Annotated in this window: 94 protein-coding genes and 2 rRNA genes (1 of these 96 only partly in view); 53 read left to right on the forward strand and 43 right to left on the reverse strand. The window is 71.1% G+C overall.

Going from position 1 to position 114,105, the window contains the following annotated elements; translation table 11 throughout:
• Together AB5J73_RS00005 and AB5J73_RS00010 are read right to left on the reverse strand one after the other, a co-directional pair.
• A 23S ribosomal RNA gene (locus AB5J73_RS00005) occupies positions 1-2,894 on the reverse strand.
• A 299-nt stretch (positions 2,895-3,193) separates the two neighbouring features.
• Positions 3,194-4,709, reverse strand: a 16S ribosomal RNA gene (locus tag AB5J73_RS00010).
• Together the 16S and 23S rRNA genes form the textbook arrangement of a ribosomal RNA operon.
• 446 nt (positions 4,710-5,155) lie before the next feature.
• On the opposite strand from AB5J73_RS00010, the gene AB5J73_RS00015 reads away from it, so the two are divergent.
• Positions 5,156-5,944, forward strand: a complete 789-nt coding sequence (locus AB5J73_RS00015; protein ID WP_370966758.1) for an alpha/beta fold hydrolase — start codon at positions 5,156-5,158, stop codon at positions 5,942-5,944.
• On the forward strand, positions 5,941-6,699 hold the full coding sequence (locus AB5J73_RS00020; protein WP_370966760.1) for an SDR family oxidoreductase: 759 nt from the start codon (positions 5,941-5,943) through the stop codon (positions 6,697-6,699). The genes AB5J73_RS00015 and AB5J73_RS00020 overlap by 4 nt, the downstream gene beginning before the upstream one ends.
• Here AB5J73_RS00020 and AB5J73_RS00025 read toward each other — a convergent pair.
• Entirely contained in the window at positions 6,684-8,237 is a 1,554-nt protein-coding gene (locus tag AB5J73_RS00025) for a transposase (protein ID WP_370972829.1), read from the reverse strand. The genes AB5J73_RS00020 and AB5J73_RS00025 overlap by 16 nt on opposite strands.
• A gap of 153 nt (positions 8,238-8,390) precedes the next feature.
• Here AB5J73_RS00025 and AB5J73_RS00030 point away from each other — a divergent pair, with 153 nt between their 5' ends.
• The 5 genes from AB5J73_RS00030 to AB5J73_RS00050 all read left to right on the forward strand — a co-directional run bounded on the left by AB5J73_RS00030 (position 8,391) and on the right by AB5J73_RS00050 (position 15,229).
• Positions 8,391-10,988, forward strand: a complete 2,598-nt coding sequence (locus AB5J73_RS00030) for a bifunctional FO biosynthesis protein CofGH (protein WP_370966762.1) — start codon at positions 8,391-8,393, stop codon at positions 10,986-10,988.
• 181 nt (positions 10,989-11,169) lie between these two features.
• Positions 11,170-11,610 (forward strand): DUF4232 domain-containing protein, encoded by a 441-nt coding sequence (locus AB5J73_RS00035; protein ID WP_370966764.1) that lies wholly within the window; start codon positions 11,170-11,172, stop codon positions 11,608-11,610.
• A gap of 112 nt (positions 11,611-11,722) precedes the next feature.
• The gene (locus AB5J73_RS00040) at positions 11,723-12,580 is read left to right on the forward strand and encodes an arpA protein (protein ID WP_370966766.1); all 858 of its coding nucleotides are present in this window, start codon (positions 11,723-11,725) and stop codon (positions 12,578-12,580) included.
• Between the two features lie 67 nt (positions 12,581-12,647).
• Positions 12,648-13,469 carry a class I SAM-dependent methyltransferase gene (locus AB5J73_RS00045; protein WP_370966768.1) on the forward strand — a complete coding sequence of 274 codons (822 nt, stop codon included), beginning with the start codon at positions 12,648-12,650 and terminating at the stop codon, positions 13,467-13,469.
• Positions 13,466-15,229: a choline/carnitine O-acyltransferase gene (locus AB5J73_RS00050; RefSeq protein WP_370966770.1), complete on the forward strand. Its 1,764-nt coding sequence runs from the start codon at positions 13,466-13,468 to the stop codon at positions 15,227-15,229. The genes AB5J73_RS00045 and AB5J73_RS00050 overlap by 4 nt, the downstream gene beginning before the upstream one ends.
• Before the next feature lie 200 nt (positions 15,230-15,429).
• Here the strand turns inward: AB5J73_RS00050 and AB5J73_RS00055 are convergent, their stop codons facing one another.
• Both AB5J73_RS00055 and AB5J73_RS00060 read right to left on the reverse strand, forming a co-directional pair.
• Positions 15,430-16,353, reverse strand: coding sequence for an alpha/beta hydrolase fold domain-containing protein (locus AB5J73_RS00055; protein ID WP_370966772.1), 924 nt, complete (start codon positions 16,351-16,353; stop codon positions 15,430-15,432).
• Entirely contained in the window at positions 16,350-17,132 is a 783-nt protein-coding gene (locus AB5J73_RS00060) for a class I SAM-dependent methyltransferase (protein ID WP_370966774.1), read from the reverse strand. Before AB5J73_RS00060 ends, AB5J73_RS00055 begins: the two co-directional genes overlap by 4 nt.
• A gap of 198 nt (positions 17,133-17,330) precedes the next feature.
• Between AB5J73_RS00060 and AB5J73_RS00065 the strand changes: the two genes are divergently transcribed.
• The 9 genes from AB5J73_RS00065 to AB5J73_RS00105 all read left to right on the forward strand — a co-directional run bounded on the left by AB5J73_RS00065 (position 17,331) and on the right by AB5J73_RS00105 (position 31,180).
• Entirely contained in the window at positions 17,331-19,604 is a 2,274-nt protein-coding gene (locus AB5J73_RS00065; RefSeq protein ID WP_370966776.1) for a discoidin domain-containing protein, read from the forward strand.
• Positions 19,605-19,610: 6 nt separating this feature from the next.
• Positions 19,611-21,791, forward strand: a complete 2,181-nt coding sequence (locus tag AB5J73_RS00070; RefSeq protein WP_370966778.1) for a discoidin domain-containing protein — start codon at positions 19,611-19,613, stop codon at positions 21,789-21,791.
• 102 nt (positions 21,792-21,893) lie between these two features.
• Positions 21,894-22,568 carry a winged helix-turn-helix domain-containing protein gene (locus AB5J73_RS00075; protein WP_370966780.1) on the forward strand — a complete coding sequence of 225 codons (675 nt, stop codon included), beginning with the start codon at positions 21,894-21,896 and terminating at the stop codon, positions 22,566-22,568.
• The gene (locus tag AB5J73_RS00080) at positions 22,565-23,959 is read left to right on the forward strand and encodes an ATP-binding protein (RefSeq protein WP_370966782.1); all 1,395 of its coding nucleotides are present in this window, start codon (positions 22,565-22,567) and stop codon (positions 23,957-23,959) included. Before AB5J73_RS00075 ends, AB5J73_RS00080 begins: the two co-directional genes overlap by 4 nt.
• 1,115 nt (positions 23,960-25,074) lie before the next feature.
• Complete coding sequence (locus AB5J73_RS00085) at positions 25,075-26,082, forward strand: LacI family DNA-binding transcriptional regulator (protein ID WP_370966784.1); 1,008 nt, start codon at positions 25,075-25,077, stop codon at positions 26,080-26,082.
• Between the two features lie 293 nt (positions 26,083-26,375).
• A complete protein-coding gene (locus AB5J73_RS00090) occupies positions 26,376-27,752 on the forward strand; it encodes an ABC transporter substrate-binding protein (protein ID WP_370966786.1) in 1,377 nt (458 codons plus the stop codon).
• The gene (locus tag AB5J73_RS00095) at positions 27,730-28,704 is read left to right on the forward strand and encodes a carbohydrate ABC transporter permease (protein ID WP_370966788.1); all 975 of its coding nucleotides are present in this window, start codon (positions 27,730-27,732) and stop codon (positions 28,702-28,704) included. The genes AB5J73_RS00090 and AB5J73_RS00095 overlap by 23 nt, the downstream gene beginning before the upstream one ends.
• The gene (locus AB5J73_RS00100; protein ID WP_370966790.1) at positions 28,701-29,570 is read left to right on the forward strand and encodes a carbohydrate ABC transporter permease; all 870 of its coding nucleotides are present in this window, start codon (positions 28,701-28,703) and stop codon (positions 29,568-29,570) included. The genes AB5J73_RS00095 and AB5J73_RS00100 overlap by 4 nt, the downstream gene beginning before the upstream one ends.
• A gap of 32 nt (positions 29,571-29,602) precedes the next feature.
• Complete coding sequence (locus AB5J73_RS00105; RefSeq protein WP_370966792.1) at positions 29,603-31,180, forward strand: glycoside hydrolase family 13 protein; 1,578 nt, start codon at positions 29,603-29,605, stop codon at positions 31,178-31,180.
• Here AB5J73_RS00105 and AB5J73_RS00110 read toward each other — a convergent pair.
• A complete protein-coding gene (locus AB5J73_RS00110) occupies positions 31,177-32,511 on the reverse strand; it encodes an LVIVD repeat-containing protein (RefSeq protein WP_370966794.1) in 1,335 nt (444 codons plus the stop codon). The genes AB5J73_RS00105 and AB5J73_RS00110 overlap by 4 nt on opposite strands.
• A gap of 104 nt (positions 32,512-32,615) precedes the next feature.
• On the opposite strand from AB5J73_RS00110, the gene AB5J73_RS00115 reads away from it, so the two are divergent.
• Together AB5J73_RS00115 and AB5J73_RS00120 are read left to right on the forward strand one after the other, a co-directional pair.
• Complete coding sequence (locus AB5J73_RS00115) at positions 32,616-34,064, forward strand: ABC transporter substrate-binding protein (RefSeq protein WP_370966796.1); 1,449 nt, start codon at positions 32,616-32,618, stop codon at positions 34,062-34,064.
• The gene (locus tag AB5J73_RS00120; RefSeq protein ID WP_370966798.1) at positions 34,061-34,633 is read left to right on the forward strand and encodes a nucleotidyltransferase domain-containing protein; all 573 of its coding nucleotides are present in this window, start codon (positions 34,061-34,063) and stop codon (positions 34,631-34,633) included. Before AB5J73_RS00115 ends, AB5J73_RS00120 begins: the two co-directional genes overlap by 4 nt.
• On the opposite strand, the gene AB5J73_RS00125 is transcribed toward AB5J73_RS00120, so the two are convergent.
• On the reverse strand, positions 34,630-35,508 hold the full coding sequence (locus AB5J73_RS00125) for a LysR family transcriptional regulator (protein ID WP_370966800.1): 879 nt from the start codon (positions 35,506-35,508) through the stop codon (positions 34,630-34,632). The two genes, AB5J73_RS00120 and AB5J73_RS00125, sit on opposite strands and share 4 nt — an antisense overlap.
• A 70-nt stretch (positions 35,509-35,578) precedes the next feature.
• Between AB5J73_RS00125 and AB5J73_RS00130 the strand changes: the two genes are divergently transcribed.
• The gene (locus tag AB5J73_RS00130) at positions 35,579-36,598 is read left to right on the forward strand and encodes an SDR family oxidoreductase (RefSeq protein ID WP_370966802.1); all 1,020 of its coding nucleotides are present in this window, start codon (positions 35,579-35,581) and stop codon (positions 36,596-36,598) included.
• Here the strand turns inward: AB5J73_RS00130 and AB5J73_RS00135 are convergent.
• Complete coding sequence (locus tag AB5J73_RS00135) at positions 36,595-39,408, reverse strand: NACHT domain-containing NTPase (protein WP_370966804.1); 2,814 nt, start codon at positions 39,406-39,408, stop codon at positions 36,595-36,597. The genes AB5J73_RS00130 and AB5J73_RS00135 overlap by 4 nt on opposite strands.
• Before the next feature lie 216 nt (positions 39,409-39,624).
• Positions 39,625-40,359, reverse strand: a complete 735-nt coding sequence (locus tag AB5J73_RS00140) for an SDR family oxidoreductase (RefSeq protein ID WP_370966806.1) — start codon at positions 40,357-40,359, stop codon at positions 39,625-39,627.
• 105 nt (positions 40,360-40,464) lie between these two features.
• On the opposite strand from AB5J73_RS00140, the gene AB5J73_RS00145 reads away from it, so the two are divergent.
• Positions 40,465-41,010 carry a class I SAM-dependent methyltransferase gene (locus tag AB5J73_RS00145; RefSeq protein ID WP_370966808.1) on the forward strand — a complete coding sequence of 182 codons (546 nt, stop codon included), beginning with the start codon at positions 40,465-40,467 and terminating at the stop codon, positions 41,008-41,010.
• A gap of 45 nt (positions 41,011-41,055) precedes the next feature.
• On the opposite strand, the gene AB5J73_RS00150 is transcribed toward AB5J73_RS00145, so the two are convergent.
• Positions 41,056-42,960: a S8 family serine peptidase gene (locus tag AB5J73_RS00150; RefSeq protein ID WP_370966810.1), complete on the reverse strand. Its 1,905-nt coding sequence runs from the start codon at positions 42,958-42,960 to the stop codon at positions 41,056-41,058.
• A 121-nt stretch (positions 42,961-43,081) separates the two neighbouring features.
• A complete protein-coding gene (locus AB5J73_RS00155) occupies positions 43,082-43,969 on the reverse strand; it encodes an NADP-dependent oxidoreductase (RefSeq protein ID WP_370966812.1) in 888 nt (295 codons plus the stop codon).
• An 82-nt stretch (positions 43,970-44,051) separates the two neighbouring features.
• Between AB5J73_RS00155 and AB5J73_RS00160 the strand changes: the two genes are divergently transcribed.
• Complete coding sequence (locus AB5J73_RS00160; protein WP_370966814.1) at positions 44,052-44,492, forward strand: GNAT family N-acetyltransferase; 441 nt, start codon at positions 44,052-44,054, stop codon at positions 44,490-44,492.
• Positions 44,493-44,689: 197 nt separating this feature from the next.
• Here the strand turns inward: AB5J73_RS00160 and AB5J73_RS00165 are convergent, their stop codons facing one another.
• From AB5J73_RS00165 to AB5J73_RS00180, 4 genes are all read right to left on the reverse strand, one after another.
• Entirely contained in the window at positions 44,690-45,307 is a 618-nt protein-coding gene (locus AB5J73_RS00165; protein ID WP_370966816.1) for a hypothetical protein, read from the reverse strand.
• A 116-nt stretch (positions 45,308-45,423) separates the two neighbouring features.
• Positions 45,424-46,815 (reverse strand): dihydrolipoyl dehydrogenase, encoded by a 1,392-nt coding sequence (lpdA, locus tag AB5J73_RS00170; protein WP_370966818.1) that lies wholly within the window; start codon positions 46,813-46,815, stop codon positions 45,424-45,426.
• A 48-nt stretch (positions 46,816-46,863) separates the two neighbouring features.
• Entirely contained in the window at positions 46,864-47,628 is a 765-nt protein-coding gene (locus AB5J73_RS00175) for a lysophospholipid acyltransferase family protein (protein WP_370966820.1), read from the reverse strand.
• A gap of 77 nt (positions 47,629-47,705) precedes the next feature.
• A complete protein-coding gene (locus AB5J73_RS00180) occupies positions 47,706-48,110 on the reverse strand; it encodes a nitroreductase family deazaflavin-dependent oxidoreductase (protein ID WP_370972832.1) in 405 nt (134 codons plus the stop codon).
• Between the two features lie 215 nt (positions 48,111-48,325).
• Between AB5J73_RS00180 and AB5J73_RS00185 the strand changes: the two genes are divergently transcribed.
• The 10 genes from AB5J73_RS00185 to AB5J73_RS00230 all read left to right on the forward strand — a co-directional run bounded on the left by AB5J73_RS00185 (position 48,326) and on the right by AB5J73_RS00230 (position 59,166).
• Positions 48,326-49,366: a LacI family DNA-binding transcriptional regulator gene (locus AB5J73_RS00185; RefSeq protein WP_370966822.1), complete on the forward strand. Its 1,041-nt coding sequence runs from the start codon at positions 48,326-48,328 to the stop codon at positions 49,364-49,366.
• A gap of 81 nt (positions 49,367-49,447) precedes the next feature.
• Positions 49,448-50,581 (forward strand): dihydrodipicolinate synthase family protein, encoded by a 1,134-nt coding sequence (locus AB5J73_RS00190; protein ID WP_370966824.1) that lies wholly within the window; start codon positions 49,448-49,450, stop codon positions 50,579-50,581.
• The gene (locus AB5J73_RS00195; RefSeq protein WP_370966826.1) at positions 50,581-51,393 is read left to right on the forward strand and encodes a sugar phosphate isomerase/epimerase family protein; all 813 of its coding nucleotides are present in this window, start codon (positions 50,581-50,583) and stop codon (positions 51,391-51,393) included. Before AB5J73_RS00190 ends, AB5J73_RS00195 begins: the two co-directional genes overlap by 1 nt.
• A 160-nt stretch (positions 51,394-51,553) precedes the next feature.
• Positions 51,554-52,228, forward strand: a complete 675-nt coding sequence (locus AB5J73_RS00200; RefSeq protein ID WP_370966828.1) for an IclR family transcriptional regulator — start codon at positions 51,554-51,556, stop codon at positions 52,226-52,228.
• A 47-nt stretch (positions 52,229-52,275) separates the two neighbouring features.
• Positions 52,276-52,986 carry a response regulator transcription factor gene (locus AB5J73_RS00205; RefSeq protein WP_370966830.1) on the forward strand — a complete coding sequence of 237 codons (711 nt, stop codon included), beginning with the start codon at positions 52,276-52,278 and terminating at the stop codon, positions 52,984-52,986.
• A 2-nt stretch (positions 52,987-52,988) separates the two neighbouring features.
• Entirely contained in the window at positions 52,989-54,308 is a 1,320-nt protein-coding gene (locus AB5J73_RS00210; protein ID WP_370966832.1) for a sensor histidine kinase, read from the forward strand.
• 74 nt (positions 54,309-54,382) lie between these two features.
• Positions 54,383-55,774 (forward strand): amino acid permease, encoded by a 1,392-nt coding sequence (locus tag AB5J73_RS00215; RefSeq protein WP_370966834.1) that lies wholly within the window; start codon positions 54,383-54,385, stop codon positions 55,772-55,774.
• Positions 55,771-56,526 carry a carbon-nitrogen hydrolase family protein gene (locus AB5J73_RS00220; protein WP_370966836.1) on the forward strand — a complete coding sequence of 252 codons (756 nt, stop codon included), beginning with the start codon at positions 55,771-55,773 and terminating at the stop codon, positions 56,524-56,526. The genes AB5J73_RS00215 and AB5J73_RS00220 overlap by 4 nt, the downstream gene beginning before the upstream one ends.
• Complete coding sequence (locus AB5J73_RS00225) at positions 56,523-58,214, forward strand: flavin monoamine oxidase family protein (RefSeq protein ID WP_370966838.1); 1,692 nt, start codon at positions 56,523-56,525, stop codon at positions 58,212-58,214. Before AB5J73_RS00220 ends, AB5J73_RS00225 begins: the two co-directional genes overlap by 4 nt.
• A 289-nt stretch (positions 58,215-58,503) precedes the next feature.
• Positions 58,504-59,166 carry a TetR/AcrR family transcriptional regulator gene (locus AB5J73_RS00230; protein ID WP_370966840.1) on the forward strand — a complete coding sequence of 221 codons (663 nt, stop codon included), beginning with the start codon at positions 58,504-58,506 and terminating at the stop codon, positions 59,164-59,166.
• 108 nt (positions 59,167-59,274) lie between these two features.
• Here AB5J73_RS00230 and AB5J73_RS00235 read toward each other — a convergent pair whose 3' ends face one another.
• Positions 59,275-60,006, reverse strand: a complete 732-nt coding sequence (locus AB5J73_RS00235; RefSeq protein WP_370966842.1) for a TetR/AcrR family transcriptional regulator — start codon at positions 60,004-60,006, stop codon at positions 59,275-59,277.
• A gap of 67 nt (positions 60,007-60,073) precedes the next feature.
• Here AB5J73_RS00235 and AB5J73_RS00240 point away from each other — a divergent pair, with 67 nt between their 5' ends.
• Both AB5J73_RS00240 and AB5J73_RS00245 read left to right on the forward strand, forming a co-directional pair.
• Positions 60,074-60,940 (forward strand): alpha/beta fold hydrolase, encoded by an 867-nt coding sequence (locus AB5J73_RS00240; protein ID WP_370966844.1) that lies wholly within the window; start codon positions 60,074-60,076, stop codon positions 60,938-60,940.
• An 80-nt stretch (positions 60,941-61,020) separates the two neighbouring features.
• A complete protein-coding gene (locus AB5J73_RS00245; protein ID WP_370966846.1) occupies positions 61,021-61,404 on the forward strand; it encodes a hypothetical protein in 384 nt (127 codons plus the stop codon).
• A gap of 18 nt (positions 61,405-61,422) precedes the next feature.
• Here AB5J73_RS00245 and AB5J73_RS00250 read toward each other — a convergent pair whose 3' ends face one another.
• Entirely contained in the window at positions 61,423-62,265 is an 843-nt protein-coding gene (locus tag AB5J73_RS00250) for an SGNH/GDSL hydrolase family protein (RefSeq protein ID WP_370972835.1), read from the reverse strand.
• Positions 62,266-62,376: 111 nt separating this feature from the next.
• On the opposite strand from AB5J73_RS00250, the gene AB5J73_RS00255 reads away from it, so the two are divergent.
• Positions 62,377-63,618 (forward strand): PucR family transcriptional regulator, encoded by a 1,242-nt coding sequence (locus AB5J73_RS00255; protein WP_370966848.1) that lies wholly within the window; start codon positions 62,377-62,379, stop codon positions 63,616-63,618.
• Positions 63,619-63,701: 83 nt separating this feature from the next.
• Here the strand turns inward: AB5J73_RS00255 and AB5J73_RS00260 are convergent, their stop codons facing one another.
• From AB5J73_RS00260 to AB5J73_RS00280, 5 genes are read right to left on the reverse strand one after another with little or no spacing between them, the layout of a single operon-like run.
• Entirely contained in the window at positions 63,702-64,220 is a 519-nt protein-coding gene (locus AB5J73_RS00260; RefSeq protein WP_370966850.1) for a pyridoxamine 5'-phosphate oxidase family protein, read from the reverse strand.
• Positions 64,221-64,222: 2 nt separating this feature from the next.
• Positions 64,223-65,206 (reverse strand): LLM class F420-dependent oxidoreductase, encoded by a 984-nt coding sequence (locus AB5J73_RS00265; protein WP_370966852.1) that lies wholly within the window; start codon positions 65,204-65,206, stop codon positions 64,223-64,225.
• The gene (locus tag AB5J73_RS00270) at positions 65,203-66,390 is read right to left on the reverse strand and encodes an acetyl-CoA acetyltransferase (protein ID WP_370966854.1); all 1,188 of its coding nucleotides are present in this window, start codon (positions 66,388-66,390) and stop codon (positions 65,203-65,205) included. Before AB5J73_RS00270 ends, AB5J73_RS00265 begins: the two co-directional genes overlap by 4 nt.
• Before the next feature lie 4 nt (positions 66,391-66,394).
• The gene (locus tag AB5J73_RS00275; protein WP_370966856.1) at positions 66,395-68,092 is read right to left on the reverse strand and encodes a class I adenylate-forming enzyme family protein; all 1,698 of its coding nucleotides are present in this window, start codon (positions 68,090-68,092) and stop codon (positions 66,395-66,397) included.
• The gene (locus AB5J73_RS00280; protein WP_370966858.1) at positions 68,089-69,564 is read right to left on the reverse strand and encodes a carotenoid oxygenase family protein; all 1,476 of its coding nucleotides are present in this window, start codon (positions 69,562-69,564) and stop codon (positions 68,089-68,091) included. Before AB5J73_RS00280 ends, AB5J73_RS00275 begins: the two co-directional genes overlap by 4 nt.
• A 138-nt stretch (positions 69,565-69,702) precedes the next feature.
• Between AB5J73_RS00280 and AB5J73_RS00285 the strand changes: the two genes are divergently transcribed.
• Together AB5J73_RS00285 and AB5J73_RS00290 are read left to right on the forward strand one after the other, a co-directional pair.
• Positions 69,703-70,659, forward strand: coding sequence for a helix-turn-helix domain-containing protein (locus tag AB5J73_RS00285; RefSeq protein WP_086858771.1), 957 nt, complete (start codon positions 69,703-69,705; stop codon positions 70,657-70,659).
• Positions 70,660-70,730: 71 nt separating this feature from the next.
• Positions 70,731-70,916: a DUF5302 domain-containing protein gene (locus AB5J73_RS00290; RefSeq protein WP_004559232.1), complete on the forward strand. Its 186-nt coding sequence runs from the start codon at positions 70,731-70,733 to the stop codon at positions 70,914-70,916.
• Positions 70,917-70,985: 69 nt separating this feature from the next.
• On the opposite strand, the gene AB5J73_RS00295 is transcribed toward AB5J73_RS00290, so the two are convergent.
• Positions 70,986-71,909 (reverse strand): MBL fold metallo-hydrolase, encoded by a 924-nt coding sequence (locus AB5J73_RS00295; RefSeq protein ID WP_370966861.1) that lies wholly within the window; start codon positions 71,907-71,909, stop codon positions 70,986-70,988.
• A gap of 90 nt (positions 71,910-71,999) precedes the next feature.
• Here AB5J73_RS00295 and AB5J73_RS00300 point away from each other — a divergent pair, with 90 nt between their 5' ends.
• On the forward strand, positions 72,000-72,959 hold the full coding sequence (locus tag AB5J73_RS00300; protein WP_370966863.1) for a LysR substrate-binding domain-containing protein: 960 nt from the start codon (positions 72,000-72,002) through the stop codon (positions 72,957-72,959).
• Between the two features lie 28 nt (positions 72,960-72,987).
• Here the strand turns inward: AB5J73_RS00300 and AB5J73_RS00305 are convergent, their stop codons facing one another.
• The 5 genes from AB5J73_RS00305 to AB5J73_RS00325 all read right to left on the reverse strand — a co-directional run bounded on the left by AB5J73_RS00305 (position 72,988) and on the right by AB5J73_RS00325 (position 77,871).
• Positions 72,988-73,803, reverse strand: a complete 816-nt coding sequence (locus AB5J73_RS00305; RefSeq protein ID WP_370966865.1) for a serine hydrolase — start codon at positions 73,801-73,803, stop codon at positions 72,988-72,990.
• The gene (locus AB5J73_RS00310) at positions 73,800-74,873 is read right to left on the reverse strand and encodes a Glu/Leu/Phe/Val dehydrogenase dimerization domain-containing protein (RefSeq protein WP_370966867.1); all 1,074 of its coding nucleotides are present in this window, start codon (positions 74,871-74,873) and stop codon (positions 73,800-73,802) included. The genes AB5J73_RS00305 and AB5J73_RS00310 overlap by 4 nt, the downstream gene beginning before the upstream one ends.
• A gap of 201 nt (positions 74,874-75,074) precedes the next feature.
• A complete protein-coding gene (locus tag AB5J73_RS00315; RefSeq protein WP_370966869.1) occupies positions 75,075-76,268 on the reverse strand; it encodes a kynureninase in 1,194 nt (397 codons plus the stop codon).
• Positions 76,265-77,059, reverse strand: coding sequence for a tryptophan 2,3-dioxygenase (locus AB5J73_RS00320; RefSeq protein WP_370966871.1), 795 nt, complete (start codon positions 77,057-77,059; stop codon positions 76,265-76,267). Before AB5J73_RS00320 ends, AB5J73_RS00315 begins: the two co-directional genes overlap by 4 nt.
• Positions 77,056-77,871: a PaaX family transcriptional regulator C-terminal domain-containing protein gene (locus AB5J73_RS00325; protein WP_370966873.1), complete on the reverse strand. Its 816-nt coding sequence runs from the start codon at positions 77,869-77,871 to the stop codon at positions 77,056-77,058. Before AB5J73_RS00325 ends, AB5J73_RS00320 begins: the two co-directional genes overlap by 4 nt.
• A gap of 48 nt (positions 77,872-77,919) precedes the next feature.
• On the opposite strand from AB5J73_RS00325, the gene AB5J73_RS00330 reads away from it, so the two are divergent.
• From AB5J73_RS00330 to AB5J73_RS00345, 4 genes are read left to right on the forward strand one after another with little or no spacing between them, the layout of a single operon-like run.
• Positions 77,920-78,672, forward strand: a complete 753-nt coding sequence (locus tag AB5J73_RS00330) for a creatininase family protein (RefSeq protein ID WP_370966875.1) — start codon at positions 77,920-77,922, stop codon at positions 78,670-78,672.
• On the forward strand, positions 78,665-80,176 hold the full coding sequence (locus AB5J73_RS00335; RefSeq protein WP_370966877.1) for a benzoate-CoA ligase family protein: 1,512 nt from the start codon (positions 78,665-78,667) through the stop codon (positions 80,174-80,176). The genes AB5J73_RS00330 and AB5J73_RS00335 overlap by 8 nt, the downstream gene beginning before the upstream one ends.
• Entirely contained in the window at positions 80,173-80,865 is a 693-nt protein-coding gene (locus AB5J73_RS00340) for an SDR family NAD(P)-dependent oxidoreductase (RefSeq protein ID WP_370966879.1), read from the forward strand. Before AB5J73_RS00335 ends, AB5J73_RS00340 begins: the two co-directional genes overlap by 4 nt.
• Complete coding sequence (locus AB5J73_RS00345; protein WP_370966881.1) at positions 80,862-81,689, forward strand: enoyl-CoA hydratase family protein; 828 nt, start codon at positions 80,862-80,864, stop codon at positions 81,687-81,689. The genes AB5J73_RS00340 and AB5J73_RS00345 overlap by 4 nt, the downstream gene beginning before the upstream one ends.
• Before the next feature lie 150 nt (positions 81,690-81,839).
• On the opposite strand, the gene AB5J73_RS00350 is transcribed toward AB5J73_RS00345, so the two are convergent.
• A complete protein-coding gene (locus AB5J73_RS00350) occupies positions 81,840-82,397 on the reverse strand; it encodes a TetR/AcrR family transcriptional regulator (RefSeq protein ID WP_370966883.1) in 558 nt (185 codons plus the stop codon).
• A 50-nt stretch (positions 82,398-82,447) separates the two neighbouring features.
• On the opposite strand from AB5J73_RS00350, the gene AB5J73_RS00355 reads away from it, so the two are divergent.
• Entirely contained in the window at positions 82,448-83,110 is a 663-nt protein-coding gene (locus tag AB5J73_RS00355) for an SDR family NAD(P)-dependent oxidoreductase (protein ID WP_370966885.1), read from the forward strand.
• On the opposite strand, the gene AB5J73_RS00360 is transcribed toward AB5J73_RS00355, so the two are convergent.
• From AB5J73_RS00360 to AB5J73_RS00375, 4 genes are read right to left on the reverse strand one after another with little or no spacing between them, the layout of a single operon-like run.
• Entirely contained in the window at positions 83,111-84,028 is a 918-nt protein-coding gene (locus tag AB5J73_RS00360) for an SMP-30/gluconolactonase/LRE family protein (RefSeq protein WP_370966887.1), read from the reverse strand. It abuts the gene before it with no gap.
• Between the two features lie 10 nt (positions 84,029-84,038).
• Entirely contained in the window at positions 84,039-84,695 is a 657-nt protein-coding gene (locus AB5J73_RS00365; RefSeq protein ID WP_370966889.1) for a histidine phosphatase family protein, read from the reverse strand.
• Positions 84,695-85,750 carry a phosphotransferase family protein gene (locus AB5J73_RS00370; RefSeq protein ID WP_370966891.1) on the reverse strand — a complete coding sequence of 352 codons (1,056 nt, stop codon included), beginning with the start codon at positions 85,748-85,750 and terminating at the stop codon, positions 84,695-84,697. Before AB5J73_RS00370 ends, AB5J73_RS00365 begins: the two co-directional genes overlap by 1 nt.
• Complete coding sequence (locus AB5J73_RS00375; protein WP_370966893.1) at positions 85,747-86,499, reverse strand: SDR family oxidoreductase; 753 nt, start codon at positions 86,497-86,499, stop codon at positions 85,747-85,749. The genes AB5J73_RS00370 and AB5J73_RS00375 overlap by 4 nt, the downstream gene beginning before the upstream one ends.
• A gap of 359 nt (positions 86,500-86,858) precedes the next feature.
• Here AB5J73_RS00375 and AB5J73_RS00380 point away from each other — a divergent pair, with 359 nt between their 5' ends.
• Positions 86,859-87,782 carry a hypothetical protein gene (locus AB5J73_RS00380; RefSeq protein ID WP_370966895.1) on the forward strand — a complete coding sequence of 308 codons (924 nt, stop codon included), beginning with the start codon at positions 86,859-86,861 and terminating at the stop codon, positions 87,780-87,782.
• Positions 87,783-87,834: 52 nt separating this feature from the next.
• Here the strand turns inward: AB5J73_RS00380 and AB5J73_RS00385 are convergent, their stop codons facing one another.
• A complete protein-coding gene (locus AB5J73_RS00385) occupies positions 87,835-89,469 on the reverse strand; it encodes an acyl-CoA synthetase (RefSeq protein WP_370966897.1) in 1,635 nt (544 codons plus the stop codon).
• Between the two features lie 152 nt (positions 89,470-89,621).
• On the opposite strand from AB5J73_RS00385, the gene AB5J73_RS00390 reads away from it, so the two are divergent.
• Positions 89,622-91,310 (forward strand): bifunctional 3'-5' exonuclease/DNA polymerase, encoded by a 1,689-nt coding sequence (locus AB5J73_RS00390; protein WP_370966899.1) that lies wholly within the window; start codon positions 89,622-89,624, stop codon positions 91,308-91,310.
• Positions 91,311-91,343: 33 nt separating this feature from the next.
• On the opposite strand, the gene AB5J73_RS00395 is transcribed toward AB5J73_RS00390, so the two are convergent.
• Positions 91,344-93,059 (reverse strand): exo-alpha-sialidase, encoded by a 1,716-nt coding sequence (locus AB5J73_RS00395; RefSeq protein WP_370966901.1) that lies wholly within the window; start codon positions 93,057-93,059, stop codon positions 91,344-91,346.
• Between the two features lie 119 nt (positions 93,060-93,178).
• Between AB5J73_RS00395 and AB5J73_RS00400 the strand changes: the two genes are divergently transcribed.
• Positions 93,179-93,928: a maleylpyruvate isomerase family mycothiol-dependent enzyme gene (locus tag AB5J73_RS00400; RefSeq protein ID WP_370966903.1), complete on the forward strand. Its 750-nt coding sequence runs from the start codon at positions 93,179-93,181 to the stop codon at positions 93,926-93,928.
• A 3-nt stretch (positions 93,929-93,931) separates the two neighbouring features.
• Here AB5J73_RS00400 and hrpA read toward each other — a convergent pair whose 3' ends face one another.
• From hrpA to AB5J73_RS00415, 3 genes are all read right to left on the reverse strand, one after another.
• Positions 93,932-97,816 (reverse strand): ATP-dependent RNA helicase HrpA, encoded by a 3,885-nt coding sequence (gene hrpA, locus AB5J73_RS00405; RefSeq protein WP_370966905.1) that lies wholly within the window; start codon positions 97,814-97,816, stop codon positions 93,932-93,934.
• 172 nt (positions 97,817-97,988) lie between these two features.
• Positions 97,989-98,252 (reverse strand): hypothetical protein, encoded by a 264-nt coding sequence (locus AB5J73_RS00410; RefSeq protein ID WP_370966907.1) that lies wholly within the window; start codon positions 98,250-98,252, stop codon positions 97,989-97,991.
• Positions 98,253-98,369: 117 nt separating this feature from the next.
• Positions 98,370-99,533 carry a lactate 2-monooxygenase gene (locus tag AB5J73_RS00415; protein ID WP_370966909.1) on the reverse strand — a complete coding sequence of 388 codons (1,164 nt, stop codon included), beginning with the start codon at positions 99,531-99,533 and terminating at the stop codon, positions 98,370-98,372.
• Positions 99,534-99,641: 108 nt separating this feature from the next.
• Here AB5J73_RS00415 and AB5J73_RS00420 point away from each other — a divergent pair, with 108 nt between their 5' ends.
• The 3 genes from AB5J73_RS00420 to AB5J73_RS00430 all read left to right on the forward strand — a co-directional run bounded on the left by AB5J73_RS00420 (position 99,642) and on the right by AB5J73_RS00430 (position 104,024).
• Entirely contained in the window at positions 99,642-100,802 is a 1,161-nt protein-coding gene (locus AB5J73_RS00420; protein ID WP_370966911.1) for a trans-acting enoyl reductase family protein, read from the forward strand.
• Positions 100,803-100,929: 127 nt separating this feature from the next.
• On the forward strand, positions 100,930-103,026 hold the full coding sequence (locus AB5J73_RS00425) for a M4 family metallopeptidase (RefSeq protein ID WP_370966913.1): 2,097 nt from the start codon (positions 100,930-100,932) through the stop codon (positions 103,024-103,026).
• A 77-nt stretch (positions 103,027-103,103) separates the two neighbouring features.
• On the forward strand, positions 103,104-104,024 hold the full coding sequence (locus tag AB5J73_RS00430) for a hypothetical protein (RefSeq protein WP_370966915.1): 921 nt from the start codon (positions 103,104-103,106) through the stop codon (positions 104,022-104,024).
• A gap of 301 nt (positions 104,025-104,325) precedes the next feature.
• Here AB5J73_RS00430 and AB5J73_RS00435 read toward each other — a convergent pair whose 3' ends face one another.
• Positions 104,326-105,171, reverse strand: a complete 846-nt coding sequence (locus tag AB5J73_RS00435) for an SDR family oxidoreductase (protein WP_370966917.1) — start codon at positions 105,169-105,171, stop codon at positions 104,326-104,328.
• A complete protein-coding gene (locus AB5J73_RS00440) occupies positions 105,158-106,630 on the reverse strand; it encodes a flavin-containing monooxygenase (RefSeq protein WP_370966919.1) in 1,473 nt (490 codons plus the stop codon). The genes AB5J73_RS00435 and AB5J73_RS00440 overlap by 14 nt, the downstream gene beginning before the upstream one ends.
• 66 nt (positions 106,631-106,696) lie before the next feature.
• Here AB5J73_RS00440 and AB5J73_RS00445 point away from each other — a divergent pair, with 66 nt between their 5' ends.
• The 3 genes from AB5J73_RS00445 (at position 106,697) to AB5J73_RS00455 (ending at position 109,142) form a co-directional block, all read left to right on the forward strand.
• The gene (locus AB5J73_RS00445) at positions 106,697-107,287 is read left to right on the forward strand and encodes a TetR/AcrR family transcriptional regulator (RefSeq protein WP_370966921.1); all 591 of its coding nucleotides are present in this window, start codon (positions 106,697-106,699) and stop codon (positions 107,285-107,287) included.
• Between the two features lie 340 nt (positions 107,288-107,627).
• Positions 107,628-108,467 carry a chitosanase gene (locus AB5J73_RS00450; protein WP_370966923.1) on the forward strand — a complete coding sequence of 280 codons (840 nt, stop codon included), beginning with the start codon at positions 107,628-107,630 and terminating at the stop codon, positions 108,465-108,467.
• Positions 108,468-108,506: 39 nt separating this feature from the next.
• A complete protein-coding gene (locus AB5J73_RS00455; RefSeq protein ID WP_370966925.1) occupies positions 108,507-109,142 on the forward strand; it encodes a L,D-transpeptidase in 636 nt (211 codons plus the stop codon).
• Here the strand turns inward: AB5J73_RS00455 and AB5J73_RS00460 are convergent.
• From AB5J73_RS00460 to AB5J73_RS00470, 3 genes are read right to left on the reverse strand one after another with little or no spacing between them, the layout of a single operon-like run.
• Positions 109,132-110,118, reverse strand: a complete 987-nt coding sequence (locus AB5J73_RS00460; RefSeq protein WP_370966927.1) for a PHP domain-containing protein — start codon at positions 110,116-110,118, stop codon at positions 109,132-109,134. The two genes, AB5J73_RS00455 and AB5J73_RS00460, sit on opposite strands and share 11 nt — an antisense overlap.
• A 9-nt stretch (positions 110,119-110,127) precedes the next feature.
• Complete coding sequence (locus AB5J73_RS00465) at positions 110,128-110,631, reverse strand: metallophosphoesterase (protein WP_370966929.1); 504 nt, start codon at positions 110,629-110,631, stop codon at positions 110,128-110,130.
• The gene (locus AB5J73_RS00470; protein ID WP_370966931.1) at positions 110,628-111,281 is read right to left on the reverse strand and encodes a GntR family transcriptional regulator; all 654 of its coding nucleotides are present in this window, start codon (positions 111,279-111,281) and stop codon (positions 110,628-110,630) included. Before AB5J73_RS00470 ends, AB5J73_RS00465 begins: the two co-directional genes overlap by 4 nt.
• Positions 111,282-111,358: 77 nt before the next feature.
• Between AB5J73_RS00470 and araD the strand changes: the two genes are divergently transcribed.
• Both araD and AB5J73_RS00480 read left to right on the forward strand, forming a co-directional pair.
• The gene (gene araD / locus AB5J73_RS00475; protein WP_370966933.1) at positions 111,359-113,071 is read left to right on the forward strand and encodes an L-arabinonate dehydratase; all 1,713 of its coding nucleotides are present in this window, start codon (positions 111,359-111,361) and stop codon (positions 113,069-113,071) included.
• Positions 113,072-113,329: 258 nt separating this feature from the next.
• Positions 113,330-114,105, forward strand: the 5' portion of a protein-coding gene (locus tag AB5J73_RS00480; protein ID WP_370966935.1) for a VanW family protein. Its footprint extends 1,006 nt past the window's final position; the window shows 776 of its 1,782 coding nt (coding positions 1-776); its start codon is at positions 113,330-113,332; the stop codon falls past the right edge of the window.

The raw sequence follows: 114,105 nt of genomic DNA on the forward strand, positions 1-114,105 counted from the left end.
CTCATCTTGAGGCGAGTTTCACGCTTAGATGCTTTCAGCGTTTATCTCTTCCATACATAGCTACCAGCGATGCTCCATTGGCGGAACAACTGGTACACCAGGTGCGTCCATCCCGGTCCTCTCGTACTAAGGACAGTCCCCCCTCAAATTTCCTACGCCCGCGGCGGATAGGGACCGAACTGTCTCACGACGTTCTAAACCCAGCTCGCGTACCGCTTTAATGGGCGAACAGCCCAACCCTTGGGACCGACTACAGCCCCAGGATGCGATGAGCCGACATCGAGGTGCCAAACCTCGCCGTCGATATGGACTCTTGGGGAGATAAGCCTGTTATCCCCAGGGTACCTTTTATCCGTTGAGCGATGGCCCTTCCATTCGGAACCACCGGATCACTAAGCCCGACTTTCGTCCCTGCTCGACCTGTCTGTCTCGCAGTCAAGCTCGCTTGTGCCTTTGCACTAACCTCCTGATTTCCAACCATTCTGAGCGAACCTTTGGGCGCCTCCGTTACGCTTTGGGAGGCGACCGCCCCAGTCAAACTACCCACCAGACACTGTCCACAACCGATCAGTGGTGCCGGGTTAGAACATCAAAATTAAAGGGTGGTATTTCACCAACGCCTCCACCAAACTAGCGTCCTGGCTTCAAAGCCTCCCACCTATCCTACACAATCAAGGCTCAAGCACTCAATATCAAGCTATAGTAAAGCTCACGGGGTCTTTCCGTCCTGCCGCGGGTAGCACTGCATCTTCACAGGCAATTCAATTTCACCGAGTCTCTGGTTGAGACAGTGCCCATCGTTACGCCATTCGTGCAGGTCGGAACTTACCCGACAAGGAATTTCGCTACCTTAGGACCGTTATAGTTACGGCCGCCGTTTACTGGGGCTTCAATTCAAGAGCTTCTCCTTACGGCTAACCTTCCTCAATTAACCTTCCAGCACCGGGCAGGCGTCAGCCCCTATACTTCATCTTACGATTTTGCAGAAACCTGTGTTTTTGATAAACAGTCGCAGCCAGCTGGTATCTTTTCAGCTCCTGCAGGCTGATCTTGATGTTTCACCAGCCCTTCTCCCGAAGTTACGGGGTCATTTTGCCGAGTTCCTTAACCCGAGTTCTCTCGCTCGCCTTGGTATTCTCTACCTGACCACCTGTGTCGGTTTGGGGTACGGGCAGTGATGTTACCTGATGCTTAGAGGCTTTTCTCGGCAGAAGATCTTCACTCGGGCATTTGACATCAACGACTCAGCTACCGTAATTTGCCTCCCCGGCCACAGCTTGTCAATCCGGACAATTCGCCTGGATAAGCATTTGCTCTCAACTGACTACTGCTTGGCCGGACACTTCCAATCGTCCCCGGCTAACATAGCCTTCTGCGTCAAACTCCATCGTCAAGCACAATCAACTGGTACAGGAATATCAACCTGTTGTCCATCGACTCGCGCCTTTCGGCCTCGCCTTAGGTCCCGACTTACCCTGGGAGGATTAGCCTTCCCCAGGAACCCTTGGTCATTCCGGCGAGCAGGCTTTCTCACCGCTTTATTCGCTACTCATACCGGCATTCTCACTTCTGAAGCGCTCCAGCACCCTCCACGGACTGACTTCATCGGCTTCCCTGGAGAACGCTACCCATCCTACCCAACAACACCCTCATGAAGCCGATGTCGCATGAATGACCAGCTTCATAGCTTCGGTAATATGCTTAGCCCCGTACATTTCGGCGCAGGCCACTCGACCAGTGAGCTATTACGCACTCTTTAAATGATGGCTGCTTCTAAGCCAACATCCTGGTTGTCTGTGCAATCCCACATCCTTTTCCCACTTAGCCATATTTAGGGACCTTAGCTGGTGATCTGGGCTGTTTCCCTTTCACGATGGATCTTATCACCCGCCGTGTGACTCCCGTGAAAACATAACCGGTATTCGGAGTTTTATCTGATTTCGGTAACCCATGACGGGCCCCTAGTCCAAACAGTGCTCTACCCCCTCCAAGATGATTCACGAGACGCTGCACCTAAAAGAGATTTCGGGGAGAACCAGCTATCTCCAAGTTTGATTGGCCTTTCACCCCTACCCACAGCTCATCCCCCATTTTTCAACTGAGTACGGGTTCGGTCCTCCAGTACGTTTACCGCACCTTCAACCTGGACATGGGTAGATCACCTGGTTTCGGGTCTATAACTGCGTACTCAACGCCCATTTCAGACTCGCTTTCGCTGCGGCTCCCCACACGGGTTAACCTTGCACGCAGCATAACTCGCCGGTTCATTCTGCAAAAGGCACGCCGTCACACCATAAAGGTGCTCCGACAGCTTGTAGGCACACGGTTTCAGGAACTTTTTCACTCCCCTCCCGGGGTTCTTTTCACCTTTCCCTCACGGTACTGGTTCACTATCGGTCTTCAGGAGTATTTAGCCTTACCGAGATGGTCCCGGCAGATTCGACAGCAAATTCCACGTGTCCCGCCGCTACTCAGGATCCCAACTGAGTCCTTGAAACTGGTTTTCGCGTACTGGGCTATCACCATCTGGCCCGCCATCCCAAGCGACTTCCACTAACCGCACAACTTTGAAGAAACTCAGTCGTTCAGTCCTACAAACCCACATACAAGCTGACAGACTCGTTGGTTTGGGCTCTTCCGCTTTCGCTCGCCGCTACTCAGGGAATCGGTTGTTTTCTCTTCCTGCGGGTACTTAGATGTTTCAGTTCCCCGCGTTCCCTCCACACACCCTATGTATTCAGGTGCTAACACAATCATCACTGATGCTGGGTTTCCCCATTCGGAAATCTCCGGATCAAGCTCGGTTTACAGCTCCCCGAGGCTTATCGTTAGTCCTACGTCCTTCATCGGCTCCTGAAGCCAGGCATCCACCATGTGCCCTTAACAACTTGACCACAAAGATGCTCGCATCCACTCTACAGTTCTCAAACACCACACCAGAAACAAACGTTAGGGGGGTTAGCCCCTCGGCGTGTTGCCTCAGGACCCAACAGTGTGCACAGCGAACAACCCACCACCCAGCTCCACGCGGTGTTCCACGCGAAGCAAGCTCCGCAGTACTAGCCGGCGGTATCACTACCGCGGTTAGCCTTAACCAGTAGTTCCACAATTCCTTGAGCAACCAGAACAACACCACATTCGGGTGTTAAACGCAGTTTCCAGCAAGCTGAGCTCACTGGATGTTGTTCCTTAGAAAGGAGGTGATCCAGCCGCAGGTTCCCTACGGCTACCTTGTTACGACTTCGTCCCAATCATCAGTCCCACCTTCGACGGCTCCCTCCCCGAAGGGTTGGGCCATGGACTTTGGGTGTTACCGACTTTCATGGTGTGACGGGCGGTGTGTACAAGGCCCGGGAACGTATTCACCGCAGCATGCTGATCTGCGATTACTAGCGATTCCGACTTCGTGCAGTCGAGTTGCAGACTGCGATCCGAACTGAGACCGGCTTTAAGAGATTCGCTTCCACCTCGCGGTATCGCAGCTCCTTGTACCAGCCATTGTAGCACGTGTGAAGCCCTGGTCATAAGGGGCATGATGACTTGACGTCATCCCCACCTTCCTCCGAGTTTGTCACCGGCAGTCTCCCACGAGTCCCCGCCATGACGCGCTGGCAACGTAGGATAAGGGTTGCGCTCGTTGCGGGACTTAACCCAACATCTCACGACACGAGCTGACGACAGCCATGCACCACCTGTCACCAACCCGAAGGAAGCCCCATCTCTGGGGATGTCTGGCAAGATGTCAAGACCAGGTAAGGTTCTTCGCGTTGCATCGAATTAAACCACATGCTCCACCGCTTGTGCGGGCCCCCGTCAATTCCTTTGAGTTTTAACCTTGCGGCCGTACTCCCCAGGCGGGGCGCTTAATGCGTTAGCTACGGCACGGACAACGTGGAAACCCTCCACACCTAGCGCCCATCGTTTACGGCGTGGACTACCAGGGTATCTAATCCTGTTCGCTCCCCACGCTTTCGCTCCTCAGCGTCAGTATCGGCCCAGAGAGCCGCCTTCGCCACCGGTGTTCCTCCTGATATCTGCGCATTTCACCGCTACACCAGGAATTCCAGTCCCCTACCGAACTCAAGTCTGCCAGTTTCGATGCACGCTCCTTTGGTTAAGCGTGGGATTTCACATCCGACGCGACAAACCGCCTGCGAGCTCTTTACGCCCAATAAATCCGGATAACGCTTGCACCCTACGTATTACCGCGGCTGCTGGCACGTAGTTAGCCGGTGCTTCTTATCCAGGAACCGTCACTTGCGCTTCGTCCCTGGCGAAAGAGGTTTACAACCCGAAGGCCTTCTTCCCTCACGCGGCGTCGCTGCATCAGGCTTGCGCCCATTGTGCAATATTCCCCACTGCTGCCTCCCGTAGGAGTCTGGGCCGTGTCTCAGTCCCAGTGTGGCCGGTCACCCTCTCAACTCGGCTACCCATCGTCGCCTTGGTAGGCCATTACCCCACCAACAAGCTGATAGGCCGCGGGTTCATCCTGCACCGCCAGAACTTTCAACAACACTAGATGCCTAGAGTTGTGATATCCGGTATTAGACCTCGTTTCCAAGGCTTATCCCAGAGTGCAGGGCAGATTACCCACGTGTTACTCACCCGTTCGCCACTCATCCCCACCCGAAAGTGGTTCAGCGTTCGACTTGCATGTGTTAAGCACGCCGCCAGCGTTCGTCCTGAGCCAGGATCAAACTCTCCAACAATGAATAGTTTAATCGAGGCAATTTCTTGCTTCTCAAAGGAAACCCCGACGAGGGGGTTTCATATATAAGCTCTACTGGCTTAGTTCACTAGCACACTGTTGAGTTCTCAAGCAACACACCCCGAGTCGCACCGCCGTCAAGCGGCCTTACTCGAAGCGAGTTATTTCTAGCAGTTTTTGTGGGCCACCCACTCAATCGCTTCTGCGAGAGCTTGGTTCGTGTCCCTGCCGCTCGGTTTCCCTGGCGACTTGGAGAACTTTACATGCCCCGAAAGGGCCCGAAACAGGGGGGTCCCTTAACAAGATCAGCGCAGGTCAGACCCCGTGACGAAGCCCGTCCGCGGCCCAGTCTGCCCCCAACCGCCCGCGAGCGCCAGCGAAAGAACATTGCTCCGAGTACATTGCACCGTATTGCACCGCGCCGGTGCTCCGCTTAGCGTCGGCCGCATGAACCTCGCGCACGACGACCTCGGCCCGCGGGACGGGCGTCCGGTCCTGCTGGTCCACGGCCACCCCTTCGACCGCTCCATGTGGCGACCGCAAGCCGAGTACCTCGCCGAGCGGGGCCACCGGGTCGTGACGCCCGACCTCCGCGGCTACGGCGGCTCCAAGACCGACGACACCAAGACCGGCCTCGACGTCTTCGCGGACGACCTCGTCGAGCTGGCCGACCACCTCGGGCTCGGCCGCTTCGTGCTCGGCGGCCTCTCCATGGGCGGCCAGATCGTCATGCAGCTGGTCAAGGACCACCCCCACCGGGTCGAGGCCCTCCTCTTGGCCGACACCTTCGCCGGCCTCGACACCCCCGAGGCCAAGCAGGCGCGCATCGACACCGCCGCGCGGATCCTCGAAGAGGGCATGGACGCCTACGCCGACGAGCTCCTCCCCAAGATGATCTCGAAGCAGACCCGCGCGACCAGGCCCGACGTCGAAGCGCACGTCCGGAAGATGATGCGCGGCGCTCCGAAGGAAGGAGCCGCGGCCGCGCTGCGGGGCCGCGCCGAGCGCCCCGACTACACGCCGACGCTCGCCCGCGTAGCCGTCCCCACCCTCGTCGTCGTCGGCGGCGAGGACGAGTTCACCCCCGTCGCCGACGCCGAGCTGATCCACCGGGAGATCGCGGGTTCGGCCCTGGCGGTGATCGAGGGCGCGGGCCACCTGCCTAACCTGGAGCGCGAGACCGAGTTCGACGACGCCCTCAGTGCGTTCCTGACCGGAAAAAGGTTCACCCCATGACCCAGCAGACCGTGTTCGTGACCGGCGCGAGCGCCGGCTTCGGCGACGCCATCGCGCGCCGGTTCGTCGCCGAGGGCGCCCGCGTGATCGCCGTCGCCCGCAGCGGGGACAAGCTCGAGAAGCTCGCCGGCGAGCTCGGCGAGGCCGTCCTGCCGGTGACCCTCGACGTCAGCGACCCCGAGGCCGTCAAGACCACCGTCGAGCAGCTCCCGGCGGACTGGAAGACCGTCGACGTCCTGGTCAACAACGCCGGCCTGGCGAAGGGCCTCGAGCCCGCCCACCAGGCCCACCTCGACGACTGGGACCGGATGATCGCGACCAACGTCCGCGGCCTCGCGCACGTCACCCGCGCGCTGCTGCCCGGGATGGTCGAGCGCGGCCGCGGCCACGTGATCAACATCGGCTCGATCGCCGGCACCTACCCCTACCCCGGCGGCAACGTCTACGGCGCGACCAAGGCGTTCGTCCACCAGTTCAGCCTCAACCTGCGCAGCGACCTGCACGGCACCGGCGTCCGGGTGACGAACGTCGAGCCCGGCATGGTCGGCGGCACGGACTTCTCGAAGGTCCGGTTCGACGGCGACGCGGCCAAGGCGGGCAAGGTCTACGAGGGCACCACGCCGCTGACCGCGGACGACGTCGCCGAGTCGGTGTTCTGGGCCGCCAACCAGCCGAAGCACGTGAACATCAACGTCATCGAGCTGATGCCGGTGGTGCAGAGCTTCTCCGCGCTGCAGATCTACCGGGAGTCCTGAGACTCGAACAGCGAGAAGAGCGCCTGCTGCTCCGGGTCCAGCTCGGTCAGCAGGCGCTTCGCCCGCGGCCGCCCGCCGGTGGACGGGTAGCGCAGCACCAGCTCGCCGATGCCGGCCAGCCGGTCGAGCAGCTCCCGCACGGACAGGTTCATCCCGGCGCGGTCGGCCTCGCGCCGCATCAGGTGCGTCACCGTCGCGGCGAGCACCGAGACGAGGCCGTGCGCGGCGATCCGCTGCCGCGTCCACTCCCAGCGCGGGGTCGGCCCGGTCACGGCGGGCCCGGTGAGCCAGCGGAACGTCGATTCGAGGTGGGTGCGCGCGCGGTAGGCCGTGACGACGTCGCCGATCGGCCAGTCGCGGTCGGTGACCAGCACCTGCTTGCCGAAGAACTCCTCGTCGAGGCGAGCCAAAGCGGAAGAATCGATCCGGCGTTCCAGGCGGATCTCCCCCGGCCGGTTCCCGCTCAGGACCGCGGTGAGCACGCGCTCGATGCGCCGGCCGCGGGTCACCCGGCCCAGCTCGGCGTGCACCTGCGCGCGGTCGCCGCGGTGGGTGCCCGCCGCCAGCGCCCCGGCCAGGCCGTCCAGCTCGCGGGTCGCGGTGGCCAGCTCGTCGGCGAAGGCGCGGGACTGCGCCGCGTGCAGCGTCGCGGAGTGCGTCAGGATCACCCGCCGCCGGACGCCGTCGACGACGGCGTGGGTGTCCAGCGCGGTGAGCCCGGCGAACCGCTCGGGGTCGACGCGCCTGCGGGCGGCCGCGGGCTGGGTCAGCAGCTCGGGGTGGTCGGTCAGCGGGAGCGAGCCGACGAACCCGCTGCGTGAGCCGAGGTCCAGCTGGGCGGCCTGCCCCGAGTGGAAGACGAGCGTCGCCGGCCCCAGCCCCGCCATCAGCGAAGCGAAGGTGGGCGCCGTGCCGTCGTCGCGCCGGTACAGCCGTGAGAACAGCGGGATGGCGCCGTCGCGGGTCACGCGCAGGCCGACGCCGGCGAGCACCTCCCGGCACGCCGAGGGCAGCGTGCAGTCCGCCGGCGCGAACACCGCGAACTGCGGGACGTCGACCGCCAGCGCCGCGTGGTCGTCGAGGGTGGCGAGGACGGCGGCGGCGACCGCCTCCTCGATCCCGGCGACGCGGTCCGGCGTCAGCCGTTCCAGCGCCCGCCACACCCCGTCCACTGTGGACATCCGGGGGCGCACCAGGTCGGCGGCCGCGCTCGCGGCCCACCACTCGCCGATCGGCGTCTCCGGCGCGGTCGCGCGGTGCAGCACCGCGACGGCCAGGGTCAGTCCCAGCGACGGCTTCGAGCGCACGACGTCGTCGACGCGGCGGACGAAGTCCAGCCGGGACAGCGTCGCCCACACCGCGGCGACGTCGCCGTACGTCCGGTGCGAAGCCGAGGCCGGTTCGCCGCCCGGGACGGCGCGGGCGATCTCGTCGGCCGTGCCGAGATAACGCTGGGTCACCACCCGGGGCTTCCCGTCGACCCGGGCGGACTCCGCCAGGTAGTAGTACGTCCGGCCGCCGATCTTCTTGCCGACCACAGATGCCACCCTTTAGGTAATACACCCCGGGCCGGTGATCGACAACCCGCCGAGCGCGCTGACCTGCGACGACGATCACGTCCGCATGCCACCGCAGCCAGGTGCGGAACGCACACTGGCTGGTCGCGCGAGGACGGTCCTAGCGTGGGTGGAATGGGACCCGAACCCGACGCCACCACCCCGACCGCCTCCGCGATGCGCCGCGCGCTCGCCCGGGCGCGTGACGGGAAGACACTGGACGTCACCGAAGCGGCCGTCCTGCTGCACGCCCGCGGCGACGACCTCACCACGCTTTCCGAGTACGCCTCCCGCATCCGCGACGCCGGACTGGCCGAGGCCGGGCGCGCCGGCATCATCACCTACAGCCGCAAGGTGTTCATCCCGCTGACCCGCCTGTGCCGCGACCGCTGCGGCTACTGCACCTTCGTCACCGTGCCGGGCCGGCTCGAATCGCCGTTCCTCTCCCCCGACGAGGTCCTCGACATCGCCCGCAAGGGCGCGGAGATGGGCTGCAAGGAAGCCCTCTTCACGCTCGGCGACCGGCCGGAGGACCGCTGGACGGCCGCGCGCGAGTGGCTGGACGCGCACGGCTACGACGACACACTCTCCTACGTCCGCGCGATGGCCATCCGCGTCCTCGAGGAGACCGGCCTGCTGCCGCACCTCAACCCGGGCGTGCTGACCTGGCAGGACTTCCAGCGGCTCAAGCCGGTCGCGCCGTCGATGGGCATGATGCTGGAGACCACGGCGACGCGGCTGTGGAGCGAGAAGGGCGGGCCGCACTACGGCTCGCCCGACAAGGACCCGGCGGTCCGGCTGCGGGTGCTCGAAGACGCCGGGCGCAGCTCGGTCCCGTTCACCACCGGTGTCCTCATCGGCATCGGCGAGACGCACGACGAGCGCGCGGACGCGCTGTTCGAGATCCGCAAGGTCGCCAAGACCTACGGCGGCATCCAGGAAGTCATCGTGCAGAACTTCCGGGCCAAACCGGACACGAAGATGCGCGCGACCCCGGACGCCGACCTCGAAGAGCTCGCCGCGAACATCGCCGTCGCGCGGCTGGTGCTCGGCCCGAAGATGCGCATCCAGGCGCCGCCGAACCTGATCGGCAGCCAGTACGACCTGATGATCCGCGCCGGCATCGACGACTGGGGCGGCGTCTCGCCGCTGACCCCGGACCACGTCAACCCGGAACGCGCGTGGCCGCAGATCGACGAGCTCGCCCGCCGCACCGAGAAGGCCGGCTTCGAGCTCAAGGAACGGCTGACGATCTACCCGGAGTACGTCAAGACCGGCGAGCCGTGGCTGGACCCGCGGATCACCCGGCACGTCGCCGCGCTCGTCGACCCGGCCACCGGGATGGCCCGTGAGGGCGCGATGCCGGTCGGCATCCCGTGGCAGGAGCCGGACGGCGGCTGGCAGGAGTCCGGCCGGACCGACCTGCACACCGAGATCGACACCAGCGGCCGCACCGAGGACCGCCGCAGCGACTTCGACTCCGTCTACGGGGACTGGAAGGAGATCGGCGACCGCATCAAGACCGGGCCGCAGAAGTTCGACTCTACCGTCCTGGAAGCGTTGCGCAGCGCGGAAAAGGACCCGGCCGGGCTGTCCGACGACGCCGCGCTGGCGCTGCTGCACGCCGACGGCAAGGAGCTGGACGCGTTCACGCGGCTCGCCGACGACCTGCGCCGCGAGACCGTCGGCGACGACATCACGTTCGTCGTCACGCGGAACATCAACTTCACGAACGTCTGCTACACGGGTTGCCGCTTCTGCGCCTTCGCACAGCGTCGCACCGACGCCGACGCGTACACGCTGTCGCTGGAGCAGGTCGGCGACCGCGTCGACGAGGCGTGGGCCGCGGGCGCGACCGAGATCTGCATGCAGGGCGGCATCCACCCGGACCTGCCGGGCACCGCGTACTTCGACCTCGCGGCCGAGGTCAAGCGCCGTCAGCCGGAGATCCACCTGCACTCCTACAGCCCGATGGAGGTCGTGAACGGCGCGTCGCGGACCAACCTGTCGCTGAAGGACTGGCTGATCAAGGCCAAGGAGTCCGGCGTGGACTCGCTGCCGGGCACGGCCGCGGAGATCCTCGACGACGACGTCCGCTGGGTGCTCACCAAGGGCAAGCTGCCGACGTCGGAGTGGATCAAGGTCGTCACGACGGCGCACGAAGTCGGGCTGCCGACGACGTCGACGATGATGTACGGCCACGTCGACACGCCCGCGCACTGGGTCGCCCACCTCAAGCTCCTCGCGCGGCTGCAGCGGGAGGGCCTGGAGAAGCACGGCAAGCGCGGGTTCAGCGAGTTCGTGCTGCTGCCGTTCATCCACCAGAGCGCGCCGATCTACCTGGCGGGGCTGGCGCGGCCGGGCACGACCCTGCGCGAGAACCGCGCGGTGCACGCGCTGTCCCGGCTGCTGCTGCACGGCATGATCGACAACATCCAGAGCTCCTGGGTGAAGCTCGGCGAAGAGGGCAGCCGCGCGGTGCTGCAGGGCGGCGTCAACGACATCGGCGGCACGCTGATGGAGGAGACGATCAGCCGGATGGCGGGTGCGTCGAACGGGTCGTACAAGACGATCAGCGACATGCGCGCGATGGTCGAACCACTGGGCCGTCCCCTGGTGCAGCGCACGACGGGCTACGGGCGGCCGCCGGCCGAGCGGCTCGCCGCGGCGGAGGCTTCGGACGGCGTCGCGACGGCGGTGCGCAAGCCGCTCCTGCCGCTGCTGACCCCGTGAGGTGACGCGGTGAACGACTCGTTCACGGCGTCCGGCGCCATGAACGAGTCGTTCACCGCATCCGGTGCGGGGCCCGCTAGTCTTCCGGCCCATGGGGGTTTCTCGCATCGTGCCGCTTTTCGTTCTCGCGCTCTTGGCGGGCTGTGACAGTCCGGCACCGCCGGCGCCACCCGCGCCCACCGTGACGCCGAGCCCGAGCTACGCGCCGCCGCCACCGAGCGGGCTGTCCCTTTCGGTCGGACCCGTCGAAGCCGGTCTCGGCCACCGCGCCAGCGTGCTCACGCTGACCAACCGGGACACCCGGCCCCGGAAAGTCACCGGCTACCCGGACCTGAAGGTCCTGGCGGGTGACGGAACGCCGCTGGATGTCAAGGTCGAGCACGGAACTTCGTACTTCGCGCGCGACCTCGGCCCGCAGGACCTGACCGTCCGGCCGGGCGAGAAGGTCGTGGCAGTGCTCGCGTGGTCGGCCACCGTCACTTCCGGCGACACGCGCACCGGCGCGGCGATCTCGGTGGTCCCGGTCCCCGGCGAACCCGAGCAGAAGCAGCCCCTAGACACCGACCTGGGCACCACGGACACCGTCACGCTCAGCTCATGGGCGACCGGAATCGGGAACTGACGACCTTGTGTCACCGCTCACAAACGCCCGGGTGACCAGCCGGGATCTGTGCTAACTCTTTCCTTTCACGACCAGGGCAAGCACCGAAGCTTCACCTGCCGGAAGGACTTCGATGAGCACCTCCGTGGAAGCACTGGGCATGGTCGACACCGAGCGCTACCCGCTCACCGATCCGGGAAGCGCTGCCTGGCGGGAGATCGTCGACCGCACCCGCGCGGACCTGGCCGAAGCCGGCTGCAGCGTGCTGGCCGACTTCGTCCGGCCGGAACTGCGGGAAGTCCTCCGCACCGAGTGCGCCGAGCTCGAACCGCACGCCTACACGAAGATCGAAAAAGTCAACGCCTACAACACCGCGATCGACGAACCGCTGCCCGAAGACCACCCGGGCCGGACGATCATGGAACGCGGCAACGCCTTCGTCGCCCGTGACCGCATCCCCGCGTCGTCGATCATCGACCGGCTCTACGCCAGCCCGCTGTTCCAGCGGTTCGTCGCCGACTGCTTCGGCCTGCCGGAACTGCACGAGCTGGCCGACCCGCTCGCCGGGCTGACGCTCAACGTGATCGCGCCCGGCCGCGCGCACCCGTGGCACTTCGACACGAACGCCTACACCGTCAGCATGCTGACGCAGGCCGCGGAAGCGGGCGGCACCTTCGAATACTGCCCGGGCATCCGGTCCACGACGGACGAGAACTTCCCCGCGGTCCGCGCGGTGCTCCGGGACGACGGCACCCATCCGGTCCAGCGCCTCGACCTCCGTCCGGGCGATCTTCAGCTCTTCCAAGGGCGCTTCGCCTTGCACCGGGTCAGTAAAGTGACGGGCGCGATCGCGCGTCATTCCGCGATCTTCGCCTACAGCGAGCGCCCGGGGGTGATCGGCAGCGCGGAGCGGACCAGGCAGTTGTTCGGCCGGGTCCTGCCGGCCCACCTCGCCGGGCGCACCGTCCGCGGCGACGAACTGCTCGACTAGTCCGTCCACACCTCCACCGCCGCCCTCACCGGACAGCGGAGCTGCGACTAGACCAGGAGCTTGGCCTGTGCCTTTCGACTCGACCGGAAAGATCTCGTTCGACCACATCTACACCGCGCCCGACCCGCGGCCGTTCTTCGGGACGCTGCGGCGCGTGGACTACCACATCCCGCAGCTCGCGAAGCCGTACTTCGCGAAGCTGATCGCCGAACACCCCGCGGAGCGGCCGACCGTGCTGGACGTCGGCTGTTCCTACGGCGTCAACGCGGCGCTCCGGCGCTGCGACGCCACGATGGACGACCTGTACGCCCACTACACCGACCCGGCCGTGACCGCACTGGACCACGCGTCGCTGCTCGAGGCGGACCGGGCCCGGATCGTCGACGACGGCGGCCCGCGCTTCTACGGCCTCGACGCGTCGGCGCCCGCACTCGAGTACGCGCTTTCCGCCGGGTTCCTCGACGAGGCGATCCACGCCGACCTCGAGCACGACGACCCGGACAGCACCCAGCGGAAGCTCCTCGACGACGTCGACCTGGTCGTCTCCACCGGCTGCGTCGGCTACGTCACCGAGAAGACGATCGCCCGGATCGCGCGCGGCGCGCGGCCGTGGATGGCGCACTTCGTGCTGCGGATGTTCTCCTACGACCCGGTCGCCGACAGCCTGGCCGAGCTGGGCTACGAGACCGCCGAGGTCGGCGGGGTGTTCCGGCAGCGGCGGTTCGCTTCCGCCGAGGAGCAGGCGCAGATCCTCGGCACCCTCGACACCGCCGGCGTCGACCCCACCGGGCTGGAGTCCGAAGGGTGGCTCTACGCCCGGTTGTTCGTTTCCCGTCCCGAAGGCGCGGACGCCTTGGCGACCGCGCTCGAAACCCACGAAGAAGGATGATCGTGAGCAGTCCGGAATGGTCCACCCGCACCTTCGGCAACGAGGATCGGCTCCCCCGCGTCCCCGTTCCCACGCTGGAGGACAGCGGCCGCCGCTTCCTCGAGTGGTGCGCCCCGCTGCTGACCCCGGACGAGCTGGCGGAGACCGAAGCGGCCGTCGCGGAGTTCCTGGCGCCGGGCAGCCCCGCGCACGAGCTGCAGGCCGCGCTCGAGGAGTACGACCGCTCGCCCGGCGTGCGCAGCTGGCTCGACACGTTCTGGCCGTACCGCTACCTCGGCCGCCGCGACCGGATCGCGCTCAACGCCAACTTCTTCTTCCTGTTCCAGGATTCCCCGCTGGGTCAGGTGGAACGCGCGGCCGAGCTGACCGCGTCCGCCGTGGACTACAAGCTGAAGCTCGACGAGGAACTGGTGCCGCCGGTGCTGCTGCGCGGGACGCCGCAGTCGATGGTGCAGCACAAGTACCTGTTCTCGGCGACGCGCATCCCGGGGCAGGTGCTGGACACCGCGCGCACGCCGTACCGCGAAGGCTGGGAAGGGCCGTCGCGGGAGCGGCACATCGTCGTGTTCCACCACGACACCCCGTTCCGGCTGGACGTCATCGCCGGCGACGGCCGCCCGTACTCGCCGTCGCAGCTGGCGGAAGCGTTGCGGGCGATCCTCAAGGACGACCACGTGGCCGAAGTTCCCCCGGGGCACTTCACGACCAAGGCGCGCGCGGAGTGGGCGGTTTCGCGGACCGCGCTGATCGACGCGGGCAACGCGGCTTCGCTGGAGACGATCGAGACCGCGTTGTTCTGCCTGTGCCTGGACGACTTCGCCCCCTCGGACACGCTCGAGGCGAGCGACCGGCTGCTGTACGGCGACAACCGCTGGTACGACAAGGCCGTTTCGCTGATCGTGTTCGAGGACGGCACCGCGGGGATCAACGTCGAGCACTGCGAACTCGACGGCACCACGATCCTCGGCTTCACCGACGCGCTGCTGAGCGGCTCGCGCGCGGACCGGGAGCCGGCTTCGGGCGTCCCCGGCTACGAGCCGGTCGACTTCGCGCTGACCGACTCCCTCCGCGAAGACGCGCTGGCGGCCGGGATCGCCTTCCGGGCGTACGCGGACGCGACCGCGACGCAGACGGTGTCGTTCGACTTCGGCGCCAACCGGGCCAAGGAGCTCGGGATGTCGCCGGACGCGTTCGCGCAGATGTCGTACCAGCTGGCGCACCGCCGCGCGAAGGGCCTGACGGGTGCGACGTACGAGTCGATCGCCACCCGGCAGTTCCAGAACGGCCGCACCGAAGCCATGCGGGTCGTGACCCCCGAGGTGGTGCACTTCGCCGACGTCCTGACCGACCCGGCGGCGTCCGACGAGGAGAAGCGCACCGCGTTCCGCGCGGCGGCGGCGAAGCACGTGGCCCGCGCGAAGGAGTGCCAGGCCGGCGACGCGCCCGAGCAGCACCTGTGGGAGCTGCAGCTGATCGCGAAACGCCGTGGGGACACCTCGGACCTGGCGCTGTATTCGTCGCCGGGCTGGCTGAAGACGCGCGACGACTACCTGAGCACCAGCTCGGCCCCGTCGGTCAACATCCAGTACTTCGGGTTCGGCTCGACGAGCCCGCAGTGCATCGGCATCGCGTACGTGCTGCTGCCGGACCGCTGGAACATCTACCTGAGCACCCCGAAGCACGTCTCGGCGGAGATGCACCGCTTCGCCGACGAACTGGCGATCGCGGTGCGGGAGCTGCAAGCGCTACTGACCGAGTAGGCGGCGCAGCCAGGCCGCCGGTCCCGCTCGCCCCGAGCACCCCAATGTGGCGTTGGGTGCGTCCAACGCACCGAACGCCACATTGGGTGCGTCTGACGCACCGAACGCCACATTGGGGCGCATGAGCCGGGGCGAGCGCATGAGCCGGGGCGAGCGCATGAGCCGGGGCGAGCGGGGGCGCGGGGCGGGAGCTGCGGGCGCTACTGGCCGAGTAGGCGGCGCAGCCACGTCAGCCGGGCGGCGCGGGCCGCTCGGCTGATCGCCGCTTTCGGGGCCAGGGAGTCGAAGCCGTGGAAGCCGCCCGGCCACACGTGCAGTTCGGCCTCGCCGCCCGCCTGCCAGAGGCGGGACGCGTAGGTCACCACCTCGTCGCGGAACGTCTCCGCCGTGCCGACGTCCAGGAACGCCGGTGGCAGGCCGGAAAGGTCCTCGGCGCGGGCCGCGGCCGCGTACGGCGGGACGTCGGCGGTGCCGCGGCGGTCGCCGAGGTAGGCCGTCCAGCCGACGTTGTTCGCCGTGCGGTCCCACAGGCCGCGGCCGTCGAGCTCGATCGCCGACGGGGTGTCGTTGCGGTCGTCCAGCATCGGGCAGAGCAGCAGCTGGCCGGTCAGCGCCGGGCCGCCGCGGTCGCGGGCCAGCAGCGCCGTGGCCGCCGCCAAGCCGCCGCCCGCGCTGATCCCGCCGATCAGCAGCGGGCCCGGGACGTGCTCGGCGGTCCAGCGGAGACCGGCGTAGCAGTCCTCGACCGGCGCCGGGTACGGGTGCTCCGGCGCCAGCCGGTACCCCGGCGAGACGACGGTCAGGTTCGCCTCGGCCGCCCAGCCCAGCAGGTTCGGCACGTCCGCGCCGAGGTGGCTGCCGACGATCGTGCCGCCGCCGTGGACGTAGTAGAGGACGCCCGCGCTCGAAGGCGGCGCCAGCACCAGCAGCGGGACGTCGCCCGCGTGCTCCTCCGAAACCCGGTACGCCGGGTACGCGGCCGCCAGCTCTTCCACGGTCTTGTGCTCCACGGCGTTCAGCTCGCGGCGGCCGGGGATGTCGGCCGCGGAAGCCAGCGGCGGGCGCAGGGCCCGGAGCGCTTCGACGATCGGCGCGAGTTCCGGGTCGAACGGCGGCGGCGTCACGCCGTCGGGTCCGAGACGACGAGCACCAGCGAGCCGTCGAACGTCGGCTGCTCGCGAAGCTTGCCGTAGCGGCGGTCCCACGTGCCGTCGTCGAGGTCGTGCTGCAGCTCCGCGGCGAAGCGGTGGTGGACGCGGTCGTCGACGAAGCTCCACGCCGAGCACGACAGCCGCGCGCCCGGGTCCAGCAGCCGTTCGGGCCTCGCGTAGTAGGCCTCGTTGAAGCCGTCGGTGCAGTCGCCCGGGATGGGCACGCCGACGATCGACGTGTGCCCGCCCAGCCCGTCGGCGATGTCGTCGATCGACGGGTAGCGCCGGGCTTCGGTCTCGATCACCTCGGGCGCGTAGTCGAGCAGCCAGAACCGCCGCAGCAGGGCCGGGTCGCAGGTCAGGATGGCGACCGGGCCGCGGGTCACGCGGCGCACCTCCTTCAGCCCCGCCCAGAGGTCGTTCCACTGGTGCACGCTGAACGTGCTCATCGCGCCCTCGAACGCGCGGTCCGGGAACGGCAGCTTCTCGGCGACGGCGTCCACCGCGGGCGGCAGGCCCGCCGGCCGCTGCGCGCGCATCGACGCCGACGGCTCGACCGCGGTCACTTCCCGGTCCTCCGGCTCGTACGCCCCGGCGCCCGCGCCGACGTTGAGCACCGTCCGCGCGTCGCCCAGCGCGTCGAGGAGGTACTGGCCGATGCGCGGATCCGGCTTGCGGTAATCGGTGTACACGCCACCGATCGCGCCGTAATCCGCGTCCCCGGCGCTGCCGTCAGCACGTCGCTGGCTCATGCCCAGAAACTATCAGCGCGGCCGGTCGTCGGGGTCGTTGCTCCGCGGGGCGTAAGCGGACGCCGGGCATCCGGCGCAGTCGTCAATTCCTGTCGCAAACTTGCGTAAGTTAGTTCAACTATTGCGATTTCTTGTCCAGGATTCGTATGATCCCGGTCACAGAGGTCCCCACCTGCTGCGGAAAGGCCAGTGCCGCCCATGTCCCTCAGCTCTGTCTTCAGCGCGCCCAAAAAGGCTCGGTACGGCGCATCAGCCGCCGCCGTGATCGCCGCCGCCGGGCTCACGATCGCCGCCGCCCCCGCGGAAAGCACGGCGCTCGCGGCCGGTCGCGGTGCCACCGTTCCCTTCCTGGAACAGGAAGCCGAAACCGCCGCGACGAACGGTTCGGTCATCGGCCCGAACCGCGCCGCCGGCACGCTCGCCGGCGAAGCGTCCGGCCGGAAGGCGGTGACGCTCTCCGGCCAGGGCCAGTACGTCGAATTCACGCTCACCGCACCGGCCAACTCGATCGATTTCCGGTACAGCGTCCCGGATTCCGCGAACGGGACGATCTCGCTCTACGTCGGCGGCACCCACAACCGGGACATCGCGCTGACGTCGAAGTGGGCCTGGTACTACGGCTCCTACCCGTTCACCAACAACCCGGGTGACGGGCACGCGCACCACTTCTACGACGAGACCCGCGCGCTGCTCGGCACGTCGTACCCGGCCGGCACCAAGATCAAGCTGCAGGTCGACGCGGGCGACGTCACGCCGGCGACGATCGACCTGGCCGACTTCGAGCAGGTCGGCGCCGCCGCCACGCGGCCGGCGAACTCGGTGTCGGTCACCGACTACGGCGCCACCGCGGGCGACACGAGCGACGACGCCGCCGCGTTCGACTCCGCCGTGGCGGCCGCGAAGAGCCAGGGCAAGGAAGTCTGGATCCCGGCCGGCACCTTCACCCTCGGCCACCACATCACCGTCGACCAGGTGACGATCCGCGGCGCCGGACCGTGGTACTCGGTGCTCACCGGCCCGCGCGCCGGGATCTTCGGCAAGGGCGAACCGGCCAGCTGCGGCACGTCGACCTACCCCGGCAACCCGGCCGTGCCCGGCACGAGCAGCGCCGTGAAGCTCTACGACTTCGCGATCATCGGCCAGGTCGACGCCCGCGTCGACTGCGACCAGTCCAACGCCATCGGCGGCGCGCTGGGCGGCGGCTCGGTCGTGCAGAACCTGTGGCTGCAGCACACGAAGGTCGGGCTGTGGCTCGACGGGCCGTTCGACGGGCTCACCGTGTCCGGCAACCGCATCCTCGACCAGACCGCCGACGGGCTGAACCTGCACCAGGGCATCAGCAACGTCACCGTGACGAACAACTTCCTGCGCAACACCGGCGACGACGGCCTCGCGATGTGGTCCGAGCACGACGCCGACCACCACAACACGTTCTCCTCCAACACCGTGCTGCTGCCGATCCTCGCCAACAACATCGCGATCTACGGCGGGCACGACAACACCGTGTCCGACAACGTCGTGGCGGACAACCAGGACCAGGGCGGCGGCCTCCACATCGCCAACCGGTTCAGCGCGGTGCCGCTGTCGGGCACGACGACGGTCGCGCGCAACACCGCGATCCGCACCGGCGTGCTCGACTCGAACTGGCAGTTCGGCGTCGGCGCGCTGTGGTTCGACGGCCGCGACTCGGCCATCACCGGCCGCGTCGACGTCACCGACCTCGACCTGCAGGACAACAACTACGAAGCCATCCAGTTCATCGACGGCGCGACCACGGACGTGCACTTCACGAACGTCCGGATCAGCGGCGCCGGCACGTTCGCCTGGCAGATCCAGGCCAAGCCGACGGGGTCGGTGAAGAACGTCGTCGCGACCGGCGTCGGGCGGGCCGGGGTCTACAACTGCATGGGCCCGGACGCGATGGCGGGCCTGGCCGACCAGGGCGGCAACTCCGGCTGGGCGACGACGTTCTGCGGTTCGTGGCCGACGCCGGTGTACGGCTCGGACAACGGCGGCCCGACCACCCCGCCGCCGACCACCACGACCCCGCCGGCCACCACCACGACGCCCACCCAGCCGGGCGGGAACCTGGCGCTGCACAAGAGCGTCACCGCTTCCGGCTCGCAGGGCGGCTTCCCGCCGGCCAACGCCGTCGACGGCGACGCGAACTCGTACTGGGAGAGCGCGAACAACGCGTTCCCGCAGACGCTGACCGTCGACTTCGGCGCCACCGTCAGCGTTTCGCGGCTGGTGCTGAAGCTGCCGCCGTCGTCGGCGTGGGGCACGCGCACGCAGACGATCGCCGTCGACGGTGTCAAGGCCGCGGCGGGTTACACGTTCAATCCCGCGTCGGGGAACACCGCGACCATCACCTTCCCCGCGACCTCGGCGCGCACGCTGCGGCTCACCTTCACCGGCAACACCGGCTGGCCCGCCGGGCAGCTGTCCGAACTCGAAGCCTACGCATCCTGAGAGGTGATGACGATGTCCCGCATCCCGGCTCTGCTCGCCGCCGCACTCGCCGCGTCCGGCCTGGTCGTGCTCTCCGGCGCCACCCCGGCCGCGGCCGCCACCTGCCCGGCGACCGCTTCCGGCGGCGCGAGCGTGCCCTTCCGGACCGTCGAGGCCGAGTGCTCGGCGACGAACGGTTCGGCGATCGGCCCCGACTTCACCCAAGGCAGCGTCGCTTCGGAGGCATCCGGGCGGCAGGCCGTGCGGATCACCACCGGCCAGTACGTCGAGTTCACGCTGCCCGCGGCGGCGAACGCGATCAACGTCCACTACAACCTGCCCGACGGCGCCTCCGGCCGGCTCTCGGTGTCCGTCAACGGGTCCACGCTCGCGCTGCCGGTGACCTCGCGCTACACCTACGTGGACACCGGCTTCATCACGGGCTCGAAGACGCACCACTTCTTCGACGACGCGCGGCTGCTGCTCGGGCAGAACCTGGCGGCGGGCGCGAAGGTCCGGGTGCAGGCGAACTCCGGTGACGTCGGGCAGGCGACCATCGACCTCGCCGACTTCGAGCAGGTCGGCGGCGCGGGCTCGAAGCCGGCCAACGCGCTTTCGGTGACCGACTACGGCGCCACGGCCGACGACTCCTCGGACGACACGCAGGCGTTCCGCAACGCGCTTTCGGCGGCGCGGTCGCAGGGTCGCGAGGTCTGGGTCCCGGCCGGGCGGTTCGAGATCGGGTCCGCCCTGCAGATCGACCAGACCACCGTCCGCGGCGCGGGTCAGTGGTACACCGTGTTGCACGGCAACAACATCTTCAACAACGGCAGCGCGTCCGGCAACATCAAACTGTACGACTTCGCGGTCTTCGGCGACGTGACCGAGCGCAACGACGGCAGCCCGGACAACGCGTTCCACGGCGTCCTCGGGGCCGGCTCGGTCGTCAGCGGCCTGTGGATCCAGGACACCAAGTGCGGGCTGTGGCTGATGAACGGCGCGTCCTCGAACCTCACCATCGAGAACAACCGCATCCTCGACACCCAGGCCGACGGCGTGAACTTCGACGGCGCCGTCACGAACTCGACGCTGCGCAACAACTACCTGCGCAACAACGGCGACGACGGCCTCGCGCTGTGGTCCAACGGCCAGGCCGACTCGGGCAACTCGCTGGTGAACAACACGGTCGTGCAGCCGAACCTGGCCAACGGCATCGCGCTGTACGGCGGCTCGAACAACACGGTGAGCGGCAACCTCGTCCAGGACACCAACGCGCTCGGCGGCGGGTACCTGGTGGCGAACCGGTTCAACTCGGTGCCGCTCGGCGGCACGGTGACGCTGTCGAACAACACCGCGCTGCGGGCCGGGGCGCTCGACCCGAACTGGCAGTTCGGCGTCGGCGCGCTGTGGTTCGACGCGCGTGACCAGGCGATCACCGGCGTGACCATCCGGGTCACCGGGTTCACCGCGATCCAGAGCCCGTACGAGGCGATCCAGTTCATCGACGGCAACGGGCAGGGCAAGCAGATCCAGGGCATCACGATCGACGGCGTCTCGGTGCAGGGCGTGGGCACGTTCGTGGCGCAGTCGCAGACGCAGGGGTCGGTGTCGATCAGCAACCTCAGCGCGTCCGGCGTCGGCGTGACCGGGACCTACAACTGCCCCTACCCTGCGTCGATCCCGAAGATGACGTTCGGCGGGTCCGGCAACAGCGGCTGGACCGGCACCTGGAGCGACTGCTCGACGTGGCCCGCGCCGAATTCGGGCCCGCCGCAGCCGCCGCAGTCCGGCACGAACATCGCGAAGGGCAAGGCGATCAGCGCGTCGGCGTCGCAGGGCGGCTTCCCGCCGTCGAACGCAAACGACGGCAACGCCGACACGTACTGGGAGAGCGCGAACAACGCGTTCCCGCAGACGCTGACGGTGGACCTCGGCGCGGCTTCGTCGATCAACAAGGTCACGCTGAAACTGCCGCCGTCGTCGGCGTGGGGCGCGCGGACCGAGACGGTGACGATCTCCGGCAGCACCGACGGCGGCTCGTACACGACGCTGGTGGGTTCGCGCGGCTACGCGTTCGACCCGGCTTCCGGCAACACGGCGTCGGCCTCGTTCACGGCGACGTCCCAGCGCTTCGTGCGGCTGACGTTCACCGGCAACACCGGCTGGCCGGCCGGGCAGGTGGCCGAGTTCGAGGTGGCGGCCGCCTAGTGTGACGAAACGGCACGGCGGCTCGACGGTTCCGCACGGAACCGCCGGGTCGCCGGCCGGCCTGCATTAGCCTCGCCCGGGAGATCATCACGGGGAGGACCGGTGCCGCGTTTGCTGCTCGTCGAAGACGACCGAGCCCTGGCCGAAGCACTTTCGCTGGCCTTGCGCGCGCTGGGCCACGACGTCGTCCACGCCCCCACCGGCGAACACGCGCTCACCGCGCTGGCCGACGCCGAGTTCGTCCTCCTCGACGTCATGCTGCCCGGCGTGGACGGGTTCGAGGTCTGCCGCCGCATCCGGGCCCGCAGCCGGCTGCCGATCGTGCTGCTGACCGCGCGCGGCGACCCGATCGACGTCGTCGCCGGGCTCGAATGCGGCGCCGACGACTACGTGGTGAAGCCGGCGGAACCGCGCGTGCTGGACGCGCGGATCAAGGCGATCGGCCGCCGGGCGTGCGCGGCCGCCGTGGGGGACGGCGTGCTGCGCGTCGGCGGGCTGGAGATCGATCCCGCCGCGATGAGCGTCACCCGGGACGGCGAGGAACTGGCGCTGACCGCCACCGAGATCCGGCTCCTCGTCGAGTTCGGTGAGCACCCCGACCAGGTCCTGAGCCGGCAGGTGCTGCTCAAGCGCGTCTGGGACTACGGCTACGTCGGCGACTCGCGGATCGTCGACGCGGCCGTCGCCCGGCTGCGGGCCAAGGTCGAGGACGACCCCGCCAACCCGGTGCTGCTGCGCACGGTCCGCGGGCTCGGCTACCGGCTGGTGACGAAGTGAGGCTCCCCGCCGTCAGCCTCCGGACCCGGATCGTCGCCGCGATCGTCGGGGTGACCACCACGGCGACGGCGGTCATGGCGTACTCGGCGTACCAGGTGCAGGCGGACGAGGCACTGGGCCGGTTCGCCGTCTCGGCCGTGGCCAACGCGGCCGCCGACCGGCAGCTGCTCCAGGAGTTCTCGAAGGTCGGCACCGACGGGTGGCTCGACCGCATCCGGATCGGCCTCGACCCCGACTGGGCGGTGGTGACCGAGCGGCCCGGCGGCCCGCTCGAAGTCGTGCGGACCGCCGACGGGCCCATCCCGGTGCCGGACAAGCTCGCGATGCTGGGGCCCGTGCGGGCGGGCCTGTTCGAACAGCGGGGGCCCGAGCGGTTCGGGACCGCCTACGCGCGGGTGCCGGGAACCGGCCGGAAGGTGTTCGTGGTCAACGCGAACCTGCCCGTCCCCGGCTACCACCTCGTGCAGTTCTTCGACTTCAGCCGGTTCGACGACGACCTGACCGGACTGCGCTGGCAGCTCGTCCGCACCGCGCTCGTGGTCAGCGTGCTCGGAGCCGGCGCCGCGCTGCTGATCGGACGGCGGATCCGGCGTCCGATCAAGGCGTTGTCCGCGGCGGCGGACGAACTCGGCGCGGGCGCGCTGGGAACGCGGGTGCCGGTCACGGGCCGGGACGAAGTCGCCGCGCTCGCCGAGTCGTTCAACGCGATGGCCGCGCGGCTCGGCGCGTCGATCGACGAGCTGCACGCGAAGGACCGGCAGCAGCGGCGGTTCGTCGCCGACGTCGCCCACGACCTGCGCACGCCGCTCGCTTCGATGATCGCCACGGTCGACACCCTCGACCACGCCGAGCCGGCCACCCGCACCCGCGCCGCCGAAATCCTCGGCACGCAGGCCCGGCGGCTCGCGAAGCTCGTCGAAGACCTGCTCGAGATCGCGCGGTTCGACGCCGGGAAGGCCGACCTGCGGGTGGCGCCGGTCGACCTCGCCGACCTGGTCGCCGATGCCGCCGAGGTCACCGGCGTCGAAGCCGTCGTGACAACCGCCGGTGACGTCACCGTCGTCGCCGATCCGCGGCGGGTGCACACCGTGGTCGCGAACCTGCTGGGCAACGCCGTCCGGCACGGTGCCGCGCCGGTCACGGTCACCCTCGACGGCACCGGTGAGGACGTCGTCGTGCGCGTCGCCGACGCCGGTCCGGGGGTGCCGGCGGACCTGCTGCCGGTGGTGTTCGACCGGTTCACCCGCGGCGACCACGCGCGTCAGGCGACCGGGGGCAGCGGGCTCGGGCTGGCGATCGCGCGGGAGAACGTGCTGGCGCACAGCGGCTCGCTCACCGCGCACAACGACGGTGGCGCCGTGTTCACCGTGCGGCTGCCCAGGGGGAGCTGACTCGCGGTCAGCTCGCGCGGGTGCCGGCCGTCGAAGTACGGCAGCGGCAGGTACGCGAGCAGCGCCGCGGTGACGAGCAACGGGAGCGGGCGGAGGGCCGGAGTCAGCCACAGCACCACGGCGAGGTTGGTGACCAGCAGGAACCCCCAGCGTGCCCAGTCCCAGCCGGCGAAGGCCAGCAACGCCGGTGCCGCCACGGCCGCGACGGCGAGCGCGTCGAGGCGGTGCAGCAGGGCGCCGGCCACGACCACGGCGAGGATCGGGGCCAGGTACCGCAGGACCTCGGTGATCGAATACAGCTGCCAGCTCTGGCTCTGGGCGCGTTCGAACAACGCGAGCGCGTCGGCTCGCGGGGTGAAGTCCGCGGTGGCGAGCGCCGTTTCGAGCCGGCCGACCGCGCCGGGGCTCGACGCGGGGACCAGGAGCACGGCGAGTTCCGCCGCGACCGGCGTCGCGAGCAGCTTCGCCGTGATCCGCACCGAGGACTGCCGAAGCAGGACGAGCGCGAAGACGGGGAGGACGGTGAGCGCCGCGATCTCGTGGGTGAACACCGCGGCCGTGAGCAGCGCGGACGCCACCGCGGGCCGGCGCGGCAGTTGCCACAGTGCGGCGAACAGCAGCAGGTACAGGGCCTGGTCGAAGTAGCCGGCCTCGTGGAAGAGGAAGCCACCGGACGGCAGGAGCAGCCAGCCGATCACGAGGAGCCGGTGGCCGGGGTGCCGGGCGCGGGCGAATGCGAAGGCGAGGACGCCGAGCACCGCGGCGAGGACGCCGAACGCGGCGGCCGCGAAGACCCAGTACGCGTACCCGGTCGCGAGGGCGAGCGGGTGGAGCAGGGTGCCGACGAGGAACCGGCGGTGGAAGCCGTCGGTCAGGGACACGGCTTCGAGCGTCACGGCCCAGTCGCCCGGCAGCCGGAAGCCGCGGTAAGCCGCCAGCGCCAGGGCGAGCGCGAAGAGGGTGGTGAGGCCGCGCGTCGTGGTGCCGCGGTCGAGGGTGCTGGTCACGATCGCCAAGCTAGGAACGGGATGTGCGCGCTTCGCGACTGTCGATCACCGGCTCGGCACGGTTCCGCACGTCGTGCTTTTGCACTCGGTTGCTGTAAAGTTTCACCCATGACGCGTCGTCTTGCCGAAGTCGCCCGCCAGGTCGGGGTCAGCGAAGCCACGGTCAGCCGGGTGCTCAACGGCCGGTCCGGGGTGTCCGCCAGCACCCGCGCCGCCGTGCTCACCGCGCTGGACGTGATGGGGTACGAGCGGCCCACCCAGCTGCGCGGCGAACGCGCCCGCCTGGTCGGGCTGGTGCTGCCCGAGCTGCAGAACCCGATCTTCCCGGCGCTGGCCGAGATCATGGGCAACGCGCTCGCCCAGCAGGGGTTCACGCCGGTGCTCTGCACGCGGACCGCGGGCGGGGTGTCCGAGGCGGAGTACGTCGAGCTGCTCCTGCAGCAGCAGGTGTCGGGCGTGGTCTTCGCCGGCGGGCTGTACGCGCAGGCGGACGCCGTCCACTCGCACTACCACCACCTCGTCGAGCGCCGCCTCCCGACGGTGCTGATCAACGCGGCCGTCGAGCACCTCGGCCTGCCGCAGGTTTCGTGCGACGACGCCGTGGCCGTCGAACAGGTCGTCGGGCACCTGAGTTCGCTGGGGCACGAGAAGATCGGGCTGGTCCTCGGGCCGTCGGACCACGTGCCTTCGCAGCGCAAGCTCGCGGCGTTCCAGTCGTACGCGGCGAAGCTGGGCCTACCGGTGCTGGACGAACTGGTCGAGCACGGCATGTTCTCGATCGAAGGCGGCCACGCGGCGGCGGCCCGGCTGTACCCGCGCGGCGCGACGGCGGTGCTCTGCGCGAGCGACCTGCTGGCACTGGGCGCGGTCCGCGCGGCCCGGCGGCAGGGGCTGTCGGTGCCGGAGGACGTGTCGGTGGTGGGCTACGACGACTCGGCGCTGATGAACTGCACCGACCCGCCCCTGACGACCACCCGCCAGCCGATCGAGGCCATGGGCCGCGCGGTGGTGGAGCTGCTGGTCAAGCGCATCAACGGCGGCGAGGTGGCAGCGGAGGAGCTGCTGTTCGCGCCGGAACTGGTGGTCCGCGGCTCGACGGCCCGCCGCACCGCCTGACCCCTCCCGAAGCGCCCGGCGTCGCGAATGACTCATTCGGGACCTCCAGCGCCCCGAATGAGTCATTCGCGACCTCCGTACCGCCTGACCCCACTCGACCGAGCGGCGGGTTCTGAACCCGTCGCTCACTTTTTCGTGCCCGCCGCACGGCCCGTCGCCCTGCCGGGCGCCAGCGGCTCGCAGCCTGTTCGTAACTTGCAACTTCTCGTCGGGTTATTGCGTCGATCTGGTCCACCCCTTTATGGTGACCGCAATCACGTGACAGCCGTCGCGACCCCGAGAAGAGGCTTGAGATGAGCAGTCCCTGGTCCCGAACCGTCTCCCGCCGGATGTTGTGCCTGCTCACCGCGGGCGGCCTGGCGCTCACCCTGGCCGCCTGCGGTGACGGCGACAACGCCGCGCAGAGCGGTGGCAAGGTGAAGATCACGGTCACCGGGCAGCCGCCGACCAGCCAGCCGTTCGAGCGCAGCGTGTTCGACGCCGACGTCAAGGAGTTCGAGGCGGCGCACCCGAACATCGACATCGATCCGCACGAAGGCTTCATGGACCCGAAGACCTTCTCGGCGAAGCTCGCCGGCGGGCAGCTCGAAGACGTCTACTACGTCTACTTCACCGACCCCGCGCAGATCATCGCGCGCCACCAGGCCGCCGACATCACGGAAGCCGCGAAGAGCGTTCCGCACATCAACGACATCAAGCCGGAACTGCTCGACAACTTCCGGGACGCGAGCGGCAAGCTCTACGGCCTGCCGACGATGAACTACACGATGGGCCTGCTCTACAGCAAGCCGCTGTTCCAGAAGGCCGGGCTCGACCCGAACAAGCCGCCGCAGACCTGGGACGAGGTCCGTGACGCCGCGAAGAAGATCTCCGCGCTGGGCAACGGGGTCGTCGGGTACGCCGACTACAGCAAGAACAACCAGGGTGGCTGGCACCTGACCGGCTGGCTGTACTCGATGGGCGGCGACATCGCCCGCAAGGACGGCGACAAGTGGGTCGCCGACTTCAACAACGACAAGGGCAAGAAGGCCCTCCAGTACCTGCACGACATGCGCTGGACCGACAACTCGATGGGCGCCAAGCAGCTGCTCGAAGCCACCGACGTGCAGCGGATGATGGGCTCCGGCCAGCTCGGCATGTACATGGCCGCCCCGGACAACGTCCCGGTGCTGGTCAAGCAGTTCAACGGCAAGTACGAGGACTACGGCATCGCGGGCATGCCCGGCGGCGAAGGCACCCTGCTCGGCGGCGAGGGCTACATGGTCAACCCGAAGGCCTCGCCGGAGAAGATCAAGGCCGGCCTCGAGTGGATCCAGTGGAAGTACCTGAACCCGGACCGCTTCGAGAAGCACATCCAGCAGTACGTCGACGGCAAGCAGCCGGTCGGCCTGCCCGCCGAGCCGACCCCCGACGTCTGGACCGGCACCGTCCGCGAGCAGCAGCTGGCGCTGAAGGCCAAGTACGCCAACGTTCCCGCGCAGAACTTCCAGTCCTACGTGGACACCACCAGCAAGATCAAGGGCAGCATCGAGCCACCGAACGCGCAGCAGATCTACGCCGCACTCGACAGCGTCATGCAGGCGGTCCTGACCGACCAGAACGCCAACATCGACCAGCAGCTTTCCTCGGCCGAATCCAAGGTCAACAGTGTCCTCGCCCAGGTCAAGTAGCCTCCTCGCCTGGCCCGCGACGTCGTCGTCGCGGGCCAGGCGCCCGGCTGTTTCGCAAGAAGACCGCCGCCGCACCAGGCTCAAGCGCAAGCTCAAGGAAAACCTCACCGCGTACGGGCTCTTGTGCGCCGCGCTGGTGGTGTTCGCGCTGTTCTCCTGGTACCCGATCGTGCGCGGCGTGCTGCTGAGCTTCCAGCAGGTCGACTTCGTCAACGCGCCGACGTGGGTCGGGTTCGACAACTTCGCGAAGCTGTTCGAAGACCCGCTGTTCGGCGTCGCCTGGCGCAACACCCTGCTGTTCACCGGGCTCGCGCTGGTCTTCGGGTTCGCCGTCCCGTTCCTCACCGCCGTGCTGCTCAACGAGATCCGGCACGCGAAGGCGTTCTTCCGGCTCGCCGTCTACCTCCCGGTGATGCTGCCGCCGGTGGTCACGGCGTTGATGTGGAAGTGGTTCTACGACCCGGGTCCCGGCCTGTTCAACTCCGCGCTCGGCGCGGTCGGCCTGCCGGGCGGGCAGTGGCTCGACTCGTCCGGCACGGCGATGCTGTCGCTGGTCTTCGTCTCGACGTGGGCCAACATGGGCAGCACCACGCTGATCTACCTGGCCGCGCTCGGCACGATCCCCGGCGAGCTCTACGAAGCCGCCGAACTCGACGGCGCCGGGCTGTGGAAACGCCTGCGGCACGTGACTTTCCCGCAGACGCGGTTCGTCCTGCTCGTGCTCCTGCTGCTGCAGGTCGTCGCGACCATGCAGGTGTTCACCGAGCCGTACGTGATGACCGGCGGCGGGCCGGACGACTCGACGGTCACCGTGCTCCTGCTGCTCTACCGCTACGCCTTCGTCTACAACGACTTCGGCTCGGCGAGCGCGATGAGCCTGCTGCTGTTCGTGGCGCTGGGCGTGTTCTCGGCGTGGTACGTCCGGCTGACGCGGAAGGCGGACCAGTCATGAGGACCCTCGTCTCCCCGTCCGCGCTGCGCAGCCCGCGCGGCAAGGTGGTCTACGGCGTCGTCTTCGCCGGCACACTCGTGATCTTCGTCCTCGCCTTCATGTTCCCGCTCTACTGGGCGGTGACCGGCGCGCTGAAGTCGCCGCAGGAACTGGCCGCGACGCCGGCGACGCTCGTCCCGCACGAGTGGCACCCGGAAACCTTCGCCGACGCGTGGAGCCAGCTGAACCTGGGCAAGTACTTCCTCAACACGCTCGTCGTCGCCGGCGGCGCGTGGCTGGCGCAGCTGGCCATCGACGTCCCGGCCGCGTTCGCGCTGTCGAAGCTGCGGCCCAAGTTCGGCAACGTCGTGCTCGGGCTGATGCTGGCGACGCTGATGCTGCCGGCCACGGCCCTGCTCGTCCCGACGTACGTGACGGTGACGGACCTGCCGCTGCTGCACCTCAACCTGATCAACTCGCCGACGGCGGTCTGGCTGCCCGCGGCGGCGAACGCGTTCAACATCTACCTGCTGAAGCGGTTCTTCGACCAGATCCCCGACGAGCTCATCGAAGCGGCGCGCATCGACGGCGCCGGGCCGGTGCGCACGCTCTGGCGGATCATCCTGCCGATCTCGCGGCCGATCCTGGCCGTGGTTTCGATCCTCGCGGTCGTCACCGCGTGGAAGGACTTCATCTGGCCGCTGCTGGTGTTCCCGGACACCGAAAAGCAGACGCTCTCGGTGATGCTGCAACGGGTGGCGATCGACATGCCGCTCAACGTGCTCGTCGCCGGGATGGTGCTGGCCAGCCTGCCGATGGTGGCGCTGTTCCTGGCGTTCCAGCGGCAGATCCTCGCCGGGCTGACCGCCGGCAGCATCAAGGGCTGACCTTTCCAAACCCGATTAGGAGGGGCACTTACGTGACCGACAAGACCGGCTGGTGGCGGAGCGCGGCCATCTACCAGATCTACATCCGCAGCTTCGCGGACGGCAACGGCGACGGCGTCGGCGACCTCGCCGGCGTCCGCGCCCGGCTGGACCACCTGGCCGACCTCGGGATCGACGCGATCTGGTTCACCCCCTGGTACCCGTCGCCGATGGACGACGGCGGTTACGACGTCGCCGACTTCCGCGACATCGAGCCGCTGTTCGGCACGCTCGCCGAGGCCGAAGAGCTGATCGCCGAGGCGCACGCGCGCGACATCCGGGTGATCATCGACATCGTGCCCAACCACGCGTCCGACGAGCACCGGTGGTTCCAGGCCGCGCTGGCGGCGGGCCCGGGATCGCCGGAGCGCCAACGGTTCTGGTTCCGGCCCGGCCGCGGCCCGGACGGCTCCGAGCCGCCGAACAACTGGAAGTCGCGCTTCGGCGGCTCCGCGTGGACGCGCGTCCCCGACGGCGAGTGGTACCTGCACCTCTACAGCTCGCGCCAGCCCGACTTCAACTGGGACAACCCGGAAATCCGCGCGGAGTTCGAGGACGTGCTGCGGTTCTGGTTCGACCGCGGGGTGGACGGCTTCCGCATCGACGTCGCCGACGGGCTCGTCAAGGACCCGCACCTGCCCGACGTCGAGGAGGGCGACGAGACGCCGTTCTCCGACCAGGAGGGCCTGCACGAGATCTACCGCTCGTGGCGCAAGATCGTCGACAGCTACCCGGGTGAGCGGGTGCTGGTCGGCGAGATGTGGCTGCCGGACATGTCCCGCGCGGCGCGCTACCTGCGCCGCGACGAGCTGCACTCGGCGTTCAACTTCGACTTCCTGGTCTGCCCGTGGGACAGCAAGCGCTTCCGGGACGTCATCGACCGGACGCTGAAGGCGCACGACGAGGTCGGCGCACCGGCGGCGTGGGTGCTGTCGAACCACGACGTCACGCGGCACGTCACGCGCTACGGCCGCGAGGGCGACACGGGTTTTTCGTTCGCGAACCGGCTGCACGAACTGCCGGTGGACCGCGAGCTGGGCACCCGGCGGGCCCGGGCGGCGGCGCTGCTGACGCTGGCCCTGCCCGGTGGGCTGTACGTCTACCAGGGTGAGGAGCTCGGCCTCTGGGAGGTCCTGGACATCCCCGACGAGCTGCGTCAGGACCCGGTGTGGGCCCGCACGAACGGCGCCGACCCCGGCCGCGACGGCTGCCGCGTCCCGATCCCGTGGTCGGGTGCGGAGCCGCCGTTCGGCTTCGGTCCGGGCGGTGCGTGGCTGCCCCAGCCGGCGGCGTGGAAGGACTACACGGCCGAGGCGGAGGCGGCGGACCCGGCGTCGATGCTCTCGCTGTACCGGGACGGGCTGCGCCTGCGACGGGACCTCCCGACCGGCCCGCTCGAGTGGCTCTCGCTGGGCGAAGGGGTGCTGGCGTTCCGCGTCGGCGACGGCTTCACGTTCGCGCTGAACTTCTCGGACGCCCCGATCCCGCTCCCCGCCGGGGAGATCCTCCTGGCCAGCGGGCCGGCCGGCCGCGAACTGCCGACCGACACCGCTGTCTGGCTGAAGTCCTAGGAGGTCAGCTGCAGGACGTCTACGCCGCGGGCGTTGTCCGCGACGTAGACGTACTTGCCGTGCCAGTACGGGGCCCACGCGCTCGCGTCGCCCGGCCGGTAGTACGCGATCTGCCGCGGGTTCGTCGGGTCGCTGACGTCGAGGAACCGGGTGCCCTGCGCGTAGAACGACTGCACCAGGATCTTGCCGCGGACGTCGAAGTAGTGCGCGGAGCAGTCGTCCGACGCCGGGTCGCTGCCCTCCTGGCCGTTGACGCTCCAGGTGCCGACGCTCTCCAGGCGGAACGGCTGCGAAGGCGTCGAGCGCCAGCCTTCGCCGTTGTAGGAGCCCTTCAGCGACGAGATGGTCAGGACGCCGTCGCCCGCGCAGCCGTCGACGAAGTTCTCCTCCGTCGCGTAGATCAGGTCCTGGCCGCGCCAGGCGCCGTCGCCGACGCGGTGGCCGGCCGGGTGGAAGCTGTTGTGCATGAACCGGGACGGCGCCGCCGTCTCGGCGATGCCGCCGCCGGCGTACGGGATCGGCTCGTGCGCGGTGGCGCGGCGGACCTTCCCGGACAGCGGGTCGCGGTGCACGCCGTTCGTCCAGTAGCCGCGCACGCCGCCGCGGCCGGACACCCAGGCCACGCCGTTGTCGTCGACCTGGACGTCGTGCACGTAGTCGGTCTTGCCGTCGTTGCGGGCCAGCTCGATCGGCTGCGGGTTCACCTTCGGGTGCCGCGGGTCGCGGATGTCGGTGACCCAGATCGGGCGGCCGCCCCAGTCGGCGGGCTGGTCGTCGGCCTTCGCCGGGCCGCCGGTCCACAGGTAGCGGCAGCCGTCGACGCAGCTGGTGGTGTGGCCGGCGGGCACCTTGACGTAGCTGAGGATCGCCGGGGCCTCGGGCTTCGAGACGTCGACGACGTAGATGCCGGACTCACCGGTGTGCGTGGTGCCGCCGTACGCGCGCGGGTCGCGGGAGAGGAACACCAGCTTGCGGTCCTGGTCGACCTCGGTGTCCTCGGTCTCCCACAGGCCCGGCAGGCTGACCTGGCCGACCAGCTTCGGCGCGGCCGGGTTCTTCGTCAGGTCGTAGACCTTCAGCCCGAACTCGCCGGACACGACCATGACGTCGCGGCGGCCGTAGTCCAGGAAGCCGATCGAGATGGCGCCGGCGGCGTCGGGCACGTTGCCGACCGCCTTGACGTTCTTGATCGCGCCCGGGTCGCCCAGCGTGCGGGCGGCGGGGGTGGCGGGTTTGTCGTCCTCGCCGCAGGCGGCGGCCGGGAGCCCGGTCGCGACCAGCGTGGCGCTGACGGTGACGGCGGCGAAGCACGACCGCAACCAGGTGCGCACGCGAAACCTCCCAGAACGCTCGGAGCGTGACCACGGGAACGGTACGACGGAGATCAACCGGACACAACCGTCTTTTGTTGGCTCTTGACTGGTAGGACTGGCGCATGCGCCTGCTCGTCCTGCTCGCCGTCCTCGCCCTCGCCGTCACGGGCTGCTCCGGCTCCGACCCGGCCCGTCCCGGCGTGCTGTCCGTCGGCATCCGGGAGCCCGCGACGCTGCTGCCCGCCGACCTCGCCGACCAGGCGGGCCGGCTGGTGACCGGCGCGCTGTGGACGCCGCTCGCCGACTTCGACGCGGCGTCCGGCAAGGTCACGCCGCGCGCGGCCGAGTCGATCGAGAGCGCCGACCGGGTGCACTGGACGGTCAAGCTGCGGCCCGCGACCTTCCACGACGGCACCCCGGTGACCGCCCGGTCCTATGTGGACACGTGGCGGGCGGTCGCCGCCGAGCACTGGGTGTCCTCGCCGGTGCTCACGAAGCTCCTGCGTGCCCGCGAGATCACCGCGCCGGCCCCGGACACGATCGCGGTGACGCTCGACCGCCCATCCGGCCAGGTCCCCGCCCTGCTGTCGGCGCCGGGGCTGGTCCCACTGCCGGCGTCGGTGCTCACGTCCCGCGACTGGAACGGCTTCGCCAAGGCTCCGGTCGGCAACGGCCCGTACCGCCTGGACGGCGGCTGGCACCCGGGCACGGGTGGCACGCTCAAGCGCGCCGGCGCCGGGAAGGCCGAGGAGATCGAGCTGCGCGTCGGCGAGCCGGGCGCCCAGTACGACGCGGTCAAGGCGGGCACCCTCGACCTCGCGACCGAGGTCCCCGGCGAACAGCACGAGGCCATGCACACCGACTTCGGCGCCGACCGCCACGCGACCTGGGCCCTGCCGGAGGCGGGCTACCTGGCGTTCCCGGTGGCGAACCCGCGGTTCTCCGACGCGACGGTCCGCCACGGCTTCGCGCTGGGCGTGGACCGCGCGGCCCTGGAAGCGGGCCCGCTCGCGCACCAGGTCGACCCGGCGAAGGCCCTGCTGCCCCCGGCGGACGCCCCGGGCGAGCGCTCCGGCACGTGCCGACCGTGCAGCTTCGACGCGGCGGCGGGCAAGGCCCTGTTGAAGCAGGCGGCCTTCCCGGGCGGCGCGACCGTCTACTTCGGACCCGGCGCGGAGGCCTGGACGCGCACGCTGGTGGTCGGGCTCCACAAAGCACTGGACGTTTCCGTGACGGCGCAGGCGTCCCCGAACACCGGCCCGCTCGACGGACCGGCCACCCTGGACGTCAAGCTGGCGACGGCGAGCCCGTACGAGCTGCTCTCGGCGCTGGCTTCGGAGTCGGGTTACACCGACGAGGTCTTCCGCCAGAACCTGGCGCTGGCCGACGCCGCGGCGACCCCGGAGGAGGCGGGCGAGCTGTACCGGCTGGCGGAGAACCAGCTCCTGCGGGACCTGCCGGTGGCCCCGCTGTGGTCGGGCCACGGCCACGCGGTCTGGTCGGCGCGGGTCCACGACGTCGCGACGACGCCGTTCACCGGCCCGGTGCTGACCGGGATCGCGGTCTCGTGACCTGGGACCCGGCCACCCCGGCCGAAGTGGCGGCGCTGTTCGCCGGTGTCACGGTCCCGTGGTGGATCGCGGGCGGCTACGCGATCGAATTCGCGGTGGGGCGGGCGTTCCGCGAGCACGCCGACGTCGACGTCCTGTTCCTCCGGCGCGACCAGGCCGCGGTCCAGGAAGCGCTGCCGGCGTGGGAGTGGTGGGCGGCCGACCCGCCCGGCGCGCTCCGGCCGTGGCACTCCGGCGAAGTCCTGCCGCGCGGGATCGACGACGTCTGGTGCCGGCCGGGCCCGTCGGCGCCGTGGCGGATCCAGATCATGCTCGACGAGACCGAGGGCGACGAGTGGGTCTCCCGCCGCGACCCCGCGGTGCGGCGGGCCATCACCGGGCTGGGCGCCGCCACCGCAGGCGGAATCCCCTACCTGGCCCCGGAAGTGCAGCTGTTCGCCAAGTCGCGCGGCACCCGGCCCAAGGACGAGCAGGACTTCGCCGCGGCGCTGCCGGTGCTCGACGCCGCTCAGCGGCGCTGGCTCGCGGACGCACTGGCGCCGGGCCACCCCTGGCGTGACCGCCTCTAGACCGTCGCGTGCTCGGCGAGGGTTTCGATGAACGCGCCGGTCAGCGGGTCCGGCGCCGCGCGCGTGTACGCGACCAGCGGCCGCCGGACCGGCACGCTCGGGCGCAGCACCCGGCCGTCGAAGCGCGCGGGCAGGACGTTCGCCGGGACCAGCGCGGGACCGAGGCCCGCCGCCGCCAGGATCGGCGCCGCCGCCGTCTGCTCGGTGCGGACCGCCGCGCGGGGGCGGAAACCCGCCGCCGCGCAGGTCGCGTCGACCAGCTCCGCCAGGCCGTTGCCCGGGGCGTAGTGCACCCACGCGCAGTCCGCGAGCGTGGCCAGGTCGACCACTCCCGTCTCGTCGTCTTCCGCGGCGCCGTCGGCGGGCAGCACGACGACGAACTCCTCGACGCCCAGCTCCCGCACCGGCCCGGTCCAGCCGGCCGGCCGCGGGCCGAGCGCGACGTCGGCCTCGCCCGCGGCCATCGCTTCGCGCAGCTCGTCGGCGTGCCGGAACTCGATCAGCCGCACGTCGACCTCGGGCCGGTCGCGCCGCCACACGCGCAACGCGGGCGGCAGCACCCCGAGGCTCACCGAGTACACGGTCGCGACCTGCAGCTCGCCCGCCGTCGTCCCGGAGGCGAGCCGGGCGGCGCACCGCGCGCGTTCGGCGTCGGCGAGCGCCGCCCGCGCGTGCGGCAGCATCGCCCGGCCCATCGGCGTGAGCCGGACGGCGCGGGGCAGCCGTTCGAGCAGCGGCCCGCCGACGCCGCGTTCGAGCGCCCGCATCTGGTGCGACAACGCCGGCTGCGTCACGTGCAGCTGCTCGGCGGCGCGGGTGAACGAACCGGTGTCGACCACCGTGACCAGGTATTCCAGCTGCCGCAGGCTTGTCATGAACTCAGCTTATCGACATGGTGACAAGGATGCCTTGGACTTATCTCACCCGCCGGCCGAGCCTGGTGTCATGAAGCGCAAGACAGCACTCGTCGCCGGGGCCAACGGGATCATCGGCCGGAACCTCATCGAGCACCTGCGAGCGGACGGCGGCTGGGACGTCACCGGCCTCTCCCGCCGCGGCGGCCCGGGCACGATCGCCGTCGACCTGCTCGACCCGGCCGACACCCGGGCGAAGCTCAGCGGGCTGACGGCCACGACACACCTCTTCTACGCCGCCTACCAGGACAAACCGACGTGGGCGGAACTGGTCCCGCCGAACCTGGCGATGCTGACCAACGTCGTCGACGCGGCGGAAGCGGCCTCGCCCGGCCTGGAGCACGTCAGCCTGATGCAGGGCTACAAGGTCTACGGCGCCCACCTCGGCCCGTTCAAGACCCCGGCGCGCGAGACCGACGCCGGGCACCTGCCCCCGGAGTTCAACGTCGACCAGCAGCAGTTCCTCGAGCGCCGCGCGGGGTCGTGGACGTGGTCGGCGATCCGCCCCTCGGTGGTCGGCGGCACGGCGCTGGGCAACCCGATGAACCTGGCGCTGGTGATCGCGGTGTACGCGTCGATCTCGAAGGAACTGGGCGTGCCACTGCGGTTCCCGGGCAAGCCGGGCGCCTACGACAGCCTCCTGGAGATGACGGACGCCGGCCTCCTCGCCTCGGCCACGGTCTGGGCGACCGGCGAGCGAGGAGCGTTCAACATCGCGAACGGCGACCTGTTCCGCTGGCGCGAACTGTGGCCGAAGCTGGCGGCGTACTTCGGCCTGGAAGCCGCCCCGCCACTGCGGATGTCCCTGGTGGACGTCATGGCCGACAAGGCTCCACTGTGGACGGCGATGGCGGCCCGGCACGGGCTTTCCGCGTCGTACGCGGACGTTTCTTCGTCGTGGGCGTTCGCCGACTTCGTGTTCGGCTGGGACTACGACGTGTTCGCGGACACGTCGAAGTCGCGCCGGGCGGGGTTCCACGAGTACGTCGAGACGGAGCAGATGTTCTACCGGCTGTTCGACGAGTTCCGGAAGGCGCGGGTGATCCCCTAGTTCGCGCCCCGCCCGGAGATCACGGTGGACCGGACCCGGAGCACGCTCTCGTCCAGGCCGCGCAGGTCGCGGAACGGGTTGGCGATCTCGCGCTCCCGGTGGCCGAGCAGCCCCACCAGGCCGATCGTCGCGACCAGCAGGAGCGCCGAACCCGAGGCCAGGGCGGGCCCGCCGACCCAGTCCACCAGCGTCGTCACCGCGCACGCCAGCACCCCGGGCAACGACAGCACCACGAAGGTCCCGAACGCCGCGGCCGCCCAGCCGGTGTCGTAGGAGAGGAGCACGAAAAGACCGAGCACGGACCCCAGGACCGCGAGGCAGGTGGCCCACCCGATCCACGGCGCCGTCCAAGGCCACCAGCCGAACGCGGATCCCGACGCCCGCACCACGCCCAGCAGGTACGGGATCCCCACCAGGACCGTGAAGGCGAGCTTCACCAGCGGCCGGAGCACGATCGGTGCCTTCGGGTCTTCCTGGACGGTCCGCCACTCGGTTTCGTCGGCGCGGAAATCGGTCCGGTGGAGCCGCTGCACCAGCCGCACCAGAACCACGGCGGGCAGGTTGTCCAGCAGCTTCCGGTACCCGGCCCCCACCCCGGCCCGTTCGAGCAGGAGCAGCGCGAGCCGGCGCGCCCGGCCCTCGTCCCGCCGGTGGATGTCCCCGAGCACCACGTCGTTGCCCGTGGAGTCCCGGATTTCGACGCCGAGCGAACGCGCGACCCGCGCGACTTCGAGATCGAGCCCGGCCAGCGCGACCGGGTCGTACTGCCGGGACGCGCCCAGGACCCCGATCGGCATGGCGAGCCGCGGGTCGACCCGGTCGGCGTCGTCCGGCACCCTCGTCGCGAGGCGATCGTCGATCAGGTACCCGACCCGGCCCATGATCTCGTTGAGGTGCCCGGGTTGGCCGTGGTCGAACGGCACCCACAGCCAGTCGTACCGCCGGACGGCCGGGTCCCCGATGTCGGCGCGCCGCAGTTCGTCCTCGACGTCCGGGCCGGTCACCAGCACGGCCAGGCGCCACGCGGCGCGCACGGCGACGTCGCTCCCGTCCCACAGCAGCCCGGCCAGCGCCAGGCCGGCCGAAGCCGTCCCGACCGCGGCGATGTCGTCGACGGCGTCGAGCGATCCCGATTTCGCGCGTTCGGCGAGCACCGGGATCGCGAGCTCCCCGGTCGCCCGCAGGGCCGCTCGCGCACCGGGGACCCACGTCGCCAGATCGCTCAGCGTCTCGACCGCCGCCCGCAGCCGCGTCGCGGCCAGTGCGTGGAACGCGAAAGCCTGCCGCTGCAGCGCGGCCTGGGTCAGGCGCCTGAGCAGTGCCTTCCCGCGCGGGCCCGGGTCGGCCGCGACGGCTCCCAGCGCGGCGGTCCCCGAAGGATCACCGGGGACGAACCCGCGGAGCGCCGTCTCGAAGTGCCGGAGCACCGACTCCGCCAGCACCGAGTCGATCTGCCGCGCCTCGGCCAGGCATTCGAGGGCCAGCAACTTCCCGCGTTCGTCGCCCGCGAAGATCTTCGCCACGACCGGCGTGCAGTCGCGGTGGGCGCCCCCGCACCAGAGCTTGACCGTCTCGCGCCAGCGGCCGGGGTTCTCCTCGTACAGCGCCAGCAGCCGCTCGGGGCGGTCCGCCAGTTCCATCGCGGCCAGGTACTCCTGGAGCGTCAGGTGCGGGAACTCGTAGAGGAGGTTCCCGGCGTCCACCCGCACCAGCAACCCGCTGCGGTCGACGATCTCTTCGAGCATCGCGGCCGCGTGCACCGCGTCCAGGTTGAACCGGGCGAGCACCCGGGTGATGTTCGCGAGCAGCTCGTCCTCCGACAGGGTCCGGCGATCGGTCCCCGGTGCCATCGCCCCCTGCGCCTGGAGCGCGATGGACCGCAGGGCCATCGTCTTGTGCCCGGCCTTGTAGGTGGCGAGGCCGCGGGTGCGCCCGAGCTCGGAATCCCGGCGCAGCAGGTGCTGCACCGCCATTTCGTAGAATTCGGCGCGCGAGCCCGGCAGCACCGGGCCGATCCCCGGATCGGCCTCGTGCAGCGAAGCGATCATCGTGAGCAGCAGTGGCGTCCGGGCCAGCAGCAGGATGGGCGGGCTCGCCCGCAAGCCGGCCATCACCTGCTCGACCTCGTAACGCGCGTCGCGATCGGCCCGTTTCGAGGTGAACCACAGCCGCAGGAACCGGCGGATGGCGGCGTCGTCGAAACCGGCCACCCGGACCTCGTGGTCGAAATCCGGCCGCAGTTCGAAATCGTAGACCGCCGCGCGGCAGGTGACGACGATCTGGCACTTCGGCCACTTCTCGGCGAACTCCTTCAGTTGTTGCGTGACTTCGCCCCGGCGATCGGTCACGATTTCGTCGAAGCCGTCGAAGAACACGCTCAGCAGGCCGTCCGCCAGCGCCCGTTCCAGGAACCGATCCGGCTTTTTCACCCCGCCCCGGCCGAGCGCGTCCGCCACGAGGTCGCGCAGGCTCTCCTCACCGCGGTTGCGGCGGAACAGTTCGACGAACACGGGGACCCGCTCGAAGTCGGCGGGCCGGTCGGCCCACTTCACCATGGAGTTCTTCAGCAGCATGGATTTCCCCGCGCCGGCCGGCCCGAGGACGACGGTCCGGCTCCGGTGCCGGATGCTCCCGTAGATGTCTTCGCGGCGGCCGTCGACCTCGCTCTGGAGCGGGACGTAGACGTCGCTGACCGTGACCTTGGTGGTCGCCAGGAAACCGAGCGCGTGGCTGTTGTAGGTGGCTTTGACACCGGCGGTGTACCGCCGCAGTTCGCCCCTCGTCAGCGTCCGGCGCCGGCTGCGGAACACGACGGGCCAAAACCGCTGACCGAGGTGTTTGACCCCTTCGCCGACGAATTGCTTCGCCAGAAAACCGGCGAAAGCGAGAACGGCCACCATGACTACGGCGTAGGTCAGCTGAGTCGGCACTTCGGGCCCTCGCGGTCGGCGTAGTTCCCCGGTTTACCAATCGGGCCCGGTGCCGTCGACCCGGCGGGTCGCTACTTCACCTGAATGTCGGAGCCCCTAGCCGCGGCCGATGAAAGGCATCGTCGTCGCCGTGACGGTGAGGAACTGGACGTTCGCGTCCAGCGGCAGCCCCGCCATGTACCGCACCGCGTCGGCCACGTGCCGGACGTCGAACGTCGGCTCCGCGAGCACCCGGCCGTCCGCCTGGGGAATGCCCGCCGCCATGCGTTCGGTCATCTCCGTCGCCGCGTTGCCGATGTCGATCTGGCCGCAGGCGACGTTCCACGCGCGGCCGTCCAGCGAGATCGACCGGGTCAGCCCGGTGACCGCGTGCTTGGTCGCGGTGTAGGCGACGCTCGCGGGCCGCGGCGCGTGGGCGGAGATCGAGCCGTTGTTGACGATCCGGCCGCCGCGCGGGTCCTGGTCCTTCATCAGCCGCACGGCCTCGCGCGCGCAGAGGAACATCCCGGTCAGGTTGACGTCGACGGTCCGCTTCCAGTCCTCGACGGAAAGCTCCGCGATCGTCCCGGCCGCGCCGATGCCGGCGTTGTTGACGAGCAGGTCGAGCCGTCCCCATGCCTCGCGGACGGCCGCGAAGAGCGCTTCGACCGAGTGCTCGTCGGCGACGTCGGTGGGCACGACGAGCGCGCCTTCGAAGCCCGCGGCGGTTTCCTCGAGCGCGGCGACGCGGCGCCCGGCCAGCGCGACCGAGTAGCCGTCCTCGAGCAGGGCGCGCGCCACCGCCCGCCCGATCCCCGATCCGGCCCCGGTGACCACCGCCGTCTTCGCCATCCCGCCTCCTAGACTGCTCGTATGGGACTTCGCGAGCGTTTCCGGGCCGGGCTCGCCCGGCAGCTCGGCCACCCTAGCGGCCTGCGGGGCCGGGTCGTCGGCGCGATGCTCAACCGCCGGAACCGCGAGGCCGTCGTGAAGGCGGTCGCCGCCCTCGAGCTGACCGGCGGGGAAACGGCACTGGACATCGGGTTCGGCGGCGGCCTCGGCCTCGGCCTGCTGCTGCCGGCCGCCGCCCGGGTGCACGGCGTGGACATCTCGGCGACGATGCTCGACCGCGCACGGGCGACGTTCCGCGAAGAGGTCGCGACCGGGCGGCTCGTGCTCGACGAGGGCTCGATGACGGCGCTGCCCTTCGCGGACGGTTCGGTCGACGCGATCGTTTCGACGAACACGATCTACTTCGTCGAGGACCTCGGCGCCGCGCTCGCCGAAGTCGCCCGGGTGCTCGCCCCCGGCGGGCGGTTCGTGCTGGGCGTCGGCGACCCCGACCTCATGGGCAAGTCGCGCATGCTGACGGACAACGGCTTCCGCATCCGGCCGGTCGCCGCGATCGAAGCCGCGCTGGGCACGGCGGGGCTGGGCGTGCCGAAGCACGAGCGCTTCACCCACGCCGGTCTCGGTTTCCACCTCTTCGTCGCCGCGAAATGACGAAAGGGGGCCCGGCGCGTGCCGGGCCCCCTTCGCGGGAGGTGCTTACTTCGGCTGGACACCCAGCGCGGCGAGCGCCGGGCCCGCCATGATCACGCCGGTGCCGGTCACCGTGTCGAAGCCGGGCGCGCCCAGGTCGATCGCGGAGGACACCAGCGCCGAGCGGATCTGGGCCGGGGTCGCGGTCGGCTTGCCCGAGAGCAGCAGGGCCGCGATCGCCGCCGCGTGCGGAGCCGCCGCCGACGTCCCGAAGAACGGCTGGAAGCCCGCCACCGAGGTCGCCACGCCGTCCGCCGCCGTGATGTCCGGCTTGTTCCGGGTCGTGCCGCCGGTCGAGGAGACGTTGCCCGGGGTGATCGCCGTGCCGTCGGCGTTGTAGAACAGCTTGCGCTTGCCGTCGGAGGAGAACCGCTCCCACTTGCTCGACGCGGTGTACAGACCCGGGTACGGGCCGGCCGGGTTGGCCGGGTCACCGGTCTCCAGCGGGCGGCCGAACGCCGGGCCGGCCGGCGCCGCCGCGACGCTGAACGCGTTCGCCGCCGCCGAGTGGCCGTTCGTGACACCGTTGGTGCTGAACGCCTTCAGCGAACCCGAAGCCACGAAGCGGCCGCGGATGACGTTCAGCGCGATGAACCGGTCGGCGCCGCTGTACTTGACGACCGCGACCTTGTAGCCCGAGCCGGTGGTCGGCACGCTCGCGATCTCGTACGGGTTCTGCGAGCCGGACTGGCCGTTCTCGCTGGAGGCCACGACGCTGCCCGACGAGTTCAGGATGAACAGGTCGTAGTCGTTGGCGGACTTGCCCCACGGGTCGGACCAGAACAGCGTCACCGGCTTGCCGAGCGAGCCCGCCGAAAGCGCGTCGAAGTTCTGCGTGGTGCTGCTCGGGTCGAAGTCGTGCGGGGTCCCGGTGACGCCGCTGATCTTCGTCGAAGACGCGCGGAAGTCGCCTTCGTAGTACCCGCTGGTGCCGTCGGTCGCGTTGCCCGAGTTGCCGGCCGAGGAGAAGTACAGGACGTCGGCCGCGGTCACGTCGTTGACCGCCTGCGCGACCTGCGTGTCCTGGAACGGCGACTCGTCGAAGTAGGAGACGTCGTCCACGATGATCTGGCACTTGCCGGTGGTGCGCAGCGCGCGGATGTTCGCGGCGAAGCTGGCCTCGCTGGTGAACGCGGTGGCGAAGCCGAGGGTCGCGTTCGGCGCGAGGTCGTGGATGATCTCGAGCATCGCGGTGCCCTCGTCGCCGCTGCCCTTCTGACCGGACAGGACGTCCACCGCGGGCAGTTCGCCGGCGCTCTGCGACTTCGCGAGCGAGTCGACGCCGTCGGAGAGCACGCAGACCTTGACGCCGGAGCCGCTGACGCCGTAGGTCGTGCGGGCGGTGTCGGCGCCGTGCGCCTTGTCCCCTTCGGACACCTGCGTCGCCGCGGCGGCCTGCGCGGCCACGGCCTGGCGCAGGTCGCGGTTGCCCGGCTCGCTCCACGTGGTGGCCTGCGCCGCGGGCTTCACTTCGGCGACGTCCGCGCGGCCGGCGATCGCGTCCACCGCGGACAGCGGCACGTCGGCGCGCACGGCACCGTCCGGCGCGGTGTAGCGGACGGTCCCGCCCGCCGCCCGGACGGCGTTCGCGACGGCCTTGCCGTACGCGGCGATGTCGACCGCGACGGTGCCGGCGCCGCTGACGCCGACCCCGGAGCGGTAGTCGGGCAGCTTCGCGGCGAGCGACCGGTCGGCCCGCAACCGCTTCTCGACGACCAGTTGGCTCGATTGCTTGCGCTCCGCGGGGCTCAGGCTCTTCTTGATGCTCTGCAGGGCGCTGATGCCGGCCTCGGTGCGCGCGGTCGCGGCGTCCACCGTGGACGGCTGCGCCGCGGAGACGCCCGTGGTCAGCAGCAGCGCGCCGACCGTCAGCGGTGCCGCGTGCGCGGCAACCCGGCTGAATCTCACCATTGATGTCTCCCTGTGATCCTCGGTCACTCGACCGGGTGTAATGGGGAGAATCTAAGGAGTGACTGGGCGGGGAACCACCGACCAAAGTCTGGATCGCGCAGCCGTCCACATCCTGGAACGATCACGGAAACGTGAGAACGATTTTTCCGCGGCCGTGCCCGGTCTCGATTTCCCGGTGAGCCGCGGCCGCCTCGGTGTACGGATAGGCCCGCCGCACGTGGAAGCGCAGATCCCCCTTGGCGTACAGCGCGGCCAGCTCGGCGAGGCGCGCGGCCGAGCGTCCGGACTTCGAAACGAGCACCCCGAGTCCGGCGGCCCGCCCGTGCTCGACCAGCGTGAGAATCCTCGTCCGGTCCTTCACCAGTTCGAGTGAGAGGTCGAACGCTTCCCCACCGGCACCGTCGAGCACGACGTCGACCCCCAGCGGCGCCACCCGCTCCTTGAGCCCTTCGCCGTAGACGACGGGCGTGGCGCCCAGCGACCGGACGTAGTCCTGATTGGACGCACTCGCGGTACCGATGACGGCGGCCCCCTTGAGCTTCGCGAGCTGAACGGCGGCGGTCCCGACCGACCCGGCGGCGGCGTGCACGAGCAGCGTCTCCCCCGCCCGGAGTTTCAGCGCCTCCAAGGCGATCGACGCGGTCTGCGCCCCGGCGGTGAACCCACCGGCAACTTCCCACGGCATCTCGGGCGGCTTCGGCGTGACATCGGAGGCGGGCACGACGATGTACTCGGCGGCGGCCCGCACGGCGGTGAAGCCGAGAACTTCGGTCCCGGCCTCGAGTTCGCCTTCGTCGACGATGCCGGCGAACTCGTTCCCGGGCACGCGAGGCCACCCGAGTTCGAGCCCGGGCGGCTCCCACCCGGCCCGAACGGCCGCGTCGTACGGCTGCACCCCGGCGGCTTTGACCCGCACTCGCACTTCGCCGGGCCCGGCGTGCGGCTCGGGGAGATCGAGGACGCGGAGGACTTCGGGACCGCCGAATTCGGTGAACGCCACAGCTTTCATGACGTCAGTCTGATACTTCTAGTTACCTTGAGGTCAAGACCGTGAGTCCGGGCCACCGGCTCCGCCACCGTAGGCTGCGCGCATGGTCGAGATCGTCCGCGCCACCCCGGACCAAGCCGCCGCCCTGACCGCGCTCGTGCACGCGTCGTCGGCGTACCGAGGCGACTACGCCACCATCCTCGACGGCTACGAAGTCACGCCCGCGTACGTCGAAGCCAACCCCACGTTCACCGCCACGCACGACGGCGGCGTCGTCGGCTTCTACGCGCTCGTGGAAGCGGAACTCGACCTGCTCTTCGTCGCCGACGCCGCCCAGGGCCTCGGCGTCGGCCGCCGGTTGGTCGAGCACCTGCGGGGTGAAGCGCGAACCCGCGGGCTGCGCGCGATTCGCGTCGTCGCGCACCCGCCCGCGCTGGAGTTCTACCTCCGCATGGGTGCGCGGCGCACCGGCACGGTCCCGCCGAACCCGCCCAAGGTCCGCTGGGAACGGCCGGAGCTCCGCTTCGACGTCCCTACATGTTGATCATGTGGTTCCGGGTTTCGCCTATCCAGGCATGATCGACCGTGACCGAGGGCGCGCTGTGGCCTTCTACGCCTCGGCCTTGCTCGACGCGGACAAGTCGACAGGACGCTGTCGCAGCACCTCGGCCACGTCGACCACTCCGGAAAGACTGTCGACGAATTCACCGCAGAGACCCTAGTTCACGGAAAGCAATCCAGTCATTCTTGACGACGTCTAACCCGCGAAAATATAACCAACCCGTCTTCGATATTCAGATCACAATCGTAAACCCGGTCGCGCGATCCACGGTAAGTCACGCTCGCCGCGTGCGGCGGCCGAACCTCGACCGAGACAAGCTTGAGACCTTCAACCGGCTCACCAAACCTGGCAGCAAGCAGCGCTTGCGACCGCTCCAGCGCGTCACCCTCATTCATCGGCGGTACTGGCACCAAACCAGATATCCTGAGCCTGTCCGCCATCTTGCGGCCAACAAGTTTGAGTGAATCGTACGCACCGTTCCCGATAACCCCACCGGCTACCGCGCCGCCAATGAAAGAAGTAATAGCTAAAACGGCAGCCGAAGCGCCCCACTCGTGACGATTCTCTTGGACTTCAATGGTGTACGGCGCGGGGAACCCTTCCTTGTCATCTGCGTTGGGGATCGCTTCAATCTCTGCTACGAGCCAGTCCCTGTGCCACGCCGCTCCATGAGATTCGATCTCGACAACTTCGAGTACTTGCTCGTCGATCGGAGCCGCGTCCGCAATACGCACGGAGACAACTACCTGGTCAGCGTAACTCCGTGAACCACCTTCGGCACTCGGCTCGTCGGCCATCGAACACCCACCCTCGTTCGGACTTCTCGCCGTCGAACGCCAAGCCGCGTGACGGCCCGGCCACGGCCTGACACCTGCCCTGACCTGCGAGTCCCGAGGTCAGAGCAGGTTCACGCTTACATGTTGATCATGTGCCCGGCCAGCCCGAGCACAGCTTCCTTCACGGCCTCACCCAGCGTCGGGTGCGCGTGCACGTTCCGCGCCACCTCGTGCACGGTCAGATCCCACTGCTGCGCCAAAGTCAGCTCCGGCAGCAGCTCCGTGACATCCGGCCCGATCAGGTGCCCGCCGATCAGCTCCCCGTGCGCACCGTCACTGATCAGCTTCACGAACCCCCCGGCGTCGCCCAGCCCCTGGGCCTTCCCGTTGGCGGTGAACGGGAACTTCGCCACCCGGACGTCGAACCCCTTCTCCCGGGCCTGTGCCTCGGTCCACCCGAAGCTGGCGATCTGCGGCTGGCAATACGTCGCCCGCGGGATCATCGGGAAGTCGAGCTCCATCGTCTCCGCACCGGCGATCGTCTCCGCCGCCACCACGCCCATCGACTCGGACGCGTGCGCCAGCATCAGCTTCGCCGTCACGTCACCGATCGCGAAGATGTGGTCCACGCTGGTCCGCCCGCGGCCGTCGATCGCGATGGCACCCCGCTCGGTCAGCGCGACGCCGGTCTTCTCCAGCCCGTAGCCCTCGACCCGGGGCTGGAAACCGATGGCCTGCAACACCTTGTCGGCGGTGAGCACCTGCCGGCCGTCCTTCTCGGACGACACCGTCACCTGGACCGAAGAACCCGACTCGTCGATCGACTCCACCCGGGTCGACGTCAGCACCTTGATGCCGAGCTTCCGGTACCGCCGCGCCAGCTCCGCCGACACCTCGGCGTCCTCCAGCGGGACGAGGCGGTCGAGGAACTCGACGATCGTCACGTCGACGCCGTAGTTCTTCAGCACGTACGCGAACTCCACGCCGATCGCGCCCGCGCCGGCGATCACGATGCTCGCGGGGAGCTCGCTGGACAGGATCTGCTCTTCGTACGTGACGACCCGCGAGCTGCGGGACGTCCCCGGCAGCAGCCGCGTGGTCGCGCCGGTCGCGATGATGCAGTGGCCGAAGGTGAGCTGCGAGCCGTTCACCTCGAGCGTGTGGTCGTCGAGGAACGTGCCGTGCCCGTCGAACTCGGTGATCTTGTTCTTCTTCATCAGGAAGTGCACGCCCTTGACGCGCCCGTCGGCGACCTTCCGGCTCCGCTCGTAAGCGGCCGTGTAGTCGACCCGGATCGGGCTGTCCGACGAAATGCCGAACGCCTTCGCCTCCTGCGTCACGACGTGCGCCAGCTCGGCGTTGCGCAGCAGCGCCTTCGACGGAATGCACCCGACGTTCAGGCAGACACCGCCCCAGTACTTCTCCTCGACCACCGCGACGCTCAGCCCCAGCTGCGACGCGCGGATCGCCGCCACGTAGCCGCCTACCCCGGCCCCCAGGACGACGACATCAAAGTGTTGTGCACTCATGAGCCGAAACTACCCCTTCGGCCGGAAGCGGGCGGGGTGACGCCGACCTCAGGCCGCGAGGGGCCGCCGCTCGCCGCGGATGGACTCGAGCAGCGTCGTCACCTCGCCCATGATGCGAGCCGTCGCCTCCTCCAGCACCTCACGGGTGAGCGGGCGGTCACGCAGGTCGGACAGGTCGACCGGCGGCCCGGCGACCAGCTCGACGGTCTTGCGCGGCAGCCCGCGCGGGAACCACGCCGTCGACGGCAGCAGGTGGTGGGTGCCCCAGTTGGCCACCGGGATCACCGGCGCGCCCGTCTCCAGCGCGGCGCGGACGAGGCCGGTCTTGCCGCGCATCGGCCAGCCGTCGGGGTCCTTCGAGAACGTGCCTTCCGGGAAGACCGCGACGCACTCGCCCGCCCGCACCGAAGTCACCAGGTCGCGGTAGGCGTCGGCGGCTGTCGCCGCACCGCGGTAGACCGGGATGTGCCGGCCCGAGCGCATCACGCGGCCGACCACCGGCAGGTTCCACAGCGAGGCCTTGGCCAGGTAGCGCGGCACGCGGCCGGCGGCGAGGCAGAACGCGGTGAGCGTCGTCGGGTCGGCGAACGAGAGGTGGTTCGAGGCGACCAGCACCCCGCCGGTCTTCGGGATGTGGCGGGAGCCCCGGACGCGGAACCGGGTGGTCTGCGCGAGGAACTGCCAGACCACCTCGATCGCGAAGCTGTACCAGGCGCCACGGCCGGCGCGGGCGAAGCGCCGGCCGTAGGCGATCATCTGGCGTCGGGTGAGCAGCTCGCCCTCGAGGTCCAGGGCGGTCCAGCGGTCGGTCATGGATGTCATTCGTAGCCGACGACCGGGCGGTTCGGCCCCGGCGCGCGCCGAACGCGGCGCAGATCACACTGCCGATTTCACCGGCGTTCGAGAACCACCACGGGGATCTCGCGGTCGGTCTTCTTGGCGTATTCGTTGTAGTCCGGCCAGACGGCGGCGAGCTTGTCCCAGAGCTTCGCGCGCTCCTCGCCCTCGGCCGTACGGGCGACGGCCGTGAACTTGTCCGCCTTCACCTGCACGCCGACCTCGGGGGTCTCGACGAGGTTGAAGTACCAGCCGGGGTGGTTCGGCGCGCCGCCCTTGGAGGCCACGATCACCGGGTTCCCGTCGACTTCCTGGTAGATGAGGGCGAACTTGCGCTCCTGACCGGTCTTGCGGCCCTTGGTGGTCAGCACCAGCGTCGGGACGCCTTCCTTCCACTCGTGCCCGACCTCGCCGTCGGTCTCCTCGTAGCGGCGGACGTGCTCGTCACCGAACAGCATGCGTGTTCCTTTCGCGTCGATCAGCAGTGGCAGACTCACCACTTGAAGGTTCTCCTTGTTTGCAACACACGCGCCGCGACCGATCTTCCCGGCCCGTTTCACTCGAACGGGTCAGGTCCCCCGAGCAGCGGCTTCTCCGGAGACACCCTCCTCCCAGTAGATTGCACCGACCGAGCACGCGGAGACACTCGAAACCGATCTTGGAGGAGCCAGCCATGAAGGCCCGGCCGCACGTGACACTGGAAGACGTGGCACGCAGCGCGAACGTCTCGCTCGCGACGGCGTCGCGGGTGCTCAACGGCACCGCGTCCGTCCGCGCCGACCTGCGGGAGCGGGTTTCCGCCGCCGCGGCCGAGCTGGCTTACGCCCCGAACGCGCACGCGCAGGCCCTCGCCGGCGGCACGCACCGCACGGTCGGCGTGATCTGCCACGACGTCAGCGACCCGTACTTCGCCGCGATCGCCGGCGGCGTGATGCGGGTGGCGACCGACAACGGGCTGCTCGTGATGCTGGCCGGCACGTTCCGCGACCCCGATCGCGAGGTCGCCTACGTCTCGACGCTGCGCGCGCAGCGGGCCGCGGCGATCCTGCTGATCGGGTCGGCGTTCGAAGACCGGGCGTGGGAGCGCGCGATGGCCGCCGAGCTCGAGCCGTACCGGCGCGGCGGCGGGCAGGTCGCGGCGGTCAGCCGCCACCGCGGGCTCAAGATCGACACCGTGCAGCCGGACAACAAGGGCGGCGCCGCGGCGCTGGCCGACGCGCTGGTCGCCCTCGGCCACAAGCGGTTCGCGGTGCTCGCCGGCCCGCGGCGGCTGAGCACGGTCATCGACCGGCTGGCCGGGTTCTCCGACGCGCTCGCCGCGCACGGCATCACCCTGCGCGAGGACGACGTCGTCGAGGGCGCCTTCACCCGCGACGGCGGCTACGAGGCGACGAAGCAGCTGCTGGCCGGCCGCAAGCGCAAGCTGCCGACCTGCGTCTTCGCCGTCACGGACGTGATGGCGATCGGCGCGCTGACGGCGTTGCGCGAGGAAGGCCTCTCCGTGCCGGGCGACATCTCGGTGGCCGGCTTCGACGACATCCCGGTCGTCCGCGACCTCGCCCCGGCGCTGACCACCGTGCGGCTGCCACTGGAGGAGCTGGGCGAGCGGGCGATGGACCTGGCGATCAAGGGCTCCGCGGGCACCCGGCCGCGGACGGTCCGGCTCTCCGGCGAAGTCGTGCTGCGCGAAAGCACCGGCCGCCCCAAGCGCTGACCCGGTCGGGCCTTGTCGTGCTTCGGCGCAGGCCCTACCGTGGATTCGAGAAAGCGCTTTCTGAGTCCCTGGAGGTCCCCCATGCTCGTGCTCCCGGTGCCCGGCGGCGGGCTGCTGGGCTGGACGCCGTCCGGGCCGCCGTGTCCCGAGCCGGCGGGGACGCCACCGTCGTCGCGGATCGCGTACGCCGCCGCGCACGTCGTGGCGGACGCGCTCGCCGACGAACCGGACGCCGTCGACTGGGACACGACCCTCGCCTTCCGCGAGCACCTCTGGTCGTGCGGCCTCGGCGTCGCGGAGGCGATGGACACCGCGCAACGCGGGATGGGTCTCGACTGGGCGACCACCCGGGAGCTCGTGACGCGCACCGGCGCGGCCGCGGCCGGACGGCGGTGGTGCGCCGGCGTCGGCACCGACCAGCTGCCGCCGGGGCCGGCGACCATTGCGTCCATTGTGGACGCCTGGCGCGAGCAGCTGGACCTGGTCGGCGGCGCGGGGGCGATCCCGGTCGTGATGGCCAGCCGGGCGCTCGCCGCCGCGGCCACCGGGCCCGGCGACTACCACGCGGCGTACGGGAAGCTGCTGTCCGAGGCGGGCGGCCCGGTCCTGCTGCACTGGCTGGGCGAGCAGTTCGACCCGGCGCTGGCCGGCTACTGGGGTCACGACGACGTCCGCGCGGCCGCCCGCGAGCTGGCGGCGCTCTGCACCGAGCACGCCGGCACGATCGCCGGGGTGAAGGTCTCGGTGCTGGACGCCGGCGTGGAGACCGAGTTCCGGCGCGCGCTGCCCGCGGGCGTCGCCTGCTACACCGGTGACGACTTCAACTACCCCGGACTCATCGCGGGTGACGAGGCCGGTCACAGCGAAGCCCTGCTCGGCATCTTCGACGCGATCGCCCCGGTGGCCGCGGCGGGGCTGCGCCGGCTGGACGACGGCGACCCCGCCGGCTTCCACGCCCGGCTCGACCCCACCGTGCCGCTGTCCCGCGAGATCTTCCGCGCGCCGACCCGGCACTACAAGACCGGCGTCGTCTTCCTGGCGTACCTGAACGGCCACCAGCGGCACTTCCGGATGATCGCCGGCCAGGAATCCGCGCGCACGATCACCCACCTCGCGACCCTGCTGCGGCTCGCCGACGAGGCGGGCGCGCTGGCCGACCCCGACCTCGCCGCGGCCCGGATGCGGCCGCTGCTGCTGGCCGCCGGGGTGGCGTGATGGACGAGCGGCTCAGCCTCAACCAGATCACCACCAAGGCGTGGTCGCTGCCCGAAGCGGTGGCGGGCTGCGCGGCGGCGGGCGTCGGCTGGATCGGGCTGTGGCGGGACAAGGTCGCGGAAACCGGCGTCGCCGAAACCGCGCGGCTGCTGAAGGAGCACGGGGTCCGGGTTTCGTCGTTGTGCCGCGGCGGGTTCTTCACCGGCGTGACCCCGGAAGGGTCCCCGGTGGACGGCGTGGCCCAGACCCGCGAGGCGATCGACGAAGCGGCCGCGCTCGGCGCCGGGGTGCTGGTGCTGGTGGTCGGCGGCGTTGCGGGCAACGACCTGGCCGCGTCCCGCCGGCGGGTCGCGGACGCCGTGGGCGAGCTGGCCCCGTACGCGGGCGAGCGAGGCGTCCGGCTCGGCCTGGAGCCGCTGCACCCGATGCAGTGCGCGGACCGTTCGGTGCTGTCCACTGTGGACCAGGCACTGGCGATCGCGGCGGAGCACCCCGCCGAGCAGGTCGGCGTGGTCGTGGACGAGTTCCACGTCTGGTGGGACCCGCGGATCGAGGAGTCGATCGCCGCGGCGGCCGGCCGGATCGCCGGGTTCCACGTGTGCGACGTGCTGGTGCCGCTGCCCGACCCGTTGCTGGGCCGCGCCCTGCCGGGCGACGGGCCCATCGACCACCGCCACTTGCGAGCCTGCGTCGAGGCGGCGGGGTACGACGGGCCGATCGAGGTCGAGGTGTTCAACGCGGACCTGTGGTCCCGGCCCGGCGCGGAGGTGCTGGCGGAGACGATCACGGCCTTCGAGCACCACGTGACCTGACCCCGCCCCGCCCCGCTGTCTTGAATGAGTCATTCAGGTCTCCGAAGTCCTGAATGACTCATTCAAGACGCTGAGCACCGCGGCGTTCGGGCGATGCGTGGCCTGAGGGGTCCACGGCGCGGTACGCTTGGTCCGTCCAGCGGACTGGGGAGGTCGCGCGATGACGACGGAGCACCAGACCGGCGACGAGGGCGCCGTGCGGAGCGTGCTGCGGGCGTTCGATCTGCTCGCTCTCTTCACCGAACACCGCCGGACCTGGGCGGTCAAGGATCTCACCGCGGCCAGCGGCCTGGCGAAGACGACCGTGCTGCGGCTCGTCGTCACCTGTGAACAGCGCGGGCTGCTCTGGACGCGGCCCGACGGGCGGATCACCGTCGGGCCCGGGATGCTGCGGTGGGCACAGCTGGCGAACACCGCGTGGCAGCTGCCCGAGCCGGTCCGCCAGGTGCTGCGGGACCTCGCGCTGGAGTGCCGGGAGACCGTCAACCTCTACGTCCGCAGCACGTCCGTGCTGGTCTGCGTGGCCCAGCAGGAGGGGCCGCTCGCCATCCGGCACGTCGGGCGGGTCGGGGACGAGCTGCCGCTCGGGTTCGGGGCCGCCGGGCGGGTGCTCGACGGGGCCGAGGGGGCCGCCGTCAGCCACGGGGAGCCGGAAGCCGGTGCGTCGAGCGTCGCCGTGCCGGTGCACGACGGTGACGGGCGGGTGCTGGCGGCACTGGCCGTCACCGGCCCCACCAGCCGGTTCGGGGCCGCCGAGGTTGCTGCGTTTACCGAAGCCGTCGCCGGGGGTTCGCAGCGGATATCGCAGATCGGCCTCGGCACCCGGACGGAATAGGCCACAGTCGTCCGAAATCCGGCGGGCCGTTGGTTAGGCTTCCCGGCATGCCGAACCTGCTGGTGGTGGAAGACGACGCGGCGATCGGCAGCGTGCTCGAATCGACCCTGCGCCTGCACGGCTACCAGGTGTGCTGGCGACGCGACGGGCGGACGGCCCTGCAGGCCGCCGAAGCCGGCGAGTTCGACCTCGTGCTGCTCGACCTCGGCCTGCCCGACCTGGACGGCGTCGAGGTCTGCCGCCGGCTGCGGAGCGCGCTGCCCGCCTCCGTGCTGGTCATCCTCACCGCCCGGCAGGAGGAGATGGACGTCGTCGTCGGCCTCGACGCCGGTGCCGACGACTACCTCACCAAGCCGATCCGGCTGGGCGAACTGCTGGCCAGGGTGCGCGCGCACCTGCGCCGCGGCGCGCCCGCCGGGGCCCGGCCGCCGGTCACCGTCGGCGGGCTGACCGTGGACATCGCCGGCCGCCGCGCCACCCTGCACGGCCGCGAGGTCGTGCTGCGCGCGAAGGAGTTCGACCTGCTGGCGCGGCTGGCCGAGCAGCCCGGCGTCGCGGTCAGCCGCGAGACGCTGATGGCCGAGGTCTGGGACGCGCACTGGTACGGCTCGACGAAGACCCTCGACGTGCACATCGCGGCGGTGCGCCGCAAGCTCGCGTCGGTCGCCGGGCCGGACGAAGAGGTGCCCCGGATCGCCACCCTGCGCGGCCACGGCTACCGCCTGGAGGACCCGGCCCGGTCCGCGGCCGAAGGCTAGCCGTGCGCCGCCGGATCACCTCGCTGACGGTGCTCGCCGCCCTCGTCGCCACCGTGCTGTTCGCCCTGCCGCTCGGCATCGCCGTGTGGCAGTACTACCACGACGACGCCAAGGGCGACCTGGAGCGGGCCGCGGACGCCACCGCGCTCGCCGTGTCGGAAGACCTGAGCGCCGGCCGAACGCCGATCGTCCCGCCGCTCGACGAGGAGGACGAGGAAATCGAGGGCGAGGTCGGGGTCTACGCCCCGGACGGGCGGCTGCTCGCCGGGCACGGGCCCGCCGTCGGCGGCCCGGTCGAGCGGCAAGCGGCCCGGGCCACGGTGGACGTCGTCGTCGGCCGCGAAGGCGACGAAATGGCGCTGGCGGTGCCGGTGGTCAGCGGCTCCCGGGTGACCGGCGTGGTCCGCGCCGCGCTACCGCTGTCCGAGCTGCGGCTGCAGATCGTGCTCACCTGGGTCGCCATGGCCGGGCTCGCGGTCGCGACGACCGGCGTGAGCTTGCTGATGGCCCGACGGGCCACCAAGCGACTCGTGCGTCCCCTGGAGGAGCTCGCTGCCGCGGCCGAGCGGCTGGGCGACGGCGACTTCACCGCCCGCTCCCCGCGCGCGGGCATCGCCGAGATCGACCAGGTCGGCGAAGCGCTGGACGCCACCGCGACCCGCATCGGCGAGACCCTGGAGCGTGAGCGCGCGTTCTCCGCGGAGGCGTCCCACCAGCTCCGCAACCCGCTGACCGGCCTGCGCCTGCAGCTCGAAGCCGCGCTGGAAACTCCGTCGGCGGACCCGTACGCGGCGATCCGCGCCGGGATCGCGTCGACCGACCGGCTGGAACGCACCATCGAGGACCTCCTGGCGCTGGGCCGCGAACGCCGGGCCCCGAGCGCGGAGCTCGACCTCGACGCGCTCCTCGACGAAGTCCGCCAGGCCGGCGAGGCCCTGCTCGTCCCGCACGGCCGAGCGCTGCGGATCACCCGCCAGGACCCGCCGCCGGCCCGGGTGGCGGCCGCGGCGGTCCGCCAGGTGCTCGGCGTCCTGCTGGACAACGCGGCGACGCACGGCCAGGGCACGGTCACCGTGGTGGCCCGCGACGCCGGGGACGCGCTGGCTATCGACGTCGCCGACGAAGGCCCGGACCTGGGCGAAACCGATCCGTTCGCGACCGCGCCGAGCGACCACGGGATCGGCCTGCGGCTGGCCCGCAGCCTCGCCGAGGCCGAAGGCGGCCGGCTCCGGTTGAGCCGCCCGGCCCCGCCCACCTTCACCCTGCTCCTGCCCGCGGCCGAGCAGAACGAATCGCCACGATCCGCGCATCCTGTGCAATGAATCACCTGTGATTCATCTGTACGCGCAATGTAGTCCTGTTTTGCCTGCCGGAAATGGCAGATACGGTCGTCGGCATGACTTTGCGGGCCGCGACGGTGCGGCGGAAACCGGTCGCCGACTTCGTCGCCGAAGGTGATCATGGCACGCTGAAGCGGTCGCTCGGCCTCGGGCAGCTCACCATGCTCAGCATCGGGGCGACCCTCGGCAGCGGGATCTTCGTCGTGCTGGGCGAAGCCGTCCCGGTGGCCGGGCCGGCGGTGGTGCTCTCGTTCGTGCTCGCCGGGATCACCGCGCTGTTCTCGGCGCTTTCCTACGCCGAGCTCGCCGGCATGATCCCGCTGTCCGGTTCGTCGTATTCCTACGCCTACGCCACCCTCGGTGAGCTCGTCGCCTGGGTCTGCGGCTGGTGCCTGATCCTCGAATACGGCGTCTCGGTGGCGTCCGTGGCCGTCGGCTGGGGCCAGTACGTGAACGAGCTGCTGCGGCTGGCGTTCGGCTTCGCCATCCCGGACGCGCTGAGCCAGCCGCCGGGCTCGGGCGGGATCGTGAACGTGCCCGCCATCGCCGTCGTGGTCCTCGCGATGGTCCTGCTGCTGTCCGGCGCGAAGGAGAGCGCGCGGGCCAACGCCGTCATGGTCGTGGTCAAGATCGGCACGCTGGTGCTGTTCTGCGCGATCGCGTTCACCGCGGTGCGGGCGAAGAACTTCACGCCGTTCCTGCCGCTCGGGCTGGCCGGGCTGAGCGCCGGCGGGGCCAAGCTCTTCTTCTCCTACATCGGGTTCGACGCCGCCTCGACCGCCGGCGAGGAGGCGAAGAACCCGCAGCGCGACCTGCCGCGGGCGATCCTGCTCTCGCTCGGCATCGTCACCGTGCTCTACTGCCTGGTCGCCGTGGCCGCGGTCGGCGCGCTGCCGTGGCAGGAGTTCGACGGCCAGGAAGCCGCGCTGTCGCACGTCCTCGGCGTCGTGTCGGCCAACCCGCTCTGGGCCGCGCTGCTGGCCGTCGGCGCGATCGTGGCCATCTCCAGCGTGGTGCTGACCGTCCTCTACGGACAGACGCGCATCCTGTTCGCGATGTCCCGCGACGGCCTGGTGCCGGGCGTGCTGTCCGAAGTAGACGCGAAGAGCGGCTCGCCGCGGGTCAACACCCTGGTGGTTTCGGGCTTCGTCGCCGTGCTGGCCGCGTTCATCCCGCTGGGCAAGCTGGCCGACGCGACCAGCATCGGCACGCTGTTCGCGTTCGGGCTGGTGAACGTCGCCGTCCTGCTGCTGCGCCGCCGCCAGCCCGATCGGCCGCGCTCGTTCCGCGTGCCGTTCTCGCCGGTGACGCCGATCCTGGGCGTGCTGTGCTGCGCCTACATGATGCTCAGCCTCGACGGCGCCACCTGGCTCGTCTTCGGCGGCTGGATGGCGCTCGGCCTGGTCCTCTACTTCGGGTACGGGATCCGGAAGTCGAGGCTGGCATGAGGGTCGCGATCCACCAAGGCCCGTTCGCCGAGCTCCCGGCGGCCCTCGCCGGGACCGACGCCGACCTCGTCGTCACGGCCGAGATGAGCACCACCGGCTACCACATCGGCGCGCGCACGCACGAGCTCGCCGAACCCGCCGACGGACCCATCGCGCGGCGGATGTCCGCGCTGGCACGGGAAACCGGCGTCGCCCTCGCGTACGGCTACCCGGAATCCGACGGCGCGCAGGTCCACAACAGCGTCCAGCTCGTCGACGCGGCCGGCCGGCGGCTCGCGAACTACCGCAAGACGCACCTGTTCGGCGACCTCGACAAGGCGTGGTTCACCCCCGGCGGCGAAGCGGTGGTGCAGGCCGATCTCGGCGGCCTCCGGATCGGGCTGCTGATCTGCTACGACGTCGAATTCCCGGAACTGGTCCGGGCGCACGCGCTCGCCGGCACCGAGCTGCTGGTCGTGCCGACCGCGCTGATGAGCCCGTACGAGCTGGTCGCCGACACGCTCGTGCCCGCGCGGGCCTACGAAAGCCAGCTGTTCGTCGCCTACGCGAACCGCTGCGACACCGAGCGGGAGCTGACCTACTGCGGCCGCTCCTGCGTGGTCGCCCCGACCGGGGAAGTCCTGGCGCGCGCCGGGTCCGGGCCGGAGCTGGTCCACGCCGACGTCACCCGGGAAGCGCTCGCCGCCTCCCGGCTCGAGAACACCCACCTGGCCGACCGACGGCCCGAACTGTACCGGGGAACCACCGCATGACCTCCGCCGTCCCGACCGCGATCCACCACGAAGAACCGCCGGGCCGCCCGATCACGATGTTCGGCCCCGACTTCCCGTTCGCCTACGACGACTACCTCGCCCACCCGGCCGGGCTGGGCTCGGTCCCGGCGGAGCGGCACGGCACCGAAGTCGCGGTGATCGGCGGCGGCCTGTCCGGCGTCGTCACCGCGTACGAGCTGATGAAACTGGGCCTGCGGCCGGTGGTCTACGAAATCGCCGAGCTCGGCGGGCGGCTGCGGACGGTGCGCTTCCCCGGCTGCCCGGACGACGTCGTCGCGGAGATGGGCGCGATGCGCTTCCCGCCCGCGTCGACCGCGCTGTACCACTACATCGACAAGGTCGGGCTGGAGACGGCGCCGTTCCCGAACCCGCTGGCGCCCGGGACGCCGAGCACCGTCGTGGACCTGAAAGGACAGAGCCACTACGCGCGGACGCCCGCGGACCTGCCCGCCGTCTACGGCGAGGTCGCCGCGGCCTGGGACCGGACGCTCGCCGAGCACGCGTCCTTCGCCGAGATGCAGACGGCGATCCGCGACCGCGACGCGAAGACGATCAAGCGGCTGTGGGACGAACTCGTACCGCGGCTGGACAACCAGACGTTCTACGGCTTCCTCTGCGACTCGCCCGCGTTCGCCTCCTTCCGCCACCGCGAGATCTTCGGCCAGGTCGGCTTCGGCACCGGCGGCTGGGACACCGACTTCCCCAACTCCATCCTGGAAATCCTGCGCGTGGTCTACACGGGAGCCGACGACGAGCACCGCAGCATCGTCGGCGGCAGCAGGCAGCTGCCGCTGCGGCTGTGGGAGCACGCACCGGAAGAGATCGCCTTCTGGCCGGCGGGCACGAGCCTGAGCTCGCTCCACGGTGGACGGCCGCAACCCGGCGTCGCGCGGCTGCACCGGACCGCGCCGAACAACATCACGGTGACCGACACCGAGGGCCACATCCGGACGTTCCCCGCGGCGGTGTTCACCGCGCAGAGCTGGATGCTGCTGTCCCAGATCGAATGCGACGCGGAGCTGTTCCCGATCGACCACTGGACGGCGATCGAGCGCACGCACTACATGGCGTCGTCGAAGGTGTTCGTCCCGGTCGACCGGCCGTTCTGGCTGGACCGCGACCCGGCGACCGGCCGCGACGCGATGAGCATGACGCTCACCGACCGGATGCCGCGCGGCACCTACCTGCTCGGTGACGACCCCGCGGCGCCGGCGGTCATCTGCCTGTCCTACACGTGGGCCGACGACTCGCTGAAGTGGCTGCCGCTCCCGGTCTCCGAGCGCGTCGAGGTGATGCTGCAGTCGCTGCGCGAGATCTACCCCGGCGTCGACGTCCGGCGGCACATCATCGGCGACCCGGTGACCGTGTCGTGGGAGGCGGAACCGCACTTCATGGGCGCGTTCAAGGCCAACCTCCCCGGCCACTACCGCTACCAGCACCGGCTGTTCACGCACTTCGTGCAGGAGTCGCTGGAGCCGCGCCACCGCGGCCTGTTCCTCGCGGGCGACGACGTCTCGTGGACGGCGGGCTGGGCCGAAGGCGCGGTGCAGACGGCGCTCAACGCGGTCTGGGGCGTGCTGCACCACTTCGGCGGCGCCACCGATCCGGTGAACCCGGGGCCGGGAGACGTCTTCGACGACCTCGCCCCGATCACGCTCCCGGACTGACCGTGCCCCGGCTCCCCGCTCGCCGCTCCCTGCCGCGGCCGGGAACGCTGCGACCGGGAGCGAACGGCTGCCCGGGAACGGCCGCGGTTGCGGTGCGGCGGCGCCGAGGTCGCGAATGAGTCATTCGGGACCGTGGAGGTCCCGAATGACTCATTCGCGACCTCCACGGCGGGCCGACCGACCTCGCCCCGATCACGCTCCCGGACTGACCGTGCCCCGATCGTGGCACCCCGTCCGGCAAGGTGCGGACCGGGCTGCCCGGCGCACCCCGCCGTGCGACGATGGGACCATGAACACCGAGCCGGCGCCGAGATGGCGAAGACTGGAACCGGACGAACGGAAGGAACAGATCTACGCCTGCGCCGCGCGGCTGTTCGGTGAACGCCCCTACTCCGAAGTGTCCACTTCGGACATCGCCGCGGCGGCGGGTGTCGCGCGCGGGCTGATCAACCACTACTTCGGCACGAAACGCGAGCTGTACCTGGAAATCATCCGCCGCGCGCTGACCGTGCCGCGGCTGGCCGTCGAGATCCTCCCCGACGGGCCGCTCGAACTGCGTGCCGACGTCGCCATCGAGTGGTTCCTCGACATGGTCACCAGCCAGGAGCGGATGTGGCTGGCCGCGATCGCGCCCGAAGGCATCGGGCGCGACCTCGAAGTGGAGCGGATCCTCGAGGAAGCCGACCGCGAATCCGCCGACCGCGTGCTCGAAGCCGTCGGGCTGTCCAGCGAAAGCAACCACGGGCCCGAGCTGAACGCGCTCGTGCGCGCGTTCGGCGGGATGGTGAAGGCGGCGGGCCGGGAATGGCTCGTGCGCGGGTCGCTGACCCGCGATCAGGTGCACCTGCTGCTGTCGAAGTCGCTCGTCACGCTGGTCGGCGAGATCTTCCCGGCGATCCAAGCCGAGCCGCCGGTGCCGCGCCGGGGCGATCGCGAACAGACCCGCGAATAGACCGGAGCCCCCGACGCCACGAGGGGGAGGAGGGCGCCAGGGGCTCCGGGTCGATGGGCGAACCACCGACGCGCGTCCACGGTACGCCGGGGCACTGTCAAGTCGCTGTCAACCCTCAGTGTCCGCTTTGCGCAGTTCTTCCAAGCGGTGGGCGAGGCCGTCGAGGCACCGGCCGACCGCGTAGTCGTAGAGCTGGGCGTAGTAGCCCGCGGCGAGGTCGGGGTCGCCCATCAGGTCGTGCATCGCGTTGCCCAGCTCGGCCATCCCCGGCAGGTCGGCCCGCTCGCGGTAGGCCGCGTACTCCTCGGTGTTGTCGATCCGCAGGGCGAGCGCGCCGTCGCGGTCGTCCTCCATCGCGACGAACTGGCACGCGGTCATCAGCAGCAGGTTGTAGGCCAGCACGCTCTCCCGGCCGAACCCCGCCCGCAGCAGCACGCCGATGCCGGCGTCGATGCTGCGCGTGGCCGCCTTGACCGACGGGCCGAAGAGCGCGAGCCGCCGCGCGCAGCCCGGGTAGGTCCGCAGCAGGGCGCGCAGGCCGGCCAGCAGCTCGGTGAACCACTCCGTCCACGGCAACCGCTCTTCGGGCAGCTCCAGCAGGCCGACGACCCGGTCGACGACGGCGTTCACCACGGCGTCGCGGTCGCCGACGTGGTGGTAGATCACCGCCGGGTAGGCCTCGACCGCGCGGGCGAGCTCCCGCAGCGTCCAGTTGTCGAGGCCGCGCTCGGCGGTCAGTGCCGTGGCCGCGGTGATGATGCGGTCGGCCGTGAGCGCCGGCAGACCCGCCGCGGCCCGCGACCGGGGCCGCTGGCCGGTGCCCGAAGATGAGGGAGGCATGGGGCGTAACGGTAACCGCACCGCCCGTGCCGGTGCCAGCTTCGGGCGGTTGCGGCAGGATCGGGGCATGGCACGCGCACAGGCCAACGGTCTCGAACTCGAGTACGACACCTTCGGCGACCAGGCGGCCCCGCCGCTGGTACTGGTGATGGGCCTCGGCGCCCAGATGATCACCTGGGAGGACGGCTTCTGCGAGCTGCTGGCCGGCCGCGGGTTCTTCGTCGTGCGGTACGACAACCGGGACGTCGGGCTCTCCACCTGGCTCGACCACCTGCCCGCACCGGACCTGGCGGCGCTCGCCGCGGGCGACCTGGCGACGGCGCCGTACCTGCTGTCCGACCTGGCCGACGACGCCGTCGGGCTGTTCGACGCGCTCGGCATCGCCCGCGCGCACGTCGTGGGGGCGTCGATGGGCGGGATGGTCGTGCAGCAGCTGGCCATCGACCACCCCGACCGGCTGCTGTCCGTCACGTCCATCATGTCGACCACCGGCGACCCCACCGTCGGCCAGGCGCAGCCGTGGGCGCTCGGGCTGCTGGCGCGGCCGCCGGCTTCGACCCGCGAGCAGGCGCTCGCCGACAGCGTCGAGGGCTACCGGCGGCTCGGCTCCCCCGGCTACCCGGACGACGAGGCGTTCCTGCTGGCCAAGGCCACGCTGCACTACGACCGGGCCCGCCACCCGGTCGGCACGCTCCGCCACGCGGCCGCGGTGGTGGCCTCCGGCGACCGCACCGCGGGCCTGCGCGACGTGCGGCTGCCCGCCCTGGTCGTCCACGGCGACGCCGACCCGCTGATCGACGTCAGCGGCGGCAAGGCGACGGCGGCGGCGATCCCGGGCGCGGAGCTGGTCGTCATCCCGGGCATGGGCCACAACCTGCCGCGCGCGGTCTGGCCGGAGATCGCCGAGGCCATCGGGCGCGTCACGGGTCAATAGCGCGTCAAGATCCGGGGCCCGGGTGTAGGGAATGTGTCCCGGCTCGGGTTCCCGCGTGCTCCGGCGGTCTTAATCGGAGCATGGCAGGTGGCTTCGGGTTCCCGTTCGGGTGTGTGGCCGCGGTGGTCGCGGTGGTGCTGGCGGACGTGGCCGGCGCGACCCGGTTCCCGTGGTACGCGCTGGTGACGCTGGGTCTGGTGGTGCTCGGGACGGCGTTCCGGAGCACGGCCGCCGCCGCGATCGGGGTCGCGGCGGTGGCGTGGGCGCTGGATTCGGGGTTCGTGCTCGGGCGGTCGGGTGAGCTGACGTTCGACGCGGCGTCGGCGGTGGCCGCGGGGGTGCTCGGGGTGGCTGTCGTCGTGGGAGTACTGGCCCGCGTCCGGCCGGGGCCGGTGCGGGTGCCCGCGCCTCGCCGCTCGGCGGAGGTCACCGCGCACCGGCCGCGCCTGACCCGGTTGGGCTGAGCCCGGGACGTCCCCGGCTCACCCGCCGATCGCCGCGGCCACCAGCGCGCCGATGTGGCGCATGCCCGTGGCGTTGGGGTGCAGCGGCGCCGCGACCGCGGTCGGGATCACGCTCTCGAACCACTTGACGCCGGGCAGTTTGCAGACGTCGTGGCCGATCGAGGCCGTGCGGACGTCGACGTACCGCGCGTTGTGCGCGGCCGCCTGGCGGGCCAGTGCCGCGTTCGTCTTGTCGATGCTGCCCTGGATGTAGTTCGCGTCGCGCGGGGTCAGTGGCGCGATCGGCCAGCACCCGTTGTGCGGCAGGTAGGTGCCGTAGCCGGCGACGAAGACGGCCGCGTCCGGGGCCTTCGCGTGGATCGCGTCCAGCAGCGCGCCCCACGTCGGCTCGAACGCGGCGATCTTCTCGGCCAGCTGGTCGTGGCCGCCGGCGGTGTACCGGTCGACGCAGTCCGGGTTGATGCCGGGGAGCAGGTTGATGCAGCTGGTCGCGGCGCCGACCAGGCCGACGTCGTTGCCGCCGATCGTCACCGTGACCGTCTTCGTGGCGGCGCTCAGCGCGTCCAGCTGCGGCGGGACCGCGCCGGTCTCCGTCGACTGCGGCGCGTACATGTCCGCGGTCGTCGCCCCGGAGCACGTCACGTCCTTGAGCGGGACGCCGAGCTGCGACGCGGCGACGTGCGGGTAGTCCGCGAGCGACCGGAGGCAGCCCGGGGACGACAGGTCCGGGGGCAGGATCAGCGGGCCGGCCGCGGCCGAGTCCCCGAGTGCCACGTACTCCCCGCTTGCGGCGGCCGCGGTGCCCGCCGTAGTGAGCGTCAGCGCGGTGACCAAGATCGTGATGAACGCCGTTGTCCTCACTCGCACGCCGTCCTCCTTGACGTTGTGCCGATGGCTGGTCTCCGTGACACCATCGGCACCGCGGGTGGCCGGATTGACTGGGAATCCGGGCAGAGAACGAGGGGATCGGTTGTGACGGAGCACAAAACCGGCGCGGATCTGGCCCTCGGCGGGCAGCGGGTGCACGAGCGGCTCACCCGGGACGAGCCCGAGCTGATCGCGCGGGTGCTGACGCGCATCCAGGCCGAGGTCGCGGACTACCGCCGGCTGCCGGTGGAGGAGCTGGCCGGTGACATCGCGGGCATCACCCGGCAGGCCGTGCGGGCGTTCGCGCGGAGCCTGCGCGAGGACCGCGAACTCAACGAAGCCGAGCTGCGGCAGATCGGCGCGTCCGCGGTGCGCCGGGCCGAGGAGGGGTTCCCGCTGGAAGCCGTGCTGAACGCCTACCACGTCGGCGCGCGGGAGATCTTCGCCGTCGGCTCGGCCGACGCGGGCGGCGCGGACGTCGCCGACCTCCTCGAAGTGGCCGACCGGGTGCTCGCGTGGGTCGGCGCCGTCACCGCCGCGGTCACCCGGGGCTACCTGGAGGAGCTGCGCACGAAGGTCGGGCAGGAGCACACGGCGCGGCGCACGCTGCTGTCGGTGCTGGCCGACGGCGGCCCGGTCGACGTCGTCGCGCGCAGCGCCGGGATCGCGTTGCCGGCGCGCTACCTCGTGCTGAGCGTCGAGCTCGGCCCGCACGCCGACGAGGCGTCGCCGGGGGTGGACGCCGAAATCGCCGTCCGCCGCAAGCTGCGCCGGTTCCTCGCGGCGTTCGAACACGCCTGCGGCGACGGCGTGCTGGCCTCCCTGGACGGCCCCGGCGGGCTGGTCCTGCTGCCGCTGGCCGGGCGGCTGGCCGAGACCGCGGGCTGGCACGCGGTGGTCGACGCGGCCGGGCGCGCGGCGGGCGTCGCCGTGCTCGCGGCGGCCGAGACGGCGACGCCGCCGGAGGTCCGGGTGGTGGCCGGGCGGACGGCCGAGGTGCTGGACGTGCTGCGCTGGTTCGGTCGCGAGCCGGGCCTGTACCGCCTCGACGACGTCCTGGTGGAGTACCAGCTGACCCGCCCCGGCGCGGCGCGCGACCGGCTGGCCGCGGTGCTCGCCCCGCTGGAGGCCCACCCGGAGCTGCTGGAGACGCTTTCGGCGTACCTCGAGCTGGACACGAACCGCCGCCGCGCGGCGGCCCGCCTGCACGTCCACCCGAACACGGTCGACTACCGCCTGCGGAAGGTCCGCGACCTGACGGGCATCGACCCGCTCCACCCGGCGGGCCTCCCCCGCATCATCGCGGCCCTCGCGGCTCGGCGCGCATCACTGCCCCCGGCACGCTGAAGGGGACGTTCCTCTCAGCTGACGCGCTGAAGGGGACTTTCCTCGCGTCACATGCGGTGAACGTCCCCTTCGGCCCCCGGGGCTCAGTGGGCGAAGTCCCAGCGGCTCGCACCGTAGGGCTCCGCGCCGGCGATGCCGATCGCGCGGTGCAGCTCGAGCCGGTACAGGTGCCACGGCGGCGGGCCCGCGCTCGGTGCGGTGAACGGGGCCGTCAGGCCGTCGCCGACCACCGTGGCGGGCCAGCCGCCCTCGCGGACGACCGCCGCGACCTGCTCCAGGGTGGACGTGTCGGTGACGCGGTGGGCCTCGCCCTCCATCGTGAGGTCCAGCCCGTTCAGCCGCACCGACACCGTGCACGCCGGGTTCGCCGCGAGGTTGCGGGACCGGCGGGTGCCCGGCCCGCCCTTGAAGTACAGCGCGTCGTCCACCCAGACGGCACCGACGCCGGCGGCGTGCGGGCGGCCGTCGGGGCGGATGGTCCCGACGAAGAACGTCAAGTTCTCGTGGGGGGTCTGGGTCGCGAGGAGGTCGCGCGCCCTGCTCCACGGCAACGCCGCGGACCCGGTCTGGTCGAGGTTCTCGGTGTGCGTCGGTTCGCTCATGCCTACGCGTCGAACGGGCGGACCGCGGATCGACACGCTTCCAGGGTTTTCGCGCCGCCGGGGTCGTCGTCGCCGGTCGCGGGCACGATCGCCAGCTCGTCGATCCCGGCCGCCGCGTACTCGGCGGCCTTCGCGGCGACTTCCGCCCGCGACCCCAGGAGCCCGACCACGGCGATGGCCTCGACCGGCACCGCGGCGAGCAGCTCACGCGGGTGCGGCCGGGTGCGCGCGAAGTCGACGAGGTCACCGAACCCCGCCGCGCGGAACATCTCGCCGTACCCGGGCGCCGCCAGGTACCCGACCACACCGCGACGCAGCTGTTCGAGCGACGCCGCGTCCGGGTCCACCGCGCCGACGACCCACGCGGCCACCGGCGGTGGCGTGACGCCGGCCCGCGAGGCCGCCTCCCGCAAGCCGCGCACGAGCGTCGCCGCGGCCGCCGGGCTGACCAGGTTGACCACCATCCGGTCGGCGTGCCGCGCGGCGACGTCGAGCGCCCGCGGGCCGAACGCGGCGATCGTCACCGGCGATTTCGGGGCGGCCAAACGCAACCGGTAGCCCTGCGACCCGACCACCGTTCCATCCACAGTGGACTTCTCGCCGGAAACCAGCTGACGGACGGCGATCGCCGACTCCGCCAGCGCGGTGGCCGCGCCGGAACGCGAACGGCCGTGCCAGCCGCGCACCACGACGTCGCTGGACGTCCCCAGCGCGACGCCCGTCGGCCGGCCCGTCAGCGCCGCCACCGACGCGACCCCCATGGCGATCGTCGCCGGGTCCCGCACGGTCACCGCGAGCGGCCCGAAGGTCAGCGAGATCGACGAGGTCGCCGCGCCGATCGCGGTGCCCAGCGCGAACGCGTCCCACGTCGCCATCTCGCCGATCCACAGCTCCGGGTACCCGGCGGCCTCGGCGGCGCGCGCCGTTTCCAGTGCCTCCTCCGGCGGCCGGTCCTGCCAGAGCCCCAGCGACACCGAGAGCCTCATGCGGTGACCACCATCGTGACCACGGTGGTGAACGAGCCGCCGACGTTGAGCGTCAACGCCGTCCGCGCGCCCTCGACCTGCGTCTCGCCCGCCGCCCCGGTCACCTGCCGGGATACGTCGTGCAGCATCCGGACGCCGGTGGCGCCGACCGGGTGACCGAGCCCGATCAGGCCGCCGCCCGGGTTGACCCCGGCCGCGTCGAGCCCGCCGTCGGCGATGAACCGGCCGCCGTCCCCCGGCGGCGCCGCGCCGAGGTGCTCCAGCGCCACCAGCCCGGTGATGGTGAAGCAGTCGTGCAGCTCGACGACGTCGAGCGCGTCCGGTCCGGGCACCCCGGCGCGTTCGTAGGCGTCGACGACCGCGCCGCGCAGGTGCGGGAACAGGTACTCGCCCCCGGCGGAAAGCTTCTCGGCCAGCCCGATGTGGGACGTGCGGTGCCCGAAGCCCGCGATGCGCGGGAAGCCGCCGCCGAGCCGCTCGGCGAACGCGGGCGAGGCCAGCACGACCGCCGCGGCCCCGTCGGTGATCCGGCCGCAGTCCTGCTTGCGCAGGCGGCCTTCGATGACCGGGTTCAGCTCGTCGTCGGGCCCGAACGCACCGGCCGGGAAGCGCCAGTCGCGGGCCTGGGCGAGCGGATTCCCGGCCGCACGGTCGAAAGCGTGCGCCGCGAACTGCCCGAGGTGCTCGGGGTCGAGCCCGTACCGCTCGTCGTACGCGGAAGCGACGTCGGCGAACAACGCCGGCCACGGGAACTTCGCGCCGACGGCCTCGTGCCCGGCCCACGCGGCGGACCCGAGGTGCTCGGCCGCGCGCTGCCCGTCGACGTTGCGCATCAGCTCGGCCCCGACGACCAGCGCAACGTCGTAGCGGCCCGCTTCGATGTCCGCACAGGCGGCGAGCACGGCGGTGCTGCCGGACGCGCACGCGGCTTCGTGCCGGGTCGACGGGACGCCGTCCAGCTCCGGGACGGCGGCCACCAGCAGCCCGCCGAGCTGGGCCTGGCCGGTGAACAGCTCGGCCGCGAGGTTCCCGACGTGCGCGACCTCGATGTCTTCGGGCACGACCCCGGCGTCCGCGAGGGCGGCGGGTACGACCTCGGCGAACAGCTCGAGGATCCCGCGCCCCTCCTTGGCGTGGTTGCGCGCGAAATCGGTCTGCGCCCCGCCCAGCACGAACACCGTCATGGCCTCACTCCAGACTCTCCCGCAGCTGCCGCTTCAGGATCTTCCCCACCGGGTTGCGGGGCAAGGCGTCGGCGTACTCGAGCCGTTCCGGCAGCTTGAACGCGGCCACCTTCTTCTCGCGCAGGTACGCGACCAGGTCGTCGAGCGACGGCTTGCGCCCGCCCGGGACGACGACCGCGCACACCCGCTCCCCCATGACGTCGTCGGGCACACCGACCACGCCGACGTCCGCGACGTCCGGGTGGCCGGCCAGCAGGCCCTCGACCTCGGCCGGCGAGATGTTCATCCCGCCGCGGATGACGAGGTCCTTCATCCGGTCGACGTACCGCAGGAACTCGCCGTGCTCGCCGGCGATCTCGAAGACGTCGCCGGTGCGGAAGTGCCCGCCGGAGTCGAACGCCGACGTGTCGAGCGGTTCGCCCACCGTCGTCAGGTAGCCGGCGAACACCGTCGGCCCGGCGATGTGCAGCTCCCCGGGGCGCCCGGGTCCGGTCACCTGCTCGCCGGTGACCGGGTCGTGCAGCCGCACCGACGTCCAGCCGGCCACCGGCGTCGACCACGTGACACCGGAGGCGTAGTTCGGGAAGTAGCTCGCGCGCTGGTCCGGGTCCGGGATGTCCACGGGACCGGACAGCAGCGCGGTGCCTTCGTTGGAGCCGAAGAAGTTGACGATGTCGATGCCGTACCGCTCGGCCCAGGTGCGCACGAGCCACGGCGACAGCGGCGCCGAGCCGGAGCCGATCTTCCGCAGCGCGGAGATGTCCACTCCGGACAGGATCTTTTCGTTGTGCAGCAGCATGGTAAGCAACGCCGGGGGCGCGAGGGTGTACGTCACGCGTTCGGCCGCGAGCTGGCCGAGGAACACCGGCAGGTCGAACGGGTGGTGCGGGACGAACACGGCGCCGGTCAGCAGCCAGGGCAGGAACATCCCGCCGATGCCGGCCATGTTCGTCATCGGGAACGGCGACAGCAGGACGTCTTCCCGCGTGATCCCCGCGGCCTGCACGCAGCCGCCGGCCGTCGCGAGCCAGTCGCCGTGGCAGCGCGGGACCGCTTTCGGTTCGGCTTCGGTGCCGGACGTCCAGCAGATCGTCACGCAGTCGTTCACGTCGGTGTCAAGCGTGGACAGATATTCGTCCAGAGTGGACTTCTCCACTTCGGACAGTGGGTTCTCGGGCCAGGCCAGGGCGCCGGCCGGTTCGTCGTCCCCCCGGGCGACGACGAACCGGACCGACGGCGCCGCAGCGCCGATTAGCCCAAGGGCCGCCCCGGCGAGCTCGTGCTCGCCGTATCTGGAAGCGGTCACCACGGCGACAGCTCCGGTGCGCCGGCACATCGGACCCATCTCGTGCTCCCGGTAGGACACCGGGAACGGGGTGACCACCGCACCGATCCGGACGATCGCGAGGAACGCCTGCACCAGGGCCGAGCAGTTCGGCAGCTGCACGGCCACGACGTCGCCTGCTCGCACCCCTCTGGCGAGCAGGAACGCGGCCAGGACGTCGACGCGTTCGTCGAGCCGGTTCCAGGTCCACCGCACCGGGTCGCGTCCGACCAGTGCGGTGGTGTTCGGTGGATCGACCAGCGCGAGACCCTCCGGGTCGGCACTGACCCGCTCCTTCACGAGCCGGTCGATCGTCTCCGCACTCCACCATCCCCGCGCCCGGAGGTCCCGGGCGCGACCCTCTCGATGGCATCTCATGAACGGAGGTTTTCCAGCTGGTCCGCCCGGACCCAGGTCGCGTGAAAACCGAGCGGGACCCGCTGGGGCAACAGGACCCTGGCCACGGGTCCGGCAGCGAGATCGGCGGCGTCGAAGATGTCCAGTTCCGAGCGTCCCTCGCGCTCGTCCTGCACGAACGTCACCAGATGACCGTCCGCCGAATCGGCGGCCGCTCCTTCGCGGGGTGCGAACGGAGCCTCACTGCCCCACCGGCCGGGACCGAACCGGTATTCGGTCTTGGCGCCGGCAAGATTGTCGTAGCGCACCAGCCCGTCGAACTTCAGCGTCGACTCGGGCGAGATGTGCACCGCGTAGGAGTACCGGTTCCGCCGGCCGACGCCGCGGGCGTCGACGGTGGGGAACTCGGTGTTGGCGTCGTCGAGCGGCTCCTCGTGGCACGCGCCGGTCCGCAGGTCGAAGCGGTAGCGGTGCAGCTGGGCGTCGAGCCGCAGGTAGGAGAGCATCTTCGCGAGCGGGGTGTGCGCGTCGGCGCGCGGCGCCGGCTTCCGCACCCGGCAGACGTCGAGGACGACCTCGTCGCCCTGCTCCCAGGCGTTGACGACGTGGTAGATGTAGCACGGGCTCGCTTCGAACCAGCGGATCTGGCTACCGTTCCCGTAGCGTGGCATGACGCCGAAGCGGCTCGGCATCGAGCGGTCGAAGTGCAGCTTGTGGCGGCCCTGCTTCGCCGCGTGGGCGTCCTGGACCAGCGGCAGGTCCATCAGCACCGCGTAGCGCTCGGTGATGGCCATGTCGTGCGGCAGGCGCGGGCCGGGCAGCTCGATCTCGGTGGTGTTCACGACCTTGCCGTCCGCGCTGATCACGCCGTAGCGCAGGTACGGCGGGCGCGGGCCGTAGTCGAACCAGAACAGCTCGCCGGTGGCCTCGTCCACCTTGGGGTGGGCCATCATGTCGCCGACCAGCGTGCCGAGGAAGTCGTCGGCACCCAGCGTCTCCAGCGAGAGCGGGTCGACCGCGTACGGCGAGCCGCACAGGTACCAGGTGGCGAGGATCCGGCCGCGGTGGAAGACGACGTCGGTGTTGGCGTTGTCCTTGAGGCCGAGGCCGTGCGCGTTGCCGAAGGGGTTGCCCCTCGGGTTCTCCATGACGCCGGTCCAGAGGCCCTTGCCGGCCGCGGACTCGGCCTCGAAGGCCTTCGTGCGGACCCAGCGGTTGCGGTAGCGCGCCTTGCCGTTCTCCAGGTGGACGGCGTGGATCATGCCGTCGCCGTCGAACCAGTGGTAGCGGCCTTCCGGGGCGAACCGCGGGTTGGGGCCGTTGCGCAGGTAGACGCCGTTGAGGTCCTTCGGGATCTCGCCGATGACCTGCAGGTCTTCCGCGTCGATCTCGGTGCTGACCGGGGCGTAGACGCCGAGCAGGTAGGGGTTGGGCTCCTCGGCCGCGTCCGCCGTCCGGGCCACCATCAGCGGCTGTTCGGAGGTGCTGGTCATCGGGCTGCTCCCTGGCTGTCGGGCTCACCGCGCTGGCTGATGGGGATGAGACTATGATTTGTGTACCCAGGTGTCAATAGGCTTCTTTTGGTGTAGTCAGGTGTTACGCTGAGGCCGCTGAGAATGAGGGGGAAGACGGTGACCGAGGCGACCGCACACCGCGTCCGGCCGGCGGGGGATCCGCTCCGCAGAGCACTGGAACTGGTCGGCGATCAGTGGACGCTGCTCATCCTGCAAAGCCTGTTCCTGCGCTTCCGGCGCTACGAAGAGCTGCGGCTGCGCCTGGGCATCTCGCCGACCGCGTTGTCGGGGCGGCTGCGGGACATGGTCGAGGCGGGCATGCTCACGCGCGTCCCCTACCGCGACGCGCGCCGCACGCGGCACGAGTACCGGCTCACCGAGCGCGGCCTGGAGCTTTGGCCGCTGCTGATCTCGATCTGGGCCTGGGAGCGCGAGTGGGTCGAAGGCCGCCGCGAGGTGCTGCCGACGCTGATCCACCTCGACTGCGAGCTGGCTACATCAGCGCCGCTCGGGTGTGCGGCCTGCGGCCGCCGGGTCGACGCCCGTGACGTACGGGCCGAGCGCCTCGACAGCACCGGCGTCGCGGCGGCGACGGCGTCCAAGCGCTTCCGCCGCAAGGACGCCGAGTCACTGGCCGGCGACCCGATGATGTTCTTCCCCGACACGATGGAACTGCTCGGCGACCGCTGGTCGACCGGGCTCCTGGTGTCGGCGCTGCTCGGCTGCCGGCACTTCTCGGAGTTCGAGCGCGAGCTGGGGATCGGGCCGAGCGTGCTCTCGGGCCGGCTGAGCAAGCTCGTCGAGGTGGGCGTCCTGCGCACCGGCACGGCCGCCACCCGCACGGACGCGCGCGACTACCGCCTGACCGCGAAGGGACTGGCGTTCTTCCCGGCGCTGGCGTTCATCGCCGAGTGGTCGCGGGGCTTCGAGGTGACGGGCCAGGAACCGGACATCACGCTGCACCACGTCGAATGCGGCAACCGGCTGCAGCCGATCCTGCTGTGCGACCACTGCGGCCGCCCCCTGACGCGCAAGTCGGTCCAGTTCGGCGGGGTTCCGTCCCCGAAACGCTGAAATCGACTCGCCAAGCCGGTGTGCGACTGACAGGCTGGAGCGGACACACGTCGTCGTTTTCGGAGGTAGGCATGAGTGAACCGAACCCGTCGCCCAGCGGCGAGGAGGACGACGTCAAGCGCAAGTTCCGCGAGGCGCTGGAACGCAAGCAGGCCCACGCCCGCTCCGGCGCTTCCCACGAGAACGGCGGCGGCAAGAACCAGCACGCCCACGGCCCGGCGGCGAACAAGCGCACCTTCCGCCGCAAGAGCGGCTGACCCCTTCGGCAACCTTCGTGAAGGCCACCTTCAGGAACCACGAGTTCCTGAAGGTGGCCTTCACGGCTTTCAGGGGACGAACGAGCCGAGGTGGTCGAGGACCACGAACCGGCTCGCCGGGCTCGCGGCCGCGACGGCGGTGCGCAGGGGCTCCAGCCCGCCCGCGTCCTTGACCTGGCCCAGCGGCAGGTCGAAGTCGTCCCAGTGGGTCGCCGCCACGTAGCGGGGGTTGCCCAGGACGCGCAGCAGCCGCGGGACGTACTGCGTCACCTTCGCGCCGCCCGCCGGGAGGCACACCACGTCCGGCCGGAGGCCCGCCAGCTCGGCCTCGACGTAGTTCGAGCCGCCGAAGTTCAGCACGCTCGCGCCGGCGCCGGTCACCTGGTAGGCGAGCGTCCCGCCTTCCACCAGGTCCTCGATCACCCGCGGCCGGTCGCGGCGGGACAGCGGCCGCGAACCCGGGAACGGCACCTGCGCCCGCGCGCCCACCGCCGAGTGCAGCGACCGCAGGACGCGGATCGAGTAGCCGTCGAAGGTCAGGTCCTCGCCGCCGCTCGCGACCGCCAGCTGGTCTTCCGGTGCCCCCAAGGCGGCCATGAGACTCAAATGGGTCTCGGTCCCGATGACCGTCGCTCCCGTGCGCTGGGCCAGGTAGGGCACGTCGGTGAGGTGGTCGTAGTGGCCGTGGGTGACGAGGATGTGGTCCGCCCGCAGTTCGCCGCGGTCGAGGAAGCCGTCGATCAGCGCGCGGTTCACCGACAGCGGCGTCTTCGGGTCCGCGCCCGCCGGGGTGTAGGTCCCGGTCTTGAACCGCGTCAGCCACGGGTCGACGAGGATCGTCTTCGCCCCGGCGCGGATCTCCCAGCCGTTGTTCCCCCACCACCGCACCGTCAGCTGCGACGGGCCGGTGCTCGCGGCCGCCGGTCCCGCGCCCGCCAGGATGGCCGCCGCCGCGGCGCCCGCGCCGAACAGCCCGCGCCTGTTGAATCCCATGTCCATACCGGACACCCGACCACGAACCGCGAACCGCTGTCCAAGATCGATCCGTCGGCATGTCGATAGGTGAACGGCTATCGTCGCAGCGTGGACCACCTCCGTTCGCTGCGGTACTTCCTCGTCGTCGCCGACGAACTCCACTTCGGCCGGGCGGCCGAGCGGCTCGGGATCGCGCAGCCGCCGCTGAGCCAGCGCGTCAAACGGCTCGAAGCCGAGCTGGGCGCGAAGCTGTTCGACCGCGGCCGCCGCGTCACACTCACCGAAGCCGGCGAAGTCCTGCGCGCCGAAGCCCGCGACCTGCTCTCCCGCTGGGACCGGATGACGTCGCTGGTCGCGCGGGCCGAGCGCGGCGAGCTGGACGCGGTGCGCGCGGGCGTCCCCCCGGAACTGCCCGGCCCGGTCCTCGCCGCGATCCTGACGGCGTTCGCCGCGCAGCACCCGGCCGTCCGGCTCGACCTGCAGGAGCTGACGACCGCGGAGCAGACCCGCCTGCTCGCCGACCGGTCGCTGGACGCGGGCCTCCTGCAGCTCCCGGTCGACGTGGTCGGCCTGGAGCTCGGCCCGGTGATCGACACCCCGCTGGGCGTGGTCCTCCCCCGGGATTCCCCGCTGGCCCGCCGCACGTCGCTGGCGCTGGCCGACCTCGCCGGCGAAGGCCTGGTGCACGCACCCCGCGCGGCCGCCCCGGGCAGCTACGACGCCCTGCTGCGCACGTGCTGGGACCACGGCTTCCGCCCGTCGGCGATCCGCCACGCGCGCAACCCGGAGTTCGCACTGGGACTGGTGCTGGCCGGCCACGGCGTCGCGTTCGAACCGGGCCCGCGCAAGGAACCGCGCGTGGTGTGGCGGCCGCTGGACGGCGAGGTGCTGCGCTCCCGGCTGGCGTTCGCGTGGCCCCCGACGAGCCCGCACCCGCAGGCGGCGAAGCTGGCGGAGCTCGCCGCGGCGGTGCTGGAGGGCGACGGGGTGTCGCGCATCGTGCCCACGGACCCGGCCGGGGCCCGCCCCTGGGACGAGTTCTACGACCGCACCCGGCCCGCCTCGTGAGTGGGAAACAGTGTTCCAACCCTGTTCCTCACTCACGACCGGCGCGGAGCTGCTCGACCGCCGCGAAGGCCGCGTCGCCGATCGCGCGGTCGATGTCCGGGCGGCGGAGCGTCTCCGCGCCGCCCACCGTGAACACCGCGATCGCGTACTCGGCGCCGTCCGGGTAGGTCGCCACGCCGATTTCGTTGCGGATGCCCGGCATCGTGCCCGTCTTGCCCGCCACCGCGACCTCCGGCGGGAAGCCCGCCGTCAGCCGGTGCCAGCTGACCTGCGCCGACATCCACTCGCGCACGGCCGCCCCCGCCGGGTCGCCCCAGATCGCCGCCAGCAACGCGGTCATCTCGCGCGGGGTGCTCGCCGTGGTGGCCAGGGGGTCCAGCGCCCGCAGCGGCCGCCCGGCCTCGGTGTCCTCGATGATCGTGCGCAGCAGGTCACGCGGCGCGCCGACGACCGACGTCCGCGCCAGGCCCAGCTCGGCCAGCAGCGAGCGCACGTTCGCCACGCCCACCCGGTCGAAGAGCAGGTCCGCCGCGGTGTTGTCGGACACCGACAGGGCCAGCCGGGCCGCGTCGCGCAGGCTGTACGAGACGTCGTCCGCGAACCCCGCCGAGCCGCTGCCGCCCAGCCGGTCCGCGGCGGACGCGCGCACCCGGTCCGCCGGGTCGAGCAGCCCCGCCGCGACCTGCCGGGCGAACTCGAACGCCAGCGCCACCTTCACCACCGACGCCAGCACGACCGGCTCGTCGGCACCGAGGCCGGATTCGAGGGGCGAACCGAGACGGCGGGCGTGCAGGAAGCCCCGCACGCCCGCCCTCGCGAAGATCTCTTCGGGTGTGGAACTCACCCGGCCATGATGGACCGCAGCCTGCCGATCTCCGTCATGCGCCGCTCCGCGAGCCGGTCCGCCGCCGTCGCCGGGGGGACGCCCTCGGTCTCGGCCAGCTTGAACACGGCCTTCGTCGTGTCGAAGATGGCCGTCGTCTTGCGCTTGGCGCGGTCGAAGTCGAAGCCGTGGCGCTCGTCGTCGACCTGGATCACGCCGCCGGCGTTGACCAGGTAGTCCGGCGCGTACAGGATGCCGCGGTCGGCCAGCTGCTTGTCGATGCCCGGGTGCGCGAGCTGGTTGTTCGCCGCGCCGCAGACGATGCGGGCGCCGAGCAGCGCCACCGTCTCGTCGTTCAGCGCGCCCCCGAGGGCGCACGGGGCGAAGACGTCCAGCTCGGTGCGCAGCAGGGCGTCCACATCGGACACGACCTGGACGTCCGGGTAGATCGACCGGGTGCGCTCGACCGCCGGCGCCCACACGTCGGTGATCGTCACCTGCGCGCCGGCCGCGACCAGGTGCCCGACCAGGATGTGCCCGACCTTGCCGACGCCGGCCACGCCGACGCGCTTGCCCGCCAGCTCCGGGCTGCCCCAGAGGTGCTCGGCCGAAGCGCGCATGCCCTGGTAGACGCCGAACGCGGTGAGCACCGACGAGTCGCCCGCGCCACCGTCCTCCGGCGAACGGCCGGTGACGAAGCGGGACTCGCGGGCCACGATGTCCATGTCCTGCACGTACGTGCCGACGTCGCACGCCGTGATGTAGCGGCCGCCCAGGGACTGCACGAAGCGCCCGAACGCGCGCAGCAGCGCTTCGGACTTGAGCGTCTTCGGGTCGCCGATGATGACGGCCTTGCCGCCGCCGAGGTCGAGGCCGGCCAGCGCGTTCTTGTAGGCCATGCCCTTGGACAGCGCGAGCACGTCGTCGAGCGCGTCCGCTTCGGTGGCGTAGGGGTGGAAGCGCGTCCCGCCCAGTGCGGGACCCAGCGCCGTGGAGTAGATGCCGATGATGGCCTTGAGGCCACTGGCTTCGTCGTGGCAGTACACGACCTGTTCGTGCCCGGTGCCCCGGGTGAACACTCCTTCGGTCACGGTGGTGACTCCTTCGTCTCCCGCGCCCGGTTCGTGGCCGGGACGCGCTTCGAGGTTTCCAGGGGCGCGGGGCGGAGGTCGTCCGCCCGAGTGCGATTTCCCCGGGATCAACCTAGATCCCCGCCGTCCGCCGGACCAGTGGAGGTCCCGCGATACGGACCGGTAACCCCCGCTTTTAGGGGGTACGCAGGGGGCCGGGGGTCAGCCGCGGACCACCGACCCGAGGGTGGCCATCGCCGTCTCGAGCTGGGTGTCCGAAAGGTACGGTGCCGGGCCGAAGCGCAGGTAGGCCCCCCGGCTGTCGGTCCGGACGCCCTGCGCGGCCAGCGCGGCCTGCAGGCCGCCCGCGTCGGCGCAGCGCAGCGAGAGGAACCCGCCGAGCCGGTCCAGCGGCGTCTCGTGGTCCCGCGTGACGACGTCCGCGGGCAGCGCGAGCTTGTCGAACACCGACGCGAGCAGGCCCACCTGGTGCTGCGAGACCTCGCGGAGGAACTCGGGCGTGAGGCCCTGCTCGGCGAAGAACCGCTGGACCCGGGCGCCGCGGTAGTGGCTGGCCGGGTCGTAGGTGGCGCCGGCGAAGCGGTCGCCGCCGGTGGCGTAGGCGACCTTGCCGGGGTGGCGCTCGTCGGCGAGGGCGCCGAACTCGGCGTACCAGCCGGTGATCACCGGCCGCAGCTCCTGGGCGTGCGCGGGCAGCCGCAGGAAGCAGTTGCCCTCGCCGAGCTGCAGGTACTTGTAGCCGCCGCCGAGCACCCAGGCGTTGGTGAGCCCGAGGTCGTGCAGCGCGAACGGCACGACGCCGAGCGCGTGGTAGGCGTCGACGACGAGCTCGATCGAGCGGCTGCGGCAGGCGTCGGCGAGGTGCGTGAGCCCGGGCACCAGCCTCGACGTCTCGAACAGCACGGCCGAGACGAGCACCGCGGCGGTGTTGTCGTCCACCTCGGCGGCGACGCGCTCGGCCAGCGTGGGCACCGGGTCGAGCGGCACCCGGACGATCTCGACGCCCTCCTCCTCGAGCCGGGCGAACTGCCGGCGCAGGGTGTGGAACTCGCCGTCGGTGGTGACCAGCCGTGGTCTTCGCGGCAGCTCCATCGCGGACAGGAACCGCAGCACCAGGTCGTGGGTGCTCGCGCCGAGCGCGTACTCGCCGTGCGGGTCGCCGAGCAGCTGCCGGAACCCGGCACGCAGTTCGTCGGCTTTCGCGAAGGCACGCTCCCACTTCGCGTCGACGTCGCGGGCGGCGTCCGCGAAGGACTCGAGCAGCCCCTCCTCCGCGACGTCCGGCCAGGCCTGGTGCGAATGCCCGGACAGCAGCAGGCGATCGGCCACCGCGAACCGGGAGTAGTGCGCGGCCAGCGTGTTGTGGTCCGCGCGGAGGTCGTCGAGGGTGGTCACAGTCGGCTCCGTACTGCCCAGAGATCGGGGAACATCGGCTGGAAAAGCGTGGTGCGCAGGTAAGTCGCGCCGGATGACCCTCCCGTCCCGGTCTTGTCGCCGATGGTGCGTTCGACCATCTTCACGTGCCGGTAGCGCCACTCCTGCATCCCTTCGTCGAGATCCACCAGACATTCCGCGACGACCGACGGTCCGCCGTCGTCGCTGTACACGTCCAGCAATATCGCCTGCAGGGCCGGCGACGGCTCCACCGGTCGAGTGACGTCTCGATCACACTCGACGGGATAGCCAGAAGCCTTGAGGTACGCCAAAAAAGAGTCGAACAACGACGGCCGCGCCATCGCTCCGGCAATGCGTTTCCGCTGCTCGCCGCCCTCCGGGTAGTGCGCGAACACGCGCTCGTCGCGCCGCCCGAGCACGGCTTCCAGCTCGCGGAACTGGGCCGACTGGAAGCCGCTCGAAGCGTCCAAACGCGCGCGGAAGCTCGTGAACTGGCTGGGCGTCATCGTTTCCAGCACGTCGATCTGCGCGACGGCGACCTTGAGGATCGTGAGGATCCGGCGCAGCGTGCGGATCGAGTGGGCGGTGTTGCCCGCTTCCAGGTTCTGCTGCAGGAATTCCGCCTCGTGCAGGATCTGCTTGAACCACAGCTCGTACACCTGGTGGATCACGATGAACAGCAGTTCGTCGTGCTCGTCCGACCGCAGGCGCTGGGCGTTCAGCACTTCGTCCAGCGCGAGGTACGAGGTGTAGCTCAGGGCTTCCTGAGTGGCGGAGCTGGTTTCGGTCATCCCTTGGTCACCTCGTCGAAGTGGCGCTGCGCGGGTTCGGCGAGCGCGGTGTACAGATCGTGGAACAACTCGACCGCGGCCGCCCGGCGATCCGGTGCGGGCACCAGGTCGGCGGGCAGTTCCGGGTCCAGGGACGGGAACGCGCGGAAGGTGTGCACCAGGCGGGTGCGGACCTCGAACGCTTCGGCGTCCGGGGGCTCGCTCCCCGCGTACCCGCCGAACTGCTCGACGAACCCGGTGTAGCGCGCGGCCAGGTCGTCGAGGTCCCAGGCCCGGCCGGCGAACCGGCGGACGTCCAGCGCGGCCGACGGGCGGCCGAGCAGCAGCCCGGCGTGCTCGGTGACGTCGAGCTCGCCGAGCAGCGCCAGCACCTCGGCCTCGCGGTCGTGCGGGGCGATCCAGGTGCCGTCCTGGTAGGGCCCGAAGCCGAGGAACCGCAGCCGCCGGACCAGGCGTTCCCGGGCTTGGCGGCGGCTCTCCGGGATGCTCTGCCACAGCACGGTCCACTCGCCGGCGGCGCGGTCACGCCGGCCGAGGGAGAAGATCCGCCGGTCACCGTCGGCGAGCAGGGCGATGCTGCGCCGGGTCAGCGAGTAGTGCACGGTGCGGCCTTCGCGGTGGCGCTGCAGCAGGCCGCGGCGCACCAGCCGGGTCAGCGCGATGCGGGCCGCGCCGTCGGAGAAGCCCAGCTCGGTGAGGACGGCGACCAGGCCGCCCGACCACACCCGGCGAGTCTCGCGCGGGTGCACGTAGCTGCCCAGCAACGTCACGACCAGGTCCTGGGGACCGGTTTCGAAGGCGTCGACGGGCATGGGCGCAACTCTATACACCCCAGGCCGCTGCGGTGTAGCTTGATTTGCGTGACGTACTTCGCGGACCTCACCTCGCCCCAGGTCGCGGCGCTGGCGGACGGCTCGCGCGTCCCGGTGCTGCTGCTGCCGCTCGGCGCGATCGAGCCGCACGGCCCGCACGCGCCGCTGGGTACCGACCCGCTGATCTCGCGGGGGATGTGCGAGCGCGCGGCCGAGCGGCTGGCGGCCGACGACGACGTCCACGTGCTGGTGCTGCCCGAGGTCCCCTACGGCGTCACGCGCTTCGCGACCGGGTTCGCCGGCGGCGTCCACATCGGCGAGGAGACGCTGCACGCGCTGCTGGTGGACATCGGGGCCGCGCTGATCGGCCAGCGGCTCCGGCGGATCCTGCTGGTCAACAACCACTTCGAGCCCGCGCACCTGGTCACGCTGCGGCGGGCGGCGGATACGCTCAACTTCGCCTACGACGGCCGCGTCGCCCTGCTCGACCTGGTCCGGCGGCGGCACGCGCAGCGGCTGACCGAAGAGTTCCGGTCGGGCGAGTGCCACGCCGGGCGGTACGAGACGTCGCTGGTGCTGGCCGACCGGCCCGAACTGGTGGACCAGGCGCTCATGCGGACGTTGCCGCACGTGCCCGTGAGCTTGGCTTCGGCCTCGTCCGACGGCGGTTTCCTCGAACTGGGGATGACCGACGCGTACTGCGGCAAGCCCGCCGAGGCGACCGCCGAAGAGGGCGGTTCGACCTTCTCGACCTTGACCGACCTGCTGGTGGAAGCGATCCGGGAGCTGGCACGTGAGTGAGCCGTTCAACCTCGCCACGCACTTCCTCGACCGGCACGTGGCCGCGGGCCGGGGCGACCGGACCGCCCTGATCGTCGGGGATCGCACAGTCAGCTACGCGGCTCTTGCCGGGCTCGCCAACCGCGCCGGAAACGTGTTCGGCGACGCCGGTGTCCGAAGAGGACAGCGGGTGCTGCTGGCGCTGAGCGACGGCGACGAGTTCGTCGCGGCCTGGTACGGCGCCCAGAAGATCGGCGCGGTGACCGCCGAGGTCTACCCGTTCCTGCAGCCCAAGGACTACGCCTACTACCTCGGGTACACCGAAGCCGTGGCCGTGCTCGCCGACGCCGTCACGCTGCCCGCGTTGCGCGCGGCGGGCGCCCGGAACCTGCTCGTCACCGGCGTTCCCGAAGCCGAGCTGCAACCCGGCGAACGTCCTTTCCGGACGTTGCTCGACGCCGCGCCGGACACGCTGGACGCCGCACCGACCACTGTGGACGACGTCGGGATCTGGAAGTTCACCACCGGCAGCACCGGCGCGCCCAAGGCGTGCGTGCACCCCTTGCGCAGCCCGCTGGAGAGCTTCGAACGGTACGCCGTCCAGGTGCTCGGGCTGCGCGAAGACGACCGGGTCCTGGCCGTGCCCAAGTTGTTCTTCGGCTACGCGCGCGACCTGGTGGCGCTGTTCCCGTTCGGCGTCGGCGCCGCCGGGATCGCGTTCCCCGAGCGCAGCACGGCCGACCTGATCTTCGAGCTGATCGCCCGGCACCGGCCCACGGTGCTGGTCAACGTGCCGACCATGATGAGCGCGATGGTCGCCCACCCGGCCGCGGCGGAGCAGGACCTGAGCTGCCTGCGGATGACGACGTCGGCGGGCGAGGCGCTGCCTTCGGAGCTGCACCGGAAGTGGGACGCGGCCTTCGGCGTGCCGGTGGTCGACGGGATCGGCTCGTCCGAGGCCTACCACATCTACCTGTCGAACCGGCCGGGCCAAGCCCGGGCCGGCACGCTCGGCACCGCCGTCCCCGGCTACACCGCCGAGGTCGTCGACGAGCTCGGGAACCCGTTGCCCGACGGCGAAATCGGGCCGCTGCGGGTGACCGGGCCGACGATCGCGCTGGAGTACTTCGGCGACCCGGAGAAGTCCGCGCGCACGTTCGACGGCGACACGCTGACCTCCGGCGACCTCTTCAGCAGGTCCGGCGGGTTCTTCCGCCACCACGGCCGCGCCGACGCGCTGCTCAAGGTCGGCGGCGTGTTCGTGGCACCCGGCGAGATCGAGGACTGCCTGCTCGGCCACGAGTCCGTGGTGGACTGCGCGGTCGTGGGGCACGAGACCGACGGCCTGGTCGTGCCGCGCGCGTACGTCGTGGTGCGGAACCCGGTGTCGGCCGACGAGCTGAAGGACCACGCGAAAGCCCACCTGGCCAAGCACAAGTACCCCCGCGAGGTGGTGTTCGTGACCGAACTTCCCCGTACCGCCAACGGAAAGCTCGACCGGCGGGCACTGGCGGCCCGCCCGTGAGCCGCCTGGTCGTGGTCACCGGCGGCACCCGCGGCATCGGCGCGGCGATCGCCTCGCGGTTCCGTTCGCTGGGCGACACCGTCCTGGCGCCCGGCAGCGCCGAGTGCGACGTCACCGACGAGGACGCCGTCGCCGCCTATTTCGCGGCGGCGGGCCCGGTGGACGTGCTCGTCAACAACGCGGGGATCTCTTCCAGCGCCCCGGCCGCCCGGACCACTTCGGACGATTGGCACCGGCAGCTGGAAGTCAACGCCACGGGCGCGTTCTTCTGCACCCGCGCGGTTTTGCCGGGCATGCGCGAGCGCGACCGCGGCCGGATCGTCACGGTGGCCTCGACGGCGTCCCACGTCGGCTACCGCTACACGGCCGCCTACACGGCGTCGAAGCACGCGGCGCTGGGTCTCGTGCGCGCGGTGGCGGCGGAGCTGGCCGGCACCGGCGTCACGGCGAACGCGGTGTGCCCGGCGTTCGTCCGCACCGACATGACGGCGTCCTCGGTGGCGCGCATCCAGGAGCGCACGGGCCGGTCGACCGACGACGCCGAAGCGGCGCTGGCGGCGGCGGCCCCGCTCGGCCGGCTGCTCGAACCTTCGGAGGTGGCGTTCGCCGTCGCCTTCCTGGCGGCCCCGGAGGCCGCCGCGATCAACGGCCAGACCCTCGTACTCGACGGCGGAGGAATCCAGTCATGAGCCCGTTCCGCGCGACCGCACCGCTGACGAAGGAGTGGGAACACTTCGAGTTCACTGTGGACAACGGGGTCGCCACGGTGACCTTCACCCGGCCCGAAAAGCTGAACGCGCTGACCTTCGACGTCTACGCCGACCTGCGCGACCTCGTGCTGGAGCTGCCGCAGCACGAAGACGTCCGGGTGCTGGTGATCACCGGGCAGGGCCGCGGTTTCTGCTCCGGCGGCGATGTCGAAGAGATCATCGGTGAGCTGCAGAAGTTCGAGACGGCGGAGCTGCTGGAGTTCACGCGCATGACGGGCGCGGTGGTGAAGGCCCTGCGCGAGTGCCCGATCCCGGTGATCGCGGCGGTCAACGGCGTCGCGGCGGGCGCGGGCTCGGTGATCGCGCTGGCGAGCGACTTCCGCCTGCTGGCCGAGTCGGCGAAGTTCGCGTTCCTGTTCACGAAGGTCGGCCTGGCCGGCGCGGACATGGGTTCGGCGTACCTGCTCCCCCGCCTGGTGGGCCTGGGCCGCGCGACGGAACTGCTGATCCTGGGCGACAAGCTCCCGGCCGCCCGCGCCCTCGAGATCGGCCTGGCGTCGCAGGTGGTTCCGGACGCCGAACTGGCTTCGACGGCTTCGGCGCTGGCCCGCCGCCTGGCGGACGGCCCGGCACTGGCGTACGCGACGACGAAGGTGCTGCTGACCCGCGAACTGGACATGGACCTGGGCAGCGCGATCGAGCTGGAAGCGATCACGCAGGCCCTGCTGATGACGGCGAAGGACCACAAGGAGTTCTACGCGGCCTGGTCGGCGGGCCGCGAGCCGCGCTGGACGGGCCGCTAGAGCAGCCGCTCGCCAGTTTCACCGCGCCGCGACTTCACGTCGCCCCGCCTCAAGCGCCCCAATGTGGCGTTCGGTGCGTCAGACGCACCGAACGCCACATTGGGTGCGCTGGACGCAACCAACGCCACATTGGGGCGCTCGGGTCGGGCGCTAGAGCAGCTCCTCGGCGAGCGCGTCGACCAGGGCGCGGGACGGGCTCGACCCGGTCAGCGCGCTGTAGACGATCGGGCCGAACAGCGCGTCCAGCAACGCATCGGCGCCGAGGCGCGGTGAGATCTCGCCCGCGTCGATCGCGCGGGTGATCAGGTCGCGTTCCTCGGCCCGGCGCGGGCCGAGGTAGCGCTCCTCGAAGCTCGCCGCCGTGGCCGGGTCGTGCTGGGCCTGGGCGAGGAGCGTGAGCAGGACCTTGCCCGCCGGGTCGCCGGTGACGAAGCCGGCGAACGCGTGCAGGTATTCGCGGAGCCCCTTTTCCGGGACCGGCAGGCGCTTGGCGGTGTCCTCGATGAGCGTGTCGAGCAGGATCTCGACCTTCGACGGCCACCAGCGGTAGATCGTCTGCTTGGCGACGCCGGCCTCCCGCGCGATCGCCTCGATGGTCAATCCCCCGAACCCGTGCTCGACGAGCAGGTCGTCGGCGGCGTGCAGCACCGCGAGACGCGCGTTTTCGTCGCGCCGGTTGCCGGAGCGGGCCCTCGGCGGGTTCGGCATGCGGCCACGATAGCGTGCTACTGTCTAGACGCAACGTCGCGTCTAGACAAATGGAGATCACCGTGCCCGAAGCACTCGTCATCGGCGCCTCCCGCGGCCTGGGTCTCGTCCTCGCCCGCGAGCTGACCCGCCGCGGCTGGGACGTCACCGCCACCACCCGCGGCGACACTCCCCCTGGCATCAGAGTCGAGCCCCTGGAGATGACCGACCCCGCACAACTGGCTGCCCTGCGCTCACGGCTGGGCGAGCGGCGATTCGACCTGCTCTTCGTGAACGCGGCCGTCGACCGGGGGAACCTCCCGATCCGCGAGGTGCCGGCGGACATGTTCACCGAGGTGATGGTCACCAACGCGCTGAGCCCGCTGCGAGTCCTGGAAGCCCTGCGCGAGCTGGTCGTCCGGGGCGGGACGGTCGCGGTGATGTCGTCCGAGCAGGGCAGCATCACGCTGAACACCGAACCCGGGTACGAGCTGTACAAGGCCAGCAAAGCCGCGCTCAACCAGCTGATGCGCAGCTACGCGACCCGCTACGAGGGTGACGGGCGCACGAAGCTGCTCATCGACCCCGGCCACAACCGGACCCGGCTCGGCGGCCCGGACGCGCCGTTGTCACCGGAGGAGTCGATCCCGTTGGTGGTGGACGTTCTCGAGGCCCAGGCGGGAAAGCCGGGTCTGCAGTTCCTGGACCGGCACGGGGAAACCGTGCCGTGGTAGTCACCCCGCGGCGGCGGTCACCGCGATCGCGTTCTCCTCCAGCGAGCCGAAGTACAGCTGCCCCTGCCACTCCCGGACGCCCACCAGCATGTGGAAGCCGTCGATTTCGCCGCGCAGTTCGCGGACCACCTCGCCGTCGGCCGCCACCCCCAGCACACCCACCTCGCGGCCCGGGCTGGGCTGCAGCGACGTCGGCAGCCGGCGAACTCCCGCCCGCACGAACGCCGGCAGCCGGCGGACCACGTCCAGCGCCGCCACCTTCGGCGAGGCCTGCGTGATCCAGATCAGCCCGTCCGTGCCCGTCGAGATGTTGTCCGGGAAGCCCCACAACCCGTCGACCAGCACGTCCGCACGACCGTCCGAAAGGGACACCCGCGACACCCGGCACGCGCCCGTCTCCGCCACCGCCACGAACGACTCGTCCGGGGCGAGCGCCACGCCGTTCGCGAACTGGAGGCCGTCGAGCAGCTGGTCGATCGAGCCGTCCGGGGAACGCCGCAGCAGGCGGCCGCCCGCGGTCTGCTCGATCAGGTCGTCGCGCCAGTTGTCGATGCCGAAGCGGCGGGACGAGTCCGTGAAGTACACCGTCCCGTCCGACGCCACCGCCGCGTTGTTGCAGAACACGAAGTCCAGGCCCAGCGCCGACGTCGCCAGCACCGACGGCGTCCCGCCGGACAGGGGCACCACCAGCAGGCCGGCGCGGGCGTCGCAGATCAGGAGCTCGTCCTCGCCGTACAGCTCCAGTCCGAGGGGGCGGCCGCCGGTGTCGGCGAGGACGTCGATGCGGCGGCCGTCCGGGGACAGGCGCAGGATGCGGCCGTCGTCGACGCCGGTGTAGATCCGGCCGTCGCCGTCGACCACGACGTCTTCGGGGCCGTGGCCGTTGACCGGGTGGATCGTGACCTCGCCGAACCGCATCGAACGTCTCCTACCGGTAGGTGAGCAACGAAGCCGCGTCGGCCTCGAAGTGCGGGTGTTCGTTGAAGGACAGCAGGGTGACGCCGCCGCGGCCGGACACCAGCTTCGTGATGCCGCCGTTGACCGTGACGCGGTTGAGCTTGAGCAGCCCGGCTTCGGGCGTGCCCATCAGCAGGCCGCAGACCGTGGCGATCACGCCGCCGGAGGTGAACACGAGCGCGTGCTCCCCCTTGCCGAGGGACGCCACCAGGTCCGAAAGCGCGGCACGGCAGCGCGACCGGAACGCGGGCCACGTCTCGGTGCACGGCCCGCCGGTGCCCGCCGACGTCCAGGCGGTCAGCGCCGCGTCGAGCACCCCTTGGTACGCGCGGGAATCCTCCTGCGGCGCGCCACCGGCGTGGTGGCGCGCGATGTCGACGTGGTCGTACTCGTTCCAGCGCGGGTCCTCGACCACCGGGACGTCGCTGCCCAGCACCTTCAGCGCCGTCGCCGCGGTGTCCCGCTGCCGCGCCAGCGTGCCCGAGCGGACCTGGCTGAAGGGGACGTTGCGGCGCAGCAGTTCCGCGCCGACCACAGTGGACTGTTCGAGGCCCCGCGGCGACAGGGCGTCGTAGTCCGCCGCGCCGAACGACGCCTGACCGTGCCGGACCAGGTAGATCGCGCCCACTACACGCTTCCCTTCGCGATGATTTCCCGGCAGCGCCAGTCCAGGTAGCCGACGAACTGCCAGAAGTCCTTGAACGCCGGGTTGCGCGTGGCGCCCTCCCGGTACCGCCGGTACAGCTGCTGCAGCACCGCCGCGAGCCGGAACAGGCCGTAGACCTCGTAGAACCGCCAGTCGCCGATCGCGAGCCCGGTCTTCTCCGCGTACCGCGCGACGAATTCCTCGCGGGTGAACATCCCGGGCAGGTGCGTCGGCTGGCGGCGGCTCGCCTTCATCACGTCGTCGTCACCGGCCTGGACCCAGTAGGCCAGCATGCTGCCCAGCTCCATCAGCGGGTCGCCGAGGGTGGCCAGCTCCCAGTCGAGCACACCGGTGATGTTCAGCGTCGCCGGGTCGTCGAGCACAAGGTTGTCGAGCCGGTAGTCGTTGTGGATCAAGCAGATCTTCACCTCGGCGGGCTGGTTCTCGGCCAGCCAGGCGCGCACCTCGGCGAAGTCGCCGACGTTGTCCGTGCGCGCCGCGACGTACCGGTCCGACCAGCCGCGGATCTGGCGCTCGACGTAGCCCGCGCCCTTGCCGAGGTCGGCCAGCCCGGCCTTCCCGACGTCGACGGCGTGCAGGTCGACCAGCCGGTCCACGACCTTGCCGGCCAGCTCGCGCGCCTGGTCCGCGCTCAGCTCGAGACCGGCGGGCAGGTCGCCGCGCAGGATCAGGCCCTCGAGCTTCTCCATGACGTAGAAGTCGCCGCCGAGCACGCTCTCGTCGTCGCCGAAGGCCAGCATCCGCGGCACGTACGGGAACACCGGCCGGAGCGCGTGCTGGACGCGGTACTCGCGCCGCATGTCGTGCGCCGACGCCGCCTTGTGCCCGGCGGGCGGCCGGCGCAGGATCAGCTCGCGGTCCGGGTAGGTCAGCAGGTACGTCAGGTTCGACGCGCCGCCGGGGAACTGCCGCACGCGCGGCGGCTCTTGGCCGAGCCCCTCGACCTTGGTCGTCAGCCAGGCGTGCACCGCGGCGGCGTCGAAGGCGTCCTCCGCGCGGACCTCGACGGTGGTCATGCGAACTTCCGCAGGACCGAGGCGGGCACGACGCGCATGGCGACGCTCAGCGGCACCCAGGGCCACGCCGGGACGTAGGCGCGACGCGGCTCGGCCTCGATCGCCTTCACCAGCGCCCTGGCACCGCTCTCCGCCCTGGCGAGCAACGGGTTCTTGCCGAGCCGGTCGTTCATCTCCGACTCGATGTAGCCCGGCCGGACGTCCGTGACGGCGATGCCCTTGCGCTTCAGCTCCAGCCGGGTGCCGTCGACGAACGCCGAGATCCCGGCCTTCGAAGCGGCGTACGCGGTGAGGTTGCCGGGCAGCCCGCGGATGGCGCTGAACGACGAGACCACCGCCAGGTGCCCCGCGCCCTGGTCCCGGAAGATCCCGGCGGCCGCTTCGATCTGGGCCGCGGCCGCGACGAAGTTGACTTCGAGGGTCTGGCGGTTGGCGTCGAACCGGCCTTTCCCGACCGGCTGCCCCTTCCCGAGCCCGGCGTTCACAATCACCCGGTCGAGGGACCCCAGCTCGGCGCGGAACTCCTCGAAGACGGCGAACACGCGGTCGTGGTCGGTGACGTCGAGGGTGCGGGTGACGACCTTGATCCCGGGGTGGGCTTCCTCGAGTTCCTTGGCGAGGTTCTCGAGGCGCTCGGTGCGCCGCGCGCACAGGGCGAGGTTCCGCCCCTGCGCCGCGAACCGGCGGGCCATGCCCTCGCCCAACCCGCTGCTGGCGCCGGTGATCAGGATGTTCTTCCGGAGCGTCATGGACCGGATGCTACCCGTTGGTAATAAGACCGGTGGCCCGGCGCTGGGGGCGTCGCCGGGCCACCGGTCATCGCGCGGCCACACCGGCCGGTCGCACAACGCGGCCGGGTGAACCGGAGCCGTTGTCCACGGCTTCTCGGCCCGCGCCCGGGTGGTCCGTGAGGGGGAGGCGGGGCCACCGGCGCAGGCAAGTCATGAAAGCGTGTCCGGCCTGGCCGGGGCAATGGTTCACAGTTGCCAGTACTAGCCCGTTCGCCCCAGCGGACCGCCCGGCGAAGAGGGACGCGGTCGGGGCGGGGAATCCTGCTAACGTGCTCCGTGTCGGGGATCGTCGGGGGACGGCACGGGGCGGATCGGCAATGGCGGGCAGCACGGCGGGCGACGAGAACGGGCGCACCGCGTTCGCCACGCAGCTGCGTGCGGCCATCGCGACGAGCGGCCTGTCGCTGGACCGGATCCAGGCCCGGCTGCGGGCGCGCGGCGTCGTCGTCAGCGTCACCGCCCTCAGTTATTGGCAGTCCGGCAAGCGCCAGCCCGAACGGCAGAGCTCGCTGTCGGCGGTCCGGACCCTGGAAGAGATCCTCGACGTCCCGGCCGGCGCGCTGCTCGGCCTGCTGCCCCCGCCACGGCCCCGCGGCGGCGCCGGGAAGCGCCACGCGGGCGGCGAGCCGATGTCGTTCCCGCGCGAAGTGCTGCAGCCGTTGCTGGACAAGGTCGGCGCGCCCCACGCGCTGGAGCGCCAGCACCCGCTGAAACTGGTCGGGCTGCACGACCTCTGCGAGATCGCCGCGGACGGCGGCCAGCGCGCGGTGACGGCCCGCGCGGTGTTCCAGGCGGTCTCGGACGGCCAGGACCGCTGGCTGCTCGTGTACACCCAGGACGACCCCGCGGCGGGCGCCCCGGAGCTGCACGCGGTCCGCAACTGCCGGGTCGGCCGCGCCGAGGTCGACGAGGCGCACGGCCTGATCGTCGCCGAGCTGCTCTTCGACCAGCCGATCGACCGCGGCGAGACGCACTTGATCGAGTACACGCTGACGAACAGCGGGCCGCCGTACCCCGAGTGCCGCAACACCCACTACCGCGAGTTCCGCCGCCCGGTGCGGGAGTACCTGCTGGAGGTCCGGTTCGCGCCGGGCACCGCGCCGGAACGGTGCTGGCAGTACTCGCGCAACGGCTCGACGGGCTCGCTGGCCCGCCGCCCCCTCAAGCTCGACGGCGGCGACGGCGTCCACGCGGTGGCCCTCGATTTCGGGCCCGGGGTCTTCGGCATCGACTGGGATTGACCCCGGGGCCCGGTCGGCACCGCGGGTTCGGCCGACGGTTGCCGAACCGACGTCAGGAAAGCTTGGTGCGCAACACCTTCCCGGTCGCGTTGCGCGGCAGCTCGGCCAGGAACTCGACGTCCCGCGGCACCTTGTACCGCGCCAGGTTCGCCTTCACGTAGTCCCGCACTTCGTCGGCGTCCAGGGAAACCCCGTCGGCGAGCACCACGAACGCCTTCAGCCGCTGGCCGAACTCCGGGTCCTCGACGCCGATCACCGCCGCCTCGAGCACGTCTTCGCGCTCCACCAGGAGGTTCTCCACCTCGATCGGGAACACGTTCTCGCCGCCGGAGACGATCATCTCGTCGTCGCGGCCGTCGATGAACAGCAACCCGTCCTCGTCGAAGTGGCCGACGTCGCCGCTCGAAAGCAGGCCGTCGATGATTTCCTTGTGGCGGCCGTCCGTGTACCCGCCGAAGCTCAGGCCGCTGCCCACGAACACCCGGCCGGTGACGTTCGGCTCGGTGATCTTCCGGCCCTTTTCGTCGTACAGCGCCACTTTGCAGCCGACCGGCGCGCGGCCGACCGTGCCGGGGGCCTTCCGCCAGTCCTCCGGCGTCGCGACCGTCGCCACCGCGACCTCGGTCGAGCCGTACAGGTTGTGCACCACCGGGCCGAACGCCTCGTTCGCGCGGTTGCCCAGGTCCGGCGAGAGCGCCGAGCCGGCGACGAAGATGATCCGCAGCGACGACGTGTCGTACTTCTCGCGGGTCTCCTTCGGCAGGTCGACGATGCGCTGCAGCATCGTCGGCACCAGCACGAGCGCGGTGCACTTGTGCTCGGCGACGCCCTTCAGCGCCTCCTCCGGGGTGAACTTGCGGCGCATCACGACCGTCGAGCCGAGCGCGAAGGACAGGATGAACTGCGAGAGCCCGGTGCCGTGGAACAGCGGGGCGCCCATGTAGGTGGCTTCGTTGGAGCGCAGCGGGATCCGGTCGAGGAACTGCGCCGACGCCAGCGCCGAGGTGTGCGGCCGCGGCGCGCCCTTCGGGGTGCCGGTGGTGCCGCTGGTCAGCAGCACGAAACCGCCCGGCTTGGCCGGCGCGGGCCACGGCCGGTCGTCCGTGCTGGCGATGATCTCGCTGAGCACCGGCACGGTCCGGTCGGTCAGGTCGCTGTCCGGGTCGACCCAGGCGAGGTAGCGGTCGACGCCGTCGGGCATCGCGTCGAGCAGGCCGGTGAACTCCTGGTCGTAGATCAGCGCCGTGACGCCTTCGCGCTTGGCGACGTCGGCCAGCTGCGGCTTCGCGAACCCGGTGTTCATCAGCAGCAGGCGGACGCCGAGCTTGCCGGCCGCCGCCATCGTGATGACCAGGCCGCGGTGGTCGCGGCAGAGCGCGGCGACGACCTGGCCGGGCTCGATGCCGCGCTGCGACCACGCCCTGGCCAGCGCGTTCGACTGGTCGTCGAGCTGCTTGTAGGTGAGCGGCCCGAGCTCGTCGACGATGCCGACGGCGGTCGGGTCGCGGCGCGCGGAGATGTGGTTCGCGCCGGCGAACGGCCCGAACTTGCGGATCGCCACCAGTGAGCGGACCCCCTCGTCGAGCCGGGGGAAGGGGACGAGACCCGCGCGCCGCATCACGTCGACGCTGCGGGCCGTCTCGGCCACCTTGTCCGCCACCTGCGTGGCGAGCTCGACCAGGCTCATCCAGGCACCTCCGTTGCTGCGGGGAAGAGAGCCCACGCCGACGGCGGGCGTACCGGCGGTATGGGAGCTACTGGAGAGTAAACCAACCCTACGCCGAACGCACCACCCGCGAGCGCGCGGAAACTGTCGGTGGTGGTCGGCACAATGTCTTCGTGCAGGTGATCGCGGGGCGTGAGGAGGACGGGAGCTTCACCGTGCACACGCCGTCTTCGACGCTGACGGGGCTGGACGAGGCGGCTTTCGCGAGGTCGGCGCGGGAGCTGGAGGCATCGCTCGAGCCGCGGTGGGTGTTCGCGTCGGCGGAGTCGACGTACGCGGTGCTCGTCGCGGCCGGGGTGCGGGTGCGCCGCTGCTACGACGTCGCGCTGGCGGAGGGGCTGCTGCTGGCGTACGAGGGCACGGAGGAGCAGTCGCGGAGCCTGCGCGCGGCCTGGGCCAGGGCGAACGGCGAGGAACCGCCCCCGGATTCGGCGTCCGTCGAGCTGGCGCAGCCGACGCTGTTCGAGACCAGGGTGCCGACGCTGCCCGAGGGCGTGACGGTCGTCACGGCGGTCCGGCGCGTGCTGGCCGAGCAGGAGCGTCGGGTCGCGGCGACCGAGCACCCCGACCGGATGCGGCTGCTGCTGGCGGCCGAGTCGGCGAGCGCGCTGGCCGCGGCGGAGATGTCGGCCGACGGGCTGCCCTGGCGCGCCGACCTGCACGAGGCACTGCTGGTTTCCCGGCTCGGCCCGCGGGTGCGCCCCGGCGAGCGGCCGAAGGTGCTGGTGGAGCTGGCGGCGAAGATCAGCGAAGCGTTCGGCGGGCGGCCGGTGAACCCGGACTCGCCGCCGAGCGTGGTCCGCGCGCTGGCGCGGGCCGGGATCGAGGTGCCGGCGGCCCGGAAGTACCTGCTGAAGGGCATCGACCACCCGGCGGTCGGGCCACTGCTGGAGTACAAGGAGCTCTCGCGGCTGTTCGCGGCGAACGGGTGGGCGTGGCTCGAGGAGTGGGTGGCCGACGGGCGGTTCCGCCCGCACTACGTCGTGGGCGGGGTGGTGTCCGGGCGCTGGGCCAGCCGGGGCGGCGGGGCGCTGCAGATCCCGAAGGTGCTGCGCACGTGCGTCCGGGCGGATCCGGGCTGGAAGCTGGTGGTGGCCGACGCGGCGCAGCTGGAGCCCCGGGTGCTCACGGCGCTGTCGGGCGACCGGCGCCTGGCCGACGTCGCGGCGGCGACGGACCTGTACGCGCGCCTCGGCGAGGCGTTGTTCTCCGGCTCACGCTGGGTCCCGGCCGCCGACGACGACCGCGACGACCGGGCGCGGGCGAAGATCGCGATGCTGTCGGCGATGTACGGCGGCACGTCCGGCGAAGCGGGCCCCCTGCTCGGGTTGCTGCGGCAGCGCTTCCCGGACGCGGTGTCCTACGTGGAGCGCGCGGCCCAGGCGGGCGAGCGCGGCGAGCGGGTCCGGTCCCGGCTGGGCCGCACGTCCCCGGCACCGTCCGCGGCGTGGCGCGCGCTGACCGGCGGACTGGCTTCCGACGAAGCGGCGGAGCTGAAGGCCCGCCGCGCCTCCCGCGGCTGGGGCCGTTTCACGCGCAATTTCGTCGTCCAGGCCAGCGCGGCCGACATGACGGCGGTCATGCTGGCAACGCTGCGCCAGCGCCTCCCGGCCCCCGCGCACCTGGTGTTCTTCCAGCACGACGAAGTCATCGTCCACACCCCGGCCGAGCTGGCGGAGGAGGTGACGACGGCGATCACGGACAGCGTGGCGGAGGCGGCGCGCATGCTCTTCGGCCCGGCCTGCCCGGTGCGGTTCCCGCTGCACATCGCCCCGGTGGACACGTACGCCGACGCGAAGTGAGCCGTGCCGGTCACCCCGGCACGGCTCCCGCGCCTACGGGAACATCGAGAGCGGCTGCGTCACGACGTCCTGGTTCGGCAGGGTCCGGCCCGGGTTGCCGCGGAAGTCGGTCCAGCACGGGTACAGCCGGAGGTCGGCGCCGACCGCGACCCCGGTGTAGTCGCCGATGAACACGCCTTGGAGCTCCTTCCCGGTGACCGCGCCGGTCGCCACGAACTGCACCTGCGGGTTCGACGTCTGCGTGGTGATCCGCCGGATCGGAGCCGCGCCGGCACCGTCGCCCCACCCGGTGGCGTAGGCGTAGTCCAGGCCGATGCCGTGCGGGTCGTAGGCGCGGGTGTAGAAGGTGACCGCCACGCGCCCGGCCAGTGCGGCGACGGCCGGGAACACCTCGTCGGCGCCCGTGCCGATCTTCACCGGCTTCGACCAGCCGTGCCGGCCGTCGGAGCCGCTCAGGAACGCGTCGCCGTTCGTCTTGACCGACTCGCCGTCGCGGTAGGTGCCGTTGCGGTCGTCGGCCCAGGTCACCCAGAGGTGGTCGGTCACCCGGTCGTACGCCAGCTGCGGGAAACTGTTGACCCGGAAGTTCTCCCCGGTCAGCGCGTTGTTGGCGACGTCTTCGTCGACCGGGAAGTCGAAGTCGAGCCCCACCTCGGCGTGCCGGAAGGTCCGGCCACCGTCGCGTGAAGTCGCCACGACCACGGCGTCGTGATCGGCGGGCCGGTCGCACGCCGCCGTGGCGCACACCGACGTCTCGTAGGCGATCTGGAGCGTCCCGTCGCGGGTGACCACCGGGTTCGACCCGCTGCCGAACGGCGTGATGCCGCCCGGGAAGCCGGTCAGCGAAGGCGAAACCCGGCGCATCGGCGACCACGTCCGGCCGAAGTCGCCGGACTTCGACAGCACGATCGGCGATTCGACGAAGTTCCCGCCCGCGTCGTAGGTGAACTGCGTCCAGGTGACGTACACCGTGCCCGACACCGGGTCGGCGGCGATCCACTCCTTGTCGTTGAAGATGTTCGCGGGCGTCGGGGTGCCGGCCGGCGTGACGCCGTCGAGGTGCAGGATCGCCGGGTCGCCGAAGCTGCGCCCGCCGTCGTGCGACACCGACACGGCGATGCCGCTGGCGAGCTGCTGGTCGTCCGGGACCGCGGCCCGGCTGAACACGAGCGTCGAGTAGTAGACCGTGTTGTGCGGCCCGAACGCGACGGCCGGGTCGCCCGCGGCGTCCATGTAGGACAGTGGCGCGGCCGCCCCGGTCGGGAAGTCCAGGTGCGGCAGCTGAACGTTCGTCCAGGTCTTGCCGCCGTCGAACGAGGTGTAGGCGAAGCCGCCGGAGTCGTTGCGGGCCTCACGGGTGTTGTAGAGCCGGTAGTCGTTGGACCCGGCGACGATGTTGCGCGGGTTCTCGGGGTTGACGGCGATCGTCGTTTCGTTCTGGGCGGTGCTGCACCCGGTCTGGCTGCCGGTCGGCACGATGGTGTCGCCGTCGATGACGTCGCGGTTGGGCACCAGCGGGCGGTAGGGGTTCGGTTTGCCGATGTAGGTCTGGCAGAGCGCGGACAGCGCGGGGTCGTCGCCGTCCTCCTCTTCCCCTTCGGCGAACCGTTCTTTGAGCAGCGGGTTCGGCACGTCGTGCCGCGGCTCGGCGGCTTGCGCGGCCGGGGCGAGCACGACCACGAGCGGCAAAACGAGCGCGGTGAGCGTGGCGAGGATTCTTCGCTTGGCGGACGAAACACCCAAGGACATCGGACGGTCCTTTCCCAGGAGGGGTCTCCAGCCGGACCAGGCTTCTCGCGTGCCCGCACCCGGTCAACCGACGGAAGTCCGGAGCCGGACAAACCGCATTTCCGGTAGCCTGGAACGCGATGATCGACTACGGGCTCGACCTCTCCGCGGTACCGCGCGACCACGCACTGCCCGACCTGGTGGCCGAAGGCGACGAACTCGACGCCCTCGTGAGTGCGGCACCCGACTGGTCCCGGCCGACCCCGGCCGCGGGCTGGACGATCGCCCACCAGATCGCGCACCTCGCCGCGGCCGACGCGAACGTGCTCACCGCGATCCGGACGCCCGGAGCTTTCGACCCCGAGCCGAAGGACGCCGACGCCGACGCCGCCGCAGGGGCGGCCGGACCGCGGTCCGCGCTGCTGGACCGCTGGCGCACCGGCCGCGCCGAACTGGCGGCCGCGCTGCGGGACGTGCCGCTGGACCACGCGTTTCCCTGGTTCGGTTCGCAGGCGACCGCCGTGCTGATGGTGCCGCTCCGGCTGATGGAAACCTGGGCGCACGGACAGGACGTCTTCGACGCGCTCGGTGTCGCGCACCGGCCGACCGGGCGGCTCCGGCACGTGGCCGCCCTCGGCGTGGCCGGCCTGGGGCTGTCGTTCTACGCGGCGCAGTCGCCGATGCCGGCCGAGGAGGTCCGCGTCGAACTCACCGGTCCCGGCGGCGAACTCTGGACCTGGGGCCCCGAAGCCGCCGCGCAACGGGTGCGCGGCAGCGCGCTCGACTTCTGCCTCCGGGTCACCCACCGCCGGTCACGGGCCGAAACCGGCCTCACCGCGGTCGGCGGAGACGCGGACAAGTGGCTGGACATCGCGCGCGTCTTCCTCTGAGGCTCACGCCAGCGCGTCGTCGATCGCCTTCGTGATCCGCTTCAGCGACACCGGGTGGGCCGTCCCCAACGTCTGCGCGAAGAACGAAACCCGCAGCTCTTCGATCATCCACCGCACCTCCCGCAACGCCGGCGACGACGTGCCCGGCGGCAGCGAAGCCAGCGCGTCGGCGTACTCGCCCTGGATCCAGGCGACGTCCGCGGTGCGCTGCAGGTCGCGCGTCGGCTCCGTCGGCAGCTTCTCCAGCCGGCGCGTGATCCCCTGCAGGTAGCGCACGACGTTCCGCAGCCGCGAAGCACCCGTCTCCGTCACGAAACCGGGGTAGACCAGCGCGGCGAGCTGCGCGCGGATGTCGGCGAGCGACTCCGCGGGGCCGCGCGTGGCCGGCAGCAGGACCTCGACGTCGTTGGCCGCGCGGAGGATCTTCTCGACGTCGGTCAGCACGCCGAGGACCTCCGGGTGCAGGCCCGCGCGGACCTTCTCCAGCAGCACCGCGAAGCCCGTTTCGTCCCAGGCCGGGCCACCGCCGGCCGCCATCAGGGCGTCCACCGCGCAGTCGACGCAGTCCTCGAGCAGGGCCGCGACGCTGCCGTGCGGGTTCCGGTTCAGCACCAGCTTCGACGAGTTCGTCAGCGACCTCGTGATGAACTTCATCGGCGAGTTCAGGTTCAGCCGCAGCATCCGCCGCGTGCCCGCCCACATCGCGTGGGCCTGCTGGCCCGGCGTGTCCAGCATCCGCACCGCCACCGAGGCACCCTCGTCGACCAGGGCCGGGTACGCCTTGACGTCGTGGCCGCGCTGCGACGACTCGAACACCTTCGGCAGCGAGCCGAACGACGGCTTCGTCAGCCCGGCCTTCTCCAAGGTGTTGGCCGCCTGGGAGATCGTCGCACGGACCTTCGGGGCCAGCCGCCGCTGCAGCGCCTCGACGTCCTTGCCCTCGGCCAGCTTCTTGCCGCGCTCGTCGACCACCCGGAACGTCATCTTGAGGTGCTCGGGCACCGAAGCCGGATCCCAGTCCGCGTACGGCACCGTGATCCCGCGCAGGGCGCGCAGCTCGCGGCCCAGCACCTCCAGCAGTGGACCGTCCGAAGGGGACACTCGCGAAAGGACGTACTTCGCGGTGTCCGGCGCCGGGACGAAGTTGCGCCGCAACGCCTTCGGCAGCGACTTGATCAGCTGCGTGACCAGCTCCTCGCGCAGCCCGGGTACCTGCCAGTCGAACCCGTCCGGCGTGACCTGGTTCAGCACCGGCAGCGGGATGTGCACGGTGACGCCGTCGGCGTCCGCGCCCGGCTCGAACTGGTAGGTCAGCTTGAAGACCTGCGTGCCCTGCGTCCACGAGTCGGGGTAGTCCGACTCCCGCACGCCGCCCGCGGTTTCGTTGATGAGCATGGACTTCTCGAACGACAGCAGGTCCGGCTGCTCGTGGCGGGTCTTCTTCCACCAGCTGTCGAAGTGCCGCACCGAGACGACGTCGGCCGGTACGCGCTCGTCGTAGAACTCGTACAGCGTCTGGTCGTCGACGAGGATGTCGCGCCGCCGTGCCCGGTTCTCGAGGTCCTCGACCTCCTCCAGCAGCGCCCGGTTCTCGGCGAAGAAGTGGTGGCGCGTCTGCCAGTCGCCCTCGACCAGCGCGTGCCGGATGAACATCGCCCGCGACAGCTCCGGGTCGATCCGGCCGTAGTTGACGCGGCGGTCGGCGATCAGCGGGACGCCGTACAGCGTCACCTTCTCCGTCGCCATCACCGCACCCTGCTTGCGTTCCCAGTGCGGCTCGGAGTAGTTCCGCTTGACGACGTGCTGGGCCAGCGGCTCGACCCACTCGGGCTCGATGCGCGCGTTGACCCGCGCCCACAGCCTCGACGTCTCGACCAGTTCGGCCGACATCACCCAGCGCGGCTGCTTCTTGAACAGCGCCGAGCCGGGGAACACGCCGAAGCGGGCGCCGCGCGCGCCCAGGTAGTCGCCCTTCGCCGGGTCCTTGAGCCCGATGTGCGAGAGCAGCCCGGCGATCAGCGACGTGTGCACGCGCTGCGGGTCCACCGGGGACGCGTTCGTGTTCAGCGAGATCCCGAGCGGCTTGGCCAGCTGACGCAGCTGGCTGAAGATGTCCTGCCACTCCCGCAACCGCAGGTAGTTGAGGTATTCGGTGCGGCACATCCGGCGGAACTGGTTGCCGGACAACGCCTTCTGCTGCTCGGCGACGTACTCCCAGAGGTTGAGGTAGGCGAGGAAGTCCGACGTCGGGTCGGCGAAGCGCGCGTGCTGGGCGTCGGCCGCCTGCTGCTTGTCCGCCGGCCGCTCGCGCGGGTCCTGGATGGACAGTGCGGCGGCGATGATCATGACCTCGCGGACGCAGCCGTTCTTCGCGGCCTCCAGGACCATCCGGCCCATCCGCGGGTCGACCGGCAGCTGCGCGAGCTTGCGGCCGACGTCGGTCAGGGTGCGGTCGGCACCGGCGGACGAGAAGGCGCCGAGTTCCATCAGCAGGCCGACGCCGTCGGTGACCTGGCGGCGGTCCGGCGGCTCGACGAACGGGAACGCGGCGATGTCGCCGAGGCCCAGCGAGGTCATCTGCAGGATGACCGACGCCAGGTTGGTCCGCAGGATCTCGGGGTCGGTGAACTCCGGCCGGCTCTCGAAGTCCTCTTCGGAGTAGAGCCGGACGCAGATGCCGTCGGACGTGCGGCCGCAGCGGCCCTTGCGCTGGTTCGCCGACGCCTGCGACACCGGTTCGATCGGCAGCCGCTGCACCTTGGTCCGGTGGCTGTAGCGGGAGATCCGCGCCGTGCCCGGGTCGACGACGTACTTGATGCCCGGGACGGTCAGCGACGTCTCGGCGACGTTGGTCGCGAGCACCACGCGCCGCCCGGTGTGGGACTGGAAGATGCGGTGCTGCTCGGCCGCCGAAAGCCGCGCGTACAGCGGCAGGACCTCGGTGTTGCGCAGGTTCGCGCGGTTGAGGACGTCCGCGGTGTCGCGGATCTCGCGCTCGCCGGAGAGGAAGACGAGGATGTCGCCGGGCCCCTCGGCGCACAGCTCTTCGACGGCGTCGAGGATGCCCTGGGTCTGGTCGCGCTCGTCGTCGGCGTCGGGATCGTCGGGGTCCACGAGCGGCCGGTAGCGCACCTCGACCGGGTAGGTCCGGCCGGAGACCTCGACGATCGGCGCGTCGTCGAAGTGCTTCGAGAAGCGCTCCGGGTCGATGGTGGCCGAGGTGATGATGACCTTGAGGTCGGGGCGGCGCGGCAGCAGCTGCTTGAGGTAGCCGAGGATGAAGTCGATGTTGAGGCTGCGCTCGTGGGCCTCGTCGATGATGAGCGTGTCGTACTGGCGCAGCGAGCGGTCGGTCTGGATCTCGGCGAGCAGGATGCCGTCGGTCATCAGCTTGACCAGCGTGTCCTGCCCGGACTGGTCGGTGAACCGGACCTTGTAGCCGACGGTGTCGCCGAGCTCGGTCTTCAGCTCGCTCGCGATCCGGTCGGCGACCGTGCGCGCGGCCAGCCGCCGGGGCTGGGTGTGCCCGATCTGCCCGCGGATGCCGCGGCCGAGCTCGAGGCAGATCTTCGGCAGCTGGGTGGTCTTCCCCGAGCCGGTCTCCCCCGCGACGATCACGACCTGGTGCTTCTCGATGGCGGCCGCGATCTCCCCCTTGAGCCTGCTGACCGGCAGCTCTTCGGGGAATTCGATCTTGGGCACGCTCTCGCGCCGCGACTGCACGCGCAGCTCGGCCTTGTCGACGTCGGCGGCGATCTGCGCGAGGGCGGCGTCGCGGTCACGCGCCTTGCGGGCACCGTCGAGCCGGCGGCGCAGACGTTGTTCGTCGCGCGGCATCAGCTCGGGCAGGCGCGCCCGAAGCGCTGCGAAGGGGGATGGCGTGGACATGCTTGGACCGAGGATAGCCGTGCGTGACGAACCGGGCCTCCCAATATCCCGCCCGCGTGACCCGGCCCACCCCGAGCGCCCCAATGTGGCGTTCGGTGCGTCCAGCGCACCCAATGTGGCGTTCGGTGCGTCTGACGCAACCAACGCCACATTGGGGCGCTCGGGCTCAGCGTCAGCCGGGCTGGCCGGGCTGCTGCGGGTACTGCTGCTGCGGCGCGCCCGGCGCCGGCTGCGGCGGCGTGGCCTTGGCGCGGCCGGCCAGCGCCGAGACGCCGACCAGCGCGAGCCCGACGACGCCGAGGCCGATGCCGAACCACGGCTGCATGTCCGAGGCCCAGGCGATGAGCCGGAACTCGTAGTCGAACTGCTCGAGGATGAGCGAGCCGAAGCCGAGGACGGCGAAGACGACACCGATGCGCATGGCGATTCCAGCCATGGGAAACCCCCAACGGGAAAGGAAAACGGGAGCCGGCCGCCCCCGACGGCCCGCGATTGGGAACCGAACGGTAGCGACCGGGCCCGCGCTTGTCCCGTGGTTTCCCGATTCGTTACCTCAGCTCCGCCGGAGCGAGTCCGGGCTCAGGTCCGCCAGTGTCCGGTGGCCCGACAAACCCATGGTCAGGTCGAAGTCCGCCAGCAGGCTCCGCAGCACGTGCCGGACGCCGTCCTCGCCCGCGTGCGCCAGGCCGTACACCCACGGCCGGCCCACCAGCACCGCCCGCGCGCCCAGTGCCAGTGCCTTGAGGACGTCCGCGCCGGTGCGGACGCCCGAGTCGAAGAGGACCTCCAGCCGGTCGCCCACCGCCGCGACGATGCCCGGCAGCGCCTCCAGGGCGCCGATCGCGCCGTCGACCTGGCGGCCGCCGTGGTTCGACACGACGATGCCGTCCATGCCGGCCTCGGCCGCGCGGCGCGCGTCGGCGACGTGCTGGATGCCTTTGAGGACGATCGGGCCGTCCCAGTGCTCGCGCAGGAACGGCAGCTGGTCCCAGGTCCGGTCGGTGCCGGTGATCATGCCGAGCCAGGTCAGGATCGCCGTGCCCTTGTCCTCCTCCGGCGTCTTCTCCAGCCGGGACAGGAACACCGGGTCGGTGAACGGGACCGCGAGGCCCTCGCCGCTGAGGAACGGCAGGTACGCCTGGTCCAGGTCGGACGGTCGCCAGGCCAGCGTCCACGTGTCGAGCGTGACGACCAGCGCCGTGTAGCCCGCGCTCTTCGCCCGGGACAGCAGGCTCGCGCAGACGTCCGCGTCGCCGGGCCAGTACAGCTGGAACCAGCGCGGGCCGTCGCCGTTGGCCGCGGCGACGTCCTCGATGCCGGTCGACGACGCCGTCGACAGGATGAACGGCAGGCCGACCGACGCGGCGGCACGGGCGGTCGCGGACTCGGCGTCCGGGTGCACGATCGACTGGACACCGACCGGCGCGACGGCGACCGGGGCGGGCAGCCGGGTGCCGAGCACCGTCGTGGCCAGGTCGCGGTCGGTGGCGCCGGTCAGCATCCGCGGGACGACGCGCCAGCGGTCGAACGCCTCGCGGTTGGCGCGCGCGGTCGCGCCGGAGCCGGCCGCGCCGGCGACGTAGGAGAACGGGCCGGGCGCCATGACCTCGCGGGCCGACGCTTCGAGCTTGGTCGCGTCGGTCGAGCACGGCGGCAGCTGCCCACCGAGTCCCTGCAGGTAGAGCTCGTTCTGGTAGCTGCCGAAGCGTTCGGTCACGGTTTCCTCCTCGCGTTCGGGGGCACTGTACTCGCCGGTACTTCCACCCGGCGCCGCGAACTGACCCGCGGGTAACCTGAGCGGGCCCGACGTCGGAAGAGGAGTGACATGCGCGCGCACGACGTGGTCCTGTTCGGTGCCACCGGGTTCACCGGCGGGCTGACCGCCGAGTACCTGGCCCGCCACGCGCCCACCGGCCTGCGCTGGGCGCTGGCCGGGCGCAACCGCGGCAAGCTCGAAGCCGTCCGGACGCGGCTGGCGGCGATCGACGACCGCTTCGCCGCGCTCGACCTGCTGATCGCCGACTCGGCCGACCCCGCGTCGCTGCGGGCCGTAGCCGAATCGGCGAAAGTGGTCATCACGACCGTCGGGCCGTACCTGGCGCACGGCGAACCGCTGGTGGCCGCGTGCGCCGAGGCGGGCACCGACTACGTCGACCTGACCGGCGAACCCGAGTTCGTCGACCGGATGTACCTGGCGCACGACCGGCGCGCCCGCGAGACCGGGGCCCGGCTGGTGCACGCCTGCGGCTTCGACTCGATCCCGCACGACCTCGGCGTCCGGTACACCGTGCGGCAGCTGCCCGAAGGCGTGCCGCTCAAGGTCGACGGCTACGTCCGGGCCGGCGGGATGCCGTCCGGCGGCACGTTCCTCAGCGCGCTGACCATCATGTCCCGGCTGCCGGCCGGGGCCCGGGTCGCGAAGGAGCGCGCGGCGGCCGAGCCGCGGCCCGCGGGGCGGTTCGCGCACGCCCCGCTCGGGCGCCCGCACCGGCTCGCCGATCCGGGCTGGTGGGCGGTGCCGCTGCCGACCATCGACCCCGAAGTGGTGCGCCGGTCGGCGGCCGCGTCCGAGCGCTACGGCCCGGACTTCACCTACCGGCACTTCGCCGCGGTCAAGCACCTTCCGGTACTGGCCGGCGGCGTGGCGGGCGCGGGTGCCCTGCTCGCCGCGGCGCAGGTGCCGCCCGCCCGGCGGGCGCTGTCCCGGCTGCTCGCACCCGGCAACGGGCCGAGCCCCGAGCGCCGCGCGCGGTCGTGGTTCTCGGTGCGGTTCATCGGCGAAGGCGGCGGCTCGCGGGTCGTCACGGAGGTGTCCGGCGGCGACCCCGGCTACGACGAAACGGCGAAGATGCTCGCGGAATCGGCGTTGTGCCTGGCAACCGACGAACTCCCGGAAACGGCGGGCCAGGTGACCACGGCGACCGCGATGGGCGATGCGCTCATCGACCGCCTCACCAAGGCGGGCATTCGCTTCGAAACGCTCTGAGGTTTTCACGCTTTCACAGCGCCGGGCGTGAAAATCCGGTGCTGTGATGAATCTTCTGACGCCCCTGCTCCGCGATTAGCGTCGATCGGGTTCTCCCCTTCCCCCATCGCGTTTTCCAAGGAGCGTCATGAGATTGCCGCAACGGTTCGCCGCGCTCGGCGGCGCCACGGCGGCGGGCATGGTGGTGGTCGGCATCGCCGTCGCCGCGCCCGCGCAGCCCGCGCCCGAACCGCCGCCCTCCGCCGCGCAGGCGCAGGCCAACGCCACCGGCGCCGCCGCGAGCCTGGTCGCCGCCCGCCCCGCCGCGCTGTTCACCGGCACGCACGACAAGTTCGTCCAGCGGGACGTGCGGTCCGCCGGCGGGCTGTCGTACGTCGTCTACGACCGCACCTACGACGGCCTGCCCGTGATCGGCGGCGACCTGGTCATCGCCACCGACGCGGCCGGGACGGTGAAGACCACGTCCGTCGCGCAGCAGCAGCCCCTCGGCGACCTCGACGTCCGCGGCGCCAAGCTGTCCGCGCGGCAGGCCGAGGCCGTCGCCCGCACGCAGGTCCGCGGGCCGAAGAGCCTGCCCGGCGGGAAGCTCGTCGTCGTCGCCGACGGCGCCGGGCGGCTCGCCTACGAAAGCAACGTCGAAGGCACCGACGAGCACGGCGAGCCGAGCAGCCTGAGCGTCTACGTCGACGCCGTGGACGGACGGGTACTGCGGACCGTGCAGCACGTCGCCGCGGGCACCGGCACCGGCAAGTGGAACGGCCCGTCGCCGCTGGCGCTCAACACCACGAAGTCCGGCAGCACGTATTCGATGGCCGACCCGAACACCGCCAACCTCGACTGCCGCAACTACAGCAGCGACTCCGTCCTGACCGGGCCGGACGACAGCTGGGGCAACGGCAGCGGCACGAACATCGAAACCGGCTGCGCGGACGCGTTGTTCGTCGCGCAGACCGAAAAGAAGATGCTCTCGGAATGGGTGGGCCGCAACGGCTTCACCGGCAACGGCGGCGCGTGGAAGATCCGCGTCGGCCTCGACGACGAAAACGCGTACTACTACAACTCGCGCCCGGCCTACGTGAACCTCGGGCACAACCCGAGCGGCGAATGGGTCGGCTCGCTGGACATCCTGGGCCACGAAATGGGCCACGGCATCGACGACTACTCCGGCTCCGGCGGCTTCTCCGGCGGCGGCACGCAGGAGTTCGTCGCCGACACCTTCGGCACCGCGACGGAGTTCTACGCGAACGAGCCGTCGCAGTACGACCCGCCGGACTACGCGATCGGCGAGGAGGTCAACCTGGTCGGCACCGGCGCGATCCGCTACATGTACGACCCGTCGAAGGTCGGCGACCCGAACTGCTACTCCAGCTCGACCCCGAACGCGGAGGTGCACAAGGCGGCCGGGCCCGGCGACCACTGGTTCTACCTGCTCGCCGAGGGCAGCAACCCGACGAACGGGCAGCCGGCCAGCTCGACGTGCAACAACACGACGGTGACCGGCCTCGGCATCCGCAAGGCGATCAACATCATGCACGGCGCCGTCCAGCTGAAGACGTCCGGCAGCAGCTACCTGCGCTACCGCACGTGGACCCTGCAGGCCGCGAAGAACCTGTACCCGGGCAGCTGCACCGAGTTCAACACCGTCAAGGCGGCGTGGAACGCGGTGAGCGTGCCGGCGCAGTCGGGCGACCCGACGTGCACCGACACCCCGCCGACGACCACGACACCCCCGACGACGACGCCGCCGACCACGACCACGCCTCCCCCGGGCGGGTGCAGCGGGCAGCAGGTGCAGAACCCGGGCTTCGAGTCGGGCCAGGCGTCGTGGACCGACCCGAACACCACGATCGGCCAGTGGGGCAACCAGGCGCCGGCGCGTTCGGGCAGCTACGACTCGTGGCTGGGCGGCTGGGGTTCGGCGCACACCGACACGCTTTCGCAGTCGGTGACGATCCCCGCGAACTGCCGCGCGAGCCTGACGTTCTGGCTGCGCGTGTGGACCGGTGAGACCGAGAACGTCGCCTACGACAAGCTCGTCGTGTCCCTCGGGTCGACGACGCTGGCGACGTACTCGAACCTCGACCGCACCTCGGCGTACGTCCAGAAGACGATCGACGTGTCGTCGTTCGCCGGCCAGACGGTCACGCTGAAGTTCGCCGGGACCGAGGACCAGTCGCTGCAGACGTCGTTCGCCGTGGACGACACCGCGCTCACGGTCAGTTGATCCCCCGCCGGGGCCTGCCACCTACTTTGGTGGCAGGCCTCGTTGCGCGCTGTTCCGCGAGAATTCATGCTTACCCGATGGAAGCGCTGCCGGCCGAAGTCGCCACCGCGGTCCGGGAAGGACCGTTCGACGTGGCGTTCGACGCGGCGATCCGGCACCGCGGCCTGAGCCTCGAAGCCCTGCAGCGGCGGATGGCGACGCACGGCGCCCAGGTCAGCCTGGCGACGCTCAGCTACTGGCGGCGCGGCCGGCGTCACCCGGAAGGGCACCGCTCGCTGCACGCAGTCGGCGTCGCGGAAGGCTGCCTCGGGCTGCCCGCGGCCGCGTTGACGACGTTGGTGGCCCGCCCCCGGGAGCGCTCGCCGTGGCCCGGCGGCGTCAGCCTGGCGAGCGCACTGGGTTCCGAGCCGACGGAGCTGGCCTCCTGCGACGGCATCGACCTCGACGGCAACGCCCGCCTGGCACTGGCCTCGGTCCACCAGCGCGCGACGCTCGGCCCGGACCGCACCGAGCGCTCGGTCCGGTCGGAACTGGTGGTGACCAGCCGCGAGGACGGCGTCGACCGCTGGGTCTCGTTCTTCCGCCCCCAGACGGGCGGCGGCCACCGGCCGGTGCTGCGCTCGGCGAACTGCTGCCGCCCCGGCCGCGTCCGCCGCGACCCGGCGTCCGAACTGATGGCGGTGGAGCTACGCTTCGACTACCCGCTGCGCGCGGGCGAGACGTACGTGTTCGACTTCGAGTTCGGGTACGAAGGGGCGCCACCGGAGACGAGCTATCTGCAGTTCGGCGTGCGCGCACCGGCCCGGCAGATCGTGCTGCAGGCGTGTTTCGACGCCGCGGCGGTGCCGGTGCGGTGCTACCGCTACCACCACCCGAGGGACGGCGCGCCGGACGGGGAGCGGTCCCGGGAGCTGCCGGTGGGGCCGAGCCTGACCAGCCACATCGCGGTGCTGGACGCCCAGCCGGGGGTGTACGGGATGGTGTGGGAGTGGGACTGAACCGGGAGCAGCCTGGGACCGTGCGCCCAGGCCTCGCCGGCTGCGACCACCGGTGGTAGCCGGCGCGCGCCCCGGCCGGAAAGCCCCGCGCCCACCGGCCCCAGCTGCCCCGCTCGCCCGGACCTCACCGACCGCGACCGCGGGTGGTCGCCGGCGCCCCGGCCGGAAGCCCCCAGCTGTCCCCAGCTTCCCCGCGCCCGGACCTCGCCAGCTGCGGCTCCGGGTGCGACCGCGAGCGGCAGCCGGCACGCGCCCCGGCCGGAAGCCCCGCGCCCACCGGCCCCAGCTACCCCGCTCGCCGCTACCGAATCGGCTCCGTCCGTGACCGCACCTGGGCCGCGATCCGGGTCGCGTAAGCCGCCCTGCCCTCCGCGTCCAGTTCGGTCAACGCCCGGTCGTCGCCGATCAAGGCGCGGGCCCACCTCATCACCGGCTCCGGCGTAAGCGCCGCCAGCAGGTCCCAGCCCGCGAGCCACCTCGGTACCGCCGTCTCCGCTCGCCGGGTCCGCAACGTGCCCGCGATCGCCTTCGCCACGTCCTCCGGGTCCACTGTGGGCAGTGCGCCGCCGAGCCGCACGCCCGAGGACAGCTCGGTCCGGACCGCGCTCGGCAGCACCGCGCTGACGCTCACCCCCGTCGCCGCGTACTCGCGGCGGACCGCCGCCGTCAGGCCGAGCGCCGCGAACTTGCTCGCGTTGTACACCGCCATGCCCGGGAGCGGGATCTTCCCCGCCATCGACGCCACGTTCACCACGTGCCCCCGCCCGCGCGCGATCATCCCCGGCAGCACCGCGCGCAGGCCGTGGACCAAGCCCAGGACGTTGACGTCCAACGTGGTCCGGCCGACGGCGTCCGGTTCCTCGAGGAAGTCCCCCAGCGGCATCACCCCGGCGTTGTTGACCAGCACGTCGATCGGCCCGAACCGCGACGTCACCCCGGCGGTGAACGCATCGAAGGATTCGCGCACGGTCACGTCCAGGGGGAAGCTGTGCGTGCCGGGCACGATGTCCAGGTCCCCGACGCACACCGTGGCGCCGCGAGCGGCGAACTCCGCGGCCGTCGCGCGGCCGATGCCCCGTGCGCCGCCGGTGATCGCGACGACCGCGCCCCGCGGGTCGATCGCCGGGTAGCCGTCACCGAACCGCATGGACCCTCCGGATTTCGTAGTCCGCCTCGTCGAACGAACCCACCTGCGAACGCAGCCGCCCCGTCGAAAACGGCCAGCTGAAACTGTTGCGCCCGTTGACGTCCGTGTAGTAGCTCGAACACCCGCCGGACTGGTAGACCGTCCCCGGCAGCGCCGCCTGGACGTCCGCGTTGAACGCCTCCTGGACGTCCGGGCGCACCGACACCGACGCCCACCCCGAGCGCAGCGTCCGGGTCACCGCCGCCACCGTGTGGCGCAGCTGGGCTTCCATGATCATGAACGCCGACGAGTGCCCGGTGCCGAGGCTCGGGCCCAGCAGCAGGTAGAGGTTGGGGAAGCCGGCGACCGTCGTCCCGAGGTACGCCCGCGGGCTGCCCTTCCAGTGGTCGTCGAGGCTGCGGCCGTCGCCGTCGAACACGCGCGCCGACACCGGCATGTCGAGGATGTGGAAGCCGGTGCCGAAGATGATCACGTCGACCTCCGCCGACGAGCCGTCCGCGCCGAGCACGCGTCCGTCCCGCACCGCCGAAACCGCCGTCGCGTGCACGTCCACATGGGACTCGGTGAGCGACCGGTAGTACGTGTTGGACATCAGGAGCCGTTTGCACCCCAGCGTGTAGTCCGGCGTCAACGCCTGGCGCAGCACCGGGTCCCGCACGGTCAGCCGCAGGTGCGCGAGCCCGATCTTCTGCACCTGCCGCAGCAGCCACGGGTGCCGGAAGCCGAACCCGAGCGTCTCCATCGCCCCGTATTCCGCACGGCGCAAAGCGCGCTGCAACGCCGGGAACCGCCGCAGCAGGAACCGTTCGACGCCGGGGACGGCGTGGTCCGGCTTCGGCAGCACCCACTGCGCGGTGCGCTGGAACAGGTGCAGCGCCGCCACCCGCGGCACGATCTCGGGCACGAACTGCACCGCGGACGCACCCGTGCCGATCACCGCGACCCGCTTGCCCGCCAGGTCGTAGCCGTGGTTCCAGCGCGCGGAGTGGAAGACCTCGCCGGGGAACCCGTCGAGGCCCGGCAGGTCGGGGATCTTCGGTTCATGCCACGGACCGGTGCCGGCGACCAGGATCCGCGCGGTGTACGCGCCCGCCGACGTTTCCAGCTCCCACAGCGATTCCCGCGGGTTCCACCCCGCACGCGTGACTTCGACGCCGTACCGGATCTTCTCCGCGACACCGAACCGCGCGGCCGTCTCGCGCAGGTACGCCCGGATCTCCGGCTGCCCGGCGAACGCGCGCGTCCACTCCGGGTTCGGCGCGAACGAGTACGAGTACAGCGCGGACGGGACGTCGCAGGCGCAGCCGGGGTAGGTGTTGTCGCGCCAGGTGCCGCCGAGCGCGTCCGCCTTCTCCAGCACGGCGAGGTCGGTGACCCCGGCCTGGCCGAGGCGGATGGCGGCCCCCAGCCCCGACGCCCCGGCTCCGACGACGAGGACTTCGAAGTGGCGTTGCTCCATTTTCGGAGACTAACAGTATCTCGATACTATCGGTACCCCGATTCCGGGCCTCGCTAGAGTGCAGCCATGGCCCGACTCACCCGCGCGGAAAGCCAGGCGCGCACCCGGCAGCAGCTGATCGACACCGCCAAGCAGCTCTTCCTGCGTGACGGCTACTCGGTGACGTCGCTGGAGAAGGTCGCGGACGAGGCCGGCTACTCGAAGGGCGCGGTGTACTCGAACTTCCGCAGCAAGGACGAGCTCTGCCTCGCGGTGCTCGACCGGATCCACGACGAGCAGGTGGCGCTGGTCGCCGAAGCGCTGTCCGGCGCGGACGGGATGGAAGGCCTGCTCACGGCGTTCCAGGCGTGGGCCGAGCGCAGCATCGGCGACGAGGCGTGGACCGCGCTGGAGGTCGAGTTCGCCACCAACGCCCGCCGCGACCCGCACGTGCGCGCCGAACTGGCCGCGCGGGACAAGGCCATCCGCGAAACCATCGCCGGCCTGCTCACGGGGTACGCCGAGCGCTTCGCGATCACGCTCCCGATGTCGGCCGACGACGCCGCGACCGCCCTGCTCAGCCTCGGCATCGGCCTGGGCGTGCAACGGGCGATCGACCCGACGATCCCGGTGAGCGTGCTCCCGGACGTGATCCGCCTCTTCGCCGGCGCCCGCTGACCCCTCTCTCGCCCCGCCCGGCCGCCGCCGAAGGTCGCGAATGACTCATTCGGGACCTCCAGCGCCCCCAATGACCCATTCGCGACACCAGGCCCACTCGGCGCCACCCGAACGCCCCGTCCGGATTCCGCGGCCCGAGCGCGAGCCCGGATGTCAGCGCGACCACCGTCCTTTGCGGACCCCTCCCGATGGTCTGGACCGTTCACGAACATGAACGAATTCCGCCTCTTGTGAACCCTGCTGACTCTTCGCTACCGTGTCGCTACGCCGCAGCTCCACCCGCATCACCCGTACCCGCCGTGATCCCCCACGGCGCACCCCGCGGAAAGGGTCTCCCCCCATGAGCAAGAAGTTGCGGCCGGTTCTCTTCGGCGCGCTCGGCGCGGCCTCCGTGGCCGCCCTCGTGATCACCACTCCCGCGATCGCCGCGAACGAAGCCACCAGCGTTTCCAGTGCGACCGCCCTCGCCGTCGGCGACCTGTCGGCGCCGGCGAAGAAGGAGATCGCGATGAAGCTGGTCTCCAGCGCGGAAAACTCGTCGCTGGACTGGAAAGCGCAGTACAAGTACATCGAGGACATCGGCGACGGCCGCGGGTACACCGCCGGCATCATCGGGTTCTGCTCCGGCACCGGCGACATGCTCGAACTCGTCGAGGCCTACACGAATTCCGTGCCGGACAACCCGCTCGCGAAGTTCCTTCCCGCGCTGCGCAAGGTGAACGGCACCGACTCGCACAGCGGGCTCGGCTCGGCGTTCGAGAGCGCCTGGAAGCAGGCCGCGGCCACCACCGCGTTCCAGACCGCGCAGAACAACGAGCGCGACCGCGTCTACTTCAACCCCGCGGTGAGCCAGGGCAAGTCGGACGGCCTGAGCAACCTCGGCCAGTTCGCCTACTACGACGCGATCGTCATGCACGGCCCCGGTGACAGCTCCGACAGCTTCGGCGGCATCCGCAAGGCCGCGATGAAGAAGGCGAAGACGCCGGCGCAAGGCGGCAGCGAAACCACCTACCTCAAGGCGTTCTTCGACGCGCGCAAGGTCATCATGAAGCAGGAGGAGGCGCACGCCGACACCTCCCGCGTCGACACCGAGCAGCTGGTGTTCCTCAACGCGGGCAACTTCGACCTGCACACGCCGCTGAAGTGGAAGGTCTACGGCGACTCCTACACCATCAACTGAGCACGGCGCGGCCCGCGTGGCACCGTTAGGCTTTCCGCCATGCGCAGGAGATCCCTCGGTGCCACGCTGGCCGCGGCCGCGCTGCTGACCAGCGGGGCCGCCTCGCCGGAGCAGCCGGAGCCGGAACAGCGCATCACCGTCCGAGCCGACTCGCCGGGCGCGACCACCGCCGTCCTCACCGCGTGGCAGCGCACCGGGGACGAATGGACGAAGGCCTACGGCCCGGTCCCCGCGCACGTCGGGAAGAACGGCGTCGGGCAGGCGAGCGAGTCGACGTCCCGCACCCCGGCCGGCGTGTGGCCGCTGACCGAAGCGTTCGGGACCGAACCGGCCGAAACCCGGCTGCCCTACCGGAAGGTCACCACCTCGGACTGGTGGGTGTCCGACGTCGCTTCCCCGCACTACAACACGCACTTCTCCTGCGCGCCCGGCACGTGCCCGTTCGACGAGGCCGCCGGGGAGAACCTCGGCGAGGCGGGCCCCGGCTACGCCAACGCTGTCGTCATCGACTACAACCGATCCCCGGTCGTGCCGGGCGCGGGCTCGGCGTTCTTCCTGCACGTCACCACCGGGAAGCCGACCGCCGGCTGCGTCGCGATCCCGGCGCCCGATCTCGACGCACTGCTGCGCTGGCTCGACCCGGCCCGGTACCCGGTCATCGAGATCAGCGGCTGACCAGCTCGTCGGCCGTGCGGGTGTTGAGGATCCGCTCGGGGCCGATCCCCGCCTTGATCGCGCGTTCGCAGCCGTAGCCCAGCCAGTCGAGCTGGCCCGGCGCGTGCGCGTCGCTGTCGATGGTGAAGTCGCAGCCGAGCTCCGCGGCCAGCCGCAGCAGGCGCATCGGCGGGTCGAGCCGCTCCGGCCGGGAGTTGATCTCGACCGCGACGCCGTTTTCGCGGCAGGCGGTGAACACGGCTTCGGCGTCGAACTCCGACTCGGGGCGGCCGCGGCCGACGACCAGCCGCCCGGTGCAGTGCCCGAGCACCCGCGTGCGCGGGTTCCGGACCGCCGCGACCATCCGCCGGGTCATGTCCCTGGCGGGCATCTTCAGCTTCGAGTGCACGCTCGCGACGACGAAGTCCAGCTGCCCCAGCAGTTCGTCCTCCTGGTCCAGGGATCCGTCGTCGAGGATGTCGACCTCGATGCCGTGCAGCAGCCGGAACGGCGCCATCAGCTCGTTGGCCTTCGCCACGATCTGCATCTGCGTCCGCAGCCGGTCCGGCGAGAGGCCGTTCGCGACGGTCAGCCGCGGCGAGTGGTCGGTCAGCACCATCCACTCGTGCCCGAGGTCCCGCCCGGCGACGGCCATCTCGCCGATCGAGCTGCCGCCGTCCGACCAGTCCGAATGGGTGTGGCAGTCCCCGCGCAGCGCCGACCGCAGCGGCTCGCCGTCCGGCAGCTCCTTCTCGACGAGCTTCGACCGGTACGCCGGATCGCGCCCGGCCAGCGCGTCCTCGATGACCCCGGCGGTCGCCTTCCCGATGCCGGGCAACGACGTGAGCGTGCCGTTCTCCGCCATCGAAGCCAGCTGCGAAGCGTCGGTCTTGTCGACGGTCGCGGCCGCGTTCCGGAACGCCCGGACGCGGTAGGTCGGCTCCCCCGCGCGTTCGAGCTGGAACGCGATCTCCCGCAAGGCCCATGCCGGATCCATGGGACCTGTCTACCCCCTCCGGGGCAGTTCGTGCAGGTCGACGTCCACCAGCGCGCCGCCTTCGACGCGCGCGGTCTGGTACGTGCAGTACGGCTGACGGCGGCGGTCGGTCGGCGATCCGGGGTTGAGCAGCCGCAGCCCGGACGGCGCCACCGTGTCCCACGGGATGTGGCTGTGCCCGAAGACGAGCACGTCGGTGTCGGGGAACTGTGCGGCGCACCGCTGCTCACGGCCCTGCTTCGCGCCCGTCTCGTGGATCACGGCCAGCCGGACGCCGTCGAGGTCCGCCCGCGCGATCTCGGGGAGCCGCGCGCGCAGGTCGGCGCCGTCGTTGTTGCCGTAGACGCCGATCAGGCGCTTGCTGCGCTGCTCCAGCTCGTCCAGGAGACCGATCTCGACCCAGTCGCCGGCGTGCACGACGACGTCGGCCACGGCCACCTCGTCCCACACCTGCGACGGCAGCTCGCGGGCGCGGGCCGGCAGGTGCGTGTCCGAGATCAGCAGGAGCCTCATCCGATCGCCTTGAGCACCCGTTCCAGGAACCCGCCGATGTGGTCGCGCAGCAGCGCCGCGGCGCCGTCGGCGTCGCCCTTCTTGGCCGCCGCGAGGACCGCCTTGTGCTCGTTCCACTCCTTCTTCCAGCTGGGGTTGGCTTCCCAGCCGACGACGCTGATCAGCGCCGCGCGGTCCTTGAGGTCGTCGAGGATGCTCACCATGAGCGGGTTGCCGCAGCCGCGGTAGAGAGCGCGGTGGAACCGGCGGTTCAGCAGGCTGAGCGCGGCCTGGTCCTTGTCCGCGATCGCCGCCGACGCCTCCTTCAGCGCCTCCGCCGCGTCTTCGAGCAGGGCGGGGTCGCGCTGCCCGACGGTCCGGCGGACGGCTTCCGGCTCGAGCACCGTCCGGACGTCGTAGACGGACTTCGCCAGCTCGGCGTCGACCGTGACCACGGAAGCGCCCTTGTACGGGCTGAACGTCACCAGCCCGGAGTTGGAGAGCACCTTGAGCGCCTCGCGCACCGGCGTCTTGGACACGCCGAGGCGCGCGGCCAGCTCCGCTTCGACCAGCGGCTGGCCGGGCACCAGCTCCCGGGTGAGGATGCCGCGCCGGATCTCCTCCAGGACCACTTCGGTCCGGGAGGCCGGCAAGCTGAACGTCCCGGTCATGGTGCGCTCCCTGTCTCGTGTCGGGACCCATTCAACCAGGCCCGCGAGATCATATATCAGATGCCATACTGGATCACATGAAGACGCCCGAGGAACTCCGCAGCCACCGCTGGTTCGGCGGCGGCGAACTACGCGATTTCAGCCACCGCGCCCGCGCCCGCCAGCTCGGGTACAGCCCGGAAGAGCACCTCGGCAAGCCGGTCATCGGCATCCTCAACACCTGGTCCGACATCAACCCGTGCCACATGCACCTGCGCGAACGCGCCGAGCAGGTCAAGCGCGGCGTCTGGCAGGCCGGCGGCTTCCCGCTCGAGTTCCCGGTCGCGACGTTGTCGGAGACGTACCAGAAGCCGACGCCGATGCTGTACCGCAACCTCCTCGCCATGGAGACCGAGGAGATCCTGCGGTCCTACCCGATCGACGGCGCCGTGCTGATGGGCGGCTGCGACAAGACGACGCCGGCGCTGCTGATGGGCGCGGCGAGCGCCGGGCTGCCCGCGATCTTCGTGCCCGCCGGGCCGATGCTGCGCGGGCACTGGCGCACCGAGGTCCTCGGCAGCGGCACGGACATGTGGAAGTACTGGGACGACAAGCGCGCCGGACTGATCGGCGACGCCGAAATGTCCGAATTGGAGCGAGGGCTCGCGCGGTCCCCGGGGCACTGCATGACGATGGGGACGGCGTCGACGATGACGTCGGCCGCGGAGGTGCTCGGCGTGACGCTGCCGGGCGCCGCGTCGATCCCCGCCGTCGACTCGGCGCACCACCGGATGGCCGCGGCGAGCGGCGCGCGGATCGTCGGCATGGTCTGGGAGGACCTGACCATCACGCAGGTGCTGGACAAGCGCGCGTACGCCGACGCGATCACCACCGTGCTGGCGCTGGGCGGCTCGACCAACGCCGTGATCCACCTGATCGCGATGGCCGGGCGCAGCGGGATCCCGGTGTCGCTGGCCGACTTCGACGCCATCGCCCGGCGCGTGCCGGTGCTGGCGAACGTCCGGCCCGGCGGCGCCTGGCTGATGGAGGACTTCTACTACGCGGGCGGCCTGCCCGGCCTGCTGTCGCGGCTGACCGGCCTGCTGCACCCCGAGCGGCCCACCGTCACCGGCCGCACCCTCGGCGAGAACCTCGCCGCCGCGCAGGTGCACGACGACGACGTCATCCGGCCGCGGGACAACCCGGTGGCGGCCGAGGGCGGGGTCGCGGTGCTGCACGGCAACCTGGCGCCGTCGGGCGCGGTCATCAAGCACATCGCGGCCGAGCCGCACCTGCTCACGCACACCGGGCCGGCCGTGGTGTTCGAGGACTACGCCGACCTCAAGAAGCGGATCGAAGACCCTTCGATCACCGCGGACTCCGTGCTCGTGCTGCGCGGCTCCGGCCCGCTCGGCGGCCCCGGGATGCCCGAGTACGGGATGCTGCCGATCCCGAAGCACCTGCTCGCGGCCGGGGTGCGGGACATGGTCCGGATTTCGGACGCGCGGATGAGCGGCACCAGCTACGGCGCCTGCGTGCTACACGTGGCCCCGGAGTCGCACGTCGGCGGTCCGCTCGCGCTGGTCCGCGACGGCGACCCGATCACCTTGGACGTTCCCTCGCGCGTCCTGCGGCTCGAGGTGTCCGATGCGGAACTGGACCGGCGCCGTGCGGAGTGGGCACCACCGGCGCCGCGGTTCGAACGCGGTTACGGCGCGCTCTACAGCGAACACATCACGCAGGCCGACGAGGGCTGTGACTTCGACTTCCTCGCGCGGGCGGGCCACAACCCCGAACCCGACGCCCGCTGAGGGACCAAGCACCCCAATGTGGCGTTGGTTGCGTCCAGCGCACCCAATGTGGCGTTCGGTGCGTCTGACGCACCGAACGCCACATTGGGGCGCTTGGGGCGGGACGGGGCGGAACCCGACGCGCGGTGAGGTTGCTTCACTCGACCGTTCCGTGACCGGTTCATCCCCCGTTAGGGCGAGTCGTACGGCTTGTCCGGGTGCCCCGTACGCTGAGCCCGTCACCGGCGCGATCCGGCGCCGCGTTGAAGGGGTGGAGAGTTGCCGTACGAACCGCGCTGGCCCGAGTCACACGGTGAGCAGACGGACGTCCTGCCGGTCGTCCGGCCCGAACCGGAAGCCACGCCCCCGAAGCCGCGCAACCTGCGCAAAGCCGGCTGGATCGCGGGCGGGGTGTTCGGTTTCCTCGTCGTCGTCTACGGCATCGACCTGCTGGTCAGCCAGGGCAGCGTGCCGCGCGGGGTGACCGTGGCCGGCGTCGACGTCGGCGGGATGGACCGCGACGCCGCCGAGCAGGAGCTGCGCGGCAAGATCGAGCCGCGGCTCACCCGTCCGCTGGCCGTGACGGCCGGCGACGTCCAGGGCACGCTGTCGCCGACCCTCGCCGGGTTGAAGCTCGACTGGCCGCAGACCCTCGACCAGGCCGGCGAGCAGCCGCTGAACCCCTTCACGCGCCTGTCGTCGCTGTTCTCCAGCCGCGAGGTCGGCGTCGTCAGCCACGCCGAGGACGCCAAGCTCACCACCGCGCTGGAGCAGCTGCGCGGCCAGGTCGACCGCGACCCCGTCGAGGGCACCGTGAAGTTCGAGGGCGCGAACCCGGTCGCCGTGCCGCCGAAGGCCGGGCAGAAGCTCGACGTGCCGGCCGCGAGCGCCACCGTCGTCGAAAAGTGGGCGCGCGGCGAAACGCTCGCGCTGCCGGTGACGAGCACGCCGGTCCGCACCACCCCCGAAGGCGTCCAGGCCGCTTTGGACCAGTTCGCGCGCCCCGCCGTCTCGGGCCCGCTGGTGGTCAAGGGCGAGGGCAAGAACGCCACGGT

It is taken from the genome of Amycolatopsis sp. cg9, from assembly GCF_041346945.1.
Taxonomy (GTDB): domain Bacteria; phylum Actinomycetota; class Actinomycetes; order Mycobacteriales; family Pseudonocardiaceae; genus Amycolatopsis.

What these genes read in the sequence shown, in the direction of transcription:
- AB5J73_RS00460 (WP_370966927.1), bottom strand. Translation starts at nt 110,118, where the DNA reads ATGGATCCGGCATGGGCCTTGCGGGAGATCGCGTTCCAGCTCGAACGC.
- AB5J73_RS00465 (WP_370966929.1), bottom strand. Translation starts at nt 110,631, where the DNA reads ATGAGGCTCCTGCTGATCTCGGACACGCACCTGCCGGCCCGCGCCCGC.
- AB5J73_RS00445 (WP_370966921.1), top strand. Translation starts at nt 106,697, where the DNA reads ATGGCCCGACTCACCCGCGCGGAAAGCCAGGCGCGCACCCGGCAGCAG.
- AB5J73_RS00240 (WP_370966844.1), top strand. Translation starts at nt 60,074, where the DNA reads ATGGCACGCGCACAGGCCAACGGTCTCGAACTCGAGTACGACACCTTC.
- AB5J73_RS00015 (WP_370966758.1), top strand. Translation starts at nt 5,156, where the DNA reads ATGAACCTCGCGCACGACGACCTCGGCCCGCGGGACGGGCGTCCGGTC.
- AB5J73_RS00160 (WP_370966814.1), top strand. Translation starts at nt 44,052, where the DNA reads ATGGTCGAGATCGTCCGCGCCACCCCGGACCAAGCCGCCGCCCTGACC.
- AB5J73_RS00265 (WP_370966852.1), bottom strand. Translation starts at nt 65,206, where the DNA reads ATGAGGCTCTCGGTGTCGCTGGGGCTCTGGCAGGACCGGCCGCCGGAG.
- AB5J73_RS00235 (WP_370966842.1), bottom strand. Translation starts at nt 60,006, where the DNA reads ATGCCTCCCTCATCTTCGGGCACCGGCCAGCGGCCCCGGTCGCGGGCC.
- AB5J73_RS00430 (WP_370966915.1), top strand. Translation starts at nt 103,104, where the DNA reads ATGGAAGCGCTGCCGGCCGAAGTCGCCACCGCGGTCCGGGAAGGACCG.
- AB5J73_RS00090 (WP_370966786.1), top strand. Translation starts at nt 26,376, where the DNA reads ATGAGCAGTCCCTGGTCCCGAACCGTCTCCCGCCGGATGTTGTGCCTG.
- AB5J73_RS00070 (WP_370966778.1), top strand. Translation starts at nt 19,611, where the DNA reads ATGACGATGTCCCGCATCCCGGCTCTGCTCGCCGCCGCACTCGCCGCG.
- AB5J73_RS00220 (WP_370966836.1), top strand. Translation starts at nt 55,771, where the DNA reads ATGAGGGTCGCGATCCACCAAGGCCCGTTCGCCGAGCTCCCGGCGGCC.
- AB5J73_RS00060 (WP_370966774.1), bottom strand. Translation starts at nt 17,132, where the DNA reads ATGAGCCAGCGACGTGCTGACGGCAGCGCCGGGGACGCGGATTACGGC.
- AB5J73_RS00190 (WP_370966824.1), top strand. Translation starts at nt 49,448, where the DNA reads ATGCTCGTGCTCCCGGTGCCCGGCGGCGGGCTGCTGGGCTGGACGCCG.
- lpdA (WP_370966818.1), bottom strand. Translation starts at nt 46,815, where the DNA reads ATGAGTGCACAACACTTTGATGTCGTCGTCCTGGGGGCCGGGGTAGGC.
- AB5J73_RS00150 (WP_370966810.1), bottom strand. Translation starts at nt 42,960, where the DNA reads ATGGTGAGATTCAGCCGGGTTGCCGCGCACGCGGCACCGCTGACGGTC.
- AB5J73_RS00410 (WP_370966907.1), bottom strand. Translation starts at nt 98,252, where the DNA reads ATGGCTGGAATCGCCATGCGCATCGGTGTCGTCTTCGCCGTCCTCGGC.
- AB5J73_RS00155 (WP_370966812.1), bottom strand. Translation starts at nt 43,969, where the DNA reads ATGAAAGCTGTGGCGTTCACCGAATTCGGCGGTCCCGAAGTCCTCCGC.
- AB5J73_RS00400 (WP_370966903.1), top strand. Translation starts at nt 93,179, where the DNA reads ATGATCGACTACGGGCTCGACCTCTCCGCGGTACCGCGCGACCACGCA.
- AB5J73_RS00370 (WP_370966891.1), bottom strand. Translation starts at nt 85,750, where the DNA reads ATGACCACCGTCGAGGTCCGCGCGGAGGACGCCTTCGACGCCGCCGCG.
- AB5J73_RS00450 (WP_370966923.1), top strand. Translation starts at nt 107,628, where the DNA reads ATGAGCAAGAAGTTGCGGCCGGTTCTCTTCGGCGCGCTCGGCGCGGCC.
- AB5J73_RS00420 (WP_370966911.1), top strand. Translation starts at nt 99,642, where the DNA reads ATGCGCGCGCACGACGTGGTCCTGTTCGGTGCCACCGGGTTCACCGGC.
- AB5J73_RS00345 (WP_370966881.1), top strand. Translation starts at nt 80,862, where the DNA reads ATGAGCCCGTTCCGCGCGACCGCACCGCTGACGAAGGAGTGGGAACAC.
- AB5J73_RS00385 (WP_370966897.1), bottom strand. Translation starts at nt 89,469, where the DNA reads ATGAGCCTGGTCGAGCTCGCCACGCAGGTGGCGGACAAGGTGGCCGAG.
- AB5J73_RS00180 (WP_370972832.1), bottom strand. Translation starts at nt 48,110, where the DNA reads ATGCTGTTCGGTGACGAGCACGTCCGCCGCTACGAGGAGACCGACGGC.
- AB5J73_RS00260 (WP_370966850.1), bottom strand. Translation starts at nt 64,220, where the DNA reads ATGAGCGAACCGACGCACACCGAGAACCTCGACCAGACCGGGTCCGCG.
- AB5J73_RS00395 (WP_370966901.1), bottom strand. Translation starts at nt 93,059, where the DNA reads ATGTCCTTGGGTGTTTCGTCCGCCAAGCGAAGAATCCTCGCCACGCTC.
- AB5J73_RS00425 (WP_370966913.1), top strand. Translation starts at nt 100,930, where the DNA reads ATGAGATTGCCGCAACGGTTCGCCGCGCTCGGCGGCGCCACGGCGGCG.
- AB5J73_RS00230 (WP_370966840.1), top strand. Translation starts at nt 58,504, where the DNA reads ATGAACACCGAGCCGGCGCCGAGATGGCGAAGACTGGAACCGGACGAA.
- AB5J73_RS00200 (WP_370966828.1), top strand. Translation starts at nt 51,554, where the DNA reads ATGACGACGGAGCACCAGACCGGCGACGAGGGCGCCGTGCGGAGCGTG.
- AB5J73_RS00030 (WP_370966762.1), top strand. Translation starts at nt 8,391, where the DNA reads ATGGGACCCGAACCCGACGCCACCACCCCGACCGCCTCCGCGATGCGC.
- AB5J73_RS00125 (WP_370966800.1), bottom strand. Translation starts at nt 35,508, where the DNA reads ATGACAAGCCTGCGGCAGCTGGAATACCTGGTCACGGTGGTCGACACC.
- AB5J73_RS00145 (WP_370966808.1), top strand. Translation starts at nt 40,465, where the DNA reads ATGCTCAACCGCCGGAACCGCGAGGCCGTCGTGAAGGCGGTCGCCGCC.
- AB5J73_RS00355 (WP_370966885.1), top strand. Translation starts at nt 82,448, where the DNA reads ATGGAGATCACCGTGCCCGAAGCACTCGTCATCGGCGCCTCCCGCGGC.
- AB5J73_RS00205 (WP_370966830.1), top strand. Translation starts at nt 52,276, where the DNA reads ATGCCGAACCTGCTGGTGGTGGAAGACGACGCGGCGATCGGCAGCGTG.
- AB5J73_RS00195 (WP_370966826.1), top strand. Translation starts at nt 50,581, where the DNA reads ATGGACGAGCGGCTCAGCCTCAACCAGATCACCACCAAGGCGTGGTCG.
- AB5J73_RS00020 (WP_370966760.1), top strand. Translation starts at nt 5,941, where the DNA reads ATGACCCAGCAGACCGTGTTCGTGACCGGCGCGAGCGCCGGCTTCGGC.
- AB5J73_RS00165 (WP_370966816.1), bottom strand. Translation starts at nt 45,307, where the DNA reads ATGGCCGACGAGCCGAGTGCCGAAGGTGGTTCACGGAGTTACGCTGAC.
- AB5J73_RS00380 (WP_370966895.1), top strand. Translation starts at nt 86,859, where the DNA reads ATGGCGGGCAGCACGGCGGGCGACGAGAACGGGCGCACCGCGTTCGCC.
- AB5J73_RS00320 (WP_370966871.1), bottom strand. Translation starts at nt 77,059, where the DNA reads ATGACCGAAACCAGCTCCGCCACTCAGGAAGCCCTGAGCTACACCTCG.
- AB5J73_RS00130 (WP_370966802.1), top strand. Translation starts at nt 35,579, where the DNA reads ATGAAGCGCAAGACAGCACTCGTCGCCGGGGCCAACGGGATCATCGGC.
- AB5J73_RS00040 (WP_370966766.1), top strand. Translation starts at nt 11,723, where the DNA reads ATGAGCACCTCCGTGGAAGCACTGGGCATGGTCGACACCGAGCGCTAC.
- AB5J73_RS00270 (WP_370966854.1), bottom strand. Translation starts at nt 66,390, where the DNA reads ATGACGGTGTTCGTGCTGGGCGGGGCGCAGACCGATTTCGCGCGCAAC.
- AB5J73_RS00065 (WP_370966776.1), top strand. Translation starts at nt 17,331, where the DNA reads ATGTCCCTCAGCTCTGTCTTCAGCGCGCCCAAAAAGGCTCGGTACGGC.
- AB5J73_RS00290 (WP_004559232.1), top strand. Translation starts at nt 70,731, where the DNA reads ATGAGTGAACCGAACCCGTCGCCCAGCGGCGAGGAGGACGACGTCAAG.
- AB5J73_RS00100 (WP_370966790.1), top strand. Translation starts at nt 28,701, where the DNA reads ATGAGGACCCTCGTCTCCCCGTCCGCGCTGCGCAGCCCGCGCGGCAAG.
- AB5J73_RS00280 (WP_370966858.1), bottom strand. Translation starts at nt 69,564, where the DNA reads ATGACCAGCACCTCCGAACAGCCGCTGATGGTGGCCCGGACGGCGGAC.
- araD (WP_370966933.1), top strand. Translation starts at nt 111,359, where the DNA reads ATGAAGACGCCCGAGGAACTCCGCAGCCACCGCTGGTTCGGCGGCGGC.
- AB5J73_RS00115 (WP_370966796.1), top strand. Translation starts at nt 32,616, where the DNA reads ATGCGCCTGCTCGTCCTGCTCGCCGTCCTCGCCCTCGCCGTCACGGGC.
- AB5J73_RS00275 (WP_370966856.1), bottom strand. Translation starts at nt 68,092, where the DNA reads ATGAGATGCCATCGAGAGGGTCGCGCCCGGGACCTCCGGGCGCGGGGA.
- AB5J73_RS00085 (WP_370966784.1), top strand. Translation starts at nt 25,075, where the DNA reads ATGACGCGTCGTCTTGCCGAAGTCGCCCGCCAGGTCGGGGTCAGCGAA.
- AB5J73_RS00455 (WP_370966925.1), top strand. Translation starts at nt 108,507, where the DNA reads ATGCGCAGGAGATCCCTCGGTGCCACGCTGGCCGCGGCCGCGCTGCTG.
- AB5J73_RS00375 (WP_370966893.1), bottom strand. Translation starts at nt 86,499, where the DNA reads ATGACGCTCCGGAAGAACATCCTGATCACCGGCGCCAGCAGCGGGTTG.
- AB5J73_RS00140 (WP_370966806.1), bottom strand. Translation starts at nt 40,359, where the DNA reads ATGGCGAAGACGGCGGTGGTCACCGGGGCCGGATCGGGGATCGGGCGG.
- AB5J73_RS00245 (WP_370966846.1), top strand. Translation starts at nt 61,021, where the DNA reads ATGGCAGGTGGCTTCGGGTTCCCGTTCGGGTGTGTGGCCGCGGTGGTC.
- AB5J73_RS00350 (WP_370966883.1), bottom strand. Translation starts at nt 82,397, where the DNA reads ATGCCGAACCCGCCGAGGGCCCGCTCCGGCAACCGGCGCGACGAAAAC.
- AB5J73_RS00050 (WP_370966770.1), top strand. Translation starts at nt 13,466, where the DNA reads ATGATCGTGAGCAGTCCGGAATGGTCCACCCGCACCTTCGGCAACGAG.
- hrpA (WP_370966905.1), bottom strand. Translation starts at nt 97,816, where the DNA reads ATGTCCACGCCATCCCCCTTCGCAGCGCTTCGGGCGCGCCTGCCCGAG.
- AB5J73_RS00225 (WP_370966838.1), top strand. Translation starts at nt 56,523, where the DNA reads ATGACCTCCGCCGTCCCGACCGCGATCCACCACGAAGAACCGCCGGGC.
- AB5J73_RS00435 (WP_370966917.1), bottom strand. Translation starts at nt 105,171, where the DNA reads ATGCGGTTCGGTGACGGCTACCCGGCGATCGACCCGCGGGGCGCGGTC.
- AB5J73_RS00185 (WP_370966822.1), top strand. Translation starts at nt 48,326, where the DNA reads ATGAAGGCCCGGCCGCACGTGACACTGGAAGACGTGGCACGCAGCGCG.
- AB5J73_RS00295 (WP_370966861.1), bottom strand. Translation starts at nt 71,909, where the DNA reads ATGGGATTCAACAGGCGCGGGCTGTTCGGCGCGGGCGCCGCGGCGGCG.
- AB5J73_RS00470 (WP_370966931.1), bottom strand. Translation starts at nt 111,281, where the DNA reads ATGACCGGGACGTTCAGCTTGCCGGCCTCCCGGACCGAAGTGGTCCTG.
- AB5J73_RS00360 (WP_370966887.1), bottom strand. Translation starts at nt 84,028, where the DNA reads ATGCGGTTCGGCGAGGTCACGATCCACCCGGTCAACGGCCACGGCCCC.
- AB5J73_RS00440 (WP_370966919.1), bottom strand. Translation starts at nt 106,630, where the DNA reads ATGGAGCAACGCCACTTCGAAGTCCTCGTCGTCGGAGCCGGGGCGTCG.
- AB5J73_RS00175 (WP_370966820.1), bottom strand. Translation starts at nt 47,628, where the DNA reads ATGACCGACCGCTGGACCGCCCTGGACCTCGAGGGCGAGCTGCTCACC.
- AB5J73_RS00325 (WP_370966873.1), bottom strand. Translation starts at nt 77,871, where the DNA reads ATGCCCGTCGACGCCTTCGAAACCGGTCCCCAGGACCTGGTCGTGACG.
- AB5J73_RS00215 (WP_370966834.1), top strand. Translation starts at nt 54,383, where the DNA reads ATGACTTTGCGGGCCGCGACGGTGCGGCGGAAACCGGTCGCCGACTTC.